Source organism: Streptomyces sp. NBC_01445 (genome assembly GCF_035918235.1).
GTDB lineage: Bacteria > Actinomycetota > Actinomycetes > Streptomycetales > Streptomycetaceae > Streptomyces.
Window position 1 is genome coordinate 7705006 of the sequence record NZ_CP109485.1, and the last position, 114328, is coordinate 7819333.

Genomic DNA, 114328 nt, shown 5'->3' on the forward strand with positions numbered 1-114328 from the left:
CCACCGCCCTGTGGTCCCTCGGTCTCGGCGAGCCGTACCCGGTCTCGGCCCTGCACGGCCGCGGCACCGGCGACATGCTGGACGCCGTCATCGAGGCGCTCCCCGACGCCCCGGCGCAGACCTTCGGCACCGCGATCGGCGGCCCCCGCCGCATCGCCCTCATCGGCCGCCCGAACGTCGGCAAGTCCTCCCTCCTGAACAAGGTGGCGAACGAGGACCGCGTCGTCGTGAACGAGCTGGCGGGCACCACCCGCGACCCGGTCGACGAGCTGATCGAGCTCGGCGGCAAGACCTGGAAGTTCGTCGACACGGCGGGCATCCGCAAGCGGGTCCACCTCCAGCAGGGCGCGGACTACTACGCCTCGCTGCGCACCGCCGCTGCCGTCGAGAAGGCGGAGGTCGCGGTCATCCTGATCGACGCGTCCGAGTCGATCTCGATCCAGGACCAGCGCATCGTGACGATGGCCGTCGAGGCGGGCCGCGCGATCGTCGTCGCGTACAACAAGTGGGACACGCTCGACGAGGAGCGGCGCTACTACCTGGAGCGTGAGATCGAGACGGAGCTCGCGCAGGTCGCGTGGGCGCCCCGGGTGAACGTGTCGGCGACGACCGGGCGCCACATGGAGAAGCTCGTCCCCGCGATCGAGACGGCACTCGACGGCTGGGAGACGCGCGTTCCGACGGGCCGGCTCAACGCCTTCCTGGGGGAGCTGGTGGCCTCGCACCCGCACCCGATCCGCGGCGGCAAGCAGCCCCGCATCCTCTTCGGTACGCAGGCCGGCACGAAGCCGCCGCGGTTCGTGCTCTTCGCCTCCGGCTTCATCGAGGCCGGCTACCGGCGGTACGTGGAGCGGCGCCTTCGCGAGGAGTTCGGTTTCGGGGGGACGCCGATCCACATTTCGGTCCGGGTGCGCGAGAAGCGCGGCCGCAAGAAGTGAGCTAGCGCCTAGCGTTCGCGGCGTGGACCGGGCGGCAGTGCGGCAGGGAGGTTGCTCCCGGTGCTGTGCTGCCGCCCGTTCGTGTGCCAGGAGCCGGTCGGCGGCGAGCTGTGGACGTGCTGCGGTTCGTGGTACGACGCGCTGTGCCGGCCGCTGGTGCTGTGGTGCACGGCGTACAGGCTCGAGCCGAACGCGGAGAACGAGAGGTTCTCCTCGCCGCTGCGGTCGCCCGGCAGGGCCCGGAAGGACCGGCGGTACTCCGAGTACAGGGCGTCGTAGATCGGTGTGGCCGAGCGGCCACCCGCCGATTCGTGCGTCCCGCGCATGGCGGGGATCGGGGTCGGATACTGCGGGCGGCGAGGGAGGTCGTATGCGTGCACGTAGGTGCCAACGACCCGCACACCCTCACGGATGCGGCCCCTGCTGCGCTTTCGCAGGCCGAGGGGGGTGCGAGCGGCGCACGCGGAGGTGCACGGAACGGCGTCCGGGGGCCGGGTACGACCGTGGGCCGGGCACACGCCCGGCCCACGGTCACCTCGGCTCGTGACGGAGCGTCACGTACCGGCCAGCGGCATCGTCGCACCGACGAGCAGCCCGTTCACCGCGGCCTTGTCGAGGGCGTCGCGAAGCAGGTCCTCGCGGGGCTGGCGGCCGATCGTGCCGGACGGGGCGGCGAAGACGAGGACGGAGTTCGTCTTGTTCGCCGCGGCGCGCCAGCTGTCGGTGACGTGCAGCGGCTGGTGCGCCTGCCACCACGCGACCTGACCCAGACCGGCGGTGCCGGGCTGCAGTACGGCGTGCAGCTGGCCCATGGCGAGCAGCACGGACCAGCCGTGCAGCACCGGCGGCACCTGGCCGACCTGGGCGGTCGGCGTGAAGCCCTGCTCCACGAGGAGGGTCAGGAACTCGTCCATGCCGCTCGTCGCGCCGGGGCGGGCGATCGGCCCGGTCGGCTCGACGACGAGCGCGGGGTGCAGCTCACCTGCGATCAGGACGAGCCCGCTGGTCACGCCGAGCACGGCCTGCTGCGGCTGCGGGGCGGCCTGCCCGGGAATGGGCTGCGCCGCGGGGGACGGGACGGGGGACGCCGCGGCGGGTGCGCCGCCGTCGCCGGTGATGGAACGTACGGCTCCCTGCAACTGCTCCTCGGACACCTGGACGACCTGCGAGGGCAGGCAGGTGGAGTGGGCGAAGGCGAGGACGGCGGTCTCGTCGCCGATGAACAGGACGGTGCTGGTGCGCTCCTGTTCCGAATCGCCCGGAGTACGGCAGGACGTGCAGTCGTACGTGCCCGGGGCGTTCTCTCCGGCGAGCAGCCGGTCGGCTTCTGCGTCGCCGATCTCGGCGCGTACGTCGTCGCTGACGTCGAGCATGCGCGGCACGGGTGGCTCCTCGGATTCGGTGTGTTGCTGCGTCGAATGCGGCCGGGCGGCCCCGGCTCATAAAGAAGACAACGGATGATCTGTGCCGGGGGTCACGCCCGGAAGGGGACGGAATCGACCCATCCACCGCGCGGCGCGAACCGGTGGTCGGAATCAATCGCTCCACATCAACTCCCTTTGGGTGTAAGGGGGTTGATGCAGGGAGGCGGGTTCCAGGTCGTCATGCCCACAGGTCGACAAATCCTGAAATCGTGCAATGAAGCAGGTGGCTGAAAACAGTCGTTGGCGCATATGCGTCTTCCGCGGTCCGGGTGGCGGCCGACCGGGTGGGGCCGGGTCCGGCGCAGGGCGCGGCTCGGCGGAGGCGTGTGCTCGTCTGCCTAGCGTGACGCGATGCGCCCCATGCCCGTGATCCGCAAGCGCCCCGCACGCCGCTTCCTTCTCGCGGCTCTGCCGGCCCTGTTCACCGCCCTGCTCGCCCCCGCGGCCGCCGCCTCGCCGTCACTGGATCCCGGCCCCGGGCATCTGAACCTCGATGTGTCCGAGTGCGTCAAGGACCAGTGGCCGTGGGGCTGCCTGGCCGAATGCGAGAGCACCGGGCGCTGGCACATCAACAGCGGCAACGGCTACTACGGAGGGCTGCAGTTCTTGCAGTCCACCTGGGAGGAGCACGGCGGCCTCAGGTACGCCCCGCGCGCGGACCTCGCGACGCGCGCCGAGCAGATCGCGGTCGCCGAGAAGGTGCTGGGCGCCCAGGGCTGGCGTGCCTGGCCCGTCTGCTCCAAGGTCCTCGAGCTCGACGGTCGCGTCCATGTGGTCGAGCAGGGCGAGACCCTCAGCTCGATCGCCGCGCGCTACGGGGTCAAGGGCGGCTGGCAGGCGCTCTACGAGGCCAACGACCAGATGGTCGGCAACCGTCCCGACCGCCTCAACAGCGGCACCGTGCTGCTCATCCCGAAGGCATCGGCCAAGAGCCTCAGCTGACTTCGGCGGCCCCGCCGGCGAACACGGCGGCGCCGCGCCGCAGTTCGGGTGGGTCACTCAAGAGGGTGACGTCACCACGAACTGCTTCTTGGTATCTCAGCCCTCCTACCTGCCTTGATGTCGGAAAGCGTCAAAAGGTTCCACAAATCGTCTCTCAATCACGCATCCGTTCTGGAACAAGATGGTGATGAAGCCCAACCTCTGCCCCCGCATCCCTGTCTAACCACGCGGTAGGCGGACGAGACGGACTGTCCGCGAGGAACAGTGGAATACGGGGACGCATGCAGATTTCTTTCCTGATTCACAATGCGTACGGAATCGGAGGGACGATTCGGACGACGTACAACCTCGCGAACACGCTTGCCGAACAGCACGACGTCGAGGTGGTCTCCGTCCTGCGCCACCGTGACGAGCCGGTCTTCAGGCCCGACCCGAGGGTCCGGGTCCGCCACCTCGTCGACATCCGCAAGGGCACCCCGGGCTACGAGGGCGACAGCCCCGAATACCGCACCCCCGCCACGACGTTCCCGCGCGCCGAGGGCCGCTACGACCAGTACAACGCGCTCACCGACCGCCGGATCGCCGAGCACTTGCGCGCGATCGACGCCGATGTCGTCGTCGGCACCCGCCCGGGACTCAATGTGCACCTGGCCCGCCAGACCCGGCGGGGCCCCCTGCGCGTCGGCCAGGAACACCTCACGCTCGACAGCCACCCGACCGCGCTGCGCAGGCAGTTGCGCGCGGTCTACCCGCGGCTCGACGCGCTCACCACGACCACGGAGGCCGACGCCCGGGCGTACCGCGCGAAGATGCGGCTGCCCGGCGTACGCATCGAGGCCGTGCCGAACCCCGTGCCCGCGCCGGGCGTCGAACCCGCGGACGGCTCGGGCAAGTGGGTCGTCGCGGCCGGCCGGCTCGCGCCGGTGAAGCGGTACGACCTGCTGGTCAGGGCCTTCGACCGGGTCCGCGCCGAGCGGCCCGACTGGCGCCTGCGGATCTACGGCAGCGGCAAGCAGAAGGACAAGCTCCGCGCCCTGATCGACGACCTCGGTCTGTACAACCACGTGTTCCTCATGGGCCCCGCCCACCCCATCGAACCGGAGTGGGCGAAAGGTTCCATCGCCGCCGTCACCTCCAGCCTGGAGTCGTTCGGCATGACCATCGTCGAGGCGATGCGCTGCGGCCTCCCGGTGGTCGCCACCGACTGTCCGCACGGCCCCGGCGAAATCATCGACAACGGTGTCGACGGGCGCCTGGTCGAGGTGGGCAACGTCGAGGCGATCTCCGGCGGTCTCCTCGAACTGATCAACAACGACGCGCTGCGCGCCCGGATGGCGAGCGCCGCGCTCAAGGACTCCGAGCGGTTCGACCCGGCGCACATCGCCGAGCGCTACGAATCGCTGTTCGGCTCGCTGACGGCCCGCCGCGGTGGAGGCCTTCTGCACCGCACCCGCGGCGCGCTGCTCGGGGGCGCGTACGCGGTGCGGGACGCGGGACGCTCCGCGTTCACGGCCCAGGGAACGTCACAGAGAAAGGGGCGCACGGCATGACGCCGCCGACAGCTTCGGCAGACTTCTCGGCCTCGGCCTCGGCCGCTTCGTCCGAGCCATCCGACGGGGCCACGGCGCCCCGCGCCGACTGCATCGCCGACTCGGCGGGCGGTCTCACCTTCGACGTCACCGACCACGGCGGGCCCGACCCGGCCCATCTGGTCCTCACCGACCGGGACAGCGGCGAGGACGTGCGCCTGCCGCTGACCCCGGCGGGCGACGGCAGCCTGCGGGCGGCGCTGCCCAGCAGCGTCCGGCTGCCCGAGGGGCGCTGGGACGTCTTCGCGCAGGTGGCCGGCGAGGAGCCGCAGCGCCTGGCCCCCGGCCTCAACGACCTGCGGTCCCTCGTCGACCGAGTGCCCAGCGGCTCCCGCGGCTTCGTCGCCGTCCGCATCCCCTACGCGACCAAGCACGGCAACCTCACCGTGCGCAGCTGGTTGCGCGCCCCGCACGCCGAGGCGGGCGAACTGCTCATCGCGGACGGCGAGATGACGGTCCGCGGCCGCGTCTACGGCACCGCGATCACCCCCAAGGCGTACGCGGAGATACGTTCACGCAAGGACGGCGGGCCCGCCCTGCGCACCGAACTGACGCCGCGCGGCGAAGAGTTCACCTTCCGCGTCGGGTACGAGGAGCTGGACGCGGGACGCTGGGACCTGTGGGTGCGCCCGGAGGGCGAGGACGGACTCGCGGTACGCGTCGCCCGGCTCCTGGACGACGTCGCCGACAAGAAGCCGATCTTCACCTACCCGACCGCGCGTCTCGACACCGAGCGCGGCCGGATCGAGGTCGAGCCGTACTACACGAGCGACAACGACCTGGCGGTCCTCGTGACCACGGCCGCCGCCGAGTAGTCCGCGCGCGGCGCCCTTGCGGACCCAGGCTGTCCGCAAGGGCTGGCAGACTCGGGCCCATGCTGGAGACCTCGGCCCGACTCCTGCGGCTGCTGTCGCTGCTGCAGGCCCACCGCGAGTGGTCGGGCGCCGACCTCGCGGACCGGCTCGGTGTCACGCCGCGCACCGTCCGCCGCGACGTCGACCGGCTGCGCGGGCTCGGCTACCCCGTCGACGCGAGCCCCGGCACGGGCGGCGGCTACCGGATGGGCGCCGGGGCCGAGCTGCCGCCGCTGCTCCTCGACGACGACGAGGCCGTCGCGGTCGCCGTCGGCCTGCGCACCTCGGCCGGCCAGGGCATCGAGGGCATCGGCGAGGCGTCCGTAGGGGCCCTGTCCAAGCTCGAACAGGTCCTCCCCAGCCGGCTGCGCCGCCGCGTCTCCGCCCTCAACGCGTTCACCGTGCCGATGCTCCGCGGCCCGGGCCCCTCCGACGTCGACCCGTCCGTCCTCACCGAACTCGCCACCGCCTGCCGGGACTCGGAGCGGCTGCGCTTCGCCTACGAGGACCACGGCGGCGCCGTCACGCGCCGCACCGTCGAGCCGCACCGCCTGGTGTGCAGCGAGCGCCGCTGGTACCTGGTCGCCTGGGACGCCGACCGCGAGGACTGGCGCACGTTCCGCGTCGACCGCATCACGCCGAAGCCGCCGCACGGACCGCGCTTCGCCCCGCGCACACCACCGGCCGACGACCACGACCTCGCCGCGTATGTCTCGAAGGGCGTCTCGCAGGGCCCGTACGCCACCGGCGCGACGATCCGGCTCCTGGTGCCCCTGGAGGAGGCGAGGCAGCGGATCAGCCCGTCGGCGGGCACGCTCGAGGCCGACGGCGACGACAGCTGTGTGCTGCGCGCCGGGGCGGCGAGCCTCGACGTGATGGTGATCCACGTGGTCCTGATGGGCTTCGAGTTCGAGGTGCTCGAACCCGATGGGCTCACGGACGCGATCAGGACGGCTCGGGACCGTCTGTCCCGGGCACTGGAACGGGCCGGCTCAGCGGACGGGCCGAAGCGAACGCCGGATGGTGCAGGTCGAAGGCCGGGGACTCGGAGCGGATCCGGGGCAGCGTGAGGAAGTTGTGCCGCGGCGCCGGACACGGTGTCGCCCACTCCAGCGAACGCCCGTAGCCCCACGGGTCGTCCACGTCGACCTTCTGGCCGTACCTGGCCGTCTTCCAGACGTTGTAGAGGAACGGCAGCGTGGAGAAGCCGAGCAGGAACGAGCCGATGGTCGACAGGGTGTTGAGCGCCGTGAACCCGTCGACCGCCAGATAGTCCGCGTACCGCCGCGGCATGCCCTCGGCGCCGAGCCAGTGCTGCACCAGGAACGTGGTGTGGAACCCGACGAACAGTGTCCAGAACTGGATCTTCCCGAGCCGCTCGTCGAGCATCTTCCCGGTGAACTTCGGCCACCAGAAGTAGAAGCCGCCGAACGTCGCGAAGACGACCGTGCCGAACACGACGTAGTGGAAGTGCGCGACCACGAAGTACGAGTCCGTCACATGGAAGTCCAGCGGCGGCACGGCGAGGATGACGCCGGTCAGGCCGCCGAACAGGAACGTCACCAGGAAGCCGACGGACCACAGCATCGGGGTCTCGAAGGACAGGGATCCCTTGATCATCGTCCCGATCCAGTTGAAGAACTTCACGCCCGTGGGCACCGCGATCAGGAACGTCATGAACGAGAAGAACGGCAGCAGCACCCCGCCCGTCACGAACATGTGGTGCGCCCACACGACGATCGACAGCCCGGTGATGGCCATCGTGGCGCCGACCAGCATCGAGTAGCCCCAGATCGGCTTGCGGCTGAAGACCGGGAGGATCTCGGAGACGATGCCGAAGAACGGCAGCGCGATGATGTAGACCTCCGGATGGCCGAAGAACCAGAAGAGGTGCTGCCACAGCAGCGCACCCCCGAACTGGGCCTCGAAGACCACGGCCCCGAAGCGCCGGTCCGCCTCCAGGACGAGCAGCGCCGCGGCGAGCACGGGGAAGGCCATCAGCACGAGGATCGACGTGAACAGCGTGTTCCACGTGAAGATCGGCATCCGGAACATCGTCATGCCGGGCGCCCGCATCCCGATGATGGTCGTCAGGAAGTTCACCGCGCCGAGGATCGTGCCGAAGCCCGCGAGCGCCAGACCCATGATCCACATGTCGGCGCCGATGCCCGGTGAGCGCGTCAGGCTGTTGAGCGGGGCGTACGCGAACCAGCCGAAGTCCGCGGCCCCGCCGGGCACCATCAGCGAGCCGATCACGATCAGCCCGCCGAACAGGAACAGCCAGTACGAGAACATGTTGAGCCGGGGGAACGCCACGTCGGGGGCACCGATCTGCAGCGGCATGATCTCGTTGGCGAAGCCCGCGAAAGTCGGGGTCGCGAAGAGCAGCAGCATGATCGTGCCGTGCATCGTGAAGAGCTGGTTGTACTGCTCGTTGGACAGCATCTGAAGCCCGGGCCGCGCGAGCTCCGCCCGCATCAGGAGCGCCATGACGCCGCCGGCGAGGAAGAACGCGAACGACGTGATCAGGTAGAGGTGGCCGATCTTCTTGTGGTCCGTGGTGGTCAGCCACTCCACGACGATCCGGCCCGGCGTCTTCGTCCGCGCCGCTCCTGGTGCCGGCTGCACGGGCTGCACGTCCGTCGTACCCATCGCTTGCCCCCTCGCTTCTCGCGCCCCGGGCCTGCCTCGAGCACACGCCATGATGCTCGCTTCCCCACCGACTCCGACAGGGGGCCTACGGGAGCTCTGTGTCGCGTTCATGCAATTCCGATGGGGCGTCAACTGATGAAGAGCGCCCGGGAATCAGAATTGGGCGGGGCCCGGACGCTGTCGTGGCGCTATTTCCGGGCACGTTATCCGGGCGCTTTCGGCGAAGTCGCGGAATTATGCCGTGGCGCGCGCAGAACAAGTGCAGAAGGAGCATTGAATCGCTCGTACGTGTGACGGAGTTCGAGTGAAACGCGTGTCGTGGACCTGTGACAGAAGCGTGACCGGAGGGGGACCCGTGACGGCGTGCGGCCCGCCCTGGTGTCAGGCAGCCCGGCCGCCTAACGTGGCGGTCATGGCACCCATTCCGACCCCTCCCGCAGACCCCCAGGACACTCTCGACACGTACGTCGGCCTCGATGCGCCGGGCGCCGAGGCGCGGGCCCGTGAGCGCGGCTGGTCCACGGTCAGGTCGCTGCCCCCGGGCGCGATCATCACCATGGAGTACCGCGCGGGACGGCTGAACTTCGAGGTGTCCGACGGCACCGTGACCCGCTGCTGGAAGGGCTGACGGGACAACGCGAAGGCCCCCGGTTCCGTGTGGGAACCGGGGGCCTTCGGCGTTGCGGGGGTCAGGCTGTGCGTACCGGCCCCGCGGCCTGCGGCGCTCTCGCGCTTACGCCGGTCAGCCGCCGGCGACCGGGCGGGCGGCCGACGAGGTGCCGCGCGGCACCCGGTCCGCGTGCGGCGGCCTGCGGCTGCCGGCCGGGGTGACCGGGGTGCGCTCGGAGCGCGCGGTGTGCGGACCCGGGGCGAGCAGCCCGGGGGGCCGCACCGCCCGCGCGGTGCCGACCGGTTCGCGTACCGGCGGCTCCTCCGAGGCCGGCGGGGCGGCGCGCTGCGGAACCAGCGTGGGCGTGGCGGCGGCCGGGGCGGGCGCCGGGAGCGCGCCGGAACGGCGGCTGCGCCACAGCTCGCGCAGCGAGAAGATCCAGGCCTCGACCTGCGTGATCAGCGGTTCGACCCAGGGCAGCGCGAGCAGGATGAGCAGACCCGCGGCCCAGCCGAGGAAGACATCGCTCAGCCAGTGCGTACCGAGGTACACGGTGGTCAGGCCGACGCTCAGCGAGATCACGGCGGAGGCGGCCGACAGCCAGCGCCTGGCGCGCGGCGTCGAGGCCAGATAGGCGAGGATTCCCCAGGTCACCACGGCGTTGGCGGTGTGGCCCGAAGGAAATATATCGCCGCCCTGCCACATCTCGTTCGAGCCGATCGTGGTCGCGTAGTGCGGGCCGAGGCGGCCCATGCCGAGCTTGGCGGCGCCCACGGTGATGTTCAGGAGCAGCAGCGCGGCACCGAACATGAGCAGCGGCCGCAACGTGTGCTGACGCCAGGAGCGCCAGCCGAGCCAGGCCATGACCATGACCGCGGTCGGCCCACGCTGGCCGAGCACGACCCAGTAGTCCAGGAACGCGTGGATCTCGGGCCACTGCTGGTAGGGCCGGAAGAACATGACCTGCCAGTCGAACGTGACGAGCCAGGACGTGATCAGCACGGCCACCACGATGGCGAGGTAGAAGGACAGGGTGGCTCCGAAGAGCACGACCCTGTGCCGGCTCATCCTGGGCACATCCAGGTTGACCGGTCGTTCCGGCTCACGGTCGAGGCGGGCGAAGAGCCGCTCCAGACGGGTGAGGTTTCGTTCGGTACGCACCCAATCGACGCTACAGCGAGTGAGTGCCGAACCCGGCCGATTCACTCGGTTTGTGATGACGATGTGATGTGGGATTGCTCTCAGCGGGGCCTTTATTCCTGCGGATATCACTATCCGACCGGAGCGTTGCCTTCAATTACATTGATCATTTCGTGCATTCGTTTTTCGGCGCGCCCGAATTCGTTCACCGACGGCTTCCCTGGAATTTCCCGCCCGATCACCCGGCGCGATCGGACGGGCCTCCCCGGGTCCGCCGGGTCGATCAAGGAGGCCCCGACCCGTTCAGCCAGAAGGCCCCGTACACCGCCGACGCCACGGCCACGCCCCCGAGCACCGCCGCCGATCTGCTCGTGCGCAGCCGGGCGAGCGCCACCGCGACCGGCAACAGGAGCGGGAACGCGGGCAGCAGCAGCCGCGGCTTCGAGCCGAAGTAACCCGACGCGCACAGCGCGAGCGCGACGACGATCCCGCAGTAGACGAGCAGCGCGAGCGGCTGACCTCGCCGTACGCACAGCACGTAGAGCCAGATCACGAGCGCGACCCCGACGATCAGGCCGAGCCCCGCGAGCGCCGAGGGGAACGACGTGAACTTGTCGCCGACGAAGCGCGCGAAGGCGAGACCGCCGTCGAAGCCGTTGCCCCACTGACCCTGGACGTCGAGATAGCCGAAGAGGCCGCCCCCCGTGCGATGCCCCACCCACAAGACGTACGCGGCGGCGCCCAGGGGAGCGAGCAGCACGCCGACGGCCATGCGCCAGGAGACCCTCTTCTCACGCACGACCTGGACCACGGCCGTCGCCCAGAGCGCGGCGACCACCGCCGCACCCACCGGCCGGGTCAGACCCGCGAGCGAGGCGAGCAGCCCCGCGCTCACCCACCGTCCGGTAAGCACCGCGTACAGCGACCAGGCCGCGAGCGCCGTGAACAGTGACTCGCTGTACGCCATCGACTGCACGATCCCGACCGGGAGCACCGCCCACAGCACGACCGCGCAGACGCCGGCCCGCCGCCCGTACAGGAGCTCGGCCACGAGGAAGATCCCCCAGGCCGCGCAGAGCGACGCGAGCCAGCTCACCACCAGGCCCGCGTCCGCGTACGACAAAGGGCTCACCGCCGACACCAGCCGCTCCAGCCACGGCAGCAGCGGGAAGAACGCGAGGTTCGAGTGCACTGTGCCGTCCGGCAGGCGCACCTCCCAGCCGTAGCCGAAATCGGCGACGCGGGTGTACCAGAGAGAGTCCCAGCGGGCGGTCAGCAGCGTGTGCGGGCTCTTCCCCTTGGCCGCGCTCCACACGGCGAGCAGGATCAGGCCCAGGGCGCGCACCCCGGCATAGGCAAGGAGCGCCGGCGCCGCGCGACGCAGCGCACCGGCCGCCCGGGCCGGCGTGCTCCGCGGTTCTTGCAGGTCGACTTCGGTCACGGCGTCGATTATCGGCGCCGGGCGCAACCGGACCGCACGCCCGGTGCGTGGTCCGGGAGCAGAGCGTGGCGTACGCCACACTCCGCGGCCGAGCGCATGAGAGGTCCGCCACGTGTCACCGCAATGGACTCGCGTACTCTGGCGGCTCACTCGCCAATCGTTGCGTGGGCACGGGAGTCCGCTCCTTCCGGCCGCAACCGCGGGGAAGTCCCCACCCCGCGGATCCGCCGAGCGCGAGGGACCACTGGGAGGTACGCATATGACCGGGACGATCACGGCCACCGCGCCCTCTCGCCTGCGGACCGCAGGGCCAGGCGCCAATCGCTGGGTCGTCCTCGTCGTCCTGTGCACCAGCCTGCTGCTCGTCGCCCTCGACGCGACCGTGCTGCACGTCGCCGTCCCCGCCGTCACCCAGGACCTGCGCCCCTCGGCCGTCCAGCTGCTCTGGATCGTCGACGCCTATCCGCTGATCTGCGCGGCGCTCCTGATCCTCTTCGGCACGCTCGGCGACCGTGTCGGCCGCAGGCGCGTACTGCTCCTCGGATACGGCCTCTTCGGCGTGGCCTCCGCACTCGCCGTGTTCGCCTCGACACCGCACATCCTGATCCTGGCCCGCGCGCTGCTCGGCGTCGGCGGCGCGATGATCATGCCCGCGACCCTGTCGATCCTGCGCGCGGTCTTCCCCGACCGGCGCGAGAGGGCCGTCGCGATCGGTGTCTGGTCCGCGGTCGCCGCGATAGGCGCCGCCACCGGACCGGTCCTCGGCGGCTTCATGGTCGAGCACTTCTGGTGGGGCTCGGTCTTCCTGATCAACATCCCGCTGATGGCCATCATGCTGCCCCTCGGCCGTCTCATACTTCCCGAGTCCAAGGGCCGCTCCGACGGGCCCTGGGACGTGGTCGGCGCCTTCATGGCGGCCGTCGGAATGCTCGGTGTCGTCTACGGCGTGAAGCGGCTCGGCGTCGACCGCGACCTGCTCGACCCGTCCGCCGTCGGTCCCCTCCTCGTCGGCGCGGCCGTGCTGATCGTGTTCGTGCGGCGGCAGAAGCGCCGCGAGCACCCGCTCATCGATATGAAGATGTTCGCGAGGCCCGCCTTCTCCACCGCGGTCGGCTGCATCGTCCTCGCCATGCTCGCCCTGGTCGGCCTGGAGCTCATCGCCGTCCAGTACCTCCAGCTGGTACTCGGCCTGAGCCCCCTGGAGACAGGTGTACGGCTGCTGCCACTCACCTTCGCGGCGATGGCCGCGGGCGTCCTCGGCTCGGCCCAGCTGCGCCGCTTCGGACCGCGCCGCATGGTCTCGGCCGGCTTCGTCCTCACCGCGGCCGCGGTGCTCATGCTCACGCCGATGGGACAGCACGACCGGCCGTCGCTGCTCATCTTCGGCTTCGTCCTTCTCGGCTTCGGCCTGCAGACCACCCTCTTCGGTGCCTACGAGTCGATGCTCAGCGAGGCCTCGGCGGAGGACGCGGGCGGCGCCGCCGCGATCGGGGAGACCTCCTACCAGCTCGGCGCGGGCATGGGCATCGCCCTGCTCGGCTCGGTGATGAACGCCGCGTACGCACCCGGGATCGCCCGGGTCACCGGAGTGCCCGGATCCGCGAGCGCCCACGCGGGCAACTCGCTCGGCGAGGCGTACCAGGTCGCGACGCGGCTCGGCGGCACGGCCGGTGAGGCGCTGCGCAGCGCCGCCCGGGTCGCCTTCGTCCACGGACTGCACGTGACGCTGTTCGTCAGCGCCGGGTTCCTGCTGCTCGGGGCGGTGGCCGCGCTGCGGCTGCCCAAGCGGATGGAGTGCGAAGCCGCTGCCCCGCAGGACGCTGAGGGCACGGCGAAGATCGGGCCCCAGCGCGGTCCCGAGCGGGTCGGCGTGGAGTCCACTGTCGCGTGACGGCTGCCGCGGGCGGTGACCCGGCCGAGGGGCCGGGCCCTACCCACCCGTGACGCTCAGCTCTGGTTGAAGAAACCGTCCGTCGGACGGCTCTCCGCCTCGCCGTTGACCACCTGCGTGTCGGCAGGGCTCAGCAGGAACACCCGGTTCGCCACCCGCTCGATGGAACCTCGCAGCCCGAACGTGAGCCCGGCCGCGAAGTCGACGACGCGCTTGGCGTCCCCGGGCTCCATGGCCGTGAGGTTGATGATGACCGGGACACCCTCCCGGAACATCTCGCCGATGCCACGGGCGTCCCGGAATCCGTCCGGGGTGACCGTGCCGATCCGGCGGCCCTGCTCCTCGGCGGCGTCGGCCGCCACCTTCACGCGCGGGTCCGTGACCCAGGCGGCGCCGGTCTGGGGCTCGGCCCCCTCGGCCCTGTCGTCGTCGTAGCCGTCGTAGTAACGCTCGTCATCGTTGTCGTCGACGAGGCCAAGCCAGGCACTCGCCTTGCGCACCGATCCCATGGACGCCTCCTCTCACAGCGGTTCCTCCGCGTTTCGCATCCCTATGGTCGTCCATGATGCGGATGGTGCGCCAAGTGGATAGTCGCCGCGCGGGGTTTTCGTGACGCTACTGGTGCAGAGTCAACACGGCGCTGTCCCTTGAATCCCAAGGGTCGTATCCCGTACGGCTGCTGACAGTGAGTGAAATATGATTCTTCGCGGCGTACGGGTGACGACCGGTGCGTACGGGTGAACGGCACCCTCGATACGATGCTGCAGCTTACGTCTTCAGGACCCTCGGGGGAGTCGTCTTGTTCGGAATAGTCCGGCCCTGCAGTCATCGTCTCGGCGAGGGGCTCAAGGCGCAATGGATGGCTCATCTGTGCGGACTCTGCCTGGCGCTTCGCGGTGACCACGGGCAGTTCGCGAGGATTGTCACGAACTACGACGGTTTGCTGATCTCGGTTCTGACGGAGGCTCAGGCTGAACATGCCGCCGGGGGACGGCGCACGGCGGGGCCCTGTCCACTGCGCGGGATGCGCACCGCCTCCGTCGCGCAGGGCGAGGGCGCCCGGCTCGCCGCCGCCGTCTCACTGGTCCTCGCCTCGGCGAAGGTCCGCGACCACGTCGCCGACGGCGACGGCCTCCTGGCCCGCAGGCCGGTGGCCGCGGCGGCCCGCCGGGTGGCCACGAAGTGGGGAAAGGCCGGATCCCGTACGGGTTCTGACGTGGGGTTCGATACGGCCGTCCTCGTCGACGCCGTGGAGCGCCAGATCGGGATCGAGTCGCTCGCCGGCCTCGGAACCCCGGTGCTCTCGGTCACCGAGCCGACCGAGACGGCGACCGCCGCCGCCTTCGCGCACACCGCCGTCCTCGCGGGACGCCCCGGCAACGCGGCGCCGCTCGCCGAGGCAGGCCGGCTTTTCGGGCGGCTCGCACACCTCCTGGACGCCGTGGAGGACAAGGAAGCTGACGCCGCGTCGGATGCCTGGAACCCGCTCACGGCGACGGGCACGGACCTCACCGAGGCGCGCCGCCTCGCCGACGACGCGCTGCGCGGCATCCGTCTCGCCCTGCGCGAGGCCGAATTCGTCGACGGCGCGCTCGCGCATCTCCTGCTCGTCCACGAACTGCGCCGCTCGGTCGACCGCGCCTTCGGCACGTCGGGCTGCGCGCACGGCGCCGACGCGTCCCATGGCGCTGATCCCTCTCACGGAGCCGGCCCCTCACACGGCGCGCACGCACCGACGGCGTCCAGCCCGCAGCAGGGCCCGGGTGCGCCCGGCCCCTGGGTGCCCACCGGATCGGGCCCGTATGTGCCACCCGGGTCCTCTGGGCCGTACGGCTCGCAGAATCCGTACGGCGGCGGGCAGGGCGGTCCCGGTGGTCCGGGCGGGCCCGGTGGCTTCGGTGGGGGGCCGTCCTTTCAGCCGCCGAAGCCCGGCAAGCGCGGGTTCTTCGCCGGGTGCGCCGCGGCGATCGGGCTCTGCTGCACCTGCAAGGTGTGCTGTGCCGACGAGTTCGAGGGGCCCTGGTCCCGGAAGAAGCGTGACGGCTGGTGCAGCGACTGCTGTTCGACCGACTGCAGCTGCTGCGAGGCGTGCTCCATCTGCGAATGCTGTGAGTGCTGCTCCTGCTGTGACTGTTGAGGCCCGCGGGCTCCGGGTCCGGGTCCGGGTCCGGGGCCCGGCGTCAGTCCTTGATCTCGGGCGGTGAGATCTGTGACTTCTCGATTGCGGACTCGCTCGTGCCCCACTTCTTCAGGATCTTGTCGTACGTCCCGTCGGCGATCAGCTTGTTCACCGCCGCCCGGAACGCAGGCGCCAGTTTCGTGCCCTTCTTGAAGGCGAAGCCGACGTCGAGGCGGTGGTACTCGTTGAGGAACCTCAGCCCCTCCTGGTGGGCGACGGCGTACCGCAGCCCGTTGATGGTGCTCATCACCACGTCGGACCTGCCCTGCTGGAGGGACGACCAGATCGCGCTCTGGTCCGCGTACGTCTTCACGCTGTACGCCTTCTTCCCGGCGTCCGTGCAGAGGTGCTTGTTCTCCTCCAGGGTCGCCTCGAAGGTGGTGCCCGCGCCGGTCGCCACGTTCAGACCGCACAGCTGCCTGAGGTCCGTGACCTTCTTCAGGCCGCTGTCCTCGCGCACGGCGAAGCCCTGGCCGTCATTGATGTACGTGACGAAGTCGATCGTCCTGCGCCGCTCGTCCGTGACGCCGAAGTTGCCTGTGCCCAGGTCGTACTTGCCGCTGCCGAGCGCGGGAAGGATCGCCTCGAAACCGGCGGCCTCCCGCTTCAGCTTCAGCCCGAGGACCTTGGCGACGGCGTCGGCGAAGTCGATGTCCTGGCCGGCGGCGGTCCTGCCGTCCTCCAGGTAGAAGGCGCCGGGCGGGGTGCCGCCGATGGAGGCACCGACGGTCAGCTTGCCGCTCGCCCGGACACCGGCGGGCAGCAGCTTCGCCGCCGCCTCGTCCTTCCTGACGTTCTTCACCACGTCGGTCGTGGGGATCCTGTCGCTCCTGCCCGCAGGTGCGGCGCCGCCGGCGGAGGCCCCGGGGTCGCCGGAGCCGCAGCCGGTCAACGCCAGGGTGGCCGCGGTGATCAGCGCGAACGCGGCCGGAATTCGCTGACGAGTCATCAAAATCGTACGCATGGCGTGGAGTTCTGCCCTTCGAAGACAACAAGCACGCAGGGGTGACGAGAGAAGGAGGGGAGGGGTACGCGAGGACGCGTGGGTGTGTGAAGGCGCGGACGAGTGCGCGCACTTGGGCGCACCGGGAAACGCAGAAAACGCAGAAACGCTCAGAACGCGGCGAGCGTCAGGAAGCGTGGAGAAGAGAGAAACAGACGCGCAGCGGGCGTCAGAAGGGCATCAACAGGACGCCGACCACACTCGACCGAAGTCGATGTGGGAGCGCGTGACCAGCCACTGCTGCGGATGCATGGGCCAAGTGGAACAGGCATCCGTTTCCGCGTCAACTCACTTGAGACGTACAGCTCACACTCTGGACAGCCTTGACAGCGAGCGGAGCGAGCCCCGTACTCTCGGTGAGGGACCGCTGCTGAGGGGCTCGGTCCGCATGTTCCGTGTGAAGGCAAGACCGTGCTGGATTCCAGTGCCCACGGAGCCTTCGCATGTCCTCGAACACACTCGCAAAGACCGCGCCTCCCGCGGCCGGACCGCCCGCCGGTGCCGGTGAGGCACAGCCCCGCATCGTCCGCCGGCCCCGCACCGGCCAGTGGCTCGCCGCCGCCGTCGTCCTCGTACTCCTCGCGCTCGCCGTCAACTCGGTGATCCGCAACGACGCCTTCCAATGGGACGTCGTCGCGGACTACTTCACATCGGCGTCCGTCCTGCGCGGACTCGGACTCACCCTCTGGCTGACCGCCCTCGTCATGGCGCTCGGCTTCGCCCTCGGCACCCTGCTCGCCGTCATGCGCCTGTCCGCCAACCCCGTGCTGCGCACGGTCAGTTGGGGCTACGTCTGGCTGTTCAGGTCGATGCCGATCCTGGTGCAGCTGCTGTTCTGGTTCAACATCGGCGCGCTGTACCCGCACATCCTCGGCATCAGGACCGTCGACCTGTTCGGGCCCGTCACCGTCGCCATCATCGGGCTCACGCTGCACGAGGCCGCGTACGCCGCGGAGGTCGTGCGCGGCGGGATCCTCTCCGTCGACCGCGGGCAGATCGAGGCCGCGCAGGCGCTCGGGCTGAGCCGGCTGCGGCGCTGGCGGCGGATCGTCCTGCCGCAGGCCATGCGCTCCATCGTGCCGCCGGCCGGGAACATGCTGATCGGCACCCTCAAGGGCACCTCCATCGTCAGCGTCATCGCCGTCCAGGACCTGCTCTACTCGGTGCAGCTCGTCTACCACCGCACCTACCAGGTCATCCCGATGCTCCTGGTCGCCACCATCTGGTACGTCGTGGTCACCTCGCTCCTCAGCGCCGGCCAGTTCTACGTCGAGCGGCACTACGCGCGCGGTTCGGAGCGCACCCGATGAGACCCTCACTCGTGATCGTGGGAGCCGGTCCGCGGGGGACCGGCATCCTGGAGCGGATCGCCGCGAACGCACCCGACTACGCCGGCCTCGAACTCGACATCCATCTCGTCGACCCGTTCCCGCCGGGCGGCGGACGGGTCTGGCGGCAGGCGCAGTCCCCGCTGCTCTGGATGAACTCGCAGTCCCAGGACGTCACGATGTTCACCGACGACACGGTCGAGCTCGACGGTCCGGTACTCCCCGGGCCCGCCCTGCACGAGTGGGCGGACCTCGACGGCCGCGCCTTCGCCGACCGGCAGCTCCAGGGCGCCTATCTGCGCTGGGTGTACGAGCAGTCCGTGGCCGCGCTCCCGCCGGGCGTCGCCGTCCGCCACCACCCGCGCCGCGCCCTGCGTGTCAGCGGACCCCGCGAGGGCCGCCAGCAGGTGTGGCTCGAGGGGCGCGCCCGCCCCCTCCTCGCCGACACCGTCATCCTCGCCCAGGGCCATCTGGACGCCGAACTCGACGAAGAGCAGCTGGAGTTGAGCGCGTACGCTCACGAACACGGACTCGTCCATCTGCCGCCCGACTTCACCGCGGACAGCGATCTGTCCGCGCTCGCTCCCGGCGAGGACGTCCTCGTCCGCGGCTTCGGCCTGGCCTTCGTCGACCTGATGGTGCTCCTGACCGAGGGCCGCGGCGGACGGTACGAAGGGGACACGTACCTCCCCTCGGGGCGTGAGCCCGTCCTGCACGTCGGCTCCCGGCGCGGCATCCCTTACCACTCCAAGATCGGCTACGACTGGACCGGCGAGCGCCCGCCGCTGCCCCGCTTCCTCGGCCCCGCCGAGATCGACGAACTCCTCGCCCGCCCCGACGGCTACGACTTCCGGCGCGACGTGTGGCCCCTCATCGACAAGGAGCTGGGCTTCGCCCACTACCACCGCCTGTTCACCGCCCACCCCGAGCGCACCCGCGTCGCCTGGGCCGACTTCGAGGAGAAGTACGCGGCAGCCGAACCGCTGAGCGCCGAACTCCAGGCCCTCGTGGCCTCCGCCGTGCCCGACCCGGCGGACCGCCTCGACCTCACGGCTCTCGACCACCCGCTGGACGGCGTACGCCACACCTCGTACGAGGAACTCCAGGACGGGCTGCGCGGCTACATCACCGCGGACCTCGAACGCCGCCACGACCCCGCGCACAGCCCCGACCTCGCCGTGTTCCTCGGTCTGCTCTCCGTGTACGGGCAGGTCGTGCGGCTGGGCGACATCGGGTCCTGGTGGCACGGCTTCTTCAGCTATCTCGCCTCCGGGCCGCCGGGGCCGCGACTTCGGCAGCTGCTCGCGCTCTCCCGGGCAGGCGTCGTGAAGTTCATCGGCGCGGACATGCGGGTCACCGCGGAGGACGGCGTCTTCCGCGCGACGAGTGCCACTGTCCCCGGCTCCGTCGTCGAGGCCCGCGCCCTCGTCGAGGCCCGCCTGCCGCACCCCACTCTCGCCCGCACCCGCGACCAGCTCCTGCGTGAGCTGTACGAGGACGGGGCGCGGGCGACCCCGGCCGGGCTCCTCGCGGTCGACCCCGAGGACGGGCGCGTCCTGCACCGCGACGGCACGGCGCACCCGCGCCGCTTCGCGCTCGGCCCGCACACGAACGCGCGCGGCGCCGGAGCGTTCACGCGGCCGCGTACGAACAGCCCCTCGTTCCGGCAGAACGACGCCACCGCACGCGCGGTCCTGGCGTTCCTGCGCGACCTCTCCTGTCGCGCCGCAGCCTGAGCCCCGGCCCTCGCCCCGTACCTTTCCGTCCTCTTGAGGAACCCCCATGTCCCTGACCAGTGATCCACCCATCGACAGAACGACATCAGCCACGACAGCCGGCGGCGCCGTCGACTACGGCGCGCTGAAGGTGGTGCCCGTCCGCCACCCCTGGCGCTGGGCCGCCATCGTCGCGACCGCCGTGCTGCTCGCCCAGTTCGCGCACGGATTCATCACCAACACCGGTTGGGAATGGGGGGTGTTCGCCGACTACTTCACCGCCGACGTGATCCTCAAGGCGGTGTGGACCACCCTTCAGCTGACGTTCTACGGAACGGCCCTCGGGTTCGCGCTCGGCATCGTCCTGGCCTTCATGCGCCTGTCGGCCAGCCGGTTCCTCCAGGCCGTCGCCTTCGGCTACATCTGGGCGTTCCGCTCGATCCCGCTGATCGTGCAACTGCTCTTCTGGTTCAACCTGGCCTATCTGTACAAGGAGTTGCAGTTCGGGATCCCCTTCGGGCCCGGCTTCCTCTCCTTCGACACGATGGGCCTGGTCGGCGCGATGAGCGCGGCCGTCCTCGGGCTCGCGCTGCACCAGGCCGCGTACGCCGCCGAGATCGTGCGCGGTGGCGTACTGGCCGTCGACGGCGGCCAGTTGGAGGCCGCGGCCGCGCTCGGCATCCCCCGGCTGCGGCAGATCCGCCGCATCGTCCTGCCGCAGGCCATGCGCTCGATCCTGCCCAACGCGGCCAACGAGGTGATCTCCCTCTTCAAGGGCACCTCGATCGTCTCCGTCATGGCGATCGGCGAGCTCTTCTACCAGGTCCAGGTCATCTACGGCCGCAACGGGCGCGTGGTGCCGCTCCTGATGGTCGCCACCGTCTGGTACGTGCTCCTGACCAGCGCGCTCTCCGTCCTCCAGCACTACGTAGAACGACACTTCTCGAAGGGAACCACCCGATGAGCGACGCGGGCACCGACCGGACCATGGTCGACATCAAGGCCGTCCACAAGAGCTTCGGCACGCTGGAGGTGCTGCGCGGCATCGACCTGGAGGTGCGGACCGGCGAGGTCACCGTCGTCCTCGGTCCGTCGGGCTCGGGCAAGTCCACGCTGCTGCGCACCATCAACCACCTGGAGAAGGTCGACAGCGGCTGGATCAGCGTCGACGGCTCCCTCGTCGGCTACCGCCGTTCCGGCGACAAGCTGTACGAGCTGCGCGAGCGCGAGGTGCTCAAGCAGCGCACCCAGATCGGCTTCGTCTTCCAGAACTTCAACCTGTTCCCGCACCTCACGGTCCTGGAGAACATCGCAGAGGCCCCGGTCTCCGCCCTCAAGCGCCCCCGCAAGGACGCGCTCGACAGCGCGCGCAGGCTGCTCGACCGCGTCGGGCTCGCCGACAAGGCCGACGCCTATCCGAAGCAGCTCTCCGGCGGGCAGCAGCAGCGCGTCGCCATCGCCCGCGCGCTGGCCCTCGAACCGAAGCTGCTGCTCTTCGACGAGCCGACGTCCGCGCTCGACCCGGAGCTCGTCGGCGAGGTCCTCGACGTCATCAAGGACCTGGCGCTCCAGGGCACCACGATGATCGTCGTCACGCATGAGATCGGCTTCGCCCGCGAGGTCGCCGACACCGTCGTCTTCATGGACGAGGGCCGCATCGTCGAACAGGGCGCCCCCGGCGAGGTACTGGACGCACCACGCCACGACCGCACGAAGGCGTTCCTCTCCAAGGTCCTCTGACCCTCACTCCCTGTTTCCGTACCCCCTTTCAACTCGCCTTTCATCAACAGGAGTTCACGCATGCTGTCCCGCCGCACCCTCGCCCTGTCCGTCGCCGCACTCGTGGCCGCGCCCCTGCTCACCGCCTGCGGAGGTGACAGCGATGCCGCGACCGGCACCGGCAAGGGCGGCTCCGGGAAGGTGGGCGGCATCAACATCGGGCCCGACCAGCACCGCATCCACGCCAAGAAGGTCGACGCGATCGCCGCCGAGCTGCCGGCCGCGGTGCGCAAGCGCGGCACGCTCAGGCTCGGCGGCAGCGCCGACGCCTCGCCGCCACTCGGCTTCTACGCCACCGACGACAAGACCCGCATCGGCTCCGAGATCGACATCGCGACCCTCGTCGCCGACACGCTCGGCCTGAAGATCGAGTTCTCCCCGGTGTCCTGGGAGAACCTCTTCGTCGGCCTCGACAGCGGCAAGTTCGACGCCGTCTTCTCGAACGTCACCGTCACGGAGGAGCGCAAGGAGAAGTACGACTTCGCGACCTACCGGCTCGACAACATCGCGTTCGAGGCCAAGAAGGGCACGAGCTGGCGGGTCAAGGAGCCCAAGGACGTGGCCGGGAAGAGCATCGCCGTCTCCTCCGGCACCAACCAGGAGAAGATCCTCGTCGACTGGAGCAGGCAGGACGAGAAGGCGGGCCTGAAGCCGGTCACCATCAAGTACTTCCAGAAGGACACCGACTACTACCTGGCTCTCCAGTCGGGCCGCATCGACGCCTACCTCGGCCCGAGCCCCAGCGCCGCCTACCACGTGGAGTCCGCGGGCCAGTCGCAGATCATCGGCACGCTCTCCGGCGCCGGGGACAAGATCCAGGGCAAGATCGCCGCCACGACGAAGAAGGACAGCGGACTCGTCGACGCGTACGCCGCCGCCCTCGACCACGTGATCAAGGACGGGTCGTACGGGCGCGTCCTGAAGCGCTGGGGCCTGTCGACCGAGGCGGTCGAGAAGTCGGAGATCAACCCGCCCGGCCTGCCCAAGCCGTAGCCCGCCCGCAACTCCCGCATCCCCCTTCCTCGTCCAAGGACCTGCTCATGACTACGTCAACCGGGCGCGGCCTGCTGCATCTCGCGGCGGCCGTCGACCAGCCCGAGCCCGACAACTATGCCGCCGACCCGTACGTCACGCTCACGCGCCTCGCGGAACGCGGCGCCCTGGACTTCGTCACCCTCGGGGACTCCTTCGGCCGGCCCGGGCCCGACGCGCTCGCCGTGCTGTCCCGGGTCGCCCCGGCCACCGCCCGCATCGGCCTCGTCCCCACCGTCACCACCACGCACACCGAGCCCTTCCATGTGCAGGCCGCCGTCGCCACCCTCGACTGGGTGAGCCGGGGCCGCGCCGGCTGGCGGCCCGAGGTGTCCGCCACCGAGGCGGAGGCCCGCCTCTTCGGCCGCAGGGCAGCCGCGCCCGCCGCGGAACTGTGGGGCGAGGCCGGTGAAGTCGCCGACGTCGCAACGCGGTTGTGGGACAGCTGGGAGGACGACGCGGAGATCCGCGACGTGGCGACCGGACGTTTCATCGACCGGGAGAAGCTGCACTACGTCGACTTCCGGGGCAGCACCTTCTCCGTGCGCGGCCCGTCCATCGTGCCGCGTCCGCCGCAGGGCCACCCCGTCACGGTCGTCGACACCGCGGAGCAGCACGCGTACGACGTCGCCGCGCGCCACGCCGACGTCGCCCTGGTGAACGCGACGGGCCCGGCGCGGGCCGCCGCCGTCCGCGCCGGGCTGCGCCGCCGTGCCGCCGAGTACGGCCGTGATCCTGACGGGCTGCGTGTCCTGGCCGCGCTGCGCATCGACCTCGGCGGCGGGGAGCGCGCGGCCGTGCCCGGCCACGGCGGGGGAGGGCCGCTGCCGAGCGACCTCGGCCCGCTCTACCGGGGCGGCCCGGTCGACCTCGCCGACCTCGTCGCCGCCTGGCACCGCGCCGGAGCCGTGGACGGCTTCCACCTCACACCCGTCGAGCCGCGCCGTGACCTGGAGCGGCTCGTCAACGGCACGGTGCCGCTGCTCCAGCACCGCGGCCTGTTCCGCACGTTCTATCCGGGCAGCACCTTCAGGGAGCACCTGGGGCTCGCCCGGCCCGCCAACCAGTACGCCGCGCTCGCGGGGGGCCCGTCATGACCTCAACTGTCAGGCCACGTAAGCACGTTCATCTCGCCGCGCACTTTCCGGGAGTCAACAACACCACCGTCTGGACCGATCCGCGCTCCCGCTCGCAGATCGACTTCGCGTCGTTCGAGCACCTCGCCCGCACCGCCGAGCGCGGCCTGTTCGACTTCTTCTTCCTCGCGGAGGGGCTGCGGCTGCGCGAGCACAAGGGGCGCGTCCACGATCTCGATGTCGTCGGGCGGCCGGAGTCCGTCACCGTCCTGAACGCCCTCGCGGCCGTCACCGAGCGCCTGGGCCTTGCCGCGACGGTCAACGCGACGTTCAACGAGCCCTACGAGACCGCCCGCAGGTTCGCCACGCTCGACCACCTCAGCGGGGGCCGCGCCGCCTGGAACGTCGTCACCTCCTCCGACGCGTTCACGGGCGAGAACTTCCGCCGCGGCGGCTTCCTCGACAGGGCGGACCGGTACACGCGTGCCGCAGAGTTCGTCGCCACGGCCCGCGAGCTGTGGGACTCCTGGACACCCGGAGGTGAGCCGCGGCCCTTCGCGCACACCGGCCGGCACTTCGACATCGAGGGCGAGTTCACGCTGCCGCGCTCCCCGCAAGGGCACCCCGTCGTCATTCAGGCCGGGGACTCGCCCGAGGGGCGTGAGTTCGCGGCGTCGGCGGCGGACGTGATCTTCACTCGGCACGGCACGCTGGAGGCGGGCCGCGCCTTCTACGCCGATGTGAAGAGCAGGCTCGCCACATACGGGCGGACCGCCGAGGACCTGAAGATCATGCCGGGTGTCACCGTGGTACTCGGCGACACCGCCGCCGAGGCCCAGGAGCGCGCCGCCGGGATCAGGCGCCAGCAGGTGTCCCCGCAGAACGCGCTCCTCACCCTGGAGCAGATCTGGGGCGTCGACCTCTGCGCGTACGACCCCGACGGGCCGCTGCCGGACATCGATCCGGTCGTCGACTCCGAGCTCTCCCAGGGCCGTACCAAGCGCGGCGATCCCCGCGCGATCGCCGAGCAGTGGCGCGCCCTGTCGCGCGCCAAGGGTCTGTCCATCCGGCAGACCGTCATCGAGACCACCACGCGCCAGTCGTTCATCGGCACCCCGCAGGCCGTCGCCGCCGAGCTCGACGAGTTCGTGCAGAGCGACGCGGCCGACGGCTTCATCCTCGTACCGCACCTCACCCCGGGCGGCCTGGACGAGTTCGTCGACCAGGTGGTGCCCCTGCTCCAGGAACGCGGGGCGTACCGCACGGAATACACCGGTACGACGCTGCGCTCCCATCTGGGGCTGAAAGAACCCGTACGCCCCGCACGCGAGGAAGGCCTGACCGCATGACCGACGACGCAGCCGATGCCTGGCAGCAGTGGCACGAGCAGCGGACCGCATCCGTCTCAGAGCCCTACGGACCGCTCGCCCTCACCGGCACCCACTGGCTGGACGACTATCCGGAAGGCACACTTCCGGCCATTCCCGGGAAGTGGCGGGCCGACGGCGGCCAAGTCGTCCTGACCGCCGCCCCCGAGGACGGACTCACCCGCGACGGACAGCCGCTGACCGGCGAGGTGCGGCTCACGGCCGACGCGCGGATCGGCCTCGGCGAGCGCCGCCTCGTCGCGATCGTGCGCGAAGGCCTGTGGGCCGTACGCGACTTCGACCCGCAGTCGGGGCCGCGACGCGACTTCGGCGGCATCGAGGCCACCGCCCACGACCCCCGCTGGACGGTCGAGGGCCGCTTCACGCCGTACGAGGAGAGCCGCACGGTCCGCGTCGAGAACGCCGACGGCAAGGAGCGCGGCCTCGGCCTCGGCGGTGAACTGGCCTTCTCCCTGGACGGACAGGACCTGACCCTCCAGGTCGCGGTGCAGGCGGACGGCTCGCTGTGGGCCGTGTTCGCCGACGCCACCAGCGGCGACGGGACCTTCCGGTTCCGCTTCCTGCGGCCCGCCGCGCCCGACGCCGAAGGCCGTACGAGCGTCGACTTCAACCGCGCGGTGCTGCCGCCCTGCGCCTTCGCCGACCACTTCGTCTGCCCCTTCCCGCCGCCCGGCAACACCCTGTCGGTCAAGATCGAGGCCGGCGAACGGAACCTCGTCGGCCGCCACTCCGTCTGACAGGGGAGCCGAGCCCCGGCGGCCTGCGAACCACCGCAGCAGCCGTCGGGGCATGTGGACGTGTACCGGACGGACGGCCGAAAGGCGCCCTTGTGCCGGTCAGTTGAAACGCCGAATACTCCCGACCAGCGCTTGTCAGGGGCACCGCATCTTCGGAACATTCCGGAATCCGGAATCCGAACGGGAGCCGCTGGCTGCGCCTCACGGGCCCCCGACCCCACGCGGGGCCCCCGACTTCCCTCGGGAGGAACGACCAGTGAGGATCAAGCGCACCACCCCCCGCAGTGGCATAGCGAGACGCGCCCGGATGATCTCCGTGGCCTCCGGACTCGTCGCCATCGGCGCACTCACCGTCCCCACGGCCAGCGCGTCGGACGCGCCCGTCGCGCACACCTTCAGCGCTACCCAGCTCACCCAGGCCGGCACGTCCGTCCTGAAGTCCGATGTACCCGGCACCGCCTGGACGGTCGACCAGAAGACCAACCAGGTCGTCGTCACCGCCGACAGCACGGTCTCCCAGGCCGAGATCGCCAGGATCCAGAAGGCGGCCGGCAGCAACGCGGGCGCCCTGAAGATCGAGCGCACCCCCGGCACGTTCAAGAAGCTGGTCTCCGGCGGCGACGCCATCTATGCGAGTAGCTGGCGCTGCTCGCTCGGCTTCAACGTCCGCTCGGGCAGCACCTACTACTTCCTGACCGCGGGCCACTGCACCGACGGCGCCGGCACCTGGTGGTCGAACTCGTCCCACTCGACGACCATCGGTTCGACCGCGGGATCCAGTTTCCCGGGCAACGACTACGGCCTCGTCAGGTACAGCAGCACGGGGACCCCGCCCGGAACGGTCGGCAGCCAGGACATCACCGGTGCGGCCACGCCGTCCGTGGGGACCACGGTCACCCGGCGCGGCTCGACCACCGGCATCCACAGCGGCCGCGTCACCGCGCTCAACGCCACCGTGAACTACGGCGGCGGCGACATCGTCTCCGGCCTCATCCAGACCACGGTCTGCGCCGAGCCCGGCGACTCCGGCGGCCCGCTCTACGGCGGCTCGACCGCGTACGGCCTGACCTCCGGCGGCAGCGGCGACTGCACCTCCGGTGGTACGACCTTCTTCCAGCCGGTCACCGAGGCGCTGAGTGCGTACGGAGTGAGCGTCTACTGATCCGTGTCCCTCGGCCGGCGGTCACCGGCCTTCGGACAGCGTGACCTGCAGCCAGCAGCAGGGAGCCCCCGTACGGCAACTGCCGTGCGGGGGCTCGCCCTTGTGTGCGTTCCGGAGTTACCTTCGAAGGAGAAACCGTCGAAAAACGTCCCTGAGTGCCTGGGTCCGATCCCTGGAGGCCTCCATGGTCGAGGAGCTGGTGGTGGCGGGAGCCGCTGCCGCGTCCGCCGCGGTGATCTGCGTGACGGCTGCGGCGGCGCGCGTCGTCCAACAGTACGAGCGGGGCGTGGTCTTCCGCCTGGGGCGGCTGCGACCGGATGTGCGCGGCCCGGGGTTCACGATGATCGTGCCGTTCGTGGACCGGCTCCGTAAGGTCAACATGCAGATCGTCACGATGCCGGTGCCCGCGCAGGACGGCATCACGCGGGACAACGTCACGGTGCGGGTCGACGCCGTCATCTACTTCAAGGTGGTCGACGCGTCCGAGGCCGTCGTACAGGTGGAGGACTACCGGTTCGCCGTCTCCCAGATGGCGCAGACGTCGCTGCGGTCCATCATCGGCAAGAGCGACCTCGATGACCTTCTCTCGAACCGCGAAAAGCTCAACCAGGGACTCGAGTTGATGATCGACAGCCCGGCCATCGGCTGGGGCGTGCAGATCGACCGCGTCGAGATCAAGGACGTGTCGCTGCCCGAGACCATGAAACGCTCGATGTCGCGGCAGGCCGAGGCCGAGCGCGAGCGGCGCGCCCGGATCATCAACGCGGACGCCGAACTCCAGGCATCCAGGAAGCTCGCCGAGGCGGCCTCGGAGATGTCAGAACAGCCCGCGGCGCTCCAACTGAGACTCCTGCAGACCGTGGTGGCCGTCGCCGCCGAGAAGAACTCGACCCTCGTACTGCCCTTCCCGGTGGAGCTGCTGCGCTTCCTGGAGCGGGCGACGCCGGGGGATGCGGCGCGGCCGCCGGCCGCCGAACGGCCGCCGATTCCCGGCCCAGCGGTATCGGAATCAAGACAGGACTAGACCTCACCCATTGCGGACCGCCCCTCTGCGCGGAGTGTTTGCAGTGGGAACCGACGTGGTGCGACAGGCGCATGACGGGGGTGCATGCGGCCGGGGGAGCGCATAGCGTCAGTCGCACGCGCGTCCTGAAGTCGACCTTGTGTGTCCCCTGTGGCCGTCGGGATAGTGGGCGCGTCAACCTACGGGACCGGCTCACCCCACAGCGGTCGGTTCCGACCCCCCACAGGAGGACGAGAGTTGAAGCACCGACGCATACCCAAGCGGCGTGCCGCCGCGGTAGGAGCGGGCATCGCCGCCCTGGTCGCCGCGGGAGTCACCTTCCAGACTGCGAACGCGAGCACGGACACCCCTGATGTGGCCCCGCAGACCCTGTCGATCGCGAAGGCCGGAAACCTCGCCTCGTCCCTGACCAAGGACCTCGGAGCGGACTCGGCGGGCACGTACTACGACGCGAAGGCCAAGCACCTCGTCGTGAACGTCCTGAACAAGGACGCGGCGGACGTCGTGCGGGCGGCCGGAGCCAAGGCCAGAGTCGTCGAGAACTCCCTGGCCGAACTGAAGGGCGCCCGCACCACCCTGAAGCAGGACGCGACGATCCCCGGCACCTCGTGGGCGGTCGACCCGGCCACCAACAAGGTCGTCGTGACCGCCGACCGCACGGTCGACACGGCCGCGTGGAGCAAGCTGAGCAAGGTCGTCGACGGTCTCGGCTCCAAGGCCGAACTTCAGCGCACCAAGGGGGAGTTCAAGCCCCTCATCGCGGGCGGCGACGCCATCACCGGCAGCGGCGGCCGGTGCTCCCTCGGCTTCAACGTGGTCAAGGGCGGCCAGCCGTACTTCATCACGGCCGGCCACTGCACCGAGGCGATCTCGACCTGGTCGGACTCGAGCGGCCAGGAGATCGGCACGAACGAGCAGTCCAGCTTCCCGGACAACGACTTCGGCCTGGTCAAGTACACCGCCGACGTCGCGCACCCGAGCGAGGTCGACCTCTACAACGGCTCCAGCCAGCAGATCACCAAGGCGGGCGACGCGACCGTCGGCATGAAGGTGACCCGCAGCGGCTCCACGACCCAGGTCCACGACGGCAGCGTCACCGGCCTGGACGCCACCGTGAACTACGGCAACGGCGACATCGTCAACGGCCTCATCCAGACCGACGTCTGCGCCGAGCCCGGCGACAGCGGCGGCTCGCTCTTCTCGGGCGACACCGCGATCGGCCTCACCTCGGGCGGCAGCGGCGACTGCAGCTCCGGCGGGGAGACCTTCTTCCAGCCTGTGACGGAGGCGCTGTCCACGTTCGGCGCCGAGATCGGCTGATGTAACGACAGCGAGACAGCCGGAAGCCCGGACAGCCAGACGCAGGGGCCGACCCGTCATCGACGGGTCGGCCCCTCGCGTTCTGAGCGGTTCGGGCGTTCCGGGCGCTTCGGGGCCCGGGCGGGGTGTCAGCTGTCTGGATCATGCTCCCACGGTCCGGGGAGCACGGTGTTCGTGCAGGTGGGGTGGGCTGAACGGGTACCCGGGGCGGCGACCTCACTCGGATGTCGCACATGCGTTCGATACTTGGTCTATGGTGGTGGTGGGGAGGCGAGAGCAGGTCGGTTCGAGGTGTGCAGGAGGTGCGTGTGCCAGGGTTCACGCATTTGCACACCGTTTCCGGGTTCTCCCTTCGGTACGGGGCCTCGCACCCGGAGCGGCTGGCCGAGCGTGCCTCCGAACGGGGCATGGACGCGCTCGCCCTCACCGACCGGGACACCCTCTCGGGCTCGGTCAGGTTCGCCAAGGCCTGCGTCAAGGCAGGGGTGCGGCCGCTGTTCGGGACGGACCTCGCGGTGAGCGGACCCCCGCCGGCCGGATCCCCCGCGTCGGGCCGGACCCCGGCCGAGCACCGCAGGCAGCCCGTGCGCGGTGGTGCCTTCATCGACGAGTCGACTCCGCGCGTGACCTTCCTCGCCCGCGACGGAGCCATCGGCTGGGCCTCCCTGTGCCGCCTGGTCACCGCCGCCCACGCCACCGGCGAGACCCGGCTGACCTGGGCGGACAACCACGGCGACGGCCTGACCGTGCTGCTCGGACCCGGGTCCGACGTCGGCCGCGCGCTCGCCGCGGGCCGCCCCGACCGGGCCGCGCACCTCCTCGTCCCCTGGCGGGAGATCTACGGCGACGCCCTGCGCCTCGAAGCCGTCCACCACGGGCGCGAGGGCACGGGCCCCGGATCCCTGCGCCTGGCCGCCCGCACCGTCGGCTTCGCCGCCGAGCAGGGCATCCGCCCCGTCCTCAGCAACGACGTCCGGTACGCCGACCCGGCCCTCGGCCCGGTCGCCGATGTCCTCGACGCCGCGCGCCGCCTCGTCCCGGTCGACCCCCGCAAGGAACTCGACAGCGGCGAGCGCTGGCTGAAGGACGCCGGGGCCATGCTGATGACGGCCGAACGGGTGGTGGAGGCCGCGGGCTTCCGCCGCGACGCCGCGTACCGGCTGCTCGAACAGACCAACGCCGCGGCGGCCGAATGCCGCGTCGACCCCGAGGACGACCTCGGCCTCGGCTCCGTGCACTTCCCCGAACCGCGGCTCGTCGGCGCCGGCCGCCGCACCGCCCAACGGGTCCTCGCGTCGCGGGCGGCGGCGGGGATGCTGCGCCTCGGGTACGACCGGAAGCGGGAGTACTGGGAGCGGATGCACCGCGAGCTGGACATCATCGCGTACCACGACTTCGCCACCTACTTCCTGACGGTGTCCCAAGTCGTCGACGACGTACGGGACATGGGCATCCGGGTCGCCGCGCGCGGCTCCGGTGCCGGGTCCCTGGTCAACCATCTGCTCGGGATCGCACACGCGGACCCGGTCGAACACGGCCTCCTCATGGAGCGGTTCCTGTCCAAGCGCCGCTCCGTCCTGCCCGACATCGACATCGACGTGGAGTCGGCCCGGCGCCTGGAGGTCTACCGGGCGATCATCGGCCGGTTCGGCGCCGAGCGCGTCGCGACCGTCTCGATGCCGGAGACGTACCGCGTCCGCCATGCCGTACGCGATGTGGGCGCGGCCCTGTCCATGGACCCGGCCGACATCGACCGGATCGCCAAGTCCTTCCCGCACATCCGTGCCCGCGACGCGCGGGCCGCGCTGGAGGAACTGCCCGAACTGCGGGAACTGGCAGGGGAGTCCCGGCGGGGCGGGGACAGGTACGGACGCATGTGGGAGCTGGTCGAGGCGCTCGACGCGCTGCCGCGCGGTATCGCCATGCACCCGTGCGGGGTGCTGCTCTCGGACGCCTCGCTGCTCGCCCGTACGCCCGTCATGCCGACCAGCGGCGAGGGCTTTCCCATGTCGCAGTTCGACAAGGAGGACGTCGAGGACCTCGGCCTGCTCAAGCTCGACGTCCTCGGGGTGCGGATGCAGTCGGCGATGGCGCACGCGGTCGCGGAGACCGAGCGGGCGACCGGCTCCACGGTGGACCTGGACGCGGTGGCGCCCGGTGACCCGGAGACGTACCGGCTCATCAAGTCCACCGAGACGCTGGGCTGTTTCCAGATCGAGTCGCCGGGCCAGCGGGACCTGGTGGGACGGCTCCAGCCGGCCACCTTCCACGACCTCGTGGTGGACATCTCGCTGTTCCGCCCGGGACCCGTCGCCGCCGACATGGTGCGGCCGTTCATCGAGGCGCGGCACGGGCGCGCGCCGGTCCGCTATCCACACCGCGACCTGGAGGGACCCCTGAAGGAGACGTACGGGGTCGTCGTCTTCCACGAGCAGATCATCGAGATCGTGAACATCATGACGGGGTGCGGCCGCGACGAGGCGGACCGGGTCAGGAGGGGGCTGTCCGACCCCGATTCGCAGGGGCGCATCCGGTTCTGGTTCGCGCAGCAGGCGGCGGCGCACGGATACGACGCCGAGACCATCGCCCGGACCTGGGAGATCGTCGAGGCCTTCGGGTCGTACGGGTTCTGCAAGGCACACGCCGTCGCCTTCGCGGTGCCGACCTACCAGTCGGCGTGGCTGAAGGCCCATCACCCGGCCGCGTTCTACGCGGGGTTGCTCACCCACGACCCCGGGATGTACCCGAAGCGGCTGATTCTCGCGGACGCGCGGCGGCGCGGGGTGCCGGTCCTTCCGCTGGACGTGAACAAGTCCGCGGTCGCTCACCGTATCGAACTGGTGTCTGATAAAGGGAGTGCCGGTCGCGGAAGTGGTGGTCACGAAAGTGGCGGTCACAAAGAGGAGAAGTGGGGCGTGCGGCTCGCGCTCTCCGACGTGCACGGCATCAGCGAGGCCGAGGCGGCCCGCATCGAGGAGGGGCAGCCCTACTCCTCGCTGCTCGACTTCTGGGAGCGGGCCAGGCCCAGCCGGCCGCTCGCGCAGCGGCTCGCCCAGGTCGGCGGGCTCGACGCGTTCGGCGCCAACCGGCGTGACCTGCAACTCCACTTGACCGAACTGCACCGGGGAACGCGCGGGTCCCGAGGCGCCCGCGGCGCCCAACTGCCCCTGTCCGGCGGCCACGGGACCGCGCCGGCCGGCCTGCCCGACCTCGGCGACGCCGAGCGGCTCAGCGCCGAACTCGGGGTACTCGGGATGGACGCCTCCCGCCATCTCATGGGCGACCACGAGAAGTTCCTCGAGGAGCTGGGAGTGCTGACGGCGCGCCGCCTGCGCGAGGTCGAGCACGGCAAGGTCGTGCTGGTCGCGGGTGCCAAGGTCGCCACGCAGACCCCGCCGATCCGCTCCGGAAAGCGCGTCATCTTCACGACCCTGGACGACGGCACGGGCCTGGTCGACCTGGCCTTCTTCGACGACGCGCACGCCGCGTGCGCGCACACCGTCTTCCACTCGTGGCTGCTCCTGGTCCGCGGCACGGTCCAGCGGCGCGGACCGCGCAGCCTCAGCGTGGTGGGCGCGGCCGCGTGGAACCTCGCGGACCTGGTGGAGGTGCGCCGGCGGGGCGGCCTCGACGCGGTGGCACTGCGCCTGGCGGAGCCGCCCGAACAGCCGCCGTCCGACGAGGACGACCCGGTCGACGGCCGTCGCATCCGCATGGCCACGGGATACGAGATGCACCCCTGGGCGGACCTGCGCCCGGCGGGCGACGGCCAGTCCGGACCACCGCGCAAACTGTGGCACCAGAGCCCAGGGAGCGCAGGATGACCACTCTGTACGTACGGTTCCTGCTGCCGCCCATGTACGAGGCGGCACTGCCCCAACTGATCGGCCTGCTGGGCGAGTTCAGCCCGACGGTCGAGGCGCTGCCGCCCGACGCCGCCCTCGTGGACCTGGGCGGCGCCGTGCGCTACTTCGGGCGGGACGCCGTCGAACTCGCCGCGGTGATCCGGGTGCGGGCGCTCGCCCTGTACGGGGTGGAGTGCGTGATCGGCGCGGGCCCCGGCCCGATGCTGGCGCGGATGGCCGCGCGGACGGCCTCGCCCGGGGTGACCCGGGTGGTGCCGGGGGACCCCGGCGCCGTGGCGGAGTTCCTCGCCGGGCAGCCGGTCGCCGCGCTGCCCGGCGTCGGCGCCGCCACCGCCCGCACCCTGTGCGAGTACGGGCTCGACACCCTGGGCAGGGTGGCCGCCGCCCCGCAGGGCACCCTGCAACGGCTCACCACCGCCCGTATCGGCCGTGAACTGCACGAGAAGGCGCGTGGCGTCGACCGCACCCGGGTCACACCCAACGCCGCCACGCGGTCCACCGCCGCCGAACGCCCCTTCCCGCGCGACGAACTCGACCCGTACCGGCACCGCCGCGCCCTGCTCTCCCTCGCCGACGAGCTGGGCGCCCGGCTCCGCGACGGGAAGCAGGTGTGCCGCTCGCTGACCCTCACCGTGCGCTACGCCGACCGGTCCACGACGACCCGCAGTCGTACGCTCCCCGAGCCCACCGGGCGCACGACCGCGCTGTCCACGGCCGCGTACCGGATGTACGAGGCGCTCGGCCTGCAGCGGGCCAGGGTGCGGGCGCTCGCTCTGCGGGCGGAGGGGCTCCGCCCGGTCGAGGGTTCCGCCTGCCAGCTGACCTTCGACCCCGCGGACGAGAAGGCGCGGGCGCTGGAGGCGGTGGCCGACCGGGCCCGGGCGCGGTTCGGACCCGGGGCGATCGTGCCCGGGCGGCTCGCGGCGTGAGCCGCTACTGAGCCCAGGGCGGCGTGAGGCGGGTGCCGTCCGCCAGGACGGCCTCCAGGCCCGCGGACGTCGTGACCCACATGGCGGCGGGCGAGTCGCCGGGGTTCTCGACGGTGAGGGTCGCGCCCGGATTGACGATCGCGGTGTCGCCCGCGGCGAGCGTGTCCGTGCGCCCGTCGACCGTGAAGCGCAGGCTGCCGCTGAGCACGTGCAGGATCTCCTCGCGGGACACCGTGTGGGCGACGCCCGGGGTGCCCGCCGGGATCTCGGCCCGCCAGGCGCACAGCTCCTTGCTGCCGGCGGCGGGTTTGGCGTACGAGACGAAACGGACGCCGTGCATCTCGTGAACGACGGCATCGGATGCGCGGACGACTGGCATGGCGACTCCCTTGAGCGGATCGGCCGAGCGAGCAATGTGGTCAAGCAACTTGACTACATAGTCAGGCAGCTTGACCAAACCGTCAAGGGTGTTTCAATGGCTCCGTGCAGAACTCCGAGGCCATGGCCCTGTCCGCCGCCCTGCTCTCCGCCGCCGGCGAGCTGACACAACGCATCCACGAGGGGGTCGTCGCCCGCGGCTTCGAGGGGCTGCGGCCGGCGCACGGATTCGCCTTCGCGCGGCTCTCCTGGGACGGCGCCACCGCCACCGACCTCGCCGCGCATCTGGGGGTCACCAAGCAGGCCGCGAGCCAGCTCGTCGACGAGCTCGTGCGCAAGGGATACGCCGAGCGCCGGCCCCACCCGGACGACGCCCGCGCCCGGCTCGTCGTCATGACCGAACGCGGCTGGGCCTGCGCGCGGGCCGCCGAGGAGTCCGCCGCCGACGCCGTACGGCCGTGGGTCGAGCGGCTCGGCGAGCGCAAGGCCCGCGCTCTGCTTGACCAGTTGACCGCCGTCGCACCCGACGGACCCATCAGGCCCGCCTGGTGACACCGCGTCGGCACCGGAAGCGTCCAGCTACCACTGCAAGTTTTTACTGACGCGTAACTTCACTCTTTTACTACTGGCGCGTAATTTGGCTGGCAGTACAGCATCCTCGTGATCCGGATCACAGGGCACGCACCCCACATCGCAACTCCCTTGAGCCGCAAGGAGATCACACGATGCTGCCCCGGAACTGGAAACGTGCGGTCAGATCCCTGACCGCGGCCCTGCTGCTCACGGCCGCGGCCACCGCGGTCCCCGCCACCGCCCACGCCGGCACCGCCGTCAGCAGCGGCTGGAACAACTACGCCTGCAAGCCGTCCGCCGCTCACCCGCGCCCCGTCGTCCTCGTCCACGGCACCTTCGGGAACTCCGTCGACAACTGGCTGGTCCTCGCCCCCTACCTGGTGAACCGCGGCTACTGTGTCTTCTCGCTCGACTACGGACAGTTGCCCGGCGTCCCGCTCTTCAACGGCCTCGGCCCCATCGACAAGTCGGCGGGCCAGCTCGACACCTTCGTCGACAAGGTGCTCGCCGCCACCGGCGCCCCCAAGGCCGACCTCGTCGGCCACTCGCAGGGCGGCATGATGCCCCGCTACTACCTCAAGTTCCTCGGCGGCGCCGCGAAGGTGAACTCCCTCGTCGGCATCGCGCCCGACAACCACGGCACCACCCTGAACGGCCTGACGAACCTCCTGCCGTACTTTCCCGGGGCCGGTGACCTGCTGACCCTCGCCACCCCCGGCCTCGCCGACCAGATGGCGGGCTCCCCGTTCATCACCAAGCTCAACCAGGGCGGGGACACCGTCCCCGGCGTCCACTACACCGTCATCGCGACCAAGTACGACGAGGTCGTCACGCCGTACGGCACCCAGTTCCTGAGCGGCCCCGACGTCCGCAACGTCAAGCTCCAGGACCTGTGCTCCGTCGACCTGTCCGAGCACGTCGCCATCGGCACCATCGACCGCGTCGCCTTCCACGAGGTCGCGAACGCCCTCGACCCGGCCCACGCCACCCCCACCACCTGTGTCTCGGCGGTGAGTTGAGCGCACCGCAGCCAGAAACGCACAAGGGCCGCCGCCTCCAGGAGTGGGCAGGGAGACGGCGGCCCGGCTGTGCTGCGTCAGCGGCTGTGACGCCCGCCCGCCACGGAGCGGCGCCGCACCGACGCGAACATTGTCGCGGCACCGATCGCCAGAACCGCGGCGCCGCCCATCGCGATGTACGGGGTGGCGCTGTCGCCGCCCGTCTCGGCGAGGTTCTCGTCGGCGAGGGGCTTCGCGGCACCGCCCTTCACCTCGGGCCCGTTGCCGCCCGTCGAGTCGTCGGCGGCGTCGGCAGCGGGGGCCGCGGACTCCTCGGCCTGCGGCTCGGCGCTGCCCCCGGCGTCACCGTGGTGGTGCTCCACGGACGACTTGCCGGCACCGTCCGCGATCTCCTGGTCGGAGGGCGCGGACGCGGCGGGAGCGGCCGCACCGGCCCCGCTGTCCTTGCCGAACACCACGTCGGAGCAGGTGTAGAAGGCCTCGGGGGAGTCGGAGCGCTGCCAGATCGAGTAGATGAGGTGACGGCCCGACCGTGCCGGAACGTCACCGTCGAAGACGTAGTCGCCGTTCTCCATCTTCGGGTCGGTGACCTTGACGAAGGGCTGAGCCTCCAGGTCCGACCACTTCAGCGGCTTCGCCGGGTCGTACGAGTCCTTGGTGATGTACAGCTCGAACGAGCCCTTGTGCGGGGCCGTTCCCTTGTAGTGGAAGGTGTGGCTGCCCGCCGACATCGGGCTCGACGGCCAGTCGGCGCGCGGAAGGTCGAGCCCCTTGTACTTGTCGTTGCCCGCGCTGCACAGCTTGCCGTCGGGGATGATCTCCTTCGACTTGCCTGCGGCGTTCGCGATGTTGACCGCGTTCCAGTCGTAGAAGGCCTGCGCGCCACTGGCCGCGACGGCGGCCTTGCACGCCGCTGACTGCGGGCTCTCCGGGCCCTCCGCGTAGCAGGCGGAGACGCGGCTGACCGGATCCGTCATCGAGCCGTGCGCCGACGCGGGCGCGGCGGCCAGCGCGGTCAGGGCGAACGGGACGGCACCTGCGACGGCGAACGCGGCGGCCTTGCGGCGAACTGTCATGAGTGGAACTCCTCAACGGCGGTTCAGGGGTGGGGGGACGGGCCGCGACGACGGCCCCGGCGGTGAGAAAGCTAGCCCCTGAAAGCCGCGAAATCGCCTGCTGAGGGCAGGCGATGGCGATCTTTATGGTGGGTTTAAGGGAGGGCTAATCGAGGGCTCAGACTGCGATCATGTCCCGTACTGTGCGGCCATGACTCACACAGTTCGCCGCGCCGAAGCAGCCGACGTACCCGCAGTGAAAGCGGTGACCGACGCCGCGTACCGCCACTACATCGACCGGATCGGAGTGGTGCCCGCGCCCATGGAGGCCGACCACGGCGCCGAGGTGGCCGCGGGCAAGGTGTACGTCGTGGACGGCGAGCGGGGCGGCGCGCCCGCCGTCATCGGACTCGTCGTCATCGAGCCCCGCGAGGACCATCTGTTCCTCGACAGCATCGCCGTCCACCCCGACGCCCATGGACAGGGCGTGGGGCGACGGCTGCTGGCGTTCGTCGACGAGCACGCGCGCGTGCTCGGCCTTCCCGAGGTGCGGCTCTACACGAACGCGATGATGTGGGAGAACCAGGAGCTCTATCCGCGCTACGGATACGAGGTCGTGGAGCGCCGCACCGACGGCCTCTACGACCGCATCCACTACCGCAAGCGGCTCTCCGCGGCCCCGCCCGCCTGACGCGTGCGTCCCGGCCCGCTCACTCGTCGGGCCACCACGTGCGCCGGATGTCCTTGCGCACTTCCGGACGGTCGTGGCGGCGCTCCGCGGCGGCGTCGTCCTGCTGCTGCCGGCGGGTGGTGCTGGTCTTCGCCACGGGCTTGTTGATGGTCACACGGCGCATGACTGCCTCCTGTGCCTACCCCGGTTCCACTGCGGTACCGCTGTAGACGTGTTCCCCGGAGGGTGACGCATCGAAGCGTGATTGTCAGTGGCAGGTGTCACGATCTGGGCATGAAGATGAGCGAGGACACCACGAAACGGGACATGGCGCCCCTCGAACCGGTCGACTGGGACGCCGAGGCCGCGGCCTTCGACGACGAACCCGACCACGGCCTGCGTGATCCCGTCGTGCGCGAGGCCTGGGCCGCGCGCCTGCGGGACTGGCTGCCGGATCACCCCTGTGACCTGCTCGACCTGGGCTGCGGCACGGGCAGCATGTCGCTGCTCGCCACCGGCCAGGGACACAGCGTGACCGCGGTCGACCTGTCGCCCGCCATGGTGGACCTCGCGCGCGCCAAGCTGGCCGGCCGGGCCGCGCGGGTGCTCGTCGGGGACGCCGCGGCGCCGCCCGTCGCAGGCGAGACCTTCGACGTCATACTCATGCGGCACGTCGCGTGGACACTGCCCGACCTCGACGGCGCCCTCGCGCACTGGCTCTCGCTGCTGCGGCCCGGCGGGCGGCTGATCCTGGTGGAGGGCGTGTGGGGAACGCTCAGCCCCGTCGGCATTCCGGCGGCCCGGCTCACCGGCGCCCTCGCTCCGCTCGCCGCCCACGTCCGGCACGAACCGCTCTCCGGGGACGCGTCGCTGTGGGGGAGACAGGTCGAGGACGACCGGTACGCGGTGGTCGCGACGCTAGGCCAATAGCCGGCCGAACCCCTCGGTGCGCGCGAGGAGTTCGAGGTCGTCGAGGGCGCGGACTGCGGCCGCCGCCGCGTGCGGATCGCGCTCCGCGAGCCCGCTCTGTGCGAACTCGTCCTCGTCGAGGCGCAGTACGTCGCTGCCGTCCGCCGATACCCACAGGTCGAGGTCGAGATCCTCCACGCGGAGCTCGCCGTCCTCGCGGACCGCCGGCCGCGTCACATCGCAGTACCAGCCCTTGAGCGTGCCGCCGCCGGTGCGTACCTCCTTGACCGCGTACCACCGGTCCCGCCAGTAGTGCTCGGTGAAGACGTCGCCCGGCCCGAACTGCACGAACCCGAAGTCCCTGACCCCGGGGGAGGCCCAGGCGGCGGTGACGGTCACGCGCGTGCCGTCGTCACGGACGACGTCCGCGGGGTAACGGATCTTGAGCCGGCCCGCCTTGACGAGGACCACGTCGAGGGACCCGGCGGACTCAGGTGAGGGTGCGGACATGGCGTACCTCCGTGGCACAGATCTCGTAGCCGAACCATTTGTTGATCGCGAGCATCGGGCCGTTCGCCGCGTCGTTGCCCGTGAACGCCTCAGTGATGCCGGCCTCGCGGGCGCGGTGCAGGGAGTCGTTCTTGGCGAGCTTGGCCAGGCCGCGGCCGCGGAACTCCCGCGCGGTGCCGGTCATCCCGGACGTGTAGCGGGTCTCGTCGTCGGTGCGGGCCAGGCTGAACGCCACGGGCCGGCCGTCGGCCACGGCCACCGACGTCAGCCGATGGTCGGTCAGCGGATGGTGCCAGGTCTCGTCGAGCCAGTGCTCGTAGTCCGTGAACTCCGTGGCCACGTCGCTCGGTTCGTCGCTCACCGTCTCCGCGTCCAGGTCGAACAGGGGACGCGGGTTGTCCGCGAAGTCCGCGCCGGTCCGCAGCGTCACTCCGGCCGGCGGCGCGGTGAGCGGGGGCAGCGTGCCGTGCGCCAGGTCGAGTCGGAGGAAGTGGGCGGGGCGGCTGGCGTGGTAGCCGCGGCGCGCGGCGAACGCCCGGTCGTCCGGGGTGTCGAGCACCCACGAGTAGACGGCGACGGCGCTCTCACCGGCGAGATAATCCTCCGCCGCCCGCACGATCAGGGACCCGGCCCCGAGCCCGCGGCGCTCCGGGTGCACATAGGCGTTCACATAGCCCTGCCCCGGTTCCGGACTGTCGTACGCGATCCCGACCTGCGCGGTGCCGACGACCTCGCCGTCGGCCTCGGCGACCAGCGGCCGGTACCGGGCGTCCGGATGGGCGTGCGCCAGATCGAAGGCGACCGACTCGGCGGTCGCGAGCATGGCGGGCAGCGCGGCGCGCCGCACCCGGGCGAACGCCGCAGCGTCCTCGGGCCGCAGGGCCCGGACGATCACAGTCATACGGCCGCACGCTACGCGCGGGTCGCGCCGGGGTGCCTCCCATTTTTCCGGGGTGCGGGACAATCGGCGCGTGACCTTGATGATCGACATCGATGCGGGCGCGGCGACGGCGCCCTACGAACAGGTACGGGCCCAGATCGCCGGGCAGGCCCTCTCCGGGACCCTGCCCGTCGGCTACAAACTGCCGACGGTGCGCGGGCTCGCCGAGACGCTCGGCCTGGCCGCGAACACGGTGGCCAAGGCGTATCGGGCGCTCGAGTCGGACGGGGTGATCGAGACGCGCGGCCGCAACGGCACGTTCGTCGCCGCCGCCGGTGACGCGTCGGCCCGGGAGGCCGCGGCGGCGGCCGCCGCGTTCGCGGAACGGGCCCACCGCCTCGGCCTCACCGAGCCGCAGGCACTCGCCGCGGTACGGGACGCGCTGCGGGCGTCGTACGGGGAGAAGGGGTAACGGGAAGTACAGCCCCACCCCTACAAGTACAGCCCCGCGTCCGCCGACTCGCGCGGGTCCGGGACCGATGTCGGGCTGGTGCCGCGGCGCAGCGCGTACAGCTCGGCGAGTGTCGCGCCGTCGCGGCTCACGCCCTCCTCGCTGCCGAGCCAGTTCACCGACTCGCGGTGGGTGAGGGGGCCCACCTCGATACGGGCCAGGCAGCGGCCGGGGCGCACGACCGCCGGGTGGAGGCGCTCCAGGTCCTCGTTCGTCGTGACGCCGACCAGCACGTTCCGCCCCTGTCCGAGCAGGCCGTCCGTCAGGTTGAGCAGGCGTGAGAGTGCCTGCCCCGCCGTGTGCTTGGCCTCGCCCCGGATGAGCTCGTCGCAGTCCTCCAGGAGCAGGAGGCGCCAGCGGCCCTTCGCCGTGCCGTCGTCCTCGCCGATCGCGATGTCCATGAGATAGCCGACGTCGGAGAACAGCCGCTCCGGGTCGAGTACGCAGTCCACCTGGCACCAGTCCCGCCAGGACCGGGCCAGGGTGCGCAGCGCGGACGTCTTGCCCGTGCCGGGAGGACCGTGCAGCAGGAGCAGCCGGCCCGCGATGTCCTCCGGGGTCGTCTTCATCAGCTGGTCCATGGCCCCGGCCACCGGCGCCGTGTAGTTGTCCCGCACCTCGTCCCACGTACCGGCCGAGATCTGCCGCGTGGTGCGGTGCGGCCCGCGCCGGGGCGAGACGTACCAGAACCCCATCGTCACGTTCTCCGGCTGGGGTTCGGGCTCGTCTGCGGCGCCGTCCGTGGCCTGCCCGAGCACCTTCTCGGCGAGTTCCGCGGTGGTCGCCGTCACCGTGACGTCGGCGCCCCTGTTCCAGCGGGAGACGAGGACGGTCCAGCCGTCGCCCTCGGCGAGCGTCGCGCTGCGGTCGTCGTCACGCGCGGAGCGCAGGACCACCGCGTCGGGCGGCAGGAGGGTGGCCCCCGACCGCACGCGGTCGATGTTCGCCGCGTGCGAGTGCGGCTGCTCGCCCGTTGCGAAGCGGCCGAGGAACAGCGCGTCGACGACGTCGGCAGGAGAGTCGCTGTCGTCGACGTTGAGCCGGATCGGCAGCGCGTCGTGTGGGTTCGCAGACATGCCGCCATGATCCGCCACGCACGGCGCTCCCGCACGGGATTTCCGCAGCGCGTCACACGCTTGCCCGCACGGCGGCCCGGTCCCGCGCGCCGTTACAACGCTGTCGCAGTGGAGTCTGTCCCTCCGCGAACGACCGTAGATACTCTTGCCCTTGATGGGACGTCATGGGTGGGTTTCGGGGGCGGGGCGGTGGCGGCTCACCGCTCTGCTCGGCGTGGGGGTGGCCGCTCTGGCCCTGGTGCTGACGGTGATCAGCACACTGCCGAGCGACCGGGCCGACGACAGGGGCACCACGAGCGCGGGTGACAAGGTGCACGGCTCCCCGTCCGATCCGCCCGCACAGCTGGGGCCGGCGGTCGGGTGGGGCTTCACACACACCCAGTACAGCGCGGACGAGGGCGACGACGGTGCCACGCGGCGGGTCGAGGACAGGCTCTCCGGCCAGTCGGTTCCGCAGATCCAGCACATCATGGGCTGGGGCGCGGGGAACCCGGAGCCCGTCAAGGGCCGTTACGACTTCGACGAGATGGACCGCCGGATCGACTTCATCAGGAAGTCGGGCGGCACCCCCGTCGTCACCCTGTGCTGTTCGCCGGACTGGATGAAGGGCGGCAAGGCGGGGGTCGACAACACGGACTGGAGCCGGCAGTCCCTGGAGACCGCGCCCGACCGCGCGCACTTCAAGGACTTCGCCGCGCTCGCCGCGACGGTCGCCAAGCGCTACCCGGACGTGCGCCACTTCATCGTCTGGAACGAGTTCAAGGGCTTCTGGAACAACGGGAAGCAGCGCTGGGACTACGAGGGCTACACGGAGCTGTACAACCTCGTCTACAAGGCCCTCAAGAAGGTCGACAAGGACATCATGGTCGGCGGGCCCTATCTGGTGATGGACAGCGTCGACCCGCGTCAGACCGAGAACGCGTCGGCGGACGTGAAGGGGCCCTGGGGCAGCATGGACCAGCGCGTCCTCGACGCCTTCGACTACTGGAACAAGAACAAGGCGGGCGCCGACTTCGTCGTCGTCGACGGCTCCAGCTACACCGTCGACGACGAGCTGCTGCCCAACGAGTTCAAGGCCACCGACAAACTCACCGCCGTCGGCAAGTGGGTGGAGCGACAGACCGGTGACCTGCCCCTGTGGTGGGCCGAGTACTACGTGGAGCCCGGCGACCAGAACGACGACCGCAAGGGCTGGAGCGAGCCGCACCGCGTCGCCGTCCAGGCGTCCGGCCTTGTCGCGATGGCCAAGGGCGGCGCGTCCTCCGGCTTCTACTGGAACCCGGAGGAGAAGACGGGCACGACGTGCGCCGGCTGTCTGTGGACGCCCACGCAGTCGGGCGACGGCGGCGCGAAGCTGCCCATGTACGACCTGATCTCCCGCTTCCACAAGGCGTTCCCGCCCGGCACCAAGTACGAGACGGTGCCGGTCGCCGCGGACGACGTGCCGAACGTGCGGGTGCTCGCCGACGACAAGACCGTCGTCGTGGTGAACACCCTGAACCGGAAGATCAGCGCGCAGGTCGACGGGAAGCGGTTCGAGATGGGTGCGTACGAACTGAAGTGGCTCGAGCGGAAGTAGTCCGCCCGAGCCACATCTCACCGTGAAATGGGCCTACGCCATCGTCAGGAACCTCTGGAGGATGGACGCGAGCAGCACCGCGAGCAGCGGCAGCGAGAACCAGAAGCTGCTCTGCAGCCAGCGCAGTTGCCGCACCCCCGGACGTACCGCCACCCGCACGATCTCGCGCGCCCCGAGCAGCAGTACCAGGGCGACAGCCGCGAGCCCGCCCACCACGGACCACGGGGTCCAGGTGATCTGCGGGCCGATCGGCCCAGGCTCGGCCTTCGGGACCTCACCGCTCGGCTGCTTGCGCAGGGTGTACATCGTGACGTCGTCGTTGACGAGGACCTTCGTCAGCTCCTGGCGGTCGTCGAGATTGCGGATGAGCCGCGTCTCCCAGGTCTTCGAGTAGCCGACGTCCATCTGCAGATAGACGACCTGACTCTTGTTGATCATGAGGTACGAGTTCGGGCCCGCGTCCTTGAGCGCCTTCACCAGGCTGGAGACGAGCACGGGGTCGACGGGCGCGAGGGTGGGAACGTACTGCACCTTCTCCATGTCACGCGTGCCCCACGGCATCGCGGGCGTCACGTTGTCGACGATGTCGTTGCTCATCCACAGGAGGCGGACCGTCGGGTCGTCGTGCGCGTAGACGTAGTCCATCGCCGCGACCTCGCCCGGCCTGATCCGCTCGAACGGCTCGTTGCCCCAGCGCGCCACAAGGAAGCCGCCCATGAGGATCAGGCCGGCCATCAGCGCGGCGAGCGGCGCGAGGCTCACCCGGTCGCGGTCGCGTTCCTTCGCGGTGATCCCGGTGCGCGGGAACAGCGCGAGGCCGGCGAGCAGCGCGGCGCCCGGCAGCGCGAACATGAAGACGCGCAGCGCCATCTCGCCGCCGTACGACTGCATGCCGAAGCCCAGGAACGGGACGAACGTCAGGACGAGGAGGGAGCGCTCCCGGTACTTGGCGTCGCGCCGCCGCCACCAGCCCCAGCACGCGAACGCCATCACACCTCCGGCGAGCAGCACGCGCGCGTAGAGGACGAGTTTGTGGGCCGAACTGCCGCCCTGGATACGCCCGGAGACCGACGACGACACATTGCCGCCGACGCCGCCGAGCCCGCCGAACAGCTCGTCGAAGTGGCCCGACCAGTACGGCTCCGCGAGGAACGAGACCCAGACGGCGACCAGGACCGCGAACAGGATAGGCAGGCCGCGTAGCTCGGAGCGGCCCACGAGCACCAGGACCGCGAGGACCCCGAGCATCACGAACGGGGTGAGCTGGTGGGCCGGGACCGTCGCCGCGAACAGGCCGATCAGGACGAGCAGCAGCACCGCCTGCTGGCGCCGGTCGGTGGGCTCGACCTCCAGCTCGCCGGGCCGCCGCTTGGTCCACAGCACCCGCGGCGCCCGGAACCACACCAGCAGGATGGCGACGAAGGCCAGGTAGAGGAGGTACGTGAAGCCCTGCGGGGAGAAGTAGTCCTGGCCGACCCAGCCGCTCAGGACGAAGATCCACAGCCCGGTCCACCGGGCGCGCCAGCTCGCCCGCATCGAGCGCGTGAGCAGGAACATCGGCGCCAGGTAGAGCAGTTGCATGGCGAGCGGCCACCAGCGGATGACCTCGGTCATGTCTGTGACGCCGCACGCCCTGGCGAAGAACGTCGCGACGGCGAAGAACCCCGGCCAGCTCCAGCGCGCGTCGAGGTCGGGCACCGCCGAGCCGGTCCTGTCGATGTACTCCATGAAGCCGAGGTGCTGCCACGCCGTCGCGAACCGCGGCTCCGCCTCGATCACGGCGGGCAGCGCGTGCAGCGAGACGACCGTGGCGAGCAGCGTCAGCAACAGCAGCCATTTGTGCGGGCGTTCGAGCCACAGAAGGGACGCGAACACCCCGATCAGGAGCGCCGCGCCCAGCAGCGTCGCGGGCGGCAGCACCGAGATGAGCCCGAGCCCGCCCATCCCGTCGAGATCGCCGTCGCCCAGGCCCAGCACGGGTCCCCAGTACAGCCCGAGCGCGGCGACGAGCAGCAGGGCCAGGACGACGATGCGGGGGCTGAGCAGCGCGAGGCGGTCCCGCAGGGGCCGGGCGGCGGGGGCGTCCGTGGCAGGCGGGGCGAGAACTGCGGTGTCAGAGATGCCGCCAGTGCCTGAGGTGCTGGATGTGCTGGCGATGCCCGAGGTGACGGAAGCCTCCGACGTGGCAGAGGTTTCGGATGTGGCAGAGACGGTGGCCGGCTTCGGCTCCGGTTCGGGCTCCGCGGGCGGTCTCGGTGCCGGCGGCGGTGGAGACTTCAGCGCCCAGGTCGGCCGGTGCCCCATGTCGTCCTCCCCGCCCCCCGCCGCCGGCGTCCCGTGCGCGGGTGTCGCGGGCCCCGGCCGCACGTCGGGGCGCCGCTCCTGATGGTCCAGATTGAGCTGCACCGCGAGGTGCAGGGTGTCCGAGTCGAGCGTGCCGCGCAGCGCCTGCCCGGGGCCCTGACGCCTGGCCCCCGTGGTCATGTCCGGAGTGCCGAGGTCGGCCAGATCGCCGTCCGGGGCCGCCACGACGGCCGGCGGCGCCGGGGGAGCGGTCCGCACGATGCGGTACAGCTTCGGCGCGGCGATCGCCACGATCACGGCCAGGCTGGAGATCTCCGCGACGCCCGCGCCCGTCAGGCCCATCCGGGGCAGGAGCAGCAGCGTCAGGCCGAGGACCAGGACGCACAACAGGCCCTGCAGCCAGGCGAGCCCGGCCGTCCGGCTCTGCGCACGCAGCACCGCGAAGTACGTCTCCATGACCACGCGCAGCGCCGCGCCGACGGCGAACCAGCGCAGCAGCGGGGTCGCCGCGTGCGCGTAGTCGTCGCCGAAGATGTGCAGGACCAGCGGCGCCGCGAGGAAGAGCAGCCCGCAGACCGGCAGCATGATCCGTGCCATCCGGCGCAGCGCCGCCCGGGTGTTCGCGGCGAGCTGCGCCGGATCGTGCGCGCCTTCCACGGTCAGCGAGGCGCCCATGTTGATGGCCAGCAGATTGACGGTGCCGCCGATGGTGGTGGTGATGTAGAAGTACGCGTTGTCGGCGGAGCTGACCTGCGAGGCGATCAGGACCGGGACGAGGTAGACGACGGCGAGCGAGAACAGGGAGCCCGTGTAGTCGCCCGCCAGGAAGCGGCCCATCTGGCGCAGAGTCGGTGGATCCGCCTTGCCGCCGGTGGCCTTGATGTGGCGTGGCACGAGGCGCCGGAACACCAGCCAGCCCAGCGGCACCACCGACGTGGCGATGGCGACGACCCACGACACGAACACGCCGGTGGTCGGGACGGCCACGGCGAAGGCGACGAGCAGCCCCAGCTTCACGGTCGAGAACACGGTGTTGCCGACCGGTACCCACAGCGCGCTGCGCAGGCCGGTCAGCACACCGTCCTGGAGCGTGAGCAGTGACCAGGCGACAACAGCCGCGATGAAACCGAGCCCGTTGACCGGCCCGTGCAGGAAGCGGTACGAGGGCCCCCACATGTCGAGCGTGAGCAGGAAGACGAGCGCCGCGAACGACACAGCGACGGAACTGCCCGCGTATGTGCAGAAGATGAAACGCCCCGTGGCCCGTCCCGCGATGGGGATGAAGCGGGCCAGGGCGCCCGTCAGCGTCACGGCGGTGAGCCCCGCGAGGAACTTCATCGCCGCGATCGCCGCCGAGCCCTGACCGACCGCGTCCGCGGTGTAGTAGTGCGCGGCAGCCAGCCAGAAGCCGACGCCGAGCACCCCGGAGATGCCGGTGTTGAGCATCAGGGCATAGGCGTTACGGAACAGCTGGTTCCCGCCCCCCGAGCCCATGGCTTCCTTGTTGCCCTTGCCGCCCTTGCCCATGCCGGGCAGCCGCAGTTTGCGGCCGGCCGGTGGCTGGGGCTCGGTGGTCGGAGTGGTCGTGGCGGCCTGGGCGGTGGTCGTGTCAGACACGGGTTCGGATTGCCTTCCGGCGGACCTGTCGGGCTCTGCGGACCAGGGCGTACCCCTTGGTGAGGGCACGGTCCCTGACGAAGTTACGGGCGATCGCGCGGCCCTCCACGAGCCGCGTGAACTCCTCGATACCGGTGGCGCGGCGCACGGTGACGCGCTGGAGTGCGTACGGGCCCTGCCGCCGCCTGGCCAGTCCGTTGCCGACGGCCAGGGACTGGGCGAACCCGGCCCCGCGCACGGCGGCGCGCACCCGTCGGCTGGAGTAGCCGTACGGGTACGCGAACGACACCGGCACCGCGCCGAGTTCATCGGCGACGATCTCCTTGCAGCGCAGCAGCTCGAAGCCGAGCGCGTCGTCGTCGAGCTGGTCGAGCTGCGGATGCGTGTGGCTGTGCCCGCCGATCTCCGTCCCGGCGTCGGCGAGCGCGCGCACCTCGTCCCAGCCGAGCATCGTGTCGAGCCCGCCCCCGGTGTCGTACGCCCCGCGCAGCCAGCCCGTCGACACGAACAGCGTCGACGGGAAGCCGTGCTTGGCGAGGACGGGGAGCGCGTGACGGTGCACGCCCTCGTAGCCGTCGTCGAAGGTGATGAGGACGGGACGCTCGGGCAGGGCCCGCCCCGGGGAGCGCCAGACCGCGGCGAGTTCGGTGGTCGTCAGGGGAGTGAGGCCGAGGTCGGCGACCGCCGCGAGCTGCTCGGCGAACGCCTCGGGCGTCACCGACAGCTCGCGCGTCGCGTCGTTCGGCTCACGCGCCACCGAGTGGTACATGAGGATGGGCACGGGCGTGCTCATGACGGCCCACCCCCCTCGGCGGCCCGGGCGTCGCCGATCTCCACGACCGAGAACGTCGCGCCCGTCCTGCGTGCCCGGAAACTGCCGAGCGCGTACCCGCCGGCGGTCGTGAGGACTCCGGCCACGATCGCCCCGGCCCGCCCCGCGCCACCCGGCCGCGCCAGGACGAAGTCCCGTACTCCGCGCGCCACTCCGGCCGGCAGGACCCGCGTGGCGTAGCGCCGCTCGGACTCCAGGCCCTTGTCCGCGCCCACGCTCTGCGCGACCAGTGCCTTGGAAAGCCCCTCGGCGTACGCCCGGGTCCGGAAGTAGGCGAAGCGCTCGCGGCCCGCGGGGACCCGGTGGTGGATCACGGCGCGGTCGTCGATCAGGAGCACCGCGTCCGGCCGGGCGCGGGTGAGCCGGATGCACAGCTCCGTCTCCTCGCAGCCGAGCGGCCGCTTGTCGCCGTCGCGGCCGATGCCCGTGGCGAAGCCGCCCGCCGCGTCGAACGCGGACCGCCGGAACGAGGCGTTCCCCCCGAGCACGTTGCGCACCCGCACCTTCCCGCGCGGCAGCCCTTTGTACGTACAGCCGACGACCCAGTCGAACTCCTCGGGGAACCACGCGGGGCGGCGGCCCGAGGCCCAGATGGGCTCCGTACGCCCGCCCACCGCCATGACCAGGGGATCCTCGTACCCGGCGGCGAAGTGACGCAGCCAGTCCCGCTCCGCGACCGCGTCGTCGTCGAGGAACGCGATGATCCCGCCGCGCGAGACGGCGATGCCCGTGTTGCGTCCGGCCGACAGGCCGCGCGGGCCCGCGTTGGCGAGCACGCGCACGTCGTCGGACTCCTTGAACTCCTTGCCGAGACGCTCCAGGAGAGCCGGATGGTGGTCGACCACCAGCAGCGTCTCGAGAGCCGGCAGCGACTGCGCCCGCACCGAGGACACCGCCGCGAGGATGTCCTCCCAGCGGTCCTCGGTGTAGACGCAGATCACGACGGACACGCCGCCGTGCGGGGCGTGAGCGCTCAAGACACCTCTCCCCGGCCCGTGTTGAGCATGCTCGCCTGCGTCCGGCGGCGCTGCGCGCGCCGGGTCGAGCGCTCCTTGAGGATCACCTTGAGGACCCGCAGCCCGTCCCGCACGGCGCGCAGATTGCTCGTGCCGTGGATCCGCAGGTACTCGTGGCTCGGGATCTCCTGGACTTTGAGGCCGGCCTTGACGACCCGGATGTTCATCAGGGTCTCGACCTCGAAGCCGGTGCAGTCGAGGTCGATCTGGTCCAGGCAGTGCCGCCAGAACGCGTTGTAGCCGTAGCAGAGGTCGGTGTAGCGGGCGCCGAACTTCTTGTTGACGACCGTGCACAGCGCCCAGTTGCCGAGCTTGCGGATCGGCGTCATGTCGTCGGTGCCGCCGCCGTTGGCGAAGCGGGAGCCCTTGGCGAAGTCGGCGCCCGAGACCAGGGCGGAGACGTAGGAGACGATCTCCTGGCCGTCCGCGGAACCGTCCGCGTCGACCATCACGATGATGTCCCCGGTGCACGCCGCGAAGCCGGCGATCAGCGCGTCGCCCTTGCCCTTGCCGCGCTGCGCGACGACGACCACGTCGGGCCACAGTTCGCGGGCGACTTCCACCGTGTTGTCGGTGGAATTCCCGTCGACGAGAACCACTTCGTGGATCCAGTCGGGAAGTGTCTTGAACACATACGGAAGATTTTCCGCCTCATTCATGGCGGGGATCACGACGCTCACCGGCGGCGCAATCGCGAGATGAGTCGAGATCGCCCTGTACTGGCTGGCTATCGCAGGACGCACAAAAGAACTCATGAGTCTGGTCCCTCTCGTCCGGTGGACCGCCCGCCCCCGGGCGGTCCGATTGTTTATCCGGTTCGAAAGGGGGGTGCTCACCTACGGCCATGACAAATACAGCTCTGTACAGGCCGAGTGAGCTGGCAAAATAGACCGATCGACTAAATCGGCCACGCGGCACGCGACTCGGCTGAATTTCGGTCACCGAGCACGGCACCCCCCTACCGCGCCCCGCGCCCGACCATCGCGATCTTGAGCCCTCCCCTAGATCGCTATTGCGTTGATGGTCCGATGCGGGTGGATGTACGACGGTATTGATGATTGAAACTGTATGGCAAGACCTGCAACGAGGCCTCGGTTTTCTGTTGTTTTGACCTTTACCTGGCCCTCGCCATTAACCCCCCGAACGGATTTTCCCCATCCGTTTCAGGAGTTTGTCGGCCGGCTCGAAGAACTCGGGCCGGGACAGCACGGTGTTACGCAGCGCCCGGACCGGAGCGCGGCGTGCCCGGTGTCCGAGAGCGACCGGATGACGACGCGTCACCCAACCCTCGTGCACGGTCAGTTCCCGTGTCTTGAGGGAGTCCTTGTATTCCTTCTGGCCGCGGCCGAGATCCAGATAGGCGATGCCGTCGGCGGCGGCCGCCTCGGCCATGCGCAGATGCAGGATCAGCCCGGGCGAGAATTTCGCGAACGCCGGGTCGTAGGCCGGGAACCAGCAGGCGAGCACGCGCTCGGAGCGGAGCCCGAAGTGCGCGGCGACCGGCTTCCCGCCCGCGTACAGGACCGACAGGATCCCGGCGAACGGCTCCGAAGAGGTGTGGAAGAGCTGCTGCGCGAGGCGGTTGATCCAGGCGTGCGCGAAGCGGTCGCTGCGGCCGGTCCTGCGGTACTGGGCCGACTTCCACTCCATCAGCGTGGCCAGGGCCTCCGGGTCGCGCTCGTCGTGCACGTAGCGCACCTCGCCGGCGTCCCGGGCCAGCTTGCGGTCCTTGGCCAGCGTCGTCCTGGTGAACTTCGGCGACCGCTCGCGCAGCACGCGCAGATACGTCTCGTACCCCTGGTCGACGTCCATGACCGGGGAAGGGAAGCTGCCGGAGGCCTCCGCCTCGAACGGCTCCTGGCCTCCCGCCAGGTGGTCGAACTCCCATACCGAGAGCCCGCAGGCCCGCAGCAGGTCGCGGGCGTCCCACTCGAAGCCGGGTCTGTGCACCAGGCCCTGGCTGTCGGAGACGCCGAGGCCGACGGCTCTGCCGACGCCGGTGACGGATCTCTGGAACGGGAAGAACGCCGCGGGCTCGCCGTCCTCGCGCACGACGGCTATCCGCACGCCGCGCCGGCAGCGGCCCATCGCGAGGGTGAACTCGGGCGAGAGGAAAGGGTTCGCCAGCTCGGGCGAGCCGTGCAGATGTGCCTTGGACTGCATGGCAGTCCAGGCCGCCCGGTCGGCGGCGGTCAGCTCGCCGGGCCGGTGCAGGGTGATGTCCACGTCAGGAGCCCCGCCTTCCCGGTGCGCGGCCGAGGAGCCGCCGCGCGGGGACCATCGGTGCGACGAGGCCGACGACGCTGATCACCGCGATCGTGACGACCCCGCCGGTCACCGACCAGCGGTGCGTGGCGAGCATCGCCTCGGCCACGAGCAGGTCGAGCGCGACCGCTCCCGCGGCGGCACAGATCCAGCGGCCCCACGGATCGAGTCCGCGCAACGCCGAACCGATCGCGGCGCCCGGCGCCGCGAGCAGGAAGAAAAGCGTCAACGGGCCGCGTAACGGCGACGAGATGTCCGCGAGCGCCAGTACCGCGCCGACCCCTGCGACGGCGGCGGCGACCCCTGCTCCCAGGGGTGATACGTCCCTGCTGCGTCCCCACTGCGCAGGTGACGGTGCTCTGTCTGATGACGGTGGCTTGATGCCGATGGTCTGCATTGGCGACTTTGCCCCCCGAAGCGCCGGATGCCGGACTTCAATGTCGCGCAGTCCCGGGGCCCCAGTCAAGACGCGGAGGGAGTGTGCAGACGTCATACGCACGTTCCCCGGAGACCTGGTGCGCCACGGGGGAACTCACGTTCACACAGGGGTGGTTGGGATGGGCCGGTCTACGGGCGTAGCTCAAGGAAGTTGAGGGTATGTCACAAGCCTGACATGTACCTGCAATCGAACAACGGGCGAACTCTCGTGAGGCGTGCGAGAAAAGGTTGACATGGACACTTCCCGTCAACTGTGGGGCGTGCTACCACAGTTGTGGCAGAGATCCTGCTAAGGGAGGTTTTCATGAGACGTTTCCGAATTTCGGCGTACGTGACCTCAATCCTCTTCGCGGCCGGCGTCGCCCTCACCGGGGCGGCATCGGCCCAGGCGTCCGAACAGGCCGCGGCCACGGGCTATGTGGCCCTCGGCGACTCGTACTCGTCCGGCGTGGGTGCCGGCAGCTACGACAGCTCCAGCGGCTCCTGCAAGCGCAGCACCAAGGCCTATCCCGCACTCTGGGCGGCCTCGCACTCACCTTCGAGCTTCAGCTTCACCGCCTGCTCGGGCGCTCGCACGGGTGATGTCCTCTCCGGTCAGCTGGGCCCGCTCGGCACCGGCACCGGCCTCGTCTCGCTGTCGATAGGCGGCAACGACGCGGGCTTCGCGGACGTCATGACCACCTGCGTCCTGCAGTCCGAGTCGACCTGTGTCGCCCGCGTCAACGAGGCTAAGGCGTACGTCCAGAACACCCTGCCCGGCCTGCTCGACCAGGTGTACTCCGCGATCACCGCGAGGGCACCGGCCGCCCACGTCGTCGTCCTCGGCTACCCGCGCTTCTACCAGCTCAACGGCTCCTGCGTCGCGGGCCTGTCCGAGACCGAGCGCGCCGCGATCAACAGCGCGGCAGACCTGATCAACTCCACCACCGCCAAGCGGGCCGCCGACCACGGCTTCACGTTCGGCAACGTGACCTCGACCTTCACCGGTCACGAGATCTGCTCGGGCAGCGCCTGGCTGCACAGCGTCAACTGGCTGGACCCCAGCGAGTCCTACCACCCCACCGCGGCCGGCCAGTCCGGCGGCTACCTCCCCGTGTTCAGCGCGGCCGCCTAGTACCACCTGTACGTCTGCGTACGTCTGCGTACCTAGTACGACGGTGAAGGCGAGGGGGAGGTCCCGCCCGTAGGGGATTCCGTCTTGCACGTCACCGCGTACGCCACCGAGTTCGACGTGGCACGGACGGGGTCGCGCACCTCCACGCTGACCTGGTTGTGGAGCGTGGCCCCGTCCGTGTAGCCCGTCTCGACATGGTCGACCGACCTGGTCTTCGGGCCGCCGGACGCGAAGCTGAGCGTCTTCCACCCCGGGTCGCTCGACTCGCCGCTCTCCGTCACCCAGCGGTACTGGACGTCGACGGGCACGCGGCCCACCGTGAACGTCGCCCTGAAGGCCGGAGCCTGGCCTCCCGGTGGCGGACAGGTGCCGCTGTAACTCCCGCGCACCGCCGAGACGCTGACCCGCACGGACTGCTGCGGCGGCGTCGAGTGCTCTCCGCCGCCGCCCTTGCCGCTGCCGTCGTCCCCGCTCGGCGAGCCTCCGCCGCCACCCTTCGAATCATCGTCCGAGGGGCTGCGCGACGCGCCGGAGGAACTCCCGCTGGAACTCCCGCCGCTCCCGCTGGAGTTGTCGCCCCCGTCACCCCGGTTCATCAGCGCGTATGTGAGCCCGCCGAGCGCCAGGAGCAGCGCCACGACACCGGCCAGCAGGACGGCGACGGAGCGACGAGGGCGCTCCGGATGCGTCGTGGCCGGATCCGGGGCGACCGTCGTGCCTTGCCCCGAGCCGAATCCGGCCGGAACCGGAGCCGGCGGCGTCCCCTGCCAGGACGTCTGCGTCGGCGCCGACTCCGGGGGCGCCAAGACCGTGCCCGCGCGGGGCGTGCCGCCCGCGCCCACCTGCCGCAGATCGCGCTCGGCGTCGGCAGCCGGAGTCCGCTCGGCCGGGTCCTTGCGCAGCAGCCCCTCGATGACGGGGGCCAGCGGGCCCGCGCGGTGGGCGGGAGGCAGTTCCTCGTCCACGACCGCCCGCAGCGTGCTCAGCGGCGTCTCCTGCCGGAACGGTGACTGTCCCTCGACGGCCGCGTACAGCAGGACCCCGAGCGACCACAGGTCGGACTCGGGTCCCGGCGTGCGCCCCAACGCCCGTTCCGGTGAGAGGAATTCGGGCGAGCCGATCACCTCGCCCGTCACCGTGATCGCCGACGTGCCCTCGACCATGGCGATGCCGAAGTCCGTCAGGACGATGCGCCCGTCGTTCGCGATCAGTACATTGCCCGGCTTCACGTCCCGGTGCAGAACGCCCGCCTCGTGCGCGGCACGCAGTGCGGCGACCACTTCGGCCCCGATGTGCGCGGCGCGCCGCGGGGGCAGCGGGCCCTCGGCGTCCAGGAGGTCGGACAGGGAGAGCCCGCGCACCAGTTCCATCACGATCCAGGGGCGGCCGTCCTCCGCCGCCACGTCGTAGACGGTGACCACGTTCCGGTGCGAGATGCGGGCCGCGGCCCAGGCCTCCCGCTCCAGGCGCGCGTACATCCGGTCGACCTCGCCCGTCGGGAGCCCGGCCGGGGCGCGTACCTCCTTGACGGCGACCTCACGACCCAGGACCTCGTCGCGGGCGCGCCAGACGGTTCCCATGCCGCCCTCGCCCAGGGGGCTCAGCAGCCGGTACCGCCCCGCGATCACACGCGCTTCGCCGGCCCCTCGACTGCCCGGATTCTCGCTCACGGGCGACCCCCATCCGTAGCGGTGCGATTCTCCACAAAGCTAGCCCAGTGTCCGTGAGATCGCCCACGTTCCGGACGCGCTCGTTCATGCCCGCCATGTCCAACTCGCCCTGGAATCAGTTGGATTCGGTGAGTAATCGTCAACCTCCTTATAGGGGAGGTGAATCCTGCGACCGGGATACACGAGTGTCACCACGGGGCGATAGGGTTAACCTGCCCGGGCCGGGTGCCCTCGTACGGGTGGGGAGTGACATGGAACAGATAACAGTGCGCAGCAGGCCACGTGTGCCTGCGATCACCTGCGGGAGCAGCGCGACCAGCACGCGTCTCGACCGCCATCTCTCGGTGCTGGGCGGTCCCGCCGTCCCGCAGCGCGAAGCGGCCGAGGCGACGTTGCTGATGCGTGAGCTCACCTCGCGTGACGTCGCGCACGAGCGCAGCAGCAGGGGCGCGCGAGTGAGCCGGGTCTCGCTCTTCGCACCACTGCGGCGACTGCGCCGCTCGCTGTTCGGCGGCCGCCGCTGACAGGCGGTCATCACCGGCACAGCCCGATCCCGCGCTCAGGCGACCATGCCGTACCGGCACGGCGCCGCGATCTCCGCGACCGTCATCCCCACGGCACGCGGCGTCACCCAGGTGTGCTCGCCTGACGCGGGACAGAAATCTTCTGCCGCCCCGGTACCGCTCTCCCCATCGGACCGCCCGGCACTGAAACGGCGCTGACGCGCGCCGACACGGCATGTGAGCCGCACCCTCCCCGCTCCCGGTGCGCCGCCGTACATCCCGTCACCCTTGCGCCGCCGCACCTCTCCTTTCGCCTCCGACGCGTGCCCTCCGCACGGTCGGTTTTCCGTCGTTCCGGGGCCTGTTGACGCCCCCGCAGGCGTCGCCGCGCGCAGTCGTCCATGTCCGGTGCGTAACACCTTTGTCATGCACAGATGTTGACGGGGCAATGTTCCGGGGCCAATGTTGCGCCTGATCCTGATCGCTTGGCCTGTACACGGAAACCTCACCCCCGGAGGTACGCGCGTGTGTGACCTGCACGACCAGCATGAGCACGAGCATGAGCACGGAGCGGCCCAGACCGCCGCCGGTCCGCAGCTCAGCAGGCGCCGCATCATGCAACTGCTCGGCGCGGCCGGAGTGACCGCCGCAGCGATGACCGCCGAGGCCGACCCGGCGATGGCCGCGGCCGCCGACTCCATCGTCGAGGAGGCCGGTGCGTACAAGGCGCCCGAGGGCCTCGCCGAGGACAGCCCGGCGAAGGCCTCCGCCCTCGGCTGGATCACCTCCAACTCCTCCCGCATCACGGGCCTGAACGAGGAGATCTGGGAGCACGCGGAGCTGTCGCTGCGCGAGTGGAACTCCTCGGTCGCCGAGGCCGGATTCCTCGAGAAGGCGGGATTCGACGTCAAGTTCGGCACGGCCGGCTTCCCGACGGCGTTCACGGCGACCTTCTCGTACGGCAGCGGCGGCCCGGTCCTCGGCTTCAGCGGCGAGTACGACGCGCTGCCCGGGCTCTCCCAGAACAAGGGTGTCGGCCACCACGATCCGCGCGAGTACGTCCACGACCCCTTCTCCCCGAGCTACGGGCCGGGCCACGGATGTGGGCACAGCGCCCTCGGTACCGCGGCGGCGGCAGCGGCGGCCGCCGTCGCGCAGGCCGCGAAGAAGCACAAGCTGCCGGTCACGGTGAAGTTCTTCGGCTCCACGGCCGAGGAGGCGCTGATCGGCAAGACGTACGCCGTCAGCAGGGGCGTGTACGACGGGCTCGACGCGTTCCTCGACTGGCACCCCTCCACTGCCAACGCCACCGGCTGGGGCACCAGCAACGCCATGACCGCGGTCACCTTCACGTTCCTCGGTGTCGCGGGCCACGGCGGCACCCCGCTGGGCAACAAGTCGGCTCTGGACGCCGCCGTGATGATGGCGACGATGTCGGAGTTCCTGCGCGAGGAGAACATGGCTCCGGCCGCGCGCCTGCACTGGGTCATCAACAACGGCGGCGACATCCCGAACGTGACCCCGGAGATAGCCGAGATCTCCTACTACGTGCGCGAGGGCAGCACGGCCCGCGTCCAGGTGCTGCTGGACAAGGTGATCGCGATCTCCGAGGCCGCCGCCAAGGCCTCGCAGACGAAGGTGCAGCACCGCATCACCTCCGCCTGCTGGAACCAGCTGCCCAACAAGGCGGCCGCGGAACTGCTGTACGACAACATGCGGCAGATCGGCCCGCCCGCGTTCACCGCCGAGGCGCACCAGCTGGCGAAGGACCTGCAGAAGTCCCTGGGGCTCGTTGAGGTCGGCATGCACGACAAGGTCGCCGAACTGACCCCGCCCAACCCTGTCTTCCTGGGCGGCGGTTCGACGGACGTCGCCGACATCAGCTGGAACGTGCCGACCGTGTCGATGGGCGCCGCGCTCGCCCCGATCGGCGGCAAGTTCCACACCTGGTCCACCGCGGCGTGCGCCGCTGCGGCGCCCGGTCAGGCCGCGGTGATCGCCGCCGCGAAGTACCTGGCGGCGACGGCGGTCGACCTGATCACGCAGCCCGAGCGGCTCAAGGCGCTCAAGGACGAGTTCAAGGAGCGCACCAAGGGCGTCGAGTGGAAGACGGCCCTGCCGGACGGCTATGAGCCGCCCATGTACGAGCCGCCGGCCTGGTTCCTGAAGAAGACCGGGCAGAAGTGGCCGCCGAGCAACATCACCTGGCCGCCCCGACGTGTCGTCTCGAACGAGAAGTTCTCCTCGCTCGGACCCGAGCTGGCCCCGCAGAAGTAGACCGGCCGCAGTTCGCTCAGCGTCCGCCGGTGGTGTACCGGCGGACGCTGAGCGGCACGCACACCGCGAGCAGCACCGCGCACCAGGCGAGCGAGCCGGCCACCGGGTGCGCCACCGGCCAGGAGGAGCCTCCCGGCACGGGGGCGTTGCCGAACAGGTCGCGTACGGCCGTGGCGACCGCGCTGATCGGGTTCCACTCGGCGAGCACGCGCACCCAGCCGGGGAAGCCCGCCGTCGGGATGTACGCGTTCGACAGGAGCGGCAGCATGAACGTCGCGCCGCCGAGCTGGCCCGCGGCCTCCTCGCTGCGCGAGGCAAGCCCGAGCAGGATCCCGACCCATGTCGTGGCGAAGCGGAACAGCAGCAACAGGCCGAAGGCGCCCACCGCTTCGAGCGCGCCCCCCTCGATGCGCCAGCCCATCGCGAGCCCGACGGCGAGCAGCGGCACGAGACCGGCCGCCGTCGTCACGATGTCGGCCGCCGCCTGCCCGAGGGGGACGGCCGCGCGGGTCATCGGCAGCGTGCGGAAGCGGTCCATGACGCCCCGGTGCGAGTCCTGGGCCGCCGTGAACATCCCGGTCATGATCCCGTTCGCCGCGGTCGCGACGAGCATGCCCGGCACCAGGAAGGCGCGGTAGTCCGCGCCGGGCATCGCCAGGGCGCTGCCGAAGACGTATCCGAAGAAGAGCAGGAAGACGATCGGCATCGTCTGCGTCATCACGAGGATCGCCGGCGCGTGCCGGATCCGCTGAAGGTGCCGGCCGAGCACGGCCGTGCCGTCGTACAGGAGCGCGGTGGTCATCAGGTCTCCTCCGGAAGGGAGTTGGGGCCGGTGTGCGGTGCGGTCATGCGATGAGTTCCCGGCCGCCGGTGAGGCGCAGGAACGCCTCGTCCAGGGTCGGCGGGCGCAGGGTCGCATCCACGATCGGGACGCCCGACGCGTCCAGTTCACGGACGATGCGGGGGAGGGTGAGGGTCTGGTCGAGGGTGACGACGCCGACCGCCCTGCGGTCCGGGTCGAGGGTCGGCTCGGCGCCGGTGAGCTGGTCGAGGACGACGGCCGCGGCGTGCAGGGCCGCGTCCTCGGCGACCACCACTTCCGCGTAACTGCCGGTCTGCGCCTTGAGTTCGGCGGGGGTGCCCCGGTGGGCGGCGCGGCCCCCGTCGATCAGGACCACGGAGTCGGCGAGCTGGTCGGCCTCCTCCAGGTACTGCGTGGTGAGCAGCACGGTCGTGCCCTGGCCGGTCAGCTCGCGGACCGCGTCCCAGATGCCGTTCCTGCTGTGCGGGTCGAGGCCGGTCGTCGGCTCGTCGAGGAAGAGCGCGGCGGGCCGGGTGAGCAGGCTCGCCGCGAGGTCGAGGCGGCGCCGCATGCCACCGGAGTACGTACGGGCCGTGCGGTCGGCCGCCGCCGTGAGGCCGAAGCGGTCGAGCAGTTCGTCGGCGCGGGTGCGCGGCAGCCGCAGGAGACGGGCGAACAGGCGCAGGTTCTCGCGCCCGGTGAGGTCGCCGTCGACCGACGCGTACTGCCCGGTGACGCCGATCCGGCGGCGTACGGCCGCGGACTCGGTCAGGACGTCGTGGCCCGCGACACGCGCGGACCCGGCGTCGGGCCGCAGCAGGGTGGTGAGCACCCGGACGGCCGTCGTCTTGCCCGCGCCGTTCGGCCCGAGCAGCCCGCAGACCGTGCCCTCCTCGATGGCGAGATCGAGGCCCCGCAGGGCGTGGACCATCTGGTCCCCTGAGCCGTAACGCTTCTCCAGACCTTCACTAAGTACAGCGTACGTAGAAGTCATGGAGTCACCGTAGCGCACTACGTACGGTGTACGTAACTACGATGGTGGGCGAGGTGATGATCGATGACGGGCCGAGCGGCCGAACCCGGAGTGATCTGGACGCGCCCCGAGCGCGCGGGACGTGGCCCGAAACCCGCCTACGGCAGGGGTGACATCGCTGCCGCCGCCGTACGCGTCGCGGACGCGGACGGGATCGACGCGGTGTCGATGCGGCGGGTCGCGGCGGAGCTCGGCCTCGGCACGATGTCGCTCTACAACTACGTGCCGAGGAAGGACGACCTCTACGAGCTGATGGTCGACGCGGTGAGCGCCGAGTACGACCTGTCCGATCCGACCGGAGACTGGCGCGCCGACCTGCTCGGTGTCGCCCGGCAGGCCCGCGCCCTGATGATCCGGCATCCGTGGATGCCCCGGCTCATGTCACCCGTCTACGGCTACAGTCCCAACGCTCTGCGGTACCTGGAGTACTGCATGGCCTGCCTCGCACCGGTCGACCTGCCGGCCGGGACGAAGATGGAACTTGTCGCGTCCCTCACCGGCGTCGTGACCTTCTACGTCGCCAACGAGATCTCCGCCGCCGAGCGGACCCGTTCGCTGCCCTGGTCACAGGAGCGGGAGTTCGCCATGCGGACCGCCTACCTGATGAGCCGGATCTCGACCGGCGAGTATCCGCACCTGGCCGCCGCGTTCACGCAGAGCTCCGGACCCGTCGACATGGAGGCGGCCTTCGAGCGGGCCCTCGCGCGCACACTCGACGGGTTCGTGCCCTCCTGAGTCCGACAGGAGCGCCGAGCTTCAGAGCAGCGCGAACTGGCCGCCCGGGCCCTCCTCGTGATGGTCGAGGACCGAGGCCGGCCTGCGAGTGGCCGGCGCCGGCGGCAGGACGCGCGCCCTGAGCAGGTCCGTCGCCGTGATGAACGAGACGGCGGCGGTCATCAACTCCTCTTGCTGCGTGCGCAGTTCGGCCAGCAGCGCCAGTACCGTGACGATCTCCAGGAGCTCCGACGTCCACGGCTGCGGCCAGGTCCTGGGGCGGATCCCGGCCAGCGTCCCCGGCTCGGGGGCCGTGGTCCTGCGGGCGAACCACTGCTCGATCACCCGTACCCCGCTGACCTGGAAGTCCCAGGCCTCGGCGGGGACCGGGGAGATGCGGCCGTCGCCGATGAGCAGGGCCTGCTCCTCGCGGTCGTAGAGCAGCTCGGCGACTGGGTTCTCCCCTGCTCGAACGGAGTTGAGAGCCTGGGGACGGTCCGGGAGCGGGGCGCGCACGTACGGGCGGCGGCCGCCGGGAAGTTTGGGCCGGTCGCCGTCGGCGCCGCGGCGCAGCAGCCACAGGATCCGCTCGCCGAGGGCCGTGCCGGAGGCCCAGAGTCCGGCGTCGTCCGGGAGCGGGACCCGCGGCCCCTGAGGGGAGGGCCGCGCCGCGGCGAGGGTCCAGGCAAGGAGGTCCCGCGCCCCGACCTCGTGCCCGAACCGGCCGGACAGCTCGGCGAGCAGACCGGGCGTGACGTTCGGTTCGAGGCCCCCAGGGCGCCGGTACAGGGGGCGGATGCGGCCGGGGCGTCCTGCGGGGGAGCGGCCCTCGGGCAGGATCGCGCAGGCGAGCACCGCGGGTCCGCCCGCCCCGGGCACGAACCCCTGCTCGACGACGAACAGTTGGCTCTCGTCGGCCACCCGCCACAGCTCCGGGCGGGCGGCGTCGATCAGCCGGTGGTCCGGTATCAGCCACTGCTCGTCGAAGGGGGCGTGCAGCACCCGGACGGGTTCGGGGCAGGGACCCTCGGCGTGGGTCAGGTCGTCCGTCGCGGTGCGCCGGCCGGGGAGCTGGGCGACGGCCGTGCGCAGGGTGCGTGCCCGGCTCGGTTCGAGCAGCGACTCGCGCTCCGCCGCCTCGGCCTTCACGAACGCGGACCAACGGGCCTTCAGGGAGGCCGGGTCCGGGGCGAGCGGCCAGGCGCGGCCGAGGCGCAGGGGCGCGACGGACCACGGCATGAGGTCCGCGAGCAGCGGCGCGTCAACAAGGCTTTCGAGGCTGTCGGGCGTCACGTTCGGCATCGTACGACGCGGTCAGTGCGCGTCGAGAGTGACCGTGAACGAGAACCGGTCGCCGCGGTAGTGGATGACGGCGACGTCCAGCGGCCGGCCGTCCTCGTCGTAGGTGATGCCCGTGTAGTGCAGGATCGGGCTGAGCAGCGGGACTTGGAGGAGCCGGGCCGTCTCCGGGTCCGCGAGCCGGGCCTCGACGGTGTCGGTGATCCGGCTGATGCGCACGCCGACGACGTCGCGCAGGACCTTCGTCATCGGCCAGCGCACCAGGTCGGCCAGGTCGACGCGGTCGGCGAGGTCGGCCCTGATGTAGTTGCGGGCGTGGTTCGTCGGCTCGCCGGTCTCCTCGTCGCAGCGCAGCCGGTGGTACGTCGCCACGGTCTCGGCCCCCGGGAAGTGCTCGGCGAGCGCGCCGGGTACCGGCACCGTGCCGTGGTCGAGCAGTTCGGTCGTCATGCCGGACTGCTGGGCCACGATGGCGTCGACCGAACCGAGGAGGCGCACCGGCGCTCCGCGCAGTGCGGCCGGTTCGATGAAGGTGCCGCGCCTGCGGTGCCGGGTGATGAGTCCCTCGTCCTCCAACTCCTTGAGAGCCTGCCGCATGGTCAGGACGCTCACCCCGTAGTGCCCCGCGAGCTGCTCCTCGGTGGGCAGGCGCAGCGGGTCGTCGGGGGAGCGCCCGAGTATCGAGGCGCGCAGGGACTGCGACACCTGATACCAGAGCGGCAGCTTGCGGTTCAGGACGATCGAGTCCGGGGCGAAAGAGGTCACGGGGCTATCCGTATCGGTCGGGCGCGTTCAGTGCAACGGCTCAGTCCGACGTCCTGAAGTGCCGCTCGAGCCCGCTCCACACGTCGTCGTAGCCGCGCTGGAGGTGATCGGCCTGCGCCGCCTGGGCGGTCGCGGTCACCGGCCACCGGGTCTCGAACATGAAGGCGAGCCCGTCGTCGATCTTCTGCGGCCTGAGCTCGGCCGCCGACGCCTTGTCGAACGTCTCACGGTCCGGGCCGTGCGCCGACATCATGTTGTGCAGCGAACCACCGCCCGGAACGAAGCCTTCGGCCTTGGCGTCGTACGCACCCTCGATCAGGCCCATGTACTCGCTCATCACGTTCCGGTGGAAGTACGGCGGCCGGAACGTGTCCTCGCCGACCAGCCAGCGCGGCGCGAACACGACGAAGTCCACACCCGCGAGCCCCGGGGTGTCGCTCGGCGAGGTGAGGACCGTGAAGATCGACGGATCCGGGTGGTCGTAGCTGAGCGACCCGATGACATTGAAACGGCGCAGGTCGTAGACGTACGGGACATGGTTGCCGTGCCAGGCGACGACATCGAGCGGCGAGTGGCCGTACGTGGCACGCCAGAGGTTTCCGCAGAACTTGTTCACCACCTCCACCGGCCCTTCGGTGTCCTCGTACGCGGCGACGGGGACCATGAAGTCCCGGGCGTTCGCGAGGCCGTTGGCGCCGATCGGGCCCAGGTCGGGCAGGCGGAAGGGGGAGCCGTAGTTCTCGCAGACGTAGCCGCGGGCCTCGGCGTCGAGGAGTTCGACGCGGAAGCGGACCCCGCGGGGGATCAGCGCGACGTGGCCGGGCTCCGCGTGCAGCAGGCCGAACTCGGTGCGCAGCAGCAGCCCGCCGCGCTCCGGGACGATCAGGAGCTCGCCGTCCGCGTCGCTGAACACCCGGTCCGTCATGGAGGAGTTGGCGTGGTAGAGGTGCACGGCCATACCGGTGCGCTGGGTCGCGTCGCCGTTCCCGCCGAGCGTCCACAGGCCCGCCAGGAAGTCCGTGCCGGGGGCCGGCTCGGGCAGCGGGTTCCAGCGCAGCCGGTTCGGGTCGGGGACGGACTCGGTGAAGGGGGCGGTGCGCAGCGCGCCGTTGTCCGCCCGTACGAACGCCGGATGCGCGGCCGACGGGCGGATCCGGTACAGCCACGAACGCCGGTTGTACGCCCTCGGCTCGGTGAACGCGGTGCCGCTCAGCTGCTCCGCGTACAGACCGAGCGGGGCGCGCTGCGGCGAATTGCGTCCGTGGGGCAGAGCGCCGGGCACCGCCTCCGAGCTGTGCTCGTTGCCGAAGCCCGAGAGGTAGGCAAGCCCCTCGGCGGTCTTCCTCGCGTCACGCATGTCGCTCCCTCGTCCATGATTCCTATGCTTAACCGTAGGATTCCCTTTTTCCTCGCGCAAGAGCACCCCGCGAAGCTGAACAGTCCTCTACTCTCCGGGGCATGCCGTGGACGACGCCGGGACCGCCGTGGACGCGGGTGGCCCTGTACGACGCCGCGCCCCGCGGGGTACTCGTGAGCGCCGGAACCGGGGGCGGGTGACAGCCGTGGACCCCGTACCCCGCACCGCCTCCCTGCGCCGCGCCCCCGTCCAGCAACGCAGCGCCGAACGCCTGAGCCGGATACTCGACTCCTGCGCGCAGCTGCTCGACGAAGGCGGCTACGAGGAACTCAGCACCCGGGCCGTCGCGGTCCGCGCCGGGGTGCCCATCGGCTCCGTCTACCGCTTCTTCGGCAACAAGCGCGCCCTCGTCGACGCCCTCGCCGAGCGCAACCTGGAGCGCTACGCCGAGCGGATCGCCGAGCGGATCGCGGGGATCCCCGCGGCCGACTGGCGTGCCGCGATGGACGCCGTCCTCGACGAGTACCTGGCCATGAAGCGCACCGCTCCCGGCTTCTCCCTCGTCGACTTCGGCAACCAGATCCCCGTCGGCGCCGACGCCGGCCCCAACCACCGCCTCACCGACCGCCTCACCGAACTGCTCGCCGCCCACCTCGACCGCACGCCCGACGACACCCTGCGGCGCGCGTTCCTGATCGCCGTCGAATCAGCGGACGCCCTGGTGCGCCTCGCGTTCAGGCTCGACCCGTCGGGCGACGAGAACGTCATCGCGGAGACGCGGGAACTACTGCGGGCTTATCTGGCGCGGGCGCTGGACTGATCCGGGGCCCGGCGGGGGCGGGTGTCGCAGCCCTGAACGTCCTCGCCGGCCGCCCCGATCACCACCCAACCCTGTGACCTGGAGTTTTGCGCATATTGCTCGCACGTCAACATCTTGTTAACGCTGATGCGCGCGCCTTAACGTCTCGCTGACCGCAAGGCCCCGGTGGAAGTTCAAGGGCGAACGTTAGGTATCCACATGTTGACCATCCTCGGCTTCGGCATGATTGCCACCTTCCTGGTGCTGATCATGATGAAGAAGGTGTCGCCGATCGCGGCGCTCGTGCTCATCCCGGCTCTGTTCTGCGTCTTCGTGGGCAAGGGAGCCAAGCTGGGCGACTATGTCGTCGCGGGCATCGGTGACCTCGCGCCCACGGCGGCGATGCTGATGTTCGCGATCGTCTACTTCGGTCTGATGATCGACGTCGGCCTCTTCGACCCGATCGTGCGCGGCATCCTGAAGTTCGCGAAGGCGGACCCGGTCCGCATCGTCGTCGGCACCGCCGTCCTCGCGGCGATCGTCTCGCTCGACGGCGACGGATCCACCACCTTCATGATCACCGTCTCGGCGATGTACCCGCTGTACAAGCGCCTCAAGATGAGCCTGATCGTGATGACGGGCGTCGCCGCGACCGCCAACGGCGTCATGAACACGCTGCCCTGGGGCGGCCCCACCGCCCGCGCCGCGACCGCGCTGAAGCTCGACGCCAGCGACATCTTCGTGCCGATGATCCCGGCGCTCGCCGTCGGCCTGCTCTTCGTCTTCGCCCTCGCCTACGTCCTCGGCCGCCGCGAGCGCAAGCGCCTCGGCTACCTCTCCCTCGACGAGGTCACCGAGACCGTCACGGAGAACTCCGACGAGAAGGTGCTCGTGGGTGCCGGCGCCTCCGGCGGTAAGGCTTCCGGTTCCGGCTCCGGCAAGCAGTCCTCGGGTGGCGCCGCCGGTACGGGTTCCGGCTCCGCCGCGCCCTCGTACCAGAACGAGGACGGCGAGACCTTCGCGGCCCTCGACCCGAACCGCGCCACCCTGCGCCCCAAGCTCTACTGGTTCAACGCGCTGATGACGGTCACGCTGCTCACCGCGATGATCATGGAGTGGCTGCCGATCCCGGTCCTGTTCATCCTGGGCGCCGCGCTCGCCCTCACGGTGAACTTCCCGCACATGCCCGACCAGAGGGCCCGCATCGCCGCCCACGCCGAGAACGTCCTGAACGTCTCCGGCATGGTCTTCGCCGCCGCCGTCTTCACCGGCGTCCTCCAGGGCACCGGCATGGTCGACCACATGGCCAAGTGGGTCGTCGGCGGCATCCCCGACTGGATGGGCCCGCACATGGCCCTCGTCACCGGCGTCCTGTCCATCCCGTTCACGTACTTCATGTCGAACGACGGCTTCTACTTCGGCATCCTGCCCGTCCTCGCCGAGGCCGGGAACGCGCACGGCGTCTCCACCCTCGAGGTCGCCCGTGCCTCCCTCATCGGCCAGCCGCTGCACATGTCGAGCCCGCTCGTCCCCGCTGTCTTCGTCCTCGTCGGCATGGCCAAGGTCGAGTTCGGCGACCACACGAAATTCACGGTCAAGTGGGCCGCGCTCACCGCGCTGGTGATGCTCGGCGCCGGATTCCTCTTCGGGATCCTCTGACCCCGATGAGTCTCACGACAGAGCCCGGCAGGAGAAGCTGGCTGCTCCGCCTCGTCATCGCCTTCAGCTTCGCGCAGGGGGCGGTGTCGATGGCGCGGCCCGCCGTCTCCTACCGGGCTCTGGCGCTCGGCGCGGACGAGCGCGCGATCGGTGTGATCGCGGGCGTGTACGCGCTCCTTCCGCTGTTCGCGGCGGTACCCCTGGGCCGCCGCACCGACCACGGCCGGTGCGCGCCCCTGCTGCCCGTCGGCGTCGTCCTCATCGCCGGCGGCTGCGCGCTCAGCGGCACGGCCGACTCCCTGGCCGCGATGGCCGCCTGGAGCGGAGTGATGGGCCTCGGCCATCTGTCGTTCGTGATCGGCGCCCAGTCGATCGTCGCCCGGCAGTCGGCTCCGGCGGAACAGGACCGCAACTTCGGTCACTTCACGATCGGCGCGTCCCTCGGCCAGCTCGTCGGGCCGATCGCCGCGGGCGCGCTCATCGGCGGGCCCGATCTGGGGGCCACAAGTGCGCTCGCGCTGCTCGTCGCGGCCGCCGTCGCCGCGGTCTCCTTCACCTCGCTGTGGCGCATCGAGCACCCCCGTACGACGACGGGTGCGGCCGCATCCCCCGGGCCACGTGTGCCGGTCGGCCGGATTCTGCGCACCCGGGGTGTGCCCGGCGGCATCTTCATCTCGCTCGCCGTGCTGTCCGCGACGGACATCCTCACGGCGTATCTGCCGGTCGTCGGCGAGCATCGGGGGATCGCGCCGTCCGTCGTCGGTCTGCTGCTGAGCCTGCGGGCCGCCGCCACGATTGCCTGCCGGCTTGTCATGACGCCGCTCATCAACTGGCTGGGCCGTGCCCTCCTGATCACGACGACGTGCCTGCTCGCCGCCGTGCTCTGCGCGGGCATCGCGCTTCCCGTCCCCGTATGGGCCCTCGGCGTGATGCTGATCCTGCTCGGCTTCTGCCTGGGCGTGGGCCAGCCCCTGTCGATGACCACGGTGGTCCAGGCGGCCCCGTCCGAGGCCCGCTCCACGGCCTTGGCTCTCCGGCTCACCGGCAACCGCCTGGGGCAGGTCGCGGCGCCCGCGTCGGCGGGTCTGGTGGCGGGGGTGGCGGGGACGGCTGCGCCGTTCGTGATGCTGGGCGGGTTGCTGCTCGTGGCGGCGGGGCTGGGGATGCGCGGGGGCGGGGAGGGGGCGCGCTCGGGCCGGCTGGTCCGTCGCCGGGAACGACGTGCCCCCGCGCGACGCACATAGTCCCTGTCACAGGGAGGGCCGGTGCCGATCAGCTGCTCCGCCGAGGGCGCACCCCCACCGTGACCGGCCCGCACCCGCTGCCCCGCCTTACTCCGCCGCCAGAAGCCGCCGGGCCTCCCCGGCCTGTCGCAGCCCCGCCGGGTAGGGGAGGGCTGCCGCCAGCTCCTCCGCCTCCGCGAGAGCGAGCCGCGCCGCCTCCCCCGTCAGGCACACGGCCAGCAAGACCCGCGCTTCCACCTCCGCCAGCCGTTCCCCGGCACGCTCCGCGCGGAGCGCCTCCGCGGTAGCCGTCCGGCGCGCCGACTCCCGCTCGCCCGAGAGGAGTTCGGCCCACGCCACCAGGGTGGGCGCCTCGTCGCCGGCGAGGAGCGGGCGCACCAGTTCGGGGCGGGTCTCGCGCAGGGCCAGCTCGGCGCGGGCCGTGCGGACCTCGTAGCGGGCCTGGTGGTCGCCCCGTGCGACGGCTTCCCGGTCCGCGCGGTCGAGCAGCGGCAGCGCCTGCCCGCAGGCGTCCGTGCGCATCAGGACCCGGGCCAGCGCGGCGAGCGCGTACGGCAGGCACCAGGCGCCGTCCGACGCGGCACCTGCCACGGCCGCCTCGGCGAGGGTGCGCGCCGCGTCGAACTCCTCCAGGAGCAGTCGGAGTTCGGCCAGGTTCGCCCGCTCGAACACGGCGGCCGTCGGATCCCCGGACTGTTCGGCGAGGTCGAGGGCGCGCTGCCCGAAGGCGACGGCCTCGCGCAGCCGGCCGCCGCGCCGCGCGTTCTCCCGCAGCGTGGACAGGACCCCGCCGAGCAGTGTCGGGTCGCCGTACGCCTCGGCCGGCGCGAGGGCCCGGTCGGCGGCCTCCCTGGCTTCGCCGAACCGGCCCGCGAGGCCGAGGTTGGCGGCCTGCTGGGCGAACGCGCGCGCCACCAGGCCGTGTCCGGCGACGCCCCCGACCTGTCGCGCGGAGCCGAGCGCGGCCCGGGCGGCGGCGTATCCGCGGTCGTAGTGGCCGCTCACGAAGTGGGTGACGGCCCAGGCGATGTGGTGCGTGGCCGTCGGCTCGGGCGCCGTGCGGTCGGTGGGTGGGTGGCCGCGCAGCACGTCGGCGGCGGACGGGTGAGCGCCGGTTTTCACGAGCGTCTCGGCAAGCCGCGCCGCCGCGAGCACCGCGTCGTCGTGCTCGCCGCGCCGCTCGAACTCGCCGAGCGCGAGCCTGAGTACCTCTGCGGCCTGCTTGAAGTGCCCCATTCTGCGCAGCACTTGACTGTGCGCGAGCCGGGCGCGGGCCGCGTCCACGTCGAGGCGAGCCACCAGGTCGCGGTAGTAGCGGTCGGCGGTGTCGTTGGCGTAGAGGGCGGCGGCGCGTTCGGCGGCCCGGCGCAGGTACTCGGCCGCACGGGGGTCGTCGGCGCGGGCGAAGTGGGAGGCGAGCGCGTCGACCGCGTCGGGGCGTCGACGCAGCACGGCCTTCGCGAACGCGGCGTGGAGCTGCCTGCGCCGTACGGCCGTGAGCTGTTCGTAGCAGGTGAGGCGGACCAGCGGATGCCGGAAGGCGAGGCCCGCCTCTGGGCGTCCGGCGACCACGACCTGGCGCTCCTCCACGAGTGCGGCGCCGATGGCCCGTTCCAGGGCGTCGGTCGTGGCTGCGCCGTCGACCGCCGGGCGCAGGCCGTGCGCGGCGACGTCGAGCAGCTCGGACAGGGCGGCCTCGCTCCCGGCGGCGGACAGCGCCTCGACGATCCGCCGCGCGTCCTGGTCGAGGCGGCCGAGCCGCTCCGCCACCAACTCCCGTACGCCGTCCGGTGCTTCGCCCTCGGCGGGCCCGCGGGCCAGCTCCACCGCGAACAGCGGGTTGCCGAGGGACAGCTCCCACACCCGGTGCCCGGCGGCGCCCACGTCACGCGCCACCGCCAGGCACGCCTCCCGGTCGAGCCGCCCCAGCTCCTCGCGCACGGCGAGCCGGTGGCGGGTCAGGGACGCCAGGCCCGCGCGGCGCGGATCGCCGTCCGGCAGTTCTTCCTCACGGCATGTCACCAGGAACCGCAGCCGCACCCCCGTGGCCGCGGCCCGCCGCGCCAGATGGCTGAGCAGCTGGAAGGAGCCCGTGTCGGCGGCGTGCAGATCGTCCAGGACCAGCAGTACCGGGTGGGCGGCGGCCAGTTCACCGAGGAGTGCGGCCGTCGCGCGGAACAGGCGGTCCCGCTCCTCCTCCGGGCTGCGCCCGCCGCGCTCGCCCGCCGACTGCCCGAGCGACGGCAAGAACGCGGCGAGTTCGGGGTGCTCGGCGCCTACCCGCGCCCGTTCCCCCGCGTCCCGTCCGGCGAGCCAGCCGTCGAGCGCCTCGGCGAACGCCCCGTACGGCGTGTGCCCCTCCGCGTCGTGCCCGCCGCCCCACAGCACGGCCGACCCGGCCTCGGCGGCCCGCCGCGCGACCTCGCCGACCAGCCGCGTCTTGCCGACGCCCGCCTCGCCGGTGAGGACCGTGACTGGCGGTCCGTCGGCCGCGAGCAGTCGCCGGAGAACGTTGTCACGGCCACGCAGGGGCGAAGCCGCGGGAGCTCGCAGCGGTGCGGGCAGCGACGGCGCCGACGGCAGCGGCGCGGGCTCCGCCGCGAGCGCCGCCCGGTGCAGCGCCTCCGTCTCGGGTCCGGGGCGCACGCCCAGCTCCGCGTCGAGCGCCTCCCGGCACACGTGGTACTGCCGTACCGCGCGCCGCCGCAGCCCCTGCCGTATGTACGCGTCGATGAGAATCTGGTGGGCCGTCTCCTCGGCGGGGCTCGCCCCGAGGACCTGCTCGGCGACGACCGCCGCTTCCTGCGCCGCGCCGCGCTCGAGATGGGCGGCGGCGAGTCCGAGGAGCAGTTCCTCGCGCAGCCCGGCGAGCCGGTCGCGGCGCGGCTGGGCCCAGGTCGCGTACCGGTCCTCCGGCAGGAGTTCACCGTCGAACTCCCGCAGCGCCGTCTCGAACCGGTCGACGTCCCCGGAGCCGAGGGCGGCGAGCGCCGCCTCCTCCGCGTGGTCCGCGTCGATCCACACCGTCGCCGGGGCGAGCCGCAGCATCGCCCCGTCGGATATGAGGTACGACGACGCGGCGCGTGGCGTGAGTTCGGGTTCCAGGGCGCGGCGCGCGGCGTGCAGGGCCACCCGCAGACTGCCTGTGGCCGCCTGGGCGTCGGCGTCGGGCCAGCAGATGTCCATGGCCTGTTCGCGGTGGAGGCTGTGCCCCGGGGTGACGGCGAGCAGCTTCACCAGAGCGCGGGCGCTGGGCCGGGGCCACCGTTCGGCGAGGGCGGGACCGCCGTCACGAGTCACCCGGAAACCGCCGAAAAGGTGCAGACGCAGCACCGGGGCGGCGACATTCGTCCCGTCTGTCTGTCGCGCGCTCATGAGGGCGTCACTGTAACCGAGCATGCCGAGACCCCCTGGGCGAGGCCCAGGGGGGTCCGTCCGGCCCGCGGCCGGTTCAGGCCAGCGCGACGGGCTCAGGAGAGCCTGTACGTGGTGACCTGGTGAATGCCGTTGTCGGTGAGGTAGTAGCCGCCGCCGAACTCCTCGACAGCGCGGTCCCGTCCCGAGTCGTCGCTGTTGAGTGACAGCACTTCGTCGACACCGTCCCCGTCGAGGTCGCCCGCGAAGAAGTTGCGGGCGCCGATGAGGGAACCGATGGTGCCGACGTTCGGAGCCCAGGAGTCCTCGGAGTCGAGAATGCTCGGGTCCCAGAGGTAGAGACCGCCCTCGACGCCGGCGCCCAGCAGCTCACGCCCGCCGGGGCCGGTCACGAAGCCGCCGCCGTACGACTGCGGCAGGACGAACTGCGTCGTGTCGTCACCGCCCGCCCGGTACCGGCGGAACGACGCCGTGCCGCCCTCGTACAGCACCCCGTCCTTGGCGAAGTAGCTGTTGTGCGTCCACATGCCGCCCGCGAGCCCGGAGTGCAGCACCTCGCCGGTGCGGCCGTCGCGGATCTCGAAGTAGTTCTGCGGGCTGGGTGCGTCGGAGCTGGAGTCCCACTGGATCGGCGCGCTGACGGCCCACAGGTAGATGACCGCGTGCCCGTCGGCGTACGGGATCTCCTTGGAGGCGAAGGTGCCCTCGTTGGGGATGGCCGAGCGGACGCCGCCGACCGCGGTGTCCGGGGCCTTGGGAGCGGCAGACCAACGGGCCTTGCCGTTCTTGGCGTTGAGTGCGACCGCGTTCGTCACGGGCGAGGTCAGCTGGAACGCGTTGAGGGAGGCGTACGACGCGTACACCTGGCCGTCGCCCACCGACGGGTCGGTGAAGCGGACGTCGCCCGCGTCCTTGGGCGCGCTGTACGTCCACAGGGTGTGGCCGTCACCGTAGTAGGCACGCAGCTTGTCGGTCGGGACGAGGATGTCCTGTTCGCCGTCTCCGTTGAGGTCGGCCAGCTTGGCCGAGCGGACGTACTGGCCCTCGCCGGCGGCGATGGTGGCGAGCGTCTTGCCGGTCTTCCCGTTGAGGACGACCGTCGCCGTGTCGGCCGCGACCACGATCTCGGTCCTGCCGTCGCCGTTGACGTCACCGAGCTCGATGTCGTGGACCGCGCCCGGGACGGTGGCCTGCCACAGCTTCTCGGGCTTGCCCCCGTCGACGAGCGACGGACCCGAGTAGGCCCACACGCCGTTCGACGAACCGCCCATGACCAGGTCGGACTTGCCGTCCTTGTTCAGGTCCGCGCTCTTGGCGTAGGCGATGTCGCCCTGCAGCGGCGTGACGTGTTCCGCCTTGCCGTTGCCCAGCTTGAACGTGCGGATGTTCTCCGCCTGGTCGACCACGCGCACGTGCGTGCCCTGGCCGTCGGTGTAGAGGTCCTGGTACATGGGCGCGGCAGCGACGCCCTTCTGCTGCCACGCGACGGTGCCCTTGCCGGAGAACACGGTCAGCGACGCGTAGCGCGAGCCGCCGCGGTTGCCCGCGTCGTCGATCTCGCGATCGTCCTGGGCGGAGGTGACCAGCTTTCCGTCGGCCACCGTCAGACCCCAGATACTGGCCGCGTTCTTGCCGTTGCCGGCGTCCCGCTTGATGGTGTTCGACCACAGCAGCGTGCCCGGGTCGGCGCCGTCGATGACCCGGACGGTGCTGGCGCTGACCCAGAAGTTCTCGTCGAGCGAGGACTCGGCCACCGCGTACTCGTCGCCCGCCCTCGCACCGAGGTCACCGACGGTCAGGGCGGTGGGCACCACGTTCTCCCGGCCGTCCAGCGTGGCGCGGTGACCGGTCTTCAGGTCGTACGCGGCGACCTCGTAGCGCACCGCGTCCGTGGCGTCCGCCTGCTCGATCGCGACGAGCCGCTTGCGGCCGGCGTCCAGGCGCAGCTGACGGCTGTACAGCATGCTGTCGGTCTGCCAGGTGACGGAGCCGTCGGCGGTGTCGAGCACGAGGGTGCGGCCGCGCGCGTCGACCCCGTCGTCCTTGCCGAGGTTCCAGGAGACGGCGACCTTGCCCTTGCCGAGGCCGTGGATGTCGCCCCAGTTCGCGTACCGGGCTTCCTTGGTGTCGTACGTCCAGGTCTTCGCCGGGGTCAGCTTGCCGTCCGCGGACGAGAAGTGGATGCCGGTGATGGTGGCCGTCGCGGCGGCCGGGACCTTCGCGTCGCCGCTCATCCGGGGCGCGTCGGCGATCAGCAGCGTGCCGTCGACGATCTTGACCATGGAGGCGTAGTTGTACAGCTTCGACCAGACCGTGCTGCCGGTCTTCCCGTCGAGGACCGTCACGAACGTGCCGGTGGACAGGTCCGAGCCGGGCGAGGTGAAGGCGCGCGGGTACGGGTTCGTGCCGACCAGCGCCGAGAACACCAGGTCCGGGACGCCGTCGCCGGTCAGGTCGCCGGTCGAGTAGCCGGAGTCCGAGTGGGCCGAGAACGGCGAGACCGCGTTGTAACCCATCAGGATCTGCGCCGGGTACGGCTCGACCCGCCACACCTGGAGCGGCTTGACCTGCCAGTCCGTGAAGAACGAGCTGCTGGTGCGGGCCCACGTCTCGCTGCCGTCGGCGGCGTGGCGCTGCACGTATCCCATGCTGTTGACGGAGAAGTAGTCGCCGTTCTTACCGATCGGCACGGTGGCGCCCATGCCGCGCACGCCTTCCAGCGTGGACTTCGCGGTCATCGTGACTTTGGTGGTCGGATCGACGTCCGTGGACGCGCCGTCCAGCTTCGAGCCGCTGCCGGTGCCGGAGTCCGTCGCGGCGGAGCCGTCGTCCTTCTTCGTGCCGGTGGTGTCCTCGGCCTTGACGTACGGGTCGAGGGTCACGTTGGCGGCCAGCTTCTTCGCCTCGGCGCTGGTCAGCTTCATCGCGGAGCCGCTGCCGCCGTCGTCGGCCAGGGCCTGCGGGGCGGCGGTCAGGCACAGGCCCGCCGCGACCAGGCCGGAGGCGAGCCGCAAGGCCCGCCGCGAGTGGTGGGCTCTCATCACTTGGCTCCCTGCGTGAAGCGGACGGCGGTGCCGTCGGCGATCACGGACTGGTTGTAGGAGTACTGCAGGGCGTCGGTGCCGGACTGGTTCAAGATGCCGACGGTGGCGCCGGCGCCCTTGTCCGCGACGGACTTGTACTGGAGGGTCACGGCGCCGGTGGCCTCGTCGAAGACGACCTCGAAGGTGGCGCGGCCCGAAGTGCCGTTAGCGTAGGCGGCGTTGTTCCACACGATCGCGAACTTGCGGCTGCCCTTGGTGCCGGTGGTGGCCGTCTGCACGGACGACTTCTTGTCGACCGTCAGGTCGTCCCACAGCGGGGCGACCAAGCCCTTCACACTGTTCACGCCGGTCGTCGGCAGGGCGCTGTTGTTGTAGTCACCGACGCGCGAGGACAGGAAGTTGACCAGGCCGTCCGTGGTGACCGAGGCGGAGGAGTACGCGACGCCGTAGTGCTTCACCGAGAAGGGCAGCGCGACGGTGGCCGAGTCCTCGTCACCGGACAGGGCGACCTTGTTGGAGCCCGCGATCCAGGAGTACGTGGCCGGGGCGCAGCTGTTGCCCGAGTTGTCCGTGCGGTTCGGGACCTGGACGTTCTTGGTCAGGTCGGCGGCGCCGACGGTGGCGCTGCCGTTGTAGACGCCGTTGCACAGGACCGGGGCCGCGGGCTTCACCGCCAGGCTGTAGGAGCCCTCGGAGACCTTGGCGAAGGAGTACTTGCCCTGGGCGTTCGAGGTCACGGCGTCCAGCGGCGAGCCGTTCAGCTCGACTCTCGCACCGGCGAGGGCCTTGCCGGTGACGTCGAGGACGGTGCCGGAGACCTGGTGCGAGGGAACCGCGGTCAGCGCGATGTCCTGGGTGAAGGCCTGCTGGGCGGCGAGCGTGACACCGGTCGCCGAGCCGTTCGCGTAGCCGTAGCCGCTGAAGGCGAAGGAGTACGTGCCGGCGGGCAGCGGCAGACGGTACGCGCCGTCCGCGCCGGTGGTGACCGTACGGACCGAGCCGGCGGCTTCGGTGGCCTTCACGGTGATGTTCGGCAGAGCCGCGCCGGTCGCCTTGTCGGTGGCCTTGCCGGTGACGGTGGCCGCGGTGTGCGGGGCCTTGTCGACGGAGGCGAGGATGTCGAGCTTGCCCTCACCCCAGACGTTGTTCATGCCGGCGGTGCCGCCGCAGTGCGTGTCGTCGACGTCGATCGCGCCCTCGTTGAGGAGCTTGCGCGTCTCGTCGATGTTGCCGATCAGCGACGGAGCCGCCGACCACAGCAGCGCGACCGCACCCGCGACGTGCGGCGTCGCCATCGACGTACCACTGATGGTCTTGTACGACGAACCCGGCCACGTGGAGGGGACGTTGACGCCCGGCGCCGAGATGTTCGGCTTCGCCGAGCCGTCGATCGGGGAGGGGCCGAAACCGGAGAAGGAAGCGATCTTGCCGGCTGAGTCGTAGGCGCCGACACCGTAGGACGAGACCTGCGCGCCGGGCGGGTGGGTCGTCGAACAGGTCTTGCCGTCACCGTCGTTGCCGGCCGCGAAGGCCTCGAAGATGCCCGCGGAGTTCCAGGCATCAAGGATGTCCTGGTAGAAGGGGGTGTTGCTGTCCGGGTTGCCCCAGGAGTTGTTGACGATGTTCGGGGCCAGGTCCGGGCGCGGGTTCTGACCGTTGTGGTCGGTCGGCGCGAGGATCCACTGACCGGCGGCGAGCAGGTCGTCGTCGTAGCAGTACTCGGTCCCGCAGCCCTTGGCGGCGATCCACTTCGCGTTCGGTGCGACGCCGATGCCGTTCTTGCCGACCATCGTGCCCATCGTGTGGGTGCCGTGGCCGTTGTTGTCACACGGGGTGCCGTCGGAGGGGCAGTTCCCGGACGGGTCGTAGAAGTTGTAGTCGTGTGTGAAGGTGCCGTCGCCGTTGTTGCCGCGGTACTGCTTCACCAGGTCCGGGTGGTCGTACTGCACACCGGAGTCGACGCTGGCGATGACGATGCCCTCGCCGCGGTCCTCGTACTGCTTCCACACCTGGTCGGCCTTGATGTCGGCGATGCCCCACTCGGGGGTGTCGTCGCCGCTGGCGGACGAGTCGGTCCCCGCCGACGTGGTGCGCGACTTGGTGACCTTCTTGTCGGAGGTCTCGGAGTCGTCGAGCTTGAACTTCTGCTCCTTGACGACCGACGCGACGTCCGAGCGCTTGGCGAGCTCGTTGACGAGGGCCTCGTCACCGGTGACCTGGATCGTGTTGGCGATCCAGTAGTCCTTGTGCCCGACCTTCTCCTTGTCCAGGAAGGAGGTGAGCGACTTCTGGCTGTCCGCGGCGTGCGCGCGCAGCTCCTTGTATGCGGCCTTGGCCTTGGCGGCGTGTGTCTTCTGCTTCTTGGCGCCGGACAGGTCCGCCTGGTCCTTCAGGACGACGAAGAACTTCGCGTCGCCGCCCTTGGCGACGGCGCTGCGCAGCGACGAGTCGATCTTCGCGGTGGCCGCGGCGGACGGGGTGTCGGCTGCGACGGCCGGCATGACGCCGGCGGCCAGAGCGGTCGCGGTGAACGCGGCCACTGCCCATGAATGGGGTCTCCCCTGTTCGAGCGAAGTCGAGAACTTGGGGAAGGATCTGCGCCGGGGCGGTCGGGGCAGGTGCATCGGGGTGCTCCTCCGGGAACGGTACGGGGAGTTCGCACGCTAGGAAGGCGCCGTTACTGAGGAATTACTGGCAGGGTGACGGGCGTCTCTGGCGCCCGAAAACTATCACCGCTAGTTTGGGTCGCAGGACCAGCAGGCAGTACCAGGCGAGTTCAGGCAGTACTCGGGAGGAGAGCCATGAAGGCCCACGACGGGATGTACATCGGCGGCGAGTGGCGGGCCGCCGCGGGCACGGACACGATCGCGGTGGTCGACCCGGCCGACGAGCAGGTCATCGCCCATGTCCCGGCGGGCATCGCCGAGGACGTCGACGCCGCCGTGTTCGCCGCCCACGAGGCGTTCCCCGCCTGGGCCGCGACGCCGCCCGCCGAGCGTGCCTCGAGGATCGCCGCCCTGCGCGACGTCCTCGTCGCCCGCAAGGACGAGATCGCCGAGACCGTCACCGCCGAACTCGGCGCGCCCCTGCAGTTCTCGCAGATGGTGCACGCCGGCGTGCCGATCCTGGTCGCCGGCTCGTACGCCGAACTCGCCGCCTCGTACGCCTTCGAGGAGAAGGTCGGCAACTCCACCGTCTACGCCGAGCCGGTCGGCGTCGTCGGCGCGATCACGCCCTGGAACTACCCGCTCCACCAGATCGTCGCGAAGGTCGCCCCCGCGCTCGCGGCGGGTTGCACCGTCGTGCTCAAGCCCGCCGAGGACACCCCGCTGACCGCCCAGCTCTTCGCCGAGGCCGTCTACGAAGCGGGCATCCCCGCGGGCGTGTTCAACCTCGTCACCGGCCTCGGCACCGTCGCCGGCCAGGCGCTCGCCGCGCACCCGGGCGTCGACCTGGTCTCCTTCACCGGCTCCACCGCCGTCGGCAAACAGATCGGCGCCACCGCGGGCGCGGCCGTCAAGCGCGTCGCCCTCGAACTCGGCGGCAAGTCCGCCAACGTCATCCTGCCGAGCGCCGACCTCGCCAAGGCCGTCGGCGTCGGCATCGCCAACGTCATGGGCAACTCCGGCCAGACGTGCAGCGCCTGGACCCGCATGCTCGTCCACACGTCCCAGTACGACGAGGCCGTCACGCTCGCGGCCGAGGCCGCCGCCAAGTACGGCGACCGCATCGGCCCGCTCGTCAACGCCAAGCAGCACGCGCGCGTGCGGGGCTACATCGAGAAGGGTGTCGCCGAGGGCGCCCGCCTCGTCGCCGGCGGCCCCGAAGCCCCGCGCGAGCGGGGCTACTTCGTCAGCCCGACCGTCTTCGCCGACGTCACCCCCGAGATGACCATCGCCCAGGAGGAGATCTTCGGCCCGGTCGTCTCGATCATCCGTTACGAGGACGAGGACGAGGCCCTGCGCATCGCCAACGGCACCGTGTACGGCCTCGCGGGCGCCGTCTGGGCGGCCGACGACGCCGAGGCGGTCGCGTTCGCGCGCCGCATGGACACCGGCCAGGTCGACATCAACGGCGGCCGCTTCAACCCCCTCGCCCCGTTCGGCGGTTACAAGCAGTCCGGCGTCGGCCGCGAGCTGGGCGCGCACGGCCTGTCCGAGTACCTCCAGACCAAGTCCCTCCAGTTCTAGGAGCTCCGCGCCTCATGGTCCGTGCCGCTGTACTGCCCGCCGTCGGCTCTCCCCTGGAGATCACGGAGATCGACCTGCCCGAGCCCGGCCCCGGCCAGGTCCGGGTCAGGCTCACCGCCGCCGGGGTCTGCCACTCCGACCTGTCCCTGACCAACGGCACGATGCGCGTGCCCGTCCCCGCCGTGCTCGGCCACGAGGGCGCCGGCACCGTCGTCTCCGTCGGCGAGGGCGTCACCCATGTCGCACCCGGCGACGGGGTCGTCCTCAACTGGGCGCCCGCGTGCGGAAAGTGCCACGCCTGCTCGCTCGGCGAGGTGTGGCTGTGCGCCGACGCCCTCACCGGCGCGGGCTCGGTGTACGCCCACCGCTCCGACGACGGCGGCGACCTCCACCCCGGCCTGAACGTCGCCGCGTTCGCCGAGGAGACGGTGGTCGCCGCGAACTGCGTCCTGCGCGCCCCCGAAGGCGTCCCCCTCACCGACGCGGCCCTCCTCGGCTGCGCCGTCCTGACCGGATACGGCGCTGTGCACCACTCGGCGCGGGTCCGCGAGGGCGAGACGGTCGCCGTGTTCGGCGTCGGCGGGGTCGGCCTCGCCACGCTGCAGGCGGCCCGTATCGCCGGCGCCTCGAAGATCATCGCGGTGGACGTCTCCCCGGAGAAGGAGGAGCTGGCCCGCAAGGCCGGCGCCACCGACTACGTCGTGGCCTCCGAGACCACCGCACGCGAGATCCGCGGCCTCACCGGCAAGCAGGGTGTGGACGTCGCGGTCGAGTGCGTGGGCCGCGCCGTGACCATCCGTACCGCGTGGGAGTCCACGCGGCGCGGCGGCCGCACCACGGTCGTCGGTATCGGCGGCAAGGATCAGCAGGTCACCTTCAACGCCCTGGAGCTCTTCCACTTCGGCCGCACGCTCTCGGGCTGCGTCTACGGCAACTCCGACCCGGCGAAGGACCTCCCGGTCCTGGCCGAGCACATCCGCGCGGGCCGCCTCGACCTGAGCGCGCTCGTCACCGAACACATCGCCCTCGACGGGATCCCCGCCGCCTTCGACAACATGGTCGCGGGCAAGGGCGGACGGGCGCTGGTCGTCTTCTAGACCCGGGTGGACCCGTGCCCCACGACCCCGGCCGCCCCCGCGCGGCCGGGGCCACAGGGCTGCCCGCACCCGGCCCGCGCTTTCCCATGCACAGGCAAAAACTGCTGCTGCGCAACCCGTTGACCCGCGTACCGTCTGGTCAGTATGTTCCCGGCACCGCGGCGCCGCGGACCGTCCCCTCCCCGCAGTCACCGGAGTGTGCACGCATGGACACGGCACCATCCGCTCGCCCCGCAGCCACCGCTTCCCCCGAAGCCGAGACCCGCGCCCGAAGGAAGGTCGCCACCGCAGCCGCGCTCGCCTCGGCCGTCGAGTGGTACGACTACTTCGTCTTCGGCATCGCGGCCGCCCTCGTGCTCGGCGACCTCTACTTCCCCTCCGGCAGCTCGTCGGCGGGCGTGCTCGCCGCCTTCGCGACCTTCGCCGTCGGCTTCCTGGCCCGCCCGCTCGGCGGGGTCATCGCCGGCCAGCTCGGCGACAAGCGCGGCCGCAAGCCCATGCTGGTCCTCGCCCTGACCCTGATGGGCCTCGCCACCACGGGCATTGGCCTGCTCCCCACGTACGACACGATCGGCGTGGCCGCGCCGATCCTCCTCGTCGCCCTGCGGGTCGTGCAGGGCCTCGCCGTCGGCGCCCAGTGGGGCGGCGCGATGCTGATGGCCACCGAGTACGCCCCCGAGGGCAAGCGCGGCCTCTACGGCAGCCTCGTCCAACTCGGCGTCCCCATCGGCGTGGTGACCGCCAACACCGTGTTCCTCGTCGCCGGCGCCCTCACCAGCGACAGCGCCTTCACCGCGTGGGGCTGGCGGCTCCCGTTCCTGGTGGGCCTGCTCGTCCTGGCCCTCGCCTGGTACATCCACGCGAAGGTCGAGGAGACCCCCGAGTTCAAGGCCGCGGAAGCGGAACTGGCGAAGGCGGAGGCGGACCGCTCCCGCTCCCCGCTGCGCAGGATCCTGCGCGAGCACCTCGGCACGGTCTTCCTCGCGGGCGGCTCCTTCGCCGTGAACACCGCGACGTTCTACATCATCATCACGGGAGTCCTCGACTACACGACCCGTGAACTCGGCATGGAGCGCGAGGCCGTCCTCACCGTCTCGCTCTGCATCAGCCTCACCCAGCTCGCCCTGATCCCCGCGTCGGCGGCCCTCTCCGACCGCATCGGACGGCTGCGGATCTACGCGCTCGGCGCCGCGGGCCTCGTCGTGTGGGCCGTGCCGATGTTCCTGCTCATCGACACCGGCTCACTGCTCTGGCTGGCCGTGGGCACCTTCGTCACCAGCTGCTTCCTGAGCATCATGTACGGGCCTCAGGCCGCGCTGTTCGCCGAGCTGTTCACCGCCGAGATGCGCTACACGGGAGCCTCGCTCGGCTACCAGATCGCGGCCGTGTTCGGCGGCGGACTCGCGCCGTTCGTGATGGTGCTGCTCCTGGAGGCGACCGGCACGTCGATGGCCGTCTCCGGCTACATCATCGGCCTCGGCGTGATCGCCCTGATCTCCATCAAGGTGCTTGCGGGGCGGGCGGCTGCGCGCTGAGCGTCCCCGCCGCCATCGGCTCCGGCACCGCGGGTGCCGGAGCCGAGGTGCGCAGCCCGGGGAAGGACCGGGCCGCCGCCAGGAAGGCGAATGTCGTCAGGACGAACGGCCAGGTGAACGTGTGCCCGCCCGACGGCGCGAACACCGCCGCCATGGCCGACGTCGCGGCCGTCGCGGTGAACGCGCCCACCGCCGCGTACGCCAGAGTGCGCGGACCCGCCTCCAGGAACACCCCGCACAGGGCCAGCGCCACAAGGATCGCGTTGTAGCCCATGGTCCCGTCCGCGATCTGCGCGGCGGGAGCGCCGAGCGCCCACGCGGAGAGGATCCCGACGAGGCTGCCCACGCCCGCCACGGCGGCGGCCCCGCGGCTCGCGACGAGCAGCGCGGCGAGGATGAGCGCGCCGACGTACCACTGCGGCATGAAGAAGATCTCTGCGAAGCCCGTGAAGAACCCGTGCCACAGATCGGAGAAGCCGAGCGACGTCGGACCGGTCGCCGCGTTCGTGAGGGCCGCGAGGCCGTCGCCGTGGTGCCAGATCCGCTCGAACCCCGGTGCCGCGGTGGTCATCGCGCTCGCGAGGAGGCAGTAGGGGAGCGTCAGCGACGGCAGGTTCCACACACCGAGCAGATTGACGACGGCCGCGGTGGCGACGGTGACGACGACGCAGCCGGCCGCGGCGAGCAGCGCGGTCGACAGATGGTCGGCGCCCAGGAACACCGCGAAACACAGCGCCGTCAGACAGGCGTTGAATCCTTCGAGGCCCGTCGAGACGCGCTCGCGGTCCGCGCCGAGCAGTCGCGAGGTGGCCGTGCCGAGCGCCGTTCCCGCGATCGCGTAGAGCCCGTACTCCCAGCCCGCGGCGAACAGTGCCACGGCGAGGAGCGCACCGGCCGGGACGCTGGACAGAAAGACGACCTGAGCCTGCCCGCGCAGGAGCTGAACGCCGAACTGTCTACAACCCGCTCCCCAATCAAGGGGTGATTTGCCAGGAGTTGGGCCGTACTTGGCCTGCCGCATCCCGTGCCCCCGTGTTACGTCCCTGTTTCACCCAGCAGAACGGAGGCACTTTACCGACATCCCCTGAAGTCCGGAAGAAGGGGTCTATCACGGCAGGAAGCTCCCTCCCGGCCGGCGCAGCGCCGCTGCCCCCATCCCCGGGCGCCGCTAGCGCAGCGCCCCCGCCTCGATCCCCAGCGCGTCGCCGAACGCCCGCTCCCCGGCCGGCGTGACCTTCACGGCCCGCTCCGACCCGATCCGCACGACCCAGCCCGCGTCGAACGCGTGGCTGCACAGGGCCGCGCCCGCCGTCCCCGCGAGATGCGGCCGGCGCTCGGTCCAGTCCAGGCACGCCCGCGCCAGGGGCCGGCGCCCCGACCGGTCGAGACCGATCCCCAACGCGCCGAACAGGTCCACCCCCTGCGGGGTCAGCGCGAACCCCGTATCCGTGCGCAGGTCCCCGCGCCGGACCAGCGCGTCCGTGAGCGCGATGCCGAGGCGGCCCGCGAGATGGTCGTAACAGGTGCGCCCGCGCGCCATCGCGTCCCGCGCGCTCACCGCCCGCAGGGTCTGCGGCCGCTCCCCGCCGTCAGGCGCCGCGTACGCCGCGAGTTCCTCCACGAGCCCGGCCACGCGCGCGTCCGCGAGCCGCACATAGCGGTGGCGCCCCTGCCGCTCCTCGGAGAGGAGGCCGCCCGAGACGAGCTTGCCCAGATGCTCGCTCGCCGTCGACGCCGCGACCCCCGCGTGCCGCGCCAGCTCACCGGCGGTCCACGCCCGCCCGTCGAGGAGGGCGAGCAGACAGGCCGCGCGGGTCTCGTCGGCCATCAGTGCGGCGAGCGCGGCGAGGCGCGGTGCGCCGGGTTCCCTGGACTTCATGGGTCAAGCATGCGCCCGGCACGGTTCGGTGACCGCCGAAACGTCAGTGCAGCGCCGCGACCTGCTCGTACTGCAGCGTGAGCCCGTCGAGGAGCGCCCGCAGGCCCGTCTCGAAGGCCCGCTCGTCGATCAGCTCCTGGCGGTCGGCGAGCAGATGCGCCTGGCCGAGGTGGGGGTAGTCGGCGGGGTCGTACGCCGTCTCGTCGTCGACGAAGCCCCCGGCAAAGGAACCGAGCGCGGAGCCCGTCACGAAGTACCGCATGAGCGCGCCGATCGACGTGGCCTGCGCCGGGGGCCAGCCCGCGTCCACCATCGAGCCGAACACGGCATCGGCGAGCCGGAGCCCCGCGGGCCTGCGCCCAGGCCCCTGGGCGAGCACGGGGACGATGTTGGGGTGCGCGAGCAGAGCCGCCCGGTAGGACACCACCCAGTCGTGCAGGGCCGTGCGCCAGTCGCGCCCGTCCGCTGCGTCGAACATCGACAGGTCGACCTGCGCGCTCACCGAGTCGGCGACCGCCTCAAGGATCTGGTCCTTGGTGCGGAAGTGGTTGTACAGCGAGGGGCCGCTCACGCCCAGCTCGGCGGCGAGCCGCCGCGTGGAGACGGCCGCGAGGCCCTCGGCGTCGACGAGAGAGAGCGCCGCCGTGACGATGCGGTCTCTGCTCAGGAGGGGCTTGCGCGGTCGGGCCATGCGGCACATAGTAGGGCTGTAAACCAAAAACTAGCAGTGCTAATTTAGTGCTCATTCACTCATGCCTGAGGTGTGGTCCATGAATCTGGAGCTCAGCGAGGAGCAGACGGCTGTCCGTCAGCTCGCCAAGGACTTCGTGGCACGCGAGATCACCCCGAACGTCGTCGGCTGGGACCGCGCCGAAGAGGTCGACCGCGGCATCGTCAAGAAGCTCGGCGACGTCGGCTTCCTGGGCCTGACCATCGACGAACAGTACGGCGGCTCGGGCGGCGACCACCTGGCGTACTGCCTGGTCACGGAGGAGCTGGGGCGCGGCGACTCGTCCGTGCGCGGCATCGTCTCCGTCTCGCTGGGCCTGGTCACCAAGACGATCCAGTCCTACGGGACCGAGGAGCAGAAGCGGGAGTGGCTGCCGCGGCTCACGGCCGGCGAGGCCCTCGGCTGCTTCGGGCTCACCGAGCCCGGCACCGGCTCCGACGCCGGCAGCCTCACCACCCGGGCCGTCCGTGACGGCGACGACTACGTGATCAACGGCTCCAAGATGTTCATCACGAACGGCACCTGGGCCGACCTCGTCCTCCTCTTCGCCCGCTCCACCGACGCCCCCGGACACAAGGGCGTCACCGCCTTCCTCGTCCCGACGGACACCCCCGGCCTCACCCGCCGCACCATCCACGGCAAGCTCGGCCTGCGCGGCCAGGCCACCGCCGAGCTGGTCCTCGAGGACGTCCGCGTGCCCGCCTCCGCGATGCTCGGCCCGGAGGGCAAGGGCTTCTCCGTCGCCATGTCGGCGCTCGCCAAGGGACGTATGTCGGTGGCCGCGGGCTGCGTCGGCATCGCGCAGGCCGCGCTGGACGCCGCCGTGGGATACGCGGCGGAGCGCGAGCAGTTCGGCAAGTCCATCGCCTCGTACCAGCTGGTGCAGGAGCTGATCAGCGACATATCCGTCGACGTGGACGCCGCGCGCCTGCTGACCTGGCGCGTCGCCGACCTCATCGACCGCGGCGAGGACTTCGCGACCGCCGCCTCCAAGGCCAAGCTCTTCGCCTCCGAGGCCGCGGTGCGCTGCGCGAACAACGCCCTCCAGGTCTTCGGCGGCTACGGCTACATCGACGAGTACCCGGTCGGCAAACTCCTGCGCGACGCCCGCGTCATGACCCTCTACGAGGGCACCAGCCAGATCCAGAAGCTCATCATCGGCCGCGCGCTCACCGGCGTATCGGCCTTCTGAGACCGGGCTGTCGGGTCAGACTTCCGAGTCCGGCTTCCGAGTCCGGCTTCTGAGTACGTTTCTGAGTACGCGAGCGGATGGGGGTGCGCCCCCGTCCGCTCCATGCTGTCGCCCATGAGTGACACACCGGTCAAGCACAGGACCACCAACGCCTTCTACGGACAGGCCGTCGCCTCCTTCGCGCTCGCGCTCGTGGCGACCGCCGTCGGGATCTACCGCATCGACGCCAGCGGCTGGGTCCGCGGCTTCCTCGCCATCGCCGTCCTCTATCTGACGACCTCCGCGTTCACGCTCGCCAAGGTCATCCGGGACCGTCAGGAGGTCGATCAGGTCGTCAGCCGTATCGACCAGGCCCGCATCGACAAGATCCTCGCCGAGCACGATCCCTTCAAGCCCGCCGCCTGACATACGGAACTAAGCGCTCGCTCACCTCTAGGGGTATGGTGTTCGTCCTGTCCACGGGAGGATGTGAGCGAGCGATGAGCGCGGAGCGGCACGGCCAGAACGAGGCTGCCACGGACGACATGTCCTGGGCCGAGGTCACCCCGGACGCGGCCAGGCGGCTGCTGATCGCCGCCGTCGAGGCGTTCGCGGAGCGCGGCTACCACGCGACCACCACCAGGGACATCGCGAGCCGGGCCGGCATGAGCCCGGCCGCGCTCTACATCCACTACCGGACCAAGGAGGACCTGCTCCTCCGCATCAGCCGCATCGGCCACGAGAAGGCCCTGGAGATCCTCAAGGACGCGGCCGCCGAGGAGGGCACCGCCTCCGAGCGGCTCTCCGAGGCCGTACGGTCCTTCGTCCGCTGGCATGCGGCACGCCATCTGACGGCGCGCGTCGTGCAGTACGAGCTGGACTCGCTCGGCGAGGAGCACCGGCCCGAGATCGTGGCCCTGCGCCGCGAGAGCGACGCGACCGTGCGCGAGATCATCAACGACGGTGTGAAGGCGGGGGAGTTCGACGTCCCGGACGTCCCGGGCACCACGCTGGCCGTGCTGTCGCTCTGCATCGACGTGGCGCGCTGGTTCAACACGGAGGGCCGCCGGACGCCCGACGAGGTCGGCGCGCTGTACGCCGACCTCGTCCTGCGGATGGTGGGGGTCCGGGTTTCCTGACCCCGGCGGAGCTCAGAGGTAGTAGCGGGACACCGACTCGGCGACACACACCGGCTTGTCGCCGCCGTCGCGCTCCACGGTGAAGGCGACCGAGACCTGGACGCCGCCGGGCACGTCGTCGACGCCGGTGATCTTCGCGGTGGCGCGCAGCCGGGAGCCGACCGGCACGGGGGCGGGGAAGCGGACCTTGTTCGTCCCGTAGTTCACGCCCATCTTCATGCCGTCGACCCGGATCAGCTGCGGCCCGAAGAGGGGGAGCAGCGACAGGGTCAGATAGCCGTGCGCGATCGTAGTGCCGAACGGCCCCTCCTTGGCGCGCTCGGGGTCGACGTGGATCCACTGGTGGTCACCCGTGGCGTCCGCGAACTGGTCGATCCGCTTCTGCTCGATCTCGACCCAGTCGCTGTACCCGAGCTGCTCGCCCACCGCCGCGCGCAGCTCGTCGACCGTCGCAAAAACCCTCGGCTCTGCCATGTCCTGGCCTCCCATGTATGCACCATGTGCGGATCTCTAAGGCAATGTCTAAGCGCTTGCTCAGCATGCTAGGGCGGGCGACCTCTGTCAACGATGTCAGGGTCCGCCCAGTAGGCTCGGCACGGTGCCCCAGATTCCAGTGAAGATCCACGAACTCACCGTCGGTCAGCTGTCGGCGCGCAGCGGAGCCGCCGTCTCGGCCCTGCACTTCTACGAGGCCAAGGGCCTGATCAGCAGCCGTCGCACGACGGGTAACCAGCGCCGCTACCAGCGCGACACCCTGCGCCGGGTCGCGTTCATCCGCGCCGCGCAGCGCGTCGGCATCCCGCTCGCCACGATCCGTGACGCGCTGTCCGAGCTGCCCGAGGGGCGCACCCCGACCCGCGAGGACTGGGCGCACCTCTCCGAGGCCTGGCGCTCCGAACTGGACCAGCGCATCACCCAGCTGGGGCGGCTGCGCGACCATCTGACCGACTGCATCGGCTGCGGCTGTCTGTCCCTGGAGAACTGTGTGCTCTCCAACCCGGACGACGTGTTCGGCGAGCGCCTCACCGGCTCCCGCCTGATGAGGGAGAACCGGGAAGGCGCCTGAGGGGCCGCCGCTCAGCGGGGCGCCGAGACCAGCCCCGACTCGTAGGCGATGATGACGAGTTGGACCCGGTCCCGGGCGCCCAGTTTGGTGAACAGGCGCGCCACGTGCGACTTGGTCGTGGCCACGGTGATGTAGAGCTCGTCCGCGATCTCGCTGTTCGACCGGCCGAGCCCCACCAGTGTCAGGACCTCGCGCTCCCGCTCGGTGATGCCCTCGACCGGGCGCGGCGCGCGGGCGGGCGACGGCTCGGGGCGCCGCACGAAGTCCGCGATGAGGCGGCGCGTGATGCCCGGCGCGATCAGCGCGTCCCCGGCGGCGACGACCCGGATCGCGGCGAGGATGTCGTCGAGCGCCATGTCCTTGACCGCGAAACCGCTCGCGCCGGCGCGCAGCGCGCCGTAGACGTGGTCGTCCTCGTCGAAGGTGGTCAGGACGAGCACACGGGTCGCCCCCGCGCCCGACGTGACCAGGTTCGTGGCCTCGATCCCGTTCATGCCCGGCATCCGGATGTCCATCACGATCACGTCGGGGCTGACCTCCTTCGCCAGCCGGACCGCCTCCTCGCCGTTCGCCGCTTCCCCGACGACCTCCAGGTCGGGGGTGTCGGCGATGAGGACGCGCAGCCCGGAGCGTACGAGCGGCTGGTCGTCGGCGAGCACCACGCGCACGGTCATCGGGCGTCCGCCCCGGCCGCGGCGGTGCCGTCCGCCGGTGTGGCCACCGGCTCCGGAAGCGGCAGCCGTGCCGCCACCCGGAATCCGCCCTCCGGCCGCGGCCCCGCGCTGAACTCCCCGTGCAGCAGCGCCACCCGCTCCCGCATCCCGGTGATGCCGAACCCCACGCCCGTCCCCGCGCCCTGCATCCCACGCCCCTCGTCGACGACCTCCACGGACAGCTCATCCTCCCCGAACCCGACGCTCACCCGGCACCGCCCGGCACCCGAGTGCCGCACCACGTTCGTCAGCGCCTCCTGCACGATCCGGTACGCCGACAGGTCGATGTCGGGCGGCAGTTGACGCCGCTTCCCGGTCCACCGCAGGTCGACCTCGACGCCCGCGTCCGCGGTAGTGGCCGCGAGGCGCTCCAGGTCACCGAGGCCCGGCGCGGGTCCGTACGGCGCCGCCCCCGACTCCGCCGAAGGTCCCGACCTGCGCAGCGCGACGAGCGTGCGCCGCAGCCCCGACAGGGTCTCCCTGCTCGTGGCCTCGATGGCGCTCAGGGCGGCCCTCGCCTCCAGCGGCTGCGTCTCGATGACCCGGCTGCCGACTCCGGCCTGGATCGCGATGATGCCGATGCTGTGCGCGACCTGGTCGTGCAACTCACGGGCGATCCGCAGCCGTTCGGCCGTGATCGCCTCGGCGACCTCGTGCGACCGCAGCTCATTCGCGTACCGGCGGCGCTCGCTGCCGAGGAGGCCCACCACACAGGTGGTCACCAGGGCCAGGAGAGCGATCGTCCCGATCACGACGAGATTCTCGGGGTCGTGCGCGAAACCGAGGATCAGCAGGCACTGCGTGAGGAACGTGAGGCAGACGGCGACCACCGACGCCCGCAGGGTGCGGGTCGCGACGACGTACCCGAGCGTGACGTCGACCGCGACGAACGGCACGAACCACACAGGACCGTGGTACTTGGCCAGCGGCGGCAGGAGCGCCGTGACGAGCAGCATCATGACGAGGGCCGCCATGGGCCTGCGCCGGATCATGCCGACGAGCAGGACCGCGGCGAGAGCCGAGCCGCAGGCCGGGAGGATGCCGGGCGCCCTCCGGTCGGCGCTGACCGCGGGGAGCAGCGCCATGAACGGGTACAGGACCGCGCCGATCCAGGTGAGGACCGTACGGTGCGTCCCGTAGGCGCGCTGGGGCGGCGGGGGTGTCGAGGTGGCGTCCACACAGGGATCGTAGGTGCGCCGCCCGCTCCCGGCATGAGCCCACGGGCTGCATCCCACGGGTGCATGCCGACCCCGGGGAAGGCCGTCGACGGGCCGATGCGCGCCCCTCACCCGCACCGGCACCGTTGCCCTCGTGATCGAAGTCAGCGAACTCACCAAGCGGTACGGCGACAAGACCGCCGTCGACCACCTCTCCTTCACCGTGCGGCCGGGACAGGTCACCGGTTTCCTCGGCCCCAACGGCGCGGGCAAGACGACCACCATGCGGATGGTCCTCGGCCTGGACGCGCCCACCGCCGGCACCTCCACCGTCGGCGGCGTCCCCTTCCGCACCCACCCGCGCGGCCTGCGCCACGTCGGCGCGCTGCTCGACGCGCAGCAGGTCCACGGCGGGCGCAGCGCCACCGCGCACCTGGGCGCCCTGGCCCGCAGCAACCGCATCCCGGTGAGCCGCGTGGCCGAGGTGCTCGCCGAGGTGGGCCTGACCGAGGCGGCCGGGCGCCGCATCGGCGGGTTCTCCCTCGGCATGAAGCAGCGGCTCGGCATCGCGGCGGCGCTGCTCGGCGACCCTCCTGTCCTGATGTTCGACGAGCCGATCAACGGCATGGACCCGGAGGGCGTGCTCTGGGTACGCGGCCTCTTCCGCCGCCTGGCCGCCGAGGGACGCACCGTCTTCCTCTCCAGTCACCTCATGACGGAGATGGAGAGCACCGCGGACCGGCTCGTCGTGATCGGACAGGGCCGCCTCATCGCCGCCGAGTCCGTACGGGAGTTCGCGGCCCGCAGCACCCGCTTCAGCGTGCTGGTCGCGACGCCGCAGGCCGGCGAGCTGACGGCCGTCCTCACGGCGGCCGGCGCGTCCGTCGCGAGGCACGGCCCGCCGGACGCGGCCAGGATCGCCGTGACCGGGCTGCCCGCCGAGCGCATCGGAGCGCTCGCCTTCGAGCACCGGATCATGCTGCACGAGCTGACCAACCGGACGGCCTCGTTGGAGGAGGCGTTCATGGAACTCACCGCCGGCAGCGTCGAGTACCTGTCAGGAAACGCGGGAAAGGCGGGTCAGCCCCGATGACGAGCACGACGCCCCGCACCACCACCCCCACGATCGCAGCCGCAGTGGACGAACCGCCCGCCCGCTTCCTCGATCTCGTCGTCGCCGAGTGGATCAAGGTGCGGTCTCTGCGCTCCACACCCTGGGTGATCGTCCTGGTCACGCTGGTCGTGACCGGCGTCGCCGCGGCCCGCGCCCTCGCCGACTACAACAACTTCCCGTCCTACGACGCCCTCACGCAGCGGGAGCACTCCTTCTCGCTGGGCGACTCCTTTCCCGCGGAGGCGTATCTGACGCTGATGCTCGCCGCCGTGTCGGTCGGCGCCATCGCCGCGGTCAGCGAGTACGGCAGCGGCCTCATCCGCACCACGACGGTGGCCGTCCCCGCGCGCGGCGCCGTGGTCCTGGCCAAGGCCGTCGTGCAGGCCGTCCTGTGGACCGTGGTCGGGTCGGTCGTCGCCCTGTGCTCGTTCTCCGTCGCCCAGGCCATCCTGAGCGGGCGGGACGCCGCGATCTCCCTCGGCGACCCCAACGCGCTGCGGGCCCTGGCCGCGTCGGCGCTGCTCGCCCCGGTGTGCGCGCTGGTCGGCCTCGGCCTCGGCGTCCTGATCCGGCACAGCGCCACCACCATGGTCGCGGGCACCTTCGTCCTGCTCCTGCTGCCGGTGTTCTTCTCGTCCCGCAAGCCGCTGTCCGTCGCCTTCGCCAACGCGATGGTGCGCAACGCGTGGCAGCGCCTGGCCCAGATCTACGGAACGCCGGCCGAGGCGTACAACGGGGCCACGGTCGGCGGGAGTTGGACCGTGTACGTGCTGTGGCCGCTGGTCGCGCTCGCCCTGGCGCTGGTCGTCGCGCGGCGCCGCGACGTGTGACAGCGTGCACCCGCACCCGCACCCGGCCGTCCAGATGTCTTCACGCGCGGGGGAGTTGGGGATGAATGAGGACATGAGGACATGACGGCACGACGGATCACGGGGACGGGGAGACGCGATGGGACTCGCCATCTGCTCGCTGAAGTACGAGGCCGCACGCTCGGGCCCGCAGAAGATCACCTATGACCGCGACGGCTACCACCTCGTCCGCTTCCCCTACGCGGCGGGCGAGGAGTCGTACGACCCCTGGAAGATGCACGACCCGCCGAAGGGGTCCAAGTACCCGGACACCCACTCGGGTCTGATCCGGCCGAGTCACGACGGATGGGGCACGCTGTCCGCGCTGGTCTTCTGGGAGCAGGACTCCGGACCGCGCGAGTTCAGGGCGCGCTTCGTGCGCGACCCGCTCGCCGCTTCGACCGGCTACGACTCGACCGCCACGACGGACTCCGCGCCCACCGGTGGCGGTCAGTACCGGTCGTACACCTGGCAGATGTTCGTGCACCCGGGAACCCCGCTCGGCCTGAAGATCTCGGTGCGCGGCGCGGGTGACGCGCTGATCCGTACGCCGCTGGTCCTCGCCGAGTTCAAGCTGGCCGTCCAGACGGACGTGATCACACCGAGCGGCTGAGGCAGATGAGTGGACCGGGGGTGCGGCTCATGGGCGGCACCCCCGTGCTCACACAGTCGTGCTCGTGCCGATGCGCTCTACGCCGAGACAAGGACCCGCGCCCGCCAGGCTCCGGCCAGGGACGCGGGGGTGAGGACGGGGCGCGGCACCACGATGCCGCAGTGGGTGCAGACCGGTCCTGACGACGGTTCGTGCGCCAGGTCGTGCTTCCAGAGGAGTGCCGTGCCGGTGCAGACGGGACAGGCCGTGCCGGGCTCGCGCTCCAGGGCCGCGATCAGCCGGTTCAGGACTTCCGCGAGGGGTTCGGAGGGGTGGACCATCGGGTCGTCGCACCAAGCGACGCCGAAGCCGCCCCAGGTCAGCCGGTGCCAGTCGTCGACCGTGCCCGGACTGCGCAGCCCGTCGTGCTTCTCCTTGCGGCGGCGCTCCGCGAACTGCGTCTCGTACGCGAGCCAGACCGCCCGCGCCTCCTCGAGCTCGTCGAGCGCGGCCGTCAGCCGCGCCGGCTCGGGGGAGCGGTCCTCGGGGTCGAACCCGGCCCGCGAGCACAGGTGGTCCCAGGTCGCACGGTGCCCGTAAGGGGCAAACCGCTCCAGGCACTTGCGCAGCGAGTACCGCCGCAGTGCCAGATCATTGCGCGGGTCGCGCGTTTGTCTCGCCAGACTCCGGAATCCGGCCATCGCCCTGCACCTCCGTCACACGTACATGTACTTCGGCGTCGTCGTCGAACGGACGTCGCCGAATAGACGTATCGACACTCGATTCGGATCCATGCCGGTCCATCCGAATTCCGATGGACTCCGTCAGCGGTACCTCCTGGGGCCGGTACGTCCCAGGGGGTCCCGTGTGGCGATTCCGAAAAAGTGACGCATGTTCATCTTCAGCCGGGGGCCTACCGCCGGTAACCTCCGGCGCACCATCGTCGGGAGGATCAGGCATGCGACGGCGCACCCCACGAACCAGCCAGCACAGAAGCCTCCGTAGAACTCTCAAGCGCACGGCCGCCACAGCGGTGTTCGTCCTCACGGCGGGGCTGCTGTCCCCGGCCGGCGGGGCGTCCGCCGCGGAGCCGCCACCGGCGCCCGACTACTGCGCGGGCCGGTGCGCGGACATCCTGCCGCCCGGCGCGAACGGCAGCGCCACGCTGGCCGAGATTCTCGGCCACCGCGTCCTCGGCACCCAGCCCGCCCACGCCGACGATCAACTCGGCCCCTACGACGCGCTCTCCGCCGGGTATCCGTCCCTGACGGACGACACCCTCACCCAGTTCTTCAACGACTCCTCCTTCGGGGTCCCCGATGGTCAGGTCGGTTCCTTCACGCGCCCCCGCGACGATGTGACGATCACCCGTGACAAGAAGAACGGTGTACCCCACGTCAAAGGTTCCACGCGTTACGGAACAGAGTTCGGCGCCGGCTACGCCGCAGGTCAGGACCGGCTCTGGCTGATCGACCTGTTCCGGCACATCGGCCGCGGGGAGCTCACGTCGTTCGCGGGCGGTGCCCTCGCGAACCAGGGGCTCGAGCAGGAGTTCTGGCCGCAGGCCCCGTACACCGAGCAGGACCTGGAGCGGCAGGTCGAGTACATCAGGACCACGCAGGGCGAGCGCGGCAAGCAGGCCATGGACGACGCGCAGGCCTATATCGACGGGCTCAACGCCTATCGCGAGAAGTCGAAGAACGGCCGCTACTTCCCCGGCGAGTACGTCCTGACCGGCAAGATCGACGCGATCACGAACGTGGGCGAGATCCAGCCGTTCAAGGTGACCGACATGATCGCGCTGGCCTCGGTCGTCGGCGGCCTCTTCGGGGGCGGCGGCGGGGGAGAGGTCGGCCAGGCACTCTCGCTCCTGTCGGCGCAGCAGAAGTACGGCGTCGAGCGGGGCACCGACGTCTGGGAGTCCTTCCGCGGGCGCGACGACCCCGAGGCCGTGGCGACCATCCACGACGGCACGAGCTTCCCGTACGGGGCCAGGCCGAAGAACCCGCGCGGGGAGGCGCTGCCCGACAAGGGCACCGTCGAGAGCGAACCGCTCGTCTACGACCGCGAGGGCTCGGCCAAGCCGGCCGAGGCGGGGCGCAGGACCCCCGTCAAGGCACCGGCGAAGCTCAAGCCGCTCCAGGGCATGTACGACAACGGCGTGCTGCCCGCGGACACGTTCCGGAACTCCGACTCGAAGAAGGGCATGTCCAACGCCCTCCTCGTCTCCGGCAAGCACACCGCGTCCGGCCATCCGGTCGCCGTGTTCGGCCCGCAGACCGGGTACTTCGCCCCGCAGCTGCTGATGATGCAGGAGCTCCAGGGCCCGGGCATCAGCGCGCGCGGCGTCTCGTTCGCGGGCGTCGGCATGTACATCCAGCTCGGCCGCGGCCAGGACTACGCCTGGTCGGCGACCTCGGCGGGCCAGGACATCACGGACACGTACGCGGTGGAGCTGTGCGAGCCGGGCGGTGGCACCCCCACCAGGCAGTCCACCAGCTACCTGTACCGCGGCACCTGCACGCCCATGGAGAAGCTGGAGAAGAAGAACGCCTGGAAGCCGACCCTCGCCGACTCCACGGCGGCCGGCTCCTACCGGATGCAGGTCTTCCGCACGAAGTACGGCATCGTCACGCACCGTGCGACGGTCGACGGCAAGCCCGTCGCGTACACCTCACTGCGCTCGACGTACCGGCACGAGGCCGACTCCATCATCGGCTTCCAGATGCTGAACGACCCGTCGTACGTGAAGGACGCCGCGACCTTCGAGAAGGCGGCGCAGCACATCAGCTACGCCTTCAACTGGTTCTACGCCGACTCGCGCGACATCGCGTACTACAACAGCGGCGCCAACCCGGTGCGCGCCGACGACGTCGACGCATCCTTCCCGGTGAAGGCCGAAAAGACCTACGAGTGGCGGGACTTCGACCCGGCGGACAACACGGCCGCGTACTCGCCGCCGTCCGAGCACCCGAACTCCGTCGACCAGGACTACTACATCTCCTGGAACAACAAGCAGGCCAAGGGGTTCGGCGCCGCCAACTTCAGCCTCGGCGCCGTGCACCGCGCCGATCTGCTCGACGGGCGCGTGAAGAAGCTCACCGCCGAGGGCGGCGTGACGAGGGCCGCGCTCACCCAGGCCATGGAGGAGGCCGCCCTCACGGATCTGCGGGGTGAGCAGGTGCTGCCCGAGATCCTCAAGGTCGTCCGCAGCAAGCCCGTCGACGACCCGGCCCTGAACAAGGCCGTGCAGCAGCTGGAGGCCTGGCGCAAGGCGGGAGCCCAGCGCAACCAGACCGCGGCCGGCTCGCACACCTACGCGCACCCGGATGCCGTACGCATCATGGACGCCTGGTGGCCGCTCCTGGTGAAGGCCGAGTTCGAACCCGGCCTCGGGGGTGACCTGTACGGGGCGCTCACCGGCCAGCTGACCGTCGACGAGTCGCCGTCCGCGGGCCACGGTCCGACCGGCGCGCACGCGGGATCGGCCTTCCAGTACGGCTGGTGGGGCTACGTCGACAAGGACCTGCGTACGGTCCTCGGGCAGCCGGTGAAGGGCAAGCTCGGCGCCGCCTACTGCGGCGGTGGCAAGCTCGACGCCTGCCGCGACGCCCTGCTCGCCACGCTCACGCAGGCCGCTGCCGAACCCGCCGCCGAGGTCTACCCCGGCGACGACGCGTGCAAGGCCGGCGACCAGTGGTGCTCGGACACGATCATCCACCGGGCCCTCGGCGGCATCACGCACCGCGGGATCCAGTGGCAGAACCGTCCGACGTACCAGCAGGTCGTCGAATTTCCCTCGCACCGACCGTAGTTGGCCGCTTCCATGGGGCACGCACACGCGTGCCCCATGGAGGTCAGCCCAGTTCGCGCTCCCGCGTCTCCGGCAGGGCGAGGACGCAGAGCAGGGAGACGACGGCCATCGCGCTGACGTACCAGCCCACCGAGGACGAGCCGAACTCGCCCTGGAGCCGCGTCGCCACGAGCGGCGCCACCGCGCCGCCGAGCACCCCGCCCAGGTTGTACGCGAACGACGCCCCGGAGTAGCGCACGCGCACCCCGAACAGCTCCGGCAGATACGCGCCCATCGGCCCGTACACGACACCCATGCAGAACAGCGCGCCGCCCAGGGCGAGCGCGATCAGCACGGGCTGCTCGGTGTCCATGAGCGGGAAGAGGACCAGACCCCAGACCACCGCGAGCCCGGCGCCGGCGAGCACCAGCTTGCGGCGCCCGCCCGCGTCGGAACGGGTCGCGGCCAGCCAGGTGCCCGCCGCGAGAAAGAGGCAGGCGACGAGCGAGACCGCGAGCATCGTGTTGCGCGGGACACCGAGGGTCGTGGTGCCGTAGGCGAGGCAGTACGTGGTGGCCGTGTAGAAGAGCCCGTACGCGACCACCATGCCGCCCGCGCCGAGCAGGAGCTCGCGGGGGTGGCGCTTGAAGACCTCCAGCGCAGGGGCCTTGCTCGCCTCCTGCTCCTTCATCACCTTGGCGAACACAGGTGTCTCACTGATCTTCAGCCGCACGAAGAGGCCGACGGCGACCAGCAGGAAGGAGAGCAGGAACGGCACGCGCCAGCCCCAGGAGTGGAACGCCTCGTCGTCGAGCGTGGTCGACAGGATCCAGAAGATTCCCGTCGCCGCGAAGAAGCCGACGGAAGGGCCGAGTTGGGGGAACGCGGCGAACAGGCCGCGCTTGCCGCGCGGCGCGTGCTCCACGGCGAGCAGCGCCGCCCCGCCCCACTCGCCGCCGAGGCCCACGCCCTGGAGGAAGCGCAGCAGGACGAGCAGCAGCGGCGCCCACACGCCCAAGGTGCCGTACCCGGGCAGCAGGCCGACGCACGCCGTCGACAGGCCCATCAGGAGCAGCGAGGCGACGAGGACGGACTTGCGGCCGACGCGGTCGCCGAAGTGGCCGAACAGGAGCGAGCCGATGGGGCGGGCCGCGAAGGCCACCGCGTACGTCGAGAAGGATGCGAGGGTCGCGTTGAGGGAGGAGAGGTTCGGGAAGAACGCCTCGTTGAGGACGAGGGCGGCGGCCGTTCCGTAGACGTAGAAGTCGTAGAACTCGATCGCGGTCCCGATGAAACTGGCGACGGCCACGCGGCGCAGGCTCTCGGGGCTGTCCCCGTCAGAATCCGCGCCGGTGACCGTGTTCTGCCTGGTGGAGTCGTCTTTGAGCACGTACTGCACTGTGGTTGTGCGTGTACATGGCAGTCAATACGCGAAACGGGTCGTCCCATATCGCGAGACGTCAGGGGCTGTGCCCTACTTGTACGCCAGGTACCGGCCGCGCACCGCCCGGAACGCCGCCAGTTCGCCCTGCCACGCCGCGACCACGTCGTCCGTGGACGCCCCGGCGTCGATCATCGTCCGCACCTGGGTGGACCCGGTGAGCTTGTCGATCCAGTTGTCCGAGCGCCACGCGAAGCCGGCCCAGGACTTCTTCGCCGTCACCAGGAGCGCGATGCCGGTGCGTACGGGGTCGTACGCGGCCCGGTCCCTGACGTGGATCTGCACGCCGCCGATCGTCTTGCCCTGGAACTTGGAGAACGTCGGCGCGAAGTACGCCTCGCGGAAGTCCACGCCGGGCAGGTGGAGTTCATTGGCGGCGGCCGCCCAGCGCCCGTCGACGTCCTCGGCGCCGAGCAGTTCGAAGGGGCGGGTCGTGCCGCGGCCCTCGGAGAGGTTCGTGCCCTCGAAAAGGCAGGTGCCCGAGTAGACCAGCGCGGTGTCGGGCGTCGGCATGTTCGGGCTCGGCGGCACCCACGGCAGCCCCGACGCGTCGTAGAAGTCGCGCCGCTTCCAGCCCGTCATCCGGACCGTCTCGAGTTCGACGGGGCGGGTGAGGTACTCGGCGTTGAACAGGCGCGCCAGCTCCGTGACCGTCATCCCGTGGGCCTGGGAGATCTCGCGGCGGCCGACGAACGTCGCGAACTCCTTGTGCAGGACGGGTCCGTAGGCGTTCCGGCCGGTCACCGGGTTCGGGCGGTCGAGTACCACGAACTTCTTGCCCGCGAGCTGCGCGGCCTCCATGCAGTCGTAGAGCGTCCAGATGTACGTGTAGAAGCGTGCGCCCGCGTCCTGGATGTCGAAGACGACCGTGTCGACACCGGACGCGGTGAAGATGTCCGCCAGCGCCTGCCCGCTCTTCAAGTAGGTGTCGTAGACCGGCAGTCCGGTCGCCGGGTCGTCGTAGCGCCCCTCCGAGCCGCCGGCCTGCGCCGTGCCGCGGAAGCCGTGCTCGGGCCCGAACACCGCGGTCAGCTTCACCCGTTCGTCGGCGTGCATCACGTCGACGATGTGCTTGACGTCGCGTGTGACGCCGGTCGGGTTCGTCACGAAGCCGACCTTCTGCCCGGCGAGGATCCGGTATCCGTCGGCCGCGAGCCGCTCGAAACCGGTGCGGAGCCGGCCGCCGTCCTTCTCCGCGGCGAGCGCGGGGGACGCCGCGCCCGCCGTGGCGGCCACCGCCGAGGCGGTGGTGGCGGCGAGCAGGCTCCGTCTGGACACGTTCATGTGGTGACCTCCGTGATCGCGGAAGGTGGCATGTGCACGCACGCTAGCGTGCGCCGCGCCCCCGCGGAACGAAGCCGACCGCCGACACCTCTTCCGTTGGGCTGACCGACTGCTTAGTCTGTGACGGAAAGTCGAGTCAAGGGAGACCGATGGTGGACAGCCTGCACGGCACGGGGGTCGTCGTCACCGGCGCGGGAGGCGGCATCGGAGCCGCACTCGCCCGCCGCTTCGCCGCTTCGGGAGCGCGCGTCGTCGTGAACGACCTGGACGCGGGGAAGGCCAAGGCGGTCGCGGACGAGATCGGCGCCACAGCGGTGCCGGGCGACGCCTCCGAGATCGTGCCCGAGGCGCTGGACGCCCTGGACGGCACCGTGGACGTCTACTGCGCCAACGCGGGGCTCGCCTCCGGCGGCACCGAGGACGCCGACGAGCAGGTCTGGGCCGACGCCTGGGACGTCAACGTGATGGCCCACGTCCGCGCCGCGAAGGCCCTGCTGCCCGGCTGGCTGAAGCGCGGCAGCGGCCGCTTCGTCTCCACCGTCTCCGCGGCGGGACTGCTCACGATGGTCGGCGCCGCGCCCTACAGCGTCACCAAGCACGGCGCGTACGCCTTCGCCGAGTGGCTCTCCCTCACCTACCGACACCGCGGGCTCAAGGTCCACGCGATCTGCCCGCAGGGCGTACGTACGGACATGCTCACCGCCTCCGGATCGGCCGGGGAGCTCGTCCTCGCGCCGACCGCGATCGAGCCCGAGGACGTCGCCGACGCGCTCTTCGCGGGCATGGAGGAGGACCGCTTCCTGATCCTCCCGCACCCCGAGGTCGCCGGTTACTACGCGGCCAGGGCAGCGACGCCCGACCGCTGGCTGTCGAACATGAACCACATTCAGCAGAAGTGGGAGGCGGCGCAGAAGTGAGCTCCTCCATCTACGCGGCCAAGCCGTGGCTCGGCCGGCTCTCCGAGGCACAGCGGGCCCCGGTCACCCCGGCCGACTCCGTGCTGCACGCCTTCCGCGCCGCGGTCCGCACCGCTCCCGACCGCACCGCCGTCGCCTACTTCGACGGCCGCCTCAGCTACCGGGAGCTGGACGAGCTCAGCGACTCCGTCGCCGGGCACCTCGCCGCGCGCGGTCTCGCACGCGGCGACCGCGCCGCCCTCATGCTGCAGAACTCGCCGCACTTCGTGATCGGCCTCCTCGCCGCCTACAAGGCGGGCGCCACCGTCGTCCCGGTCAACCCGATGTACAAGTCGGGCGAGGTCACCCACGTCCTGCACGACGCCGACGTGACCGCCCTGATCTGCTCGGACCGGGCCTGGGAGACGTACCTGCGCGAGACCGCCGCGGACTCTCCCGTACGGATCGTGCTCACCGCCTGCGAGCTGGACCTCCAGACGCGGGGCGACGAGCGCGTCCTGAAGTTCGAACGCGTCGAGCCGCAGGCCGAGGACGCCGACGACCTCCTGACGGTCGCCCGTCAGGGCAACGCGGCGCCCGAGGGCCGCGACCCGCGCCCGGACGACATCGCGCTCATCAGCTACACCTCCGGCACCAGTGGCACGCCCAAGGGCGCCACGAACCTGCACCGCAACATCACGTACAACGCCGAGCGCCAGCGCACCGGACTCGGCATCCCCGAAGGCGGCACGTACTTCGGGCTCGCGCCGCTCTTCCACATCACCGGCATGGTCTGCGAACTGGTCTCCTCCTTCGCGAACACGGGCACCCTCGTCCTCGCGTACCGCTTCGAGGCCGGGGTCGTCCTGGACGCGTTCGCCGAGCACCGGCCCGCCTACACCGTGGGTCCCTCCACCGCGTTCATGGCGCTCGCCGCGCACCCGGCCGCGACCCGCGAGCACTTCGCGTCCTTCCGGTCGATCTCGTCCGGTGGCGCGCCGGTGCCGCCCGCCCTCGTGGAGAAGTTCCGGGCCGGCTTCGGCCCCTACATCCACAACGGCTACGGCCTCACCGAGTGCACCGCCCCCTGCGCCTCCGTGCCGCCCGGCAAGGAAGCCCCCGTCGACCCCGTCTCCGGCACCCTCGCCGTCGGCGTCCCCGGCCCCGAGAGCGTCGTCCGGATCGTGGACGACCTCGGCCAGGAGGTGCCCTTCGGCGAGCAGGGCGAGATTGCCGTCCGTGGCCCCCAGGTCGTGCCCGGCTACTGGAAGCGCCCCGACGCCACCGCCGAGTCCTTCCCGGACGGCGAACTGCGCACCGGAGACATCGGCTTCATGGACGCCGACGGCTGGCTCTACGTCGTCGACCGCAAGAAGGACATGATCAACGCCTCCGGCTTCAAGGTCTGGCCCCGCGAGGTGGAGGACGTCCTCTACACCCACGAGGCCGTGCGCGAGGCCGCCGTCGTGGGCGTCCCCGACCCCTATCGAGGGGAGACGGTCAGGGCGTACGTGAGCCTGCGCCCGGGCGCCTCGGTGGGCCCCGACGACCTGTCCGCCTACTGCAAGGAGCGGCTCGCCGCGTACAAGTACCCGCGCGAAGTGGAGATCCTGCCCGAGCTGCCGAAGACGACAAGTGGGAAGATCCTCCGGCGGGAACTGCGTTCCCGTACACAGAACAGCTGATCGCAGGAGAAAGGCAGGTGGCGGCAGTGCCCAGGACGTCGGACGGAGACGGTACGCCCGTCCCTCAGAGGCTGCTCGCCGCCGCCACCCGGCTCTTCGCCGAACGCGGTTTTGACCGCACCTCGGTCCAGGAGATCGTCGAGGCGGCCGGCGTCACCAAGGGTGCGCTCTACCACTACTTCGGCTCGAAGGACGACCTGCTGCACGAGGTGTACGCGCGCGTGCTCCGCCTGCAGCAGGAACGCCTCGACGCGTTCGCGGACGCCGACGCCCCCGTGGAGCAGCGGCTGCGCGACGCCGCGGCCGACGTGGTCGTCACGACCATCGAGAACCTCGACGACGCGTCGATCTTCTTCCGATCCATGCACCAGCTCGGCCCGGAGAAGCACAAGCAGGTGCGGGCCGAGCGGCGGCGCTACCACGAGCGGTTCAGGGCCCTCATCGAGGAGGGCCAGCAGGCCGGCGTGTTCTCCACGGCCACCCCCGCCGACCTGGTGGTCGACTACCACTTCGGCTCTGTGCACCACCTCTCCACCTGGTACCGCCCGGGCGGCCCGCTCGCCCCGCAGGAGGTCGCGGACCACCTGGCGGACCTGCTGCTGCGCGCACTGCGTCCCTGACGCCGCTCACGCTCTGATACACGGCCAAGGGCCCCCGCACTCGAGCCGAGTGCGGGGGCCCTTGGCCGTCACGGGGTCATCGCGTCACAGGTACTTCTTCAGCTCGCGCCGGGCCAGCGAGCGCTGGTGGACCTCGTCGGGGCCGTCCGCGAGGCGCAGGGTGCGCGCTCCCGCCCACAGCTCGGCCAGCGGGAAGTCCTGGCTGACGCCGCCCGCTCCGTGCAGCTGCACGGCCTGGTCGATGATGTCGACGACCGTGCGCGGCGTCGCGATCTTGATGGACTGGATCTCCGTGTGGGCGCCCTTGTTGCCGACGGTGTCCATCAGCCAGGCCGTCTTCAGGACGAGGAGACGCAGCTGCTCCACCGCGACCCGCGCGTCCGCGATCCACTCCTGTACGACGCCCTGCTGGGCCAGCGGCTTGCCGAACGCCGTACGGGCCACGGCCCGCTTGCACATCAGCTCGATGGCCCGCTCGGCCATGCCGATCAGCCGCATGCAGTGGTGGATACGGCCCGGGCCGAGCCGCGCCTGGGCGATGGCGAAGCCGCCGCCCTCCTCGCCGATCAGGTTGCCGACGGGGACACGGACCTGGTCGAAGACCACCTCGGCGTGACCGCCGTGGTAGTGGTCCTCGTACCCGTACACCTGCATGGCGCGCCGGATCTCGAGGCCGGGGGTGTCGCGGGGGACGAGCACCATGGACTGCTGGCGGCGGATGTCGGCGCCGTCGGGGTCCGTCTTGCCCATCACGATGAAGATCTTGCAGTCCGGGTTCATCGCCCCGGAGATGTACCACTTGCGGCCGGTGATGACGTACTCGGAGCCGTCGGTGGAGCGCTCGATGAGCGTGGTGATGTTCGTGGCGTCCGAGGAGGCCACCTCGGGCTCGGTCATCGCGAACGCCGAGCGGATCTCACCGGCGAGCAGCGGCTCCAGCCACTGCTTCTTCTGGCGCTCGTCGCCGAACTGGCTCAGCACCTCCATGTTGCCGGTGTCGGGGGCCGCGCAGTTGAGGGCCGTGGGCGCCAACTGCGGGCTGCGGCCGGTGATCTCGGCCAGCGGCGCGTACTGGAGGTTGGTCAGCCCGGCGCCGTACTCGGCATCGGGCAGGAAGAGGTTCCACAGGCCCTGCCGCCTGGCCTCGGCCTTCAGCTCCTCGACGACGGCCGGGGTGTCCCACGGGGAGGCGAGCTGCGCGCGCTGCTCGTGCGCGACGGCCTCGGCCGGGTACACGTGCTCGTCCATGAAGGCGAGAAGTTTCGCCCGCAGTTCCTCGGTGCGCGCGTCGAATGCGAAGTCCATCGCGGGTCAGCCTTTCTGAAGGGTCGTCAGGCCGTGGTCGATGAAGACGGGAACGAGCTCACCGATGCGGTCGAAGCCGGCGCCGACGGTCTGGCCGAGGGTGTAGCGGTAGTGGATGCCTTCGAGGATCACGGCGAGCTTGAACCACGCGAAGGCCGTGTACCAGGAGACGGCGGAGACGTCGCGCCCCGAGCGCGCGGCGTACCGCTCGATGATCTCGGCGGGGTCGGGGTGCCCGGCGGCTGCGGCCGTCGTGGAGACGGGGGAGTCGGGCAGGTCCAGCTTCGCGCTGTACATCACCAGCAGGCCGAGGTCGGTGAGCGGGTCACCGAGCGTGGACATCTCCCAGTCGAGGACGGCCTTGATCCGGTCGACGCCGTCGGCGTCCTCGTTGATCAGGACGTTGTCGAGGCGGTAGTCGCCGTGCACGATCGTGGGGGCGGGCGAGCTGGGCAGCGAGCGGCCGAGCGCCGCGTGCAGCTCGTCGACGCCGGCCAGCTCGCGGTTCCTGGACGCGTCGAGCTGCTTGCCCCAGCGCCGCAGCTGCCGGTCGAGGAACCCCTCGGGCCGCCCGAAGTCCGCGAGGCCGACCTCGGCGGGGTCCACGGCGTGCAGGTCCACGAGGGTGTCCACGAGGGCGAGCACGGCGGCGCGGGTGCGCTCGGGGCCCAGCTGCGCGAGCTGGTCGGCCGTGCGGTACGGCGTGCCCGCCACGTACTCCATCACGTAGAACGGCGCGCCGAGCACGCTGTCGTCCTCGCACATGAGCAGCGCCTCGGGCACCGGCACGGACGTCGGGTGCAGGGCGCTGATCACCCGGTGCTCGCGCTTCATGTCGTGCGCGGTGGCGAGTACATGGCCCAGTGGCGGGCGGCGGACCACCCAGGTCGACGAGCCGTCGCCGACGAGGTACGTGAGGTTCGACCGGCCGCCCTCGACGAGACGCCCGGACAGCGGACCGGCCACGAGCCCCGGGCGCTCCCGGTCGAGGTGGCCGCGCAGCTGGTCGAGATCAAGACCTGGGGGGTGGCCGGCGCTCATCGATGTCCTCCGGAGGCAGAGTGAAGCGGTGTCGCGTCACATGATGCCGACCGGTCGGTATGTCGTCCAGGGTGGAGGCTGAATGTGATCCATCTCGTACGCTACTGCCCGCGGCCGGGCGGTGCGGGTGCGTCGGGCGAGAACGTCGGCCGCACCCCGCGCGGCCTGCGGACCGTCAGTGGTCGTCCCAGTGGCCCTCGTGCTGCGCGTGCCGGTGCCCGTCGTGGACGTAGTCGACGTGATCGCCGTGCGTGACGGCCTGATGCCCGCAGTTCTGGCCGTGCTGGTGCTCGTGGCCCTGGTGCGTGGTGTGGGCGCCGGGCTCGCACTCGTCCCAGTGGCCGTTGTGCTCCGCGTGCAGATGCCCGTCGTGCGCGTAGTCGACGTGGTCGCCGTGCGGGACCGCCGCGTGGCCGCAGCCCTCGCCGTGGGTGTGCTCGTGGACGGGGTGTTCCTGATGGAGAGTGGTCATGAAGTCAGGCTAGCCGGAAATGCCTGAATCATTCCGTTATGGAACCCTTGTGCTGTTCCTGTGCCTTTCGCGAGGAGTGCGTCGGATGAAGGCGATCAGCTACAGCGGCTACGGCGGTCCCGAGGTACTCGAATACGGGGAGGCGCACGACCCCAAGGTCGGGCCCGACGCCGTCCTGGTGAAGGTCAGGGCCGCGGCGGTGAACCCCGTCGACTGGAAGGCCCGCGAGGGCTACCTCGACCCGGTGCTCGACGCCGTCTTCCCCGTGATCCCCGGCTGGGACGTGTCCGGCGTCGTGGTCCAACCCGGCTCCTCCGTCACCGAGTTCGTCACCGGCGACGAGGTGATCGGGTACGTGCGCGAGGACTTCCTCTCCCGCGGGACCTTCGCCGAGTACGTCGCCGCGCCCGTGCGCACCCTGGCCCGCAAGCCCCGGAACCTCACCTACGAGGAGGCCGCCGGGCTGCCGCTCACCGGACTCACCGCCTACCAGGTCCTGACCGGCGCTCTCGCCGTGCAGGAGGGTGACGTGGTGCTCGTCCACGCGGCGGCCGGCGGCGTCGGGTCGATCGCGGTCCAGCTGGGCCGCCACCTCGGCGCCCGCGTCATCGGCACGGCGAGCGAACGCAACCACGACTTCCTGCGGGAGCTGGGCGCCGAACCGATCACGTACGGGGACGGCCTCGCCGAGCGGGTGCGGGCGCTCGCTCCGGAGGGCGTGGACGCCGCGTTCGACACGGTGGGCGGGGAGGCCCTGAAGGTGTCCGCGGACCTGCTCGCGCCGGGCGGCCGGCTCGCGTCCATCGCCGACGCCTCGGTCGTCGACCTGGGCGGCCACTACGTCTTCGTGCGCCCCGACGCCGCCGACCTCGCGCGCCTCGCGGACCTCGCGGAACAGGACGTGGTCACGGTGCACGTCGACGAGACGTTCCCGCTGGAACGGGCCGCCGACGCCCAGCGGCTGAGCGCCGAGGGCCGCACCAGGGGCAAGATCGTGGTCACCGTGCCGTGGACCGACTGACCGGCGGGCTGGAAGCGGCGCAGGTCGCCGTCACACCACCAGCGCCGCGGCGAACGCGGCCAGCGCCACCGAGCAGGCCACCGCCACCACGGCCGCGCGCCCGGTCAGTACGGGCGGCCTGGCCTCGTGCAGAGCCAGATCGCGGATCCGGCGGTGCGCCACCGCCAGGAACCCCAGCCACGCCAGGAAGCACAGGGCGGCGCCCAGCACGCCGAGGGTGTCCGCGCCGCCACTCAGTGTCGTCTTGGCGGCGAGGATCGCGGCCACGGTGCAGGACAGCGTCGTCCGCCGCCAGGCGAGCCGCGTCCGCGCCGGCTGGAGCCCCGGATCGCGCCCGGCCGTTCCTCCGTCGCCCTGTCCGTCGCAGGGCGGCTCGGACGGGCCGCTCACCCCGCCCACCCGGCGAGCACGACCACCACCATCGCGACGGCCACCAGCGCCACGACCACGCTCAACAGTGCAGGGAACCGCGAGACGGGCAGGTCCTCGCCCCGCCGCATCGCCCGCTCGCAGCGCACCCAGTGGCTGACCGCGCGCAGGGAGCACAGGGCGCCCGCCGCGAGCAGCGCGAGCGCGAGCCCGGCCCGCCAGGCCCAGCGCAGGTCCGGCAGGAACTGGTCCACGGCGAACCCGCCGCCGATCAGCGCGAGCGCCGTGCGCAGCCAGGCCAGGAACGTGCGCTCGTTGGCCAGGGAGAAGCGGTAGTCGGGTGTCTCGCCGTCCTCCCGCACCCGTTCGGGTGCGAACCAGAGGCGGACACTGCGTACAAATTCGATCACGGGGCGACCTTATCCGGGCGGCCCGGGCAGGCCCGCGGCCCCTGCACGGTAGGCCCGCAGCCGCTCGTACGCGTCGAGCCCGTCCGGCACCCACGGCCACTCGGGAAGCCGCCGCTCCAGCTCCTCGTCGGTGAGGAAGTCGTGCCAGGCGACCTCCTCGGCCTGCGGGTCCACCGGCAGCTCGCAGCGCACCTCGTACAGGTACGACCACCAGGTGCGGCCCGCCCCGCCGTCGTACAGGAACTTGAACAGCGGCTCGGGGCGCGGCAGCCCGGACACGCCGAGTTCCTCCTCCGCCTCGCGCAGGGCGGCGTCGTCGTAGGACTCGCCGGCGCCCACGACGCCGCCGACGAACATGTCGTAGAGGGACGGGAACACCAGCTTCGTCGGGGTGCGGCGGTGCACGAAGATCCGGCCGGCGGAGTCCCTGGCCTGGATGAACACGCACCGGTGGCGCAGTCCGCGTGCGTAGGCCTCGCCGCGCGGGGCCTGCCCGACCACCCGGTCGTGCTCGTCGACGATGTCGAGGACCTCCGCCGCCGGATCCGGGGCGGCAGCGGCTTCAGCGGCGTTCGTGGGATCGGTGGGAGGGGTCATGCGCCCATGACATCAGAACCCGGAAGACCCCGGCAGCTCAGACCCCGACCCCCGCCCGGTCCCCCTCCCGAGGGCCCGCGGTCGGCATCGCCGGATGCATCCCGAGCAGCACGATCCCCGAAACGATCGCCGTGAGCCCGGTCGCCTGCCAGGCGAGCGCCCCGGCATCCGTGCGCAGTTGGTCGCCCATGAAGCCGACCCCGCACGCGATGCCCGCAAGCGGCTGCGCCGCCGTCAGCGCGGGCAGCGACATCCGCAGCGGCGCCATCTCGAAGGCGCTCTGCACCAGGATCAGGCCCGTGACGCCCAGCACCAGGACCCCGTACGGCTGCCAGCTGGTGAACAACCCGGCCCAGCCGCCCGACGAGAACAGCTGCCCGCTCATCCGCGTCAGCGCGTCCTGCACCCCGTAGAGGAGCCCGGCCGCCACGCCGAGGAGGACCGGGGCCGCGCTCATCCGCGACTTCTTCGCGTACGCCGTGAGCAGCAGCGCGCCGCCCACCATCACGCCGATGATCAGCCAGCGCCGCAGCGGGTCGGTGACCGCGTCCCCGCTGCGTGGCTCGCCCGCCACGATGAAGGCCGTCACCCCGCCCGCGAGCAGGGCCAGGCCCGCCCAGCCCTGTTTGCCCAGCGGCTGGCGGGTCTGGTGGCGCGAGAGGGCGAGCGCGAACAGGAGGTTGGTCGCGAGCAGTGGCTCGACGAGGGAGATCTCCCCGTTGCCCAGCGCGATCGCGCCGAGCGCCATGCCGCACACCATGAAACCTATGCCGAACAGCCAGCGCGGCACCCGTACGAGGTCGAGGAGCAGGCGCGGCGACAGGAAGTCGTTCAGCGGGGCGTGCTGCGCAGCGTTCTGCTGGAGCACGAATCCGATGCCCAGACAGAAGGCCGCGGAGACGGCGAGGACGAGTACGAGAACCGACACGCTGCGCACCTCGAGAATGCAGGTATCAAGATCGGCCGTGGGCGGGTCGTTGCACGGGTGTATGGCCGACGATAGCGCCCCGCGGCACCGGCTGCCCCGCGAGTGACCCGGACGGCGAGGTTGACGCCGCCGACCCCCGTGCCCAAGATCTGACCCACCGGTAACTTTCGAGAGGGACGGACCCCAATGACGACGTACGACGCGGACGTGATCGTGATCGGGGCGGGCCTTGCCGGGCTCGCGGCGGTGGCGGAACTCGTGGACGCGGGCCGCAAGGTGATCCTGCTGGACCAGGAGCCGGAGCAGTCCATCGGCGGGCAGGCGCACTGGTCCTTCGGCGGTCTCTTCTTCGTCGACTCGCCCGAGCAGCGCCGCCTGCGGATCAAGGACAGCCACGCGCTCGCGCTCCAGGACTGGATGGGCACCGCCGGCTTCGACCGTGCCGAGGACCACTGGCCGCGCAAGTGGGCCGAGGCGTACGTCGACTTCGCCGCGGGCGAGAAGCGGTCCTGGCTGCACCAGCAGGGCGTCCGGTTCTTCCCCGTGGTCGGCTGGGCGGAGCGAGGCGGCTACGACGCGAACGGGCACGGGAACTCGGTGCCCCGCTTCCACATCACCTGGGGGACCGGCCCCGGCCTCGTCGCCCCCTTCGAGCGCCGCGTCAGGGAGGGCGTGGCGCGCGGTCTCGTGCAGCTGAAGTTCCGGCACCGGGTGACCGGCCTGTCCCGCAGCGCCGGCGCCGTCGACACCGTCAGCGGCGAGATCCTCGAACCGTCGTCCATCGAGCGAGGCCAGGGCAGCAGCCGTACGGTCACGGGCTCCTTCGAGCTCAAGGCGCAGGCGGTGATCGTCACCTCCGGCGGCATCGGCGGAAACCACGACCTGGTCCGCGCCAACTGGCCCGAGCGCCTCGGCACCCCGCCCGAGAAGATGCTCTCCGGCGTGCCCGCGCACGTCGACGGCCTGATGCTCGGGATAACGGAGGACGCGGGCGCGCACCTCATCAACCGCGACCGCATGTGGCACTACACCGAGGGCATCGAGAACTGGAACCCCATCTGGGACAAGCACGGCATCCGCATCCTGCCGGGCCCGTCCTCGCTCTGGCTCGACGCGCGCGGCGAACGCCTGCCCGTGCCGCTCTTCCCCGGCTTCGACACCCTCGGCACCCTCGACCACATCATGAAGACCGGATACGGCTACACGTGGTTCGTGCTCAACCAGCGCATCATCGGCAAGGAGTTCACCCTCAGCGGCTCCGAGCAGAACCCCGACCTCACCGGGAAGTCGGTGCGCGGCGTCATCGACCGGGCCCGCGCCGACGTGCCGGCGCCCGTCAAGGCCTTCATGGACAACGGCGCCGACTTCGTCGTCGAGAAGGACCTTCCCGCTCTCGTGCGCGGCATGAACGCCCTGGCTGAGAAGTCATCGGGTCCGCTGATCGACGAGGCCGCACTGCGCCGCACCCTCGTCGCCCGCGACCGCGAGATCGTCAACCCCTTCACCAAGGACCTCCAGGTGACCGCCATCCGCGGCACCCGCAAGTTCCTCGGCGACCGCCTCATCCGCACCACGGCGCCGCACCGCATCCTCGACCCGAAGGCGGGCCCGCTGGTCGCCGTGCGCCTCAACATCCTCACCCGCAAGTCGCTCGGCGGCCTGGAGACCGACCTGTCCTCGCGCGTCCTGACCGACGCCGGTGAGCCCCTGCCGGGCGTGTACGCGGCGGGGGAGGCGGCCGGGTTCGGCGGCGGGGGCGTGCACGGCTACCGCTCCCTCGAAGGGACCTTCCTCGGCGGCTGCCTCTTCTCGGGCCGCGCGGCGGGCCGTGCCGCGGCCGCCGCGACCGGCTGAATCTCGCCTTGACAGAACCCCGGACACTTCTTTGCGGTCCGGGGTGCTGTCTCGTGTCACCAGCTCAACAGCCCAGGTGAGAAAGGGGATTGATCGATCGCGAGGGCGAACTCGGAGGATTGTGAAACGAGTTGGTGAAGGCCGCCCCTTGGTCTGCCCTTGACTCGGAGCGCCCCGTACCGCTTTGCTGTGCGTGATCACCTCAAGTAAGCCGCGTCGTAGAGGACTTCCTGCGGTGCCCCCACCCCCGCCACCACTCGGGCGTGCCCGCAAGCGGGCCGCTGCCCCGTTCGACTCCGCGCTCGACGACAGCGGCCTCGTGGCCGCCCGCGCGGCCCTCGCTCAGGGGCGCTGGACCGAGGTCAGGGAACTGATCTCGGCCACCGGCGACGACTGGGACCGCCGCGGCCATCGCGTCGTCGTCCTCGCCGAGGAACCCACGACCGCCGCCTGGGTCAGGGACTGGCGGCTCGCCGAACCCGAGTCGGCCGACGCCGCCGTCCTGCTCGCCCTCGCCGCCGTGCAGCGCGCCCGTATCGGCAAGTCGCGGCCCGAAAAGGCCCGCGACGCCTGCCGCGACGCCGCCGCCCTCGCGCCGGCCGACCCCACTCCCTGGCTCGGACTCCTGCTCCTGGAACGGGACATGGGCCGCGAGGAGGACGTCGTCCGCCTCTTCGACGAGATCCGCCACCGCCACCCCGAGCACCACCACGCCCACCACCTGATGGTCGCCAGGCTCGCCGAACGCCGCCCCGACGCGGGCCAGGACCCGCTCCACGAGGTCTACGACTTCGCGTCCTGGGCCGCCGAACAGGCCGGACCCGGATCACCGCTGGCCGTCCTCCCCGTCGTCGCGCACGCCGAGCGCTACCGCGTCCTCGCCGCCGCCGGCAGTGAACCGCCCGACCCCAAGGCGTCCGGACACTGGACGGGCCGCCGTGCCCGCGTCGTGATGAAGACCGCCTTCGACTGGTGGCTCGAATGGGGCTCTCCGGAACGCTCCGTTCATCCGCGCGGCCGCGTCGACCTGAACTTCCTCGCCCACGCCAAGTCCTGCGAGGGCAGGCCCGCGGAGGCCGCCGCCCTGTTCCACCGCATCGGCCGGCACGCCACCGCGGCCCCCTGGTCGTACCCGGACCGGGACCCGCACGAAGCGTTCGGCGCCGCGCGCCGCGCCGCGCTCGGCACGGCCTAGGACGACGCCCCCAGGCATCCCCAGACACCCGCACCAGCAGCGCTCATCCACAGGGAAGGGACAACCCCGCCATGACGACGGGCAGTTCGAGCACGAGCGACACGGCACCACCCCCCGCGTCCGACGCGGGGATCAACACCTTCAAGGGACAGGAGAGCGCTCTGCGCGCCGGCCGCCTCGGCACGGCGGGCCTGCTGCTCTCCGTGCTGGCCGCGACGGGCCCGCTCATGGTGGTCGCCGGCGTCATGCCCACCACGTTCGCCGTGATGGGTGTCGTCGGGCAGCCGCTGCTCTTCCTCATCCTGGGCGTCGTCCTCGCCCTCTTCAGCGTCGGCTACGCCGAGATGAGCCGGCACGTCCACAACGCCGGCGCCTTCTACGCGTACATATCCCGCGGCCTCGGCCCGACCGCCGGTGCGGGCGCCGCTCTGGTCGCGCTCGTCGCCTACAGCGTCCTCCAGGTCGGCATCTACGGGATGTTCGGCTTCGAGGTGTCCAACCTCCTGGCCACCTACCTCGACCTCAGCATCGCCTGGTGGATCCCGGCGCTGGTCGCCGTGCTCGCGGTCGGCGCGCTCGCCCTGCTGAAGATCGACGTGAACGCGCGCGTGCTCGGCGTACTCCTGCTCGTGGAGGTCGCGCTCGTCGTCATCTTCGACATCGCGGCGATCGGCGACCCGGCGAAGGAGGGCCTGTCGCTGCACGCCTTCAACCCGGACACCCTCACCGGCGCGGGCGTCGGCACCGCCCTGTGCTTCTGCATCGCCGCCTTCACCGGCTTCGAGCAGGCGCCCGTGTACGCGGAGGAGACCAGCCGCCCGCACATCCTCGTGCCGCGCGTGATGTTCATGGCGGTCGGCTTCGTCGCCGTCTTCTTCGCCATCAGCTCCTGGGCGCTCACCGTCGCCGCGGGACCCTCCGCGATCATCCCGACCGCGCAGAAGCAGAGCGCGGGCCTGATGTTCTTCCTGACGGAGAGCAGGCTCGGCGGCACGTTCACGGACATCGTCCATGTCCTTTTCGTCACCGGCATGTTCGCGGCGCTCCTCAGCTTCCACAACGTCGTCTCGCGCTACGCCTTCGCCATGGGCCGCGAGGGACTGCTGCCCGCCACCTTCGGCCGCACCAACAGCTCCAGCGGCGCGCCCGGCACCGGCTCCCTGCTCCAGACCGCCCTCTCCCTGATCATCGTCGTGGCCTTCGCGGTCACCGACGACGGCAAGGCGGGCGACCCGACGGCGCCCGTGCTCAAGCTCTTCACCTGGGGCGGCAACGTCGGCGCCCTCGGCATCATCCTGCTGATGGCCACCGCCTCGCTGGCCGTGATCGTCTTCTTCGTCAGGCGCGGCGCAGCGGGCGCTCAGATCTGGCGCCTGATCGCGTCGGGGATCGCCGGGATCGCGCTGCTCGTCATCGCCTTCTACACGGTCAAGGACTTCGACGTCCTCGTCGGCGCGGGCCCGGGCTCCTCCCTCAACTGGGTGCTGCCCGGCATCATCGCGCTGGCCGCCGTCATCGGCTTCGTCCACGGCGTCGTCCTGCGCGGCAGGAACCCCGAGGCGCACGCCAGGATCGGTCTCGGCAACGAGGCGTTCCAGCTGGAGAAGGCGGCCGGCGTGCCCGCCCAGAAGTGACAGAACGCTGACGAACACCCGTGGCCACTGGTCACCGGCGGCCACGGGTGCTCGAATCAGTGTGTGAACCCGGAAGAACCCGTACCGCCCGAGCGGGACGAGCAGCGAGGCGCGCCCGTCGGCCGCCGTCTCGTCCTCGGCATGCTCGGACTCGGCGCCCTCGGCGTCGCCGCCGCGCCCACCCTTCAGCGCGGCCTCGAATCCTTCCTCGGCAACGCCGCGGACAAGGATCCCACCGGCCTGACGGACCTCCTGCCGAACGGCGGCGGCTTCCGCTACTACTCGGTCGCCTCCTCCGTCCCCAACAGGTCGGCCGCCGACTACCGCCTCACCGTCGACGGCCTCGTCGACCGGCCCACCACCTACACGCTCCCCGCGCTGCGGGCGCTCCCGCAGACCCGCCTCGTGCGCGACGTCCAGTGCGTCACCGGGTGGCGCGTGCCGGAAACCCCCTTCGAGGGCGTACGCCTCTCCGCCATCCTGGACGCGGCCGGGGTCCGGCCGTCCGCCAAGGCGCTGCGGCTGACCTGCTTCGACGGCACCTACAGCGAGAGCCTCACGCTGTCCCAGGCCCGCCGCGCCGACGTGCTCGTCGCGCTGCGGATGCAGGACAAGCCCCTCGGTCACACCCACGGCGGGCCGGTCCGCCTCTACGTCGGCCCCATGTACTTCTACAAGTCGGCGAAATGGCTGTCCGGCATCACCGTCACCGACCGTGTCGAACCCGGCTACTGGGAAGAGCGCGGCTACGACGTGGACGCGTGGGTCGGCCGCTCGAACGGACGCGACGATGAACCCACCCAGTGAACTCACCGCGCGCGTAAGGCGCTTCACCCGCACCGAGACCTGGGTCCACCGGTCCACGGCGGCCCTCATGGGCCTGTGCATCCTGACGGCGGCCTGCCTGTACGTGCCCCAGTTCGCGGAGCTCGTCGGCCGCCGCGAACTCGTGGTCAGGCTCCACGAGTGGTCCGGTCTCCTGCTGCCCGCGCCCTACCTCGTAGGCCTCGCGTCCCGCGCCTTCCGCGCCGACCTGCGCCGCCTGAACCGCTTCGTCCCGCACGACCGCACCTGGCTTCGCTCCGCCCTGCGCCGCTCGGGCCCGAGGCCCGCGGGCAAGTTCAACGCGGGCCAGAAGCTGTACGCGGGCTGGCTCGGGGGAGCGGTCCTGGTGATGCTCGGCACGGGCCTGCTCATGTGGTTCACGCACCTCGCGCCCCTCACCTGGCGCACCGGCAGCACCTTCGTGCACGACTGGCTGTCCCTCGCCCTCGGCATCGTGGTCGCCGGGCACATCGCGAAGGCGTGGGCGGACCCCGAGGCGCGGCTCGGCATGCGGACCGGGTTCGTGGGGAGGGAGTGGGCCGAGCGCGAGCACGGCGAGTGGCTGCCTTGACGGCGCCGCGCTACGCGCCCGCGCCGAAGTCCAGCAGGACCTTGCACGCCCGCGAGCGGTCCGCGGCCAGCACGAACGCCGACTCCGCATCCGCCACCGGGACCACCGCGCTGATCAGCTCCGCCAGCCCCGGCTGCTCGGCGAGCAGGAGCAGCGCGTCGTCGAACTCCGTGTCGAAGCGGAACGCCCCGCGCAGCTCGATCTCCCGGCTGACCACGAGGTTCCCCGCGAACGGGCTCTGCCCCGGCGGCAGCATCCCGAGCTGTACGACCACACCGCCGCGCCGCACATGGCGCAGGCAGCTGTCGAGCCCGGCGGCCACGCCCGAAGCCTCGACCGCCGCGTGGGCCTCGTCGGGCCGGCCCTTGTCGGCCGGGTCGTCCGCGCGCACGAGGGTGTCGGCGCCGGCGAGTTCCGCGTACCGGAGAGCTTCGGGGAGGAGATCGGTGGCGGTCACGTGGGCCGCCCCGGCCGCCTTGGCCGCGGCGACGACGAGGCAGCCGATGGGGCCCGCGCCGGTCACGAGCACGTGCTTGCCCGCGACCGGTCCCGCCCGGCGCACCGCGTGCAGCGCCACCGCGAGGGGCTCGGCGAGGGCGGCCCGGTCGAGCGGAAGCCCGGCCGGTACGGCCCTCAACTGGTCGGCGGGGACGGCGATCCGCGCGGCGAATCCGCCCTGGACGTGCGGGGTGCGGGCCGCGCTGCCGAGGTAGCGGGTGTCGCGGCAGACATTGCGCCGCCCGTCCACGCACTCGGGGCAGGTCCCGCAGGGGGTGGCGGGGTGCACGGCGACGGCCGTGCCGGGCGCGGGGCCGGTGGCACCGTCCCCGTACGAGATGACCGTGCCCACGACCTCGTGGCCGAGCAGCATGGGTTCCTGGAGCCGGAAGTCGCCGACGCCGCCGTGGCGCCAGTAGTGCAGGTCGGAGCCGCACACCCCGCCGTAGCGGACGGCGACGAGCGCCTGACCCGGGCCGGGTTCGGGGAAGGGGAGTTCGTCGACGCGCAGATCTCCCGCGCCGTGGATCACGCAGCCCAGCATCAGGTCTCCTCCAGCCATGAGGTCTTCTAGAGAACGCTCGTCATGCCGCCGTCGACGTAGAGGATCTGCCCGCTGACGAAGTCGGACGCGGGCGAGGCCAGGAACAGGGTGCCGCCGACGAGGTCGTCGGTGCGGCCCCAGCGGCCGGCCGGGGTCCTGCGGCGGACCCAGGCGCTGAACTCCTCGTCGCGGACGAGCGGTTCGGTCAGCTCGGTCTCGATGTAGCCGGGGCCGAGCCCGTTGACCTGGACCCCGGAGGGGCCCCAGTCGGCGCACATGCCCTTGGTGAGCATCTTCAGAGCGCCCTTGGTGGCGGCGTAGGGCGCGATGCCGGGCCGCACGACCTCGCTCTGCAGCGAGCAGATGTTGATGATCTTTCCGTGGCCGCGTTCCACCATGCCACGGGCCGCCTCACGGCCCACCAGGAACGCGCTCGTCAGATTGGTGTTCAGGACCCGGTGCCAGTCGGCGTCGGTGAACTCCAGGAGCGGGGCGCGCAGTTGCATGCCCGCGTTGTTGACGAGGATGTCGAGCGGACCCACCCGCTCCTCGACCCCGGCGACTCCGGCGGCCACGGACGGTCCGTCCGTGACGTCGAACGCCGCGGTGTGGACCGGGCTGTTTCCTGTCTGCTCCGACAGCCGCTCGGCCGCGTCCGCGAGGGCGGGCTCGTCGCGTCCGTTGAGGACGACGGTCGCGCCGGCCTCCAGGAGGCCGCGGGCCAGGGCGAACCCGATCCCACGGCTGGAACCGGTCACCAGGGCCGTGCGGCCGCTGATGTCGAAGAGGGGGTGGGTCATGGCTCGGT

The 114328-nt window shown here is 71.2% G+C and carries 99 protein-coding genes and 1 pseudogene (1 of these 100 cut by a window edge); 54 read left to right on the forward strand and 46 right to left on the reverse strand.

Translation table 11 applies throughout. The features are described 5' to 3' along the window. On the forward strand, positions 1 to 938 hold the 3' portion of the coding sequence (der, locus tag OG574_RS35080) for a ribosome biogenesis GTPase Der (RefSeq protein WP_326776474.1). Its footprint begins 535 nt before the window's first position; the window shows 938 of its 1473 coding nt (coding positions 536-1473); its start codon lies off the left edge, out of view; it ends in the stop codon at positions 936 to 938. Between the two features lie 8 nt (positions 939 to 946). On the opposite strand, the gene OG574_RS35085 is transcribed toward der, so the two are convergent. Both OG574_RS35085 and OG574_RS35090 read right to left on the reverse strand, forming a co-directional pair. After that, positions 947 to 1264 carry a hypothetical protein gene (locus OG574_RS35085; RefSeq protein WP_398377154.1) on the reverse strand — a complete coding sequence of 106 codons (318 nt, stop codon included), beginning with the start codon at positions 1262 to 1264 and terminating at the stop codon, positions 947 to 949. A 228-nt stretch (positions 1265 to 1492) separates the two neighbouring features. Beyond that, positions 1493 to 2320 (reverse strand): hypothetical protein, encoded by an 828-nt coding sequence (locus OG574_RS35090; protein WP_326776475.1) that lies wholly within the window; start codon positions 2318 to 2320, stop codon positions 1493 to 1495. Positions 2321 to 2713: 393 nt separating this feature from the next. On the opposite strand from OG574_RS35090, the gene OG574_RS35095 reads away from it, so the two are divergent. From OG574_RS35095 to OG574_RS35110, 4 genes are all read left to right on the forward strand, one after another. After that, positions 2714 to 3304 (forward strand): transglycosylase family protein, encoded by a 591-nt coding sequence (locus OG574_RS35095; protein ID WP_326776476.1) that lies wholly within the window; start codon positions 2714 to 2716, stop codon positions 3302 to 3304. Positions 3305 to 3585: 281 nt separating this feature from the next. Continuing rightward, positions 3586 to 4854: a glycosyltransferase family 4 protein gene (locus OG574_RS35100; RefSeq protein ID WP_326776477.1), complete on the forward strand. Its 1269-nt coding sequence runs from the start codon at positions 3586 to 3588 to the stop codon at positions 4852 to 4854. Then, a complete protein-coding gene (locus OG574_RS35105; protein ID WP_326776478.1) occupies positions 4851 to 5708 on the forward strand; it encodes a hypothetical protein in 858 nt (285 codons plus the stop codon). The genes OG574_RS35100 and OG574_RS35105 overlap by 4 nt, the downstream gene beginning before the upstream one ends. A gap of 59 nt (positions 5709 to 5767) precedes the next feature. Further along, entirely contained in the window at positions 5768 to 6817 is a 1050-nt protein-coding gene (locus OG574_RS35110; RefSeq protein ID WP_326776479.1) for a helix-turn-helix transcriptional regulator, read from the forward strand. 1 nt (position 6818) lies between these two features. Here OG574_RS35110 and ctaD read toward each other — a convergent pair. Beyond that, positions 6819 to 8510 (reverse strand): annotated as a pseudogene (gene ctaD, locus OG574_RS35115) (aa3-type cytochrome oxidase subunit I); the annotation flags it as partial. A gap of 301 nt (positions 8511 to 8811) precedes the next feature. Between ctaD and OG574_RS35120 the strand changes: the two are divergent. Then, positions 8812 to 9027, forward strand: coding sequence for an I78 family peptidase inhibitor (locus OG574_RS35120; RefSeq protein WP_100598994.1), 216 nt, complete (start codon positions 8812 to 8814; stop codon positions 9025 to 9027). Between the two features lie 114 nt (positions 9028 to 9141). On the opposite strand, the gene OG574_RS35125 is transcribed toward OG574_RS35120, so the two are convergent. After that, a complete protein-coding gene (locus tag OG574_RS35125) occupies positions 9142 to 10170 on the reverse strand; it encodes a phosphatase PAP2 family protein (protein WP_100598993.1) in 1029 nt (342 codons plus the stop codon). A gap of 262 nt (positions 10171 to 10432) precedes the next feature. Then, on the reverse strand, positions 10433 to 11590 hold the full coding sequence (locus tag OG574_RS35130; protein WP_326776480.1) for a hypothetical protein: 1158 nt from the start codon (positions 11588 to 11590) through the stop codon (positions 10433 to 10435). Positions 11591 to 11849: 259 nt separating this feature from the next. Between OG574_RS35130 and OG574_RS35135 the strand changes: the two genes are divergently transcribed. Further along, positions 11850 to 13481 (forward strand): MFS transporter, encoded by a 1632-nt coding sequence (locus OG574_RS35135; protein WP_326776481.1) that lies wholly within the window; start codon positions 11850 to 11852, stop codon positions 13479 to 13481. Between the two features lie 56 nt (positions 13482 to 13537). Here the strand turns inward: OG574_RS35135 and OG574_RS35140 are convergent, their stop codons facing one another. Further along, the gene (locus tag OG574_RS35140) at positions 13538 to 13990 is read right to left on the reverse strand and encodes a cell division protein SepF (protein ID WP_100598990.1); all 453 of its coding nucleotides are present in this window, start codon (positions 13988 to 13990) and stop codon (positions 13538 to 13540) included. A gap of 290 nt (positions 13991 to 14280) precedes the next feature. On the opposite strand from OG574_RS35140, the gene OG574_RS35145 reads away from it, so the two are divergent. Continuing rightward, entirely contained in the window at positions 14281 to 15618 is a 1338-nt protein-coding gene (locus OG574_RS35145; protein WP_326776482.1) for a DUF5685 family protein, read from the forward strand. Positions 15619 to 15661: 43 nt separating this feature from the next. Here the strand turns inward: OG574_RS35145 and OG574_RS35150 are convergent, their stop codons facing one another. Then, positions 15662 to 16609, reverse strand: coding sequence for an ABC transporter substrate-binding protein (locus tag OG574_RS35150; RefSeq protein ID WP_326776483.1), 948 nt, complete (start codon positions 16607 to 16609; stop codon positions 15662 to 15664). A 497-nt stretch (positions 16610 to 17106) separates the two neighbouring features. Between OG574_RS35150 and OG574_RS35155 the strand changes: the two genes are divergently transcribed. From OG574_RS35155 to OG574_RS35215, 13 genes are all read left to right on the forward strand, one after another. Next, complete coding sequence (locus OG574_RS35155) at positions 17107 to 17973, forward strand: amino acid ABC transporter permease (protein WP_326776484.1); 867 nt, start codon at positions 17107 to 17109, stop codon at positions 17971 to 17973. Continuing rightward, the gene (locus OG574_RS35160; RefSeq protein ID WP_326776485.1) at positions 17970 to 19727 is read left to right on the forward strand and encodes an FAD/NAD(P)-binding protein; all 1758 of its coding nucleotides are present in this window, start codon (positions 17970 to 17972) and stop codon (positions 19725 to 19727) included. Before OG574_RS35155 ends, OG574_RS35160 begins: the two co-directional genes overlap by 4 nt. 46 nt (positions 19728 to 19773) lie before the next feature. After that, positions 19774 to 20670, forward strand: a complete 897-nt coding sequence (locus OG574_RS35165) for an amino acid ABC transporter permease (protein ID WP_326776486.1) — start codon at positions 19774 to 19776, stop codon at positions 20668 to 20670. Further along, positions 20667 to 21446, forward strand: coding sequence for an amino acid ABC transporter ATP-binding protein (locus OG574_RS35170; RefSeq protein ID WP_326776487.1), 780 nt, complete (start codon positions 20667 to 20669; stop codon positions 21444 to 21446). Before OG574_RS35165 ends, OG574_RS35170 begins: the two co-directional genes overlap by 4 nt. Positions 21447 to 21506: 60 nt before the next feature. Beyond that, positions 21507 to 22478 carry an ABC transporter substrate-binding protein gene (locus tag OG574_RS35175; RefSeq protein ID WP_326776488.1) on the forward strand — a complete coding sequence of 324 codons (972 nt, stop codon included), beginning with the start codon at positions 21507 to 21509 and terminating at the stop codon, positions 22476 to 22478. Positions 22479 to 22525: 47 nt separating this feature from the next. Further along, positions 22526 to 23614, forward strand: a complete 1089-nt coding sequence (locus OG574_RS35180) for an LLM class flavin-dependent oxidoreductase (RefSeq protein ID WP_326776489.1) — start codon at positions 22526 to 22528, stop codon at positions 23612 to 23614. Next, a complete protein-coding gene (locus tag OG574_RS35185; protein ID WP_326776490.1) occupies positions 23611 to 24942 on the forward strand; it encodes an NtaA/DmoA family FMN-dependent monooxygenase in 1332 nt (443 codons plus the stop codon). Before OG574_RS35180 ends, OG574_RS35185 begins: the two co-directional genes overlap by 4 nt. After that, a complete protein-coding gene (locus OG574_RS35190) occupies positions 24939 to 25718 on the forward strand; it encodes a DUF1684 domain-containing protein (protein WP_326776491.1) in 780 nt (259 codons plus the stop codon). Before OG574_RS35185 ends, OG574_RS35190 begins: the two co-directional genes overlap by 4 nt. A 256-nt stretch (positions 25719 to 25974) precedes the next feature. Beyond that, positions 25975 to 26880, forward strand: coding sequence for a S1 family peptidase (locus OG574_RS35195; protein ID WP_326776492.1), 906 nt, complete (start codon positions 25975 to 25977; stop codon positions 26878 to 26880). 184 nt (positions 26881 to 27064) lie between these two features. Beyond that, a complete protein-coding gene (locus OG574_RS35200) occupies positions 27065 to 27904 on the forward strand; it encodes a slipin family protein (protein ID WP_326776493.1) in 840 nt (279 codons plus the stop codon). Positions 27905 to 28141: 237 nt separating this feature from the next. Then, positions 28142 to 29224, forward strand: coding sequence for a S1 family peptidase (locus OG574_RS35205; RefSeq protein ID WP_100598086.1), 1083 nt, complete (start codon positions 28142 to 28144; stop codon positions 29222 to 29224). A 308-nt stretch (positions 29225 to 29532) separates the two neighbouring features. Continuing rightward, on the forward strand, positions 29533 to 33048 hold the full coding sequence (locus OG574_RS35210) for a DNA polymerase III subunit alpha (protein ID WP_326776494.1): 3516 nt from the start codon (positions 29533 to 29535) through the stop codon (positions 33046 to 33048). Then, positions 33045 to 34019 (forward strand): DNA polymerase Y family protein, encoded by a 975-nt coding sequence (locus OG574_RS35215; protein WP_326776495.1) that lies wholly within the window; start codon positions 33045 to 33047, stop codon positions 34017 to 34019. The genes OG574_RS35210 and OG574_RS35215 overlap by 4 nt, the downstream gene beginning before the upstream one ends. A 4-nt stretch (positions 34020 to 34023) precedes the next feature. Here the strand turns inward: OG574_RS35215 and OG574_RS35220 are convergent, their stop codons facing one another. After that, on the reverse strand, positions 34024 to 34398 hold the full coding sequence (locus tag OG574_RS35220; RefSeq protein ID WP_100598089.1) for a cupin domain-containing protein: 375 nt from the start codon (positions 34396 to 34398) through the stop codon (positions 34024 to 34026). A gap of 104 nt (positions 34399 to 34502) precedes the next feature. On the opposite strand from OG574_RS35220, the gene OG574_RS35225 reads away from it, so the two are divergent. Both OG574_RS35225 and OG574_RS35230 read left to right on the forward strand, forming a co-directional pair. Beyond that, positions 34503 to 34949, forward strand: coding sequence for a MarR family winged helix-turn-helix transcriptional regulator (locus tag OG574_RS35225; RefSeq protein ID WP_100598090.1), 447 nt, complete (start codon positions 34503 to 34505; stop codon positions 34947 to 34949). 173 nt (positions 34950 to 35122) lie between these two features. Further along, a complete protein-coding gene (locus OG574_RS35230; protein ID WP_326776496.1) occupies positions 35123 to 35989 on the forward strand; it encodes an esterase/lipase family protein in 867 nt (288 codons plus the stop codon). A gap of 77 nt (positions 35990 to 36066) precedes the next feature. On the opposite strand, the gene OG574_RS35235 is transcribed toward OG574_RS35230, so the two are convergent. Then, positions 36067 to 37065 carry a lytic polysaccharide monooxygenase gene (locus tag OG574_RS35235; RefSeq protein ID WP_326776497.1) on the reverse strand — a complete coding sequence of 333 codons (999 nt, stop codon included), beginning with the start codon at positions 37063 to 37065 and terminating at the stop codon, positions 36067 to 36069. A 190-nt stretch (positions 37066 to 37255) separates the two neighbouring features. On the opposite strand from OG574_RS35235, the gene OG574_RS35240 reads away from it, so the two are divergent. Next, positions 37256 to 37735, forward strand: coding sequence for a GNAT family N-acetyltransferase (locus tag OG574_RS35240; protein ID WP_326776498.1), 480 nt, complete (start codon positions 37256 to 37258; stop codon positions 37733 to 37735). A gap of 19 nt (positions 37736 to 37754) precedes the next feature. On the opposite strand, the gene OG574_RS35245 is transcribed toward OG574_RS35240, so the two are convergent. Then, a complete protein-coding gene (locus OG574_RS35245; protein ID WP_199842054.1) occupies positions 37755 to 37898 on the reverse strand; it encodes a hypothetical protein in 144 nt (47 codons plus the stop codon). A 110-nt stretch (positions 37899 to 38008) separates the two neighbouring features. On the opposite strand from OG574_RS35245, the gene OG574_RS35250 reads away from it, so the two are divergent. Continuing rightward, positions 38009 to 38644: a class I SAM-dependent methyltransferase gene (locus tag OG574_RS35250; RefSeq protein WP_326776499.1), complete on the forward strand. Its 636-nt coding sequence runs from the start codon at positions 38009 to 38011 to the stop codon at positions 38642 to 38644. Here the strand turns inward: OG574_RS35250 and OG574_RS35255 are convergent. Both OG574_RS35255 and OG574_RS35260 read right to left on the reverse strand, forming a co-directional pair. Beyond that, on the reverse strand, positions 38633 to 39133 hold the full coding sequence (locus tag OG574_RS35255) for a DUF402 domain-containing protein (RefSeq protein ID WP_326776500.1): 501 nt from the start codon (positions 39131 to 39133) through the stop codon (positions 38633 to 38635). The two genes, OG574_RS35250 and OG574_RS35255, sit on opposite strands and share 12 nt — an antisense overlap. Continuing rightward, positions 39114 to 40034 carry a GNAT family N-acetyltransferase gene (locus OG574_RS35260; RefSeq protein ID WP_326776501.1) on the reverse strand — a complete coding sequence of 307 codons (921 nt, stop codon included), beginning with the start codon at positions 40032 to 40034 and terminating at the stop codon, positions 39114 to 39116. The genes OG574_RS35255 and OG574_RS35260 overlap by 20 nt, the downstream gene beginning before the upstream one ends. A gap of 70 nt (positions 40035 to 40104) precedes the next feature. On the opposite strand from OG574_RS35260, the gene OG574_RS35265 reads away from it, so the two are divergent. Then, positions 40105 to 40485 (forward strand): GntR family transcriptional regulator, encoded by a 381-nt coding sequence (locus tag OG574_RS35265; protein WP_199842055.1) that lies wholly within the window; start codon positions 40105 to 40107, stop codon positions 40483 to 40485. Positions 40486 to 40505: 20 nt separating this feature from the next. On the opposite strand, the gene OG574_RS35270 is transcribed toward OG574_RS35265, so the two are convergent. Continuing rightward, complete coding sequence (locus OG574_RS35270; RefSeq protein ID WP_326776502.1) at positions 40506 to 41600, reverse strand: DUF5925 domain-containing protein; 1095 nt, start codon at positions 41598 to 41600, stop codon at positions 40506 to 40508. A gap of 154 nt (positions 41601 to 41754) precedes the next feature. Between OG574_RS35270 and OG574_RS35275 the strand changes: the two genes are divergently transcribed. Then, the gene (locus OG574_RS35275; RefSeq protein ID WP_326776503.1) at positions 41755 to 43179 is read left to right on the forward strand and encodes a GH39 family glycosyl hydrolase; all 1425 of its coding nucleotides are present in this window, start codon (positions 41755 to 41757) and stop codon (positions 43177 to 43179) included. A gap of 33 nt (positions 43180 to 43212) precedes the next feature. Here OG574_RS35275 and OG574_RS35280 read toward each other — a convergent pair whose 3' ends face one another. The 6 genes from OG574_RS35280 to OG574_RS35305 form a co-directional block, all read right to left on the reverse strand. Continuing rightward, entirely contained in the window at positions 43213 to 47100 is a 3888-nt protein-coding gene (locus OG574_RS35280) for a lipopolysaccharide biosynthesis protein (RefSeq protein ID WP_398377171.1), read from the reverse strand. Then, positions 47093 to 47893, reverse strand: coding sequence for a polysaccharide deacetylase family protein (locus OG574_RS35285; RefSeq protein WP_326776504.1), 801 nt, complete (start codon positions 47891 to 47893; stop codon positions 47093 to 47095). The genes OG574_RS35280 and OG574_RS35285 overlap by 8 nt, the downstream gene beginning before the upstream one ends. Further along, on the reverse strand, positions 47890 to 48909 hold the full coding sequence (locus OG574_RS35290) for a glycosyltransferase family 2 protein (protein ID WP_326776505.1): 1020 nt from the start codon (positions 48907 to 48909) through the stop codon (positions 47890 to 47892). Before OG574_RS35290 ends, OG574_RS35285 begins: the two co-directional genes overlap by 4 nt. Continuing rightward, positions 48906 to 49703: a glycosyltransferase family 2 protein gene (locus OG574_RS35295; RefSeq protein WP_326776506.1), complete on the reverse strand. Its 798-nt coding sequence runs from the start codon at positions 49701 to 49703 to the stop codon at positions 48906 to 48908. Before OG574_RS35295 ends, OG574_RS35290 begins: the two co-directional genes overlap by 4 nt. Before the next feature lie 376 nt (positions 49704 to 50079). Beyond that, positions 50080 to 51174: a GNAT family N-acetyltransferase gene (locus OG574_RS35300; RefSeq protein WP_326776507.1), complete on the reverse strand. Its 1095-nt coding sequence runs from the start codon at positions 51172 to 51174 to the stop codon at positions 50080 to 50082. 1 nt (position 51175) lies between these two features. Continuing rightward, entirely contained in the window at positions 51176 to 51442 is a 267-nt protein-coding gene (locus OG574_RS35305) for a hypothetical protein (protein ID WP_326776508.1), read from the reverse strand. A 513-nt stretch (positions 51443 to 51955) separates the two neighbouring features. Between OG574_RS35305 and OG574_RS35310 the strand changes: the two genes are divergently transcribed. After that, positions 51956 to 52765: an SGNH/GDSL hydrolase family protein gene (locus OG574_RS35310; protein WP_326776509.1), complete on the forward strand. Its 810-nt coding sequence runs from the start codon at positions 51956 to 51958 to the stop codon at positions 52763 to 52765. Between the two features lie 32 nt (positions 52766 to 52797). Here OG574_RS35310 and OG574_RS35315 read toward each other — a convergent pair whose 3' ends face one another. Beyond that, complete coding sequence (locus OG574_RS35315; protein WP_442816866.1) at positions 52798 to 54435, reverse strand: protein kinase domain-containing protein; 1638 nt, start codon at positions 54433 to 54435, stop codon at positions 52798 to 52800. A 251-nt stretch (positions 54436 to 54686) separates the two neighbouring features. Between OG574_RS35315 and OG574_RS35320 the strand changes: the two genes are divergently transcribed. Then, complete coding sequence (locus tag OG574_RS35320; RefSeq protein ID WP_100598106.1) at positions 54687 to 54959, forward strand: hypothetical protein; 273 nt, start codon at positions 54687 to 54689, stop codon at positions 54957 to 54959. Positions 54960 to 55463: 504 nt separating this feature from the next. Beyond that, complete coding sequence (locus OG574_RS35325) at positions 55464 to 57215, forward strand: amidohydrolase (protein ID WP_326776510.1); 1752 nt, start codon at positions 55464 to 55466, stop codon at positions 57213 to 57215. 16 nt (positions 57216 to 57231) lie between these two features. Here OG574_RS35325 and OG574_RS35330 read toward each other — a convergent pair whose 3' ends face one another. Then, positions 57232 to 58017, reverse strand: a complete 786-nt coding sequence (locus tag OG574_RS35330; protein ID WP_326776511.1) for an ABC transporter permease — start codon at positions 58015 to 58017, stop codon at positions 57232 to 57234. Between the two features lie 43 nt (positions 58018 to 58060). Continuing rightward, complete coding sequence (locus OG574_RS35335) at positions 58061 to 59011, reverse strand: ATP-binding cassette domain-containing protein (protein ID WP_326776512.1); 951 nt, start codon at positions 59009 to 59011, stop codon at positions 58061 to 58063. Between the two features lie 63 nt (positions 59012 to 59074). On the opposite strand from OG574_RS35335, the gene OG574_RS35340 reads away from it, so the two are divergent. Further along, complete coding sequence (locus tag OG574_RS35340; protein ID WP_326776513.1) at positions 59075 to 59785, forward strand: TetR/AcrR family transcriptional regulator; 711 nt, start codon at positions 59075 to 59077, stop codon at positions 59783 to 59785. 21 nt (positions 59786 to 59806) lie between these two features. Here OG574_RS35340 and OG574_RS35345 read toward each other — a convergent pair whose 3' ends face one another. Genes OG574_RS35345 through hmgA form a run of 3 tightly spaced genes read right to left on the reverse strand, consistent with a single transcriptional unit; the run spans position 59807 to position 63185 of the window. Further along, positions 59807 to 61066, reverse strand: coding sequence for a type ISP restriction/modification enzyme (locus tag OG574_RS35345; protein ID WP_326776514.1), 1260 nt, complete (start codon positions 61064 to 61066; stop codon positions 59807 to 59809). Between the two features lie 12 nt (positions 61067 to 61078). After that, positions 61079 to 61828 (reverse strand): GntR family transcriptional regulator, encoded by a 750-nt coding sequence (locus OG574_RS35350; RefSeq protein ID WP_326776515.1) that lies wholly within the window; start codon positions 61826 to 61828, stop codon positions 61079 to 61081. Between the two features lie 40 nt (positions 61829 to 61868). Further along, a complete protein-coding gene (hmgA, locus tag OG574_RS35355; protein WP_326776516.1) occupies positions 61869 to 63185 on the reverse strand; it encodes a homogentisate 1,2-dioxygenase in 1317 nt (438 codons plus the stop codon). A 205-nt stretch (positions 63186 to 63390) separates the two neighbouring features. Here hmgA and OG574_RS35360 point away from each other — a divergent pair, with 205 nt between their 5' ends. The 3 genes from OG574_RS35360 to OG574_RS35370 all read left to right on the forward strand — a co-directional run bounded on the left by OG574_RS35360 (position 63391) and on the right by OG574_RS35370 (position 66887). Beyond that, complete coding sequence (locus tag OG574_RS35360; protein WP_326776517.1) at positions 63391 to 64005, forward strand: TetR/AcrR family transcriptional regulator; 615 nt, start codon at positions 63391 to 63393, stop codon at positions 64003 to 64005. 198 nt (positions 64006 to 64203) lie between these two features. Beyond that, positions 64204 to 65643, forward strand: coding sequence for a CitMHS family transporter (locus OG574_RS35365; RefSeq protein ID WP_100598114.1), 1440 nt, complete (start codon positions 64204 to 64206; stop codon positions 65641 to 65643). A 5-nt stretch (positions 65644 to 65648) separates the two neighbouring features. Then, positions 65649 to 66887 carry an MFS transporter gene (locus tag OG574_RS35370; RefSeq protein WP_326776518.1) on the forward strand — a complete coding sequence of 413 codons (1239 nt, stop codon included), beginning with the start codon at positions 65649 to 65651 and terminating at the stop codon, positions 66885 to 66887. An 87-nt stretch (positions 66888 to 66974) separates the two neighbouring features. Here OG574_RS35370 and OG574_RS35375 read toward each other — a convergent pair whose 3' ends face one another. The 3 genes from OG574_RS35375 to OG574_RS35385 all read right to left on the reverse strand — a co-directional run bounded on the left by OG574_RS35375 (position 66975) and on the right by OG574_RS35385 (position 75930). Next, a complete protein-coding gene (locus OG574_RS35375) occupies positions 66975 to 70262 on the reverse strand; it encodes an ATP-binding protein (protein WP_326776519.1) in 3288 nt (1095 codons plus the stop codon). Positions 70263 to 70357: 95 nt separating this feature from the next. Next, positions 70358 to 73303: a VCBS repeat-containing protein gene (locus OG574_RS35380; protein ID WP_326776520.1), complete on the reverse strand. Its 2946-nt coding sequence runs from the start codon at positions 73301 to 73303 to the stop codon at positions 70358 to 70360. Beyond that, the gene (locus OG574_RS35385; RefSeq protein WP_326776521.1) at positions 73303 to 75930 is read right to left on the reverse strand and encodes a S8 family serine peptidase; all 2628 of its coding nucleotides are present in this window, start codon (positions 75928 to 75930) and stop codon (positions 73303 to 73305) included. Before OG574_RS35385 ends, OG574_RS35380 begins: the two co-directional genes overlap by 1 nt. A gap of 177 nt (positions 75931 to 76107) precedes the next feature. Here OG574_RS35385 and OG574_RS35390 point away from each other — a divergent pair, with 177 nt between their 5' ends. From OG574_RS35390 to OG574_RS35400, 3 genes are all read left to right on the forward strand, one after another. Beyond that, on the forward strand, positions 76108 to 77496 hold the full coding sequence (locus tag OG574_RS35390) for an aldehyde dehydrogenase family protein (RefSeq protein WP_326776522.1): 1389 nt from the start codon (positions 76108 to 76110) through the stop codon (positions 77494 to 77496). A gap of 14 nt (positions 77497 to 77510) precedes the next feature. Next, positions 77511 to 78593, forward strand: a complete 1083-nt coding sequence (locus tag OG574_RS35395; RefSeq protein ID WP_326776523.1) for a Zn-dependent alcohol dehydrogenase — start codon at positions 77511 to 77513, stop codon at positions 78591 to 78593. A 206-nt stretch (positions 78594 to 78799) separates the two neighbouring features. Beyond that, the gene (locus OG574_RS35400) at positions 78800 to 80128 is read left to right on the forward strand and encodes an MFS transporter (RefSeq protein ID WP_116502961.1); all 1329 of its coding nucleotides are present in this window, start codon (positions 78800 to 78802) and stop codon (positions 80126 to 80128) included. Here the strand turns inward: OG574_RS35400 and OG574_RS35405 are convergent. The 3 genes from OG574_RS35405 to OG574_RS35415 all read right to left on the reverse strand — a co-directional run bounded on the left by OG574_RS35405 (position 80094) and on the right by OG574_RS35415 (position 82698). Then, positions 80094 to 81149 (reverse strand): urea transporter, encoded by a 1056-nt coding sequence (locus OG574_RS35405; protein WP_326776524.1) that lies wholly within the window; start codon positions 81147 to 81149, stop codon positions 80094 to 80096. The genes OG574_RS35400 and OG574_RS35405 overlap by 35 nt on opposite strands. 147 nt (positions 81150 to 81296) lie before the next feature. Further along, positions 81297 to 82007 carry an ArsR/SmtB family transcription factor gene (locus OG574_RS35410; RefSeq protein ID WP_326776525.1) on the reverse strand — a complete coding sequence of 237 codons (711 nt, stop codon included), beginning with the start codon at positions 82005 to 82007 and terminating at the stop codon, positions 81297 to 81299. Positions 82008 to 82050: 43 nt separating this feature from the next. Then, positions 82051 to 82698 (reverse strand): TetR/AcrR family transcriptional regulator, encoded by a 648-nt coding sequence (locus tag OG574_RS35415; protein WP_100598165.1) that lies wholly within the window; start codon positions 82696 to 82698, stop codon positions 82051 to 82053. 79 nt (positions 82699 to 82777) lie between these two features. Here OG574_RS35415 and OG574_RS35420 point away from each other — a divergent pair, with 79 nt between their 5' ends. From OG574_RS35420 to OG574_RS35430, 3 genes are all read left to right on the forward strand, one after another. Then, on the forward strand, positions 82778 to 83929 hold the full coding sequence (locus OG574_RS35420) for an acyl-CoA dehydrogenase family protein (protein ID WP_326776526.1): 1152 nt from the start codon (positions 82778 to 82780) through the stop codon (positions 83927 to 83929). Positions 83930 to 84043: 114 nt separating this feature from the next. Then, the gene (locus tag OG574_RS35425; protein WP_100598166.1) at positions 84044 to 84334 is read left to right on the forward strand and encodes a YiaA/YiaB family inner membrane protein; all 291 of its coding nucleotides are present in this window, start codon (positions 84044 to 84046) and stop codon (positions 84332 to 84334) included. A 74-nt stretch (positions 84335 to 84408) separates the two neighbouring features. Further along, positions 84409 to 85047 (forward strand): TetR/AcrR family transcriptional regulator, encoded by a 639-nt coding sequence (locus OG574_RS35430; RefSeq protein WP_326776527.1) that lies wholly within the window; start codon positions 84409 to 84411, stop codon positions 85045 to 85047. A gap of 12 nt (positions 85048 to 85059) precedes the next feature. On the opposite strand, the gene OG574_RS35435 is transcribed toward OG574_RS35430, so the two are convergent. After that, on the reverse strand, positions 85060 to 85521 hold the full coding sequence (locus tag OG574_RS35435) for a MaoC family dehydratase (RefSeq protein ID WP_100598168.1): 462 nt from the start codon (positions 85519 to 85521) through the stop codon (positions 85060 to 85062). A 124-nt stretch (positions 85522 to 85645) separates the two neighbouring features. On the opposite strand from OG574_RS35435, the gene soxR reads away from it, so the two are divergent. After that, positions 85646 to 86113: a redox-sensitive transcriptional activator SoxR gene (soxR, locus tag OG574_RS35440; RefSeq protein ID WP_116502966.1), complete on the forward strand. Its 468-nt coding sequence runs from the start codon at positions 85646 to 85648 to the stop codon at positions 86111 to 86113. 11 nt (positions 86114 to 86124) lie between these two features. Here soxR and OG574_RS35445 read toward each other — a convergent pair whose 3' ends face one another. Beyond that, positions 86125 to 86787, reverse strand: coding sequence for a response regulator transcription factor (locus OG574_RS35445; protein WP_326776528.1), 663 nt, complete (start codon positions 86785 to 86787; stop codon positions 86125 to 86127). Next, a complete protein-coding gene (locus OG574_RS35450) occupies positions 86784 to 88004 on the reverse strand; it encodes a sensor histidine kinase (protein ID WP_326776529.1) in 1221 nt (406 codons plus the stop codon). The genes OG574_RS35445 and OG574_RS35450 overlap by 4 nt, the downstream gene beginning before the upstream one ends. A 133-nt stretch (positions 88005 to 88137) precedes the next feature. Here OG574_RS35450 and OG574_RS35455 point away from each other — a divergent pair, with 133 nt between their 5' ends. The 3 genes from OG574_RS35455 (at position 88138) to OG574_RS35465 (ending at position 90558) form a co-directional block, all read left to right on the forward strand. Beyond that, positions 88138 to 89076, forward strand: a complete 939-nt coding sequence (locus OG574_RS35455; protein ID WP_326776530.1) for an ABC transporter ATP-binding protein — start codon at positions 88138 to 88140, stop codon at positions 89074 to 89076. Then, positions 89073 to 89927 carry an ABC transporter permease gene (locus tag OG574_RS35460; protein ID WP_326776531.1) on the forward strand — a complete coding sequence of 285 codons (855 nt, stop codon included), beginning with the start codon at positions 89073 to 89075 and terminating at the stop codon, positions 89925 to 89927. Before OG574_RS35455 ends, OG574_RS35460 begins: the two co-directional genes overlap by 4 nt. Before the next feature lie 118 nt (positions 89928 to 90045). Next, positions 90046 to 90558, forward strand: coding sequence for a hypothetical protein (locus OG574_RS35465; RefSeq protein ID WP_326776532.1), 513 nt, complete (start codon positions 90046 to 90048; stop codon positions 90556 to 90558). Between the two features lie 77 nt (positions 90559 to 90635). On the opposite strand, the gene OG574_RS35470 is transcribed toward OG574_RS35465, so the two are convergent. Beyond that, entirely contained in the window at positions 90636 to 91238 is a 603-nt protein-coding gene (locus OG574_RS35470; RefSeq protein ID WP_326776533.1) for a hypothetical protein, read from the reverse strand. Between the two features lie 257 nt (positions 91239 to 91495). Between OG574_RS35470 and OG574_RS35475 the strand changes: the two genes are divergently transcribed. Beyond that, the gene (locus OG574_RS35475; protein WP_326776534.1) at positions 91496 to 94351 is read left to right on the forward strand and encodes a penicillin acylase family protein; all 2856 of its coding nucleotides are present in this window, start codon (positions 91496 to 91498) and stop codon (positions 94349 to 94351) included. 43 nt (positions 94352 to 94394) lie between these two features. On the opposite strand, the gene OG574_RS35480 is transcribed toward OG574_RS35475, so the two are convergent. Both OG574_RS35480 and OG574_RS35485 read right to left on the reverse strand, forming a co-directional pair. Next, positions 94395 to 95720 (reverse strand): MFS transporter, encoded by a 1326-nt coding sequence (locus OG574_RS35480; RefSeq protein WP_326776535.1) that lies wholly within the window; start codon positions 95718 to 95720, stop codon positions 94395 to 94397. Positions 95721 to 95804: 84 nt separating this feature from the next. Then, entirely contained in the window at positions 95805 to 97055 is a 1251-nt protein-coding gene (locus tag OG574_RS35485) for an exo-beta-N-acetylmuramidase NamZ family protein (protein WP_326776536.1), read from the reverse strand. Positions 97056 to 97204: 149 nt separating this feature from the next. Here OG574_RS35485 and OG574_RS35490 point away from each other — a divergent pair, with 149 nt between their 5' ends. The 3 genes from OG574_RS35490 to OG574_RS35500 are packed head-to-tail and all read left to right on the forward strand — an operon-like array spanning position 97205 to position 100256. Further along, positions 97205 to 97972 (forward strand): SDR family oxidoreductase, encoded by a 768-nt coding sequence (locus OG574_RS35490; protein ID WP_326776537.1) that lies wholly within the window; start codon positions 97205 to 97207, stop codon positions 97970 to 97972. Next, on the forward strand, positions 97969 to 99636 hold the full coding sequence (locus OG574_RS35495) for a class I adenylate-forming enzyme family protein (RefSeq protein ID WP_326776538.1): 1668 nt from the start codon (positions 97969 to 97971) through the stop codon (positions 99634 to 99636). The genes OG574_RS35490 and OG574_RS35495 overlap by 4 nt, the downstream gene beginning before the upstream one ends. Positions 99637 to 99662: 26 nt before the next feature. After that, positions 99663 to 100256 (forward strand): TetR/AcrR family transcriptional regulator, encoded by a 594-nt coding sequence (locus tag OG574_RS35500; RefSeq protein ID WP_100598172.1) that lies wholly within the window; start codon positions 99663 to 99665, stop codon positions 100254 to 100256. Positions 100257 to 100340: 84 nt separating this feature from the next. On the opposite strand, the gene OG574_RS35505 is transcribed toward OG574_RS35500, so the two are convergent. From OG574_RS35505 to OG574_RS35515, 3 genes are all read right to left on the reverse strand, one after another. Then, positions 100341 to 101561, reverse strand: coding sequence for an acyl-CoA dehydrogenase family protein (locus OG574_RS35505; protein WP_326776539.1), 1221 nt, complete (start codon positions 101559 to 101561; stop codon positions 100341 to 100343). A gap of 6 nt (positions 101562 to 101567) precedes the next feature. After that, positions 101568 to 102602 carry a phosphotransferase family protein gene (locus tag OG574_RS35510; RefSeq protein ID WP_326776540.1) on the reverse strand — a complete coding sequence of 345 codons (1035 nt, stop codon included), beginning with the start codon at positions 102600 to 102602 and terminating at the stop codon, positions 101568 to 101570. 175 nt (positions 102603 to 102777) lie between these two features. Further along, positions 102778 to 103074, reverse strand: coding sequence for a hypothetical protein (locus OG574_RS35515; protein ID WP_100598134.1), 297 nt, complete (start codon positions 103072 to 103074; stop codon positions 102778 to 102780). 85 nt (positions 103075 to 103159) lie between these two features. Here OG574_RS35515 and OG574_RS35520 point away from each other — a divergent pair, with 85 nt between their 5' ends. Then, positions 103160 to 104095, forward strand: coding sequence for an NADP-dependent oxidoreductase (locus tag OG574_RS35520; protein WP_100598135.1), 936 nt, complete (start codon positions 103160 to 103162; stop codon positions 104093 to 104095). Between the two features lie 30 nt (positions 104096 to 104125). Here OG574_RS35520 and OG574_RS35525 read toward each other — a convergent pair whose 3' ends face one another. Genes OG574_RS35525 through OG574_RS35540 form a run of 4 tightly spaced genes read right to left on the reverse strand, consistent with a single transcriptional unit; the run spans position 104126 to position 106399 of the window. After that, on the reverse strand, positions 104126 to 104485 hold the full coding sequence (locus OG574_RS35525; RefSeq protein WP_326776541.1) for a DUF202 domain-containing protein: 360 nt from the start codon (positions 104483 to 104485) through the stop codon (positions 104126 to 104128). Then, entirely contained in the window at positions 104482 to 104874 is a 393-nt protein-coding gene (locus OG574_RS35530) for a YidH family protein (protein WP_100598136.1), read from the reverse strand. Before OG574_RS35530 ends, OG574_RS35525 begins: the two co-directional genes overlap by 4 nt. Before the next feature lie 9 nt (positions 104875 to 104883). Beyond that, positions 104884 to 105471, reverse strand: a complete 588-nt coding sequence (locus OG574_RS35535) for an NUDIX hydrolase (protein WP_326776542.1) — start codon at positions 105469 to 105471, stop codon at positions 104884 to 104886. 37 nt (positions 105472 to 105508) lie between these two features. Next, entirely contained in the window at positions 105509 to 106399 is an 891-nt protein-coding gene (locus OG574_RS35540) for a DMT family transporter (RefSeq protein ID WP_326776543.1), read from the reverse strand. A gap of 186 nt (positions 106400 to 106585) precedes the next feature. On the opposite strand from OG574_RS35540, the gene OG574_RS35545 reads away from it, so the two are divergent. The 5 genes from OG574_RS35545 to OG574_RS35565 all read left to right on the forward strand — a co-directional run bounded on the left by OG574_RS35545 (position 106586) and on the right by OG574_RS35565 (position 112478). After that, positions 106586 to 108253 carry an FAD-binding dehydrogenase gene (locus OG574_RS35545; RefSeq protein ID WP_326776544.1) on the forward strand — a complete coding sequence of 556 codons (1668 nt, stop codon included), beginning with the start codon at positions 106586 to 106588 and terminating at the stop codon, positions 108251 to 108253. 235 nt (positions 108254 to 108488) lie between these two features. Further along, complete coding sequence (locus OG574_RS35550; protein WP_326776545.1) at positions 108489 to 109448, forward strand: hypothetical protein; 960 nt, start codon at positions 108489 to 108491, stop codon at positions 109446 to 109448. Positions 109449 to 109519: 71 nt separating this feature from the next. Further along, positions 109520 to 111082, forward strand: coding sequence for an APC family permease (locus tag OG574_RS35555; RefSeq protein ID WP_326776546.1), 1563 nt, complete (start codon positions 109520 to 109522; stop codon positions 111080 to 111082). A gap of 141 nt (positions 111083 to 111223) precedes the next feature. Further along, a complete protein-coding gene (locus OG574_RS35560) occupies positions 111224 to 111889 on the forward strand; it encodes a molybdopterin-dependent oxidoreductase (protein WP_326778734.1) in 666 nt (221 codons plus the stop codon). Further along, positions 111873 to 112478, forward strand: coding sequence for a cytochrome b/b6 domain-containing protein (locus tag OG574_RS35565; protein WP_326776547.1), 606 nt, complete (start codon positions 111873 to 111875; stop codon positions 112476 to 112478). The genes OG574_RS35560 and OG574_RS35565 overlap by 17 nt, the downstream gene beginning before the upstream one ends. A gap of 10 nt (positions 112479 to 112488) precedes the next feature. Here OG574_RS35565 and OG574_RS35570 read toward each other — a convergent pair whose 3' ends face one another. Beyond that, complete coding sequence (locus OG574_RS35570; protein WP_326778735.1) at positions 112489 to 113520, reverse strand: L-idonate 5-dehydrogenase; 1032 nt, start codon at positions 113518 to 113520, stop codon at positions 112489 to 112491. A gap of 26 nt (positions 113521 to 113546) precedes the next feature. Then, positions 113547 to 114320 (reverse strand): SDR family oxidoreductase, encoded by a 774-nt coding sequence (locus OG574_RS35575; protein WP_326776548.1) that lies wholly within the window; start codon positions 114318 to 114320, stop codon positions 113547 to 113549. Positions 114321 to 114328 lie beyond the last annotated feature (8 nt).

What these genes read in the sequence shown, in the direction of transcription:
- OG574_RS35515 (WP_100598134.1), bottom strand. Translation starts at nt 103,074, where the DNA reads ATGACCACTCTCCATCAGGAACACCCCGTCCACGAGCACACCCACGGC.
- OG574_RS35475 (WP_326776534.1), top strand. Translation starts at nt 91,496, where the DNA reads ATGCGACGGCGCACCCCACGAACCAGCCAGCACAGAAGCCTCCGTAGA.
- OG574_RS35285 (WP_326776504.1), bottom strand. Translation starts at nt 47,893, where the DNA reads ATGAGCACGCCCGTGCCCATCCTCATGTACCACTCGGTGGCGCGTGAG.
- OG574_RS35490 (WP_326776537.1), top strand. Translation starts at nt 97,205, where the DNA reads ATGGTGGACAGCCTGCACGGCACGGGGGTCGTCGTCACCGGCGCGGGA.
- OG574_RS35365 (WP_100598114.1), top strand. Translation starts at nt 64,204, where the DNA reads ATGTTGACCATCCTCGGCTTCGGCATGATTGCCACCTTCCTGGTGCTG.
- OG574_RS35345 (WP_326776514.1), bottom strand. Translation starts at nt 61,066, where the DNA reads ATGCCGAACGTGACGCCCGACAGCCTCGAAAGCCTTGTTGACGCGCCG.
- OG574_RS35485 (WP_326776536.1), bottom strand. Translation starts at nt 97,055, where the DNA reads ATGAACGTGTCCAGACGGAGCCTGCTCGCCGCCACCACCGCCTCGGCG.
- OG574_RS35160 (WP_326776485.1), top strand. Translation starts at nt 17,970, where the DNA reads ATGAGACCCTCACTCGTGATCGTGGGAGCCGGTCCGCGGGGGACCGGC.
- OG574_RS35560 (WP_326778734.1), top strand. Translation starts at nt 111,224, where the DNA reads ATGCTCGGACTCGGCGCCCTCGGCGTCGCCGCCGCGCCCACCCTTCAG.
- OG574_RS35435 (WP_100598168.1), bottom strand. Translation starts at nt 85,521, where the DNA reads ATGGCAGAGCCGAGGGTTTTTGCGACGGTCGACGAGCTGCGCGCGGCG.
- OG574_RS35295 (WP_326776506.1), bottom strand. Translation starts at nt 49,703, where the DNA reads ATGAGTTCTTTTGTGCGTCCTGCGATAGCCAGCCAGTACAGGGCGATC.
- OG574_RS35135 (WP_326776481.1), top strand. Translation starts at nt 11,850, where the DNA reads ATGACCGGGACGATCACGGCCACCGCGCCCTCTCGCCTGCGGACCGCA.
- OG574_RS35175 (WP_326776488.1), top strand. Translation starts at nt 21,507, where the DNA reads ATGCTGTCCCGCCGCACCCTCGCCCTGTCCGTCGCCGCACTCGTGGCC.
- OG574_RS35420 (WP_326776526.1), top strand. Translation starts at nt 82,778, where the DNA reads ATGAATCTGGAGCTCAGCGAGGAGCAGACGGCTGTCCGTCAGCTCGCC.
- OG574_RS35535 (WP_326776542.1), bottom strand. Translation starts at nt 105,471, where the DNA reads ATGACCCCTCCCACCGATCCCACGAACGCCGCTGAAGCCGCTGCCGCC.
- OG574_RS35400 (WP_116502961.1), top strand. Translation starts at nt 78,800, where the DNA reads ATGGACACGGCACCATCCGCTCGCCCCGCAGCCACCGCTTCCCCCGAA.
- OG574_RS35215 (WP_326776495.1), top strand. Translation starts at nt 33,045, where the DNA reads ATGACCACTCTGTACGTACGGTTCCTGCTGCCGCCCATGTACGAGGCG.
- OG574_RS35245 (WP_199842054.1), bottom strand. Translation starts at nt 37,898, where the DNA reads ATGCGCCGTGTGACCATCAACAAGCCCGTGGCGAAGACCAGCACCACC.
- OG574_RS35510 (WP_326776540.1), bottom strand. Translation starts at nt 102,602, where the DNA reads ATGAGCGCCGGCCACCCCCCAGGTCTTGATCTCGACCAGCTGCGCGGC.
- OG574_RS35190 (WP_326776491.1), top strand. Translation starts at nt 24,939, where the DNA reads ATGACCGACGACGCAGCCGATGCCTGGCAGCAGTGGCACGAGCAGCGG.
- OG574_RS35165 (WP_326776486.1), top strand. Translation starts at nt 19,774, where the DNA reads ATGTCCCTGACCAGTGATCCACCCATCGACAGAACGACATCAGCCACG.
- OG574_RS35320 (WP_100598106.1), top strand. Translation starts at nt 54,687, where the DNA reads ATGGAACAGATAACAGTGCGCAGCAGGCCACGTGTGCCTGCGATCACC.
- OG574_RS35240 (WP_326776498.1), top strand. Translation starts at nt 37,256, where the DNA reads ATGACTCACACAGTTCGCCGCGCCGAAGCAGCCGACGTACCCGCAGTG.
- OG574_RS35085 (WP_398377154.1), bottom strand. Translation starts at nt 1,264, where the DNA reads ATGCGCGGGACGCACGAATCGGCGGGTGGCCGCTCGGCCACACCGATC.
- OG574_RS35150 (WP_326776483.1), bottom strand. Translation starts at nt 16,609, where the DNA reads ATGACTCGTCAGCGAATTCCGGCCGCGTTCGCGCTGATCACCGCGGCC.
- OG574_RS35250 (WP_326776499.1), top strand. Translation starts at nt 38,009, where the DNA reads ATGAAGATGAGCGAGGACACCACGAAACGGGACATGGCGCCCCTCGAA.
- OG574_RS35395 (WP_326776523.1), top strand. Translation starts at nt 77,511, where the DNA reads ATGGTCCGTGCCGCTGTACTGCCCGCCGTCGGCTCTCCCCTGGAGATC.
- OG574_RS35155 (WP_326776484.1), top strand. Translation starts at nt 17,107, where the DNA reads ATGTCCTCGAACACACTCGCAAAGACCGCGCCTCCCGCGGCCGGACCG.
- OG574_RS35520 (WP_100598135.1), top strand. Translation starts at nt 103,160, where the DNA reads ATGAAGGCGATCAGCTACAGCGGCTACGGCGGTCCCGAGGTACTCGAA.
- OG574_RS35120 (WP_100598994.1), top strand. Translation starts at nt 8,812, where the DNA reads ATGGCACCCATTCCGACCCCTCCCGCAGACCCCCAGGACACTCTCGAC.
- OG574_RS35370 (WP_326776518.1), top strand. Translation starts at nt 65,649, where the DNA reads ATGAGTCTCACGACAGAGCCCGGCAGGAGAAGCTGGCTGCTCCGCCTC.
- OG574_RS35555 (WP_326776546.1), top strand. Translation starts at nt 109,520, where the DNA reads ATGACGACGGGCAGTTCGAGCACGAGCGACACGGCACCACCCCCCGCG.
- OG574_RS35270 (WP_326776502.1), bottom strand. Translation starts at nt 41,600, where the DNA reads ATGTCTGCGAACCCACACGACGCGCTGCCGATCCGGCTCAACGTCGAC.
- OG574_RS35385 (WP_326776521.1), bottom strand. Translation starts at nt 75,930, where the DNA reads ATGCACCTGCCCCGACCGCCCCGGCGCAGATCCTTCCCCAAGTTCTCG.
- OG574_RS35565 (WP_326776547.1), top strand. Translation starts at nt 111,873, where the DNA reads ATGAACCCACCCAGTGAACTCACCGCGCGCGTAAGGCGCTTCACCCGC.
- OG574_RS35110 (WP_326776479.1), top strand. Translation starts at nt 5,768, where the DNA reads ATGCTGGAGACCTCGGCCCGACTCCTGCGGCTGCTGTCGCTGCTGCAG.
- OG574_RS35185 (WP_326776490.1), top strand. Translation starts at nt 23,611, where the DNA reads ATGACCTCAACTGTCAGGCCACGTAAGCACGTTCATCTCGCCGCGCAC.
- OG574_RS35575 (WP_326776548.1), bottom strand. Translation starts at nt 114,320, where the DNA reads ATGACCCACCCCCTCTTCGACATCAGCGGCCGCACGGCCCTGGTGACC.
- OG574_RS35430 (WP_326776527.1), top strand. Translation starts at nt 84,409, where the DNA reads ATGAGCGCGGAGCGGCACGGCCAGAACGAGGCTGCCACGGACGACATG.
- OG574_RS35095 (WP_326776476.1), top strand. Translation starts at nt 2,714, where the DNA reads ATGCGCCCCATGCCCGTGATCCGCAAGCGCCCCGCACGCCGCTTCCTT.
- OG574_RS35230 (WP_326776496.1), top strand. Translation starts at nt 35,123, where the DNA reads ATGCTGCCCCGGAACTGGAAACGTGCGGTCAGATCCCTGACCGCGGCC.
- OG574_RS35180 (WP_326776489.1), top strand. Translation starts at nt 22,526, where the DNA reads ATGACTACGTCAACCGGGCGCGGCCTGCTGCATCTCGCGGCGGCCGTC.
- OG574_RS35380 (WP_326776520.1), bottom strand. Translation starts at nt 73,303, where the DNA reads ATGAGAGCCCACCACTCGCGGCGGGCCTTGCGGCTCGCCTCCGGCCTG.
- OG574_RS35570 (WP_326778735.1), bottom strand. Translation starts at nt 113,520, where the DNA reads ATGCTGGGCTGCGTGATCCACGGCGCGGGAGATCTGCGCGTCGACGAA.
- OG574_RS35140 (WP_100598990.1), bottom strand. Translation starts at nt 13,990, where the DNA reads ATGGGATCGGTGCGCAAGGCGAGTGCCTGGCTTGGCCTCGTCGACGAC.
- OG574_RS35465 (WP_326776532.1), top strand. Translation starts at nt 90,046, where the DNA reads ATGGGACTCGCCATCTGCTCGCTGAAGTACGAGGCCGCACGCTCGGGC.
- OG574_RS35505 (WP_326776539.1), bottom strand. Translation starts at nt 101,561, where the DNA reads ATGGACTTCGCATTCGACGCGCGCACCGAGGAACTGCGGGCGAAACTT.
- OG574_RS35375 (WP_326776519.1), bottom strand. Translation starts at nt 70,262, where the DNA reads ATGAGCGCGCGACAGACAGACGGGACGAATGTCGCCGCCCCGGTGCTG.
- OG574_RS35335 (WP_326776512.1), bottom strand. Translation starts at nt 59,011, where the DNA reads ATGACTTCTACGTACGCTGTACTTAGTGAAGGTCTGGAGAAGCGTTAC.
- OG574_RS35220 (WP_100598089.1), bottom strand. Translation starts at nt 34,398, where the DNA reads ATGCCAGTCGTCCGCGCATCCGATGCCGTCGTTCACGAGATGCACGGC.
- hmgA (WP_326776516.1), bottom strand. Translation starts at nt 63,185, where the DNA reads ATGCGTGACGCGAGGAAGACCGCCGAGGGGCTTGCCTACCTCTCGGGC.
- OG574_RS35460 (WP_326776531.1), top strand. Translation starts at nt 89,073, where the DNA reads ATGACGAGCACGACGCCCCGCACCACCACCCCCACGATCGCAGCCGCA.
- OG574_RS35255 (WP_326776500.1), bottom strand. Translation starts at nt 39,133, where the DNA reads ATGTCCGCACCCTCACCTGAGTCCGCCGGGTCCCTCGACGTGGTCCTC.
- OG574_RS35405 (WP_326776524.1), bottom strand. Translation starts at nt 81,149, where the DNA reads ATGCGGCAGGCCAAGTACGGCCCAACTCCTGGCAAATCACCCCTTGAT.
- OG574_RS35445 (WP_326776528.1), bottom strand. Translation starts at nt 86,787, where the DNA reads ATGACCGTGCGCGTGGTGCTCGCCGACGACCAGCCGCTCGTACGCTCC.
- OG574_RS35170 (WP_326776487.1), top strand. Translation starts at nt 20,667, where the DNA reads ATGAGCGACGCGGGCACCGACCGGACCATGGTCGACATCAAGGCCGTC.
- OG574_RS35100 (WP_326776477.1), top strand. Translation starts at nt 3,586, where the DNA reads ATGCAGATTTCTTTCCTGATTCACAATGCGTACGGAATCGGAGGGACG.
- OG574_RS35390 (WP_326776522.1), top strand. Translation starts at nt 76,108, where the DNA reads ATGAAGGCCCACGACGGGATGTACATCGGCGGCGAGTGGCGGGCCGCC.
- OG574_RS35260 (WP_326776501.1), bottom strand. Translation starts at nt 40,034, where the DNA reads ATGACTGTGATCGTCCGGGCCCTGCGGCCCGAGGACGCTGCGGCGTTC.
- OG574_RS35340 (WP_326776513.1), top strand. Translation starts at nt 59,075, where the DNA reads ATGACGGGCCGAGCGGCCGAACCCGGAGTGATCTGGACGCGCCCCGAG.
- OG574_RS35330 (WP_326776511.1), bottom strand. Translation starts at nt 58,017, where the DNA reads ATGACCACCGCGCTCCTGTACGACGGCACGGCCGTGCTCGGCCGGCAC.
- OG574_RS35200 (WP_326776493.1), top strand. Translation starts at nt 27,065, where the DNA reads ATGGTCGAGGAGCTGGTGGTGGCGGGAGCCGCTGCCGCGTCCGCCGCG.
- OG574_RS35545 (WP_326776544.1), top strand. Translation starts at nt 106,586, where the DNA reads ATGACGACGTACGACGCGGACGTGATCGTGATCGGGGCGGGCCTTGCC.
- OG574_RS35470 (WP_326776533.1), bottom strand. Translation starts at nt 91,238, where the DNA reads ATGGCCGGATTCCGGAGTCTGGCGAGACAAACGCGCGACCCGCGCAAT.
- OG574_RS35415 (WP_100598165.1), bottom strand. Translation starts at nt 82,698, where the DNA reads ATGGCCCGACCGCGCAAGCCCCTCCTGAGCAGAGACCGCATCGTCACG.
- OG574_RS35310 (WP_326776509.1), top strand. Translation starts at nt 51,956, where the DNA reads ATGAGACGTTTCCGAATTTCGGCGTACGTGACCTCAATCCTCTTCGCG.
- OG574_RS35235 (WP_326776497.1), bottom strand. Translation starts at nt 37,065, where the DNA reads ATGACAGTTCGCCGCAAGGCCGCCGCGTTCGCCGTCGCAGGTGCCGTC.
- OG574_RS35105 (WP_326776478.1), top strand. Translation starts at nt 4,851, where the DNA reads ATGACGCCGCCGACAGCTTCGGCAGACTTCTCGGCCTCGGCCTCGGCC.
- OG574_RS35425 (WP_100598166.1), top strand. Translation starts at nt 84,044, where the DNA reads ATGAGTGACACACCGGTCAAGCACAGGACCACCAACGCCTTCTACGGA.
- OG574_RS35275 (WP_326776503.1), top strand. Translation starts at nt 41,755, where the DNA reads ATGGGACGTCATGGGTGGGTTTCGGGGGCGGGGCGGTGGCGGCTCACC.
- OG574_RS35410 (WP_326776525.1), bottom strand. Translation starts at nt 82,007, where the DNA reads ATGAAGTCCAGGGAACCCGGCGCACCGCGCCTCGCCGCGCTCGCCGCA.